This is a genomic window from Pseudomonas sp. CCI4.2, from assembly GCF_034350045.1.
Lineage (GTDB): Bacteria > Pseudomonadota > Gammaproteobacteria > Pseudomonadales > Pseudomonadaceae > Aquipseudomonas.
Genome location: NZ_CP133781.1, coordinates 3783355 through 3898697 on the forward strand (window position 1 = coordinate 3783355; position 115343 = coordinate 3898697).

Annotated in this window: 100 protein-coding genes, 1 tRNA gene and 4 pseudogenes (1 of these 105 running past the window's edge); 73 read left to right on the plus strand and 32 right to left on the minus strand. The window is 57.2% G+C overall.

Annotated features, from left to right (window positions below; all coding sequences use genetic code 11):
* The first annotated feature begins 95 nt into the window (after nt 1-95).
* The 7 genes from RHM65_RS17260 to RHM65_RS17290 all read left to right on the plus strand — a co-directional run bounded on the left by RHM65_RS17260 (nt 96) and on the right by RHM65_RS17290 (nt 9444).
* Nucleotides 96-779 (plus strand): response regulator transcription factor, encoded by a 684-nt coding sequence (locus tag RHM65_RS17260; RefSeq protein ID WP_322164734.1) that lies wholly within the window; start codon nt 96-98, stop codon nt 777-779.
* Between the two features lie 320 nt (nt 780-1099).
* The gene (locus RHM65_RS17265; protein ID WP_416194705.1) at nt 1100-2545 is read left to right on the plus strand and encodes an efflux transporter outer membrane subunit; all 1446 of its coding nucleotides are present in this window, start codon (nt 1100-1102) and stop codon (nt 2543-2545) included.
* Nucleotides 2542-3729, plus strand: coding sequence for an efflux RND transporter periplasmic adaptor subunit (locus RHM65_RS17270; protein WP_322164733.1), 1188 nt, complete (start codon nt 2542-2544; stop codon nt 3727-3729). Before RHM65_RS17265 ends, RHM65_RS17270 begins: the two co-directional genes overlap by 4 nt.
* Nucleotides 3726-6809 carry an efflux RND transporter permease subunit gene (locus RHM65_RS17275; RefSeq protein ID WP_322164732.1) on the plus strand — a complete coding sequence of 1028 codons (3084 nt, stop codon included), beginning with the start codon at nt 3726-3728 and terminating at the stop codon, nt 6807-6809. Before RHM65_RS17270 ends, RHM65_RS17275 begins: the two co-directional genes overlap by 4 nt.
* A 141-nt stretch (nt 6810-6950) precedes the next feature.
* Entirely contained in the window at nt 6951-7625 is a 675-nt protein-coding gene (locus RHM65_RS17280; RefSeq protein ID WP_322164730.1) for a response regulator transcription factor, read from the plus strand.
* A 133-nt stretch (nt 7626-7758) separates the two neighbouring features.
* A complete protein-coding gene (locus RHM65_RS17285) occupies nt 7759-8460 on the plus strand; it encodes a class I SAM-dependent methyltransferase (RefSeq protein WP_322164728.1) in 702 nt (233 codons plus the stop codon).
* Nucleotides 8461-8592: 132 nt separating this feature from the next.
* Nucleotides 8593-9444, plus strand: coding sequence for an oxidoreductase (locus RHM65_RS17290; RefSeq protein WP_322164726.1), 852 nt, complete (start codon nt 8593-8595; stop codon nt 9442-9444).
* A 478-nt stretch (nt 9445-9922) separates the two neighbouring features.
* Here RHM65_RS17290 and RHM65_RS17295 read toward each other — a convergent pair whose 3' ends face one another.
* Nucleotides 9923-11074, minus strand: a complete 1152-nt coding sequence (locus RHM65_RS17295; protein WP_322164724.1) for a murein transglycosylase A — start codon at nt 11072-11074, stop codon at nt 9923-9925.
* Between the two features lie 115 nt (nt 11075-11189).
* Entirely contained in the window at nt 11190-11819 is a 630-nt protein-coding gene (locus RHM65_RS17300) for a glutathione S-transferase (protein WP_322164723.1), read from the minus strand.
* Nucleotides 11820-12204: 385 nt separating this feature from the next.
* On the opposite strand from RHM65_RS17300, the pseudogene kdgD reads away from it, so the two are divergent.
* The 5 genes and pseudogenes from kdgD to RHM65_RS17325 all read left to right on the plus strand — a co-directional run bounded on the left by kdgD (nt 12205) and on the right by RHM65_RS17325 (nt 17156).
* Nucleotides 12205-13111, plus strand: a pseudogene (gene kdgD, locus RHM65_RS17305) (5-dehydro-4-deoxyglucarate dehydratase).
* A 79-nt stretch (nt 13112-13190) separates the two neighbouring features.
* The gene (locus RHM65_RS17310) at nt 13191-14510 is read left to right on the plus strand and encodes an MFS transporter (protein WP_322164722.1); all 1320 of its coding nucleotides are present in this window, start codon (nt 13191-13193) and stop codon (nt 14508-14510) included.
* A 120-nt stretch (nt 14511-14630) separates the two neighbouring features.
* Nucleotides 14631-15323 (plus strand): fumarylacetoacetate hydrolase family protein, encoded by a 693-nt coding sequence (locus RHM65_RS17315; protein WP_322164720.1) that lies wholly within the window; start codon nt 14631-14633, stop codon nt 15321-15323.
* Between the two features lie 19 nt (nt 15324-15342).
* On the plus strand, nt 15343-16107 hold the full coding sequence (locus RHM65_RS17320) for an SDR family oxidoreductase (RefSeq protein WP_322164719.1): 765 nt from the start codon (nt 15343-15345) through the stop codon (nt 16105-16107).
* Between the two features lie 86 nt (nt 16108-16193).
* The gene (locus RHM65_RS17325) at nt 16194-17156 is read left to right on the plus strand and encodes a 2-hydroxyacid dehydrogenase (protein WP_322164718.1); all 963 of its coding nucleotides are present in this window, start codon (nt 16194-16196) and stop codon (nt 17154-17156) included.
* A 367-nt stretch (nt 17157-17523) separates the two neighbouring features.
* Here the strand turns inward: RHM65_RS17325 and RHM65_RS17330 are convergent, their stop codons facing one another.
* Complete coding sequence (locus RHM65_RS17330) at nt 17524-18114, minus strand: GNAT family protein (RefSeq protein WP_322170982.1); 591 nt, start codon at nt 18112-18114, stop codon at nt 17524-17526.
* Nucleotides 18115-18317: 203 nt separating this feature from the next.
* On the opposite strand from RHM65_RS17330, the gene RHM65_RS17335 reads away from it, so the two are divergent.
* Nucleotides 18318-20681 (plus strand): DNA polymerase II, encoded by a 2364-nt coding sequence (locus RHM65_RS17335; protein ID WP_322170980.1) that lies wholly within the window; start codon nt 18318-18320, stop codon nt 20679-20681.
* Between the two features lie 184 nt (nt 20682-20865).
* Complete coding sequence (locus RHM65_RS17340) at nt 20866-21099, plus strand: hypothetical protein (RefSeq protein ID WP_322164717.1); 234 nt, start codon at nt 20866-20868, stop codon at nt 21097-21099.
* A 91-nt stretch (nt 21100-21190) separates the two neighbouring features.
* Here the strand turns inward: RHM65_RS17340 and RHM65_RS17345 are convergent, their stop codons facing one another.
* Nucleotides 21191-22387: a DUF1501 domain-containing protein gene (locus RHM65_RS17345; RefSeq protein WP_322164716.1), complete on the minus strand. Its 1197-nt coding sequence runs from the start codon at nt 22385-22387 to the stop codon at nt 21191-21193.
* An 81-nt stretch (nt 22388-22468) separates the two neighbouring features.
* Nucleotides 22469-24007, minus strand: coding sequence for a DUF1800 domain-containing protein (locus RHM65_RS17350; protein ID WP_322164715.1), 1539 nt, complete (start codon nt 24005-24007; stop codon nt 22469-22471).
* Between the two features lie 229 nt (nt 24008-24236).
* Here RHM65_RS17350 and RHM65_RS17355 point away from each other — a divergent pair, with 229 nt between their 5' ends.
* On the plus strand, nt 24237-24572 hold the full coding sequence (locus RHM65_RS17355; protein WP_322164714.1) for a hypothetical protein: 336 nt from the start codon (nt 24237-24239) through the stop codon (nt 24570-24572).
* Nucleotides 24573-24696: 124 nt separating this feature from the next.
* Nucleotides 24697-24924 carry a co-regulatory protein PtrA N-terminal domain-containing protein gene (locus RHM65_RS17360; RefSeq protein ID WP_322164713.1) on the plus strand — a complete coding sequence of 76 codons (228 nt, stop codon included), beginning with the start codon at nt 24697-24699 and terminating at the stop codon, nt 24922-24924.
* A 58-nt stretch (nt 24925-24982) separates the two neighbouring features.
* On the opposite strand, the gene RHM65_RS17365 is transcribed toward RHM65_RS17360, so the two are convergent.
* Together RHM65_RS17365 and RHM65_RS17370 are read right to left on the minus strand one after the other, a co-directional pair.
* Entirely contained in the window at nt 24983-25303 is a 321-nt protein-coding gene (locus tag RHM65_RS17365; RefSeq protein ID WP_322164712.1) for a hypothetical protein, read from the minus strand.
* A gap of 124 nt (nt 25304-25427) precedes the next feature.
* Complete coding sequence (locus RHM65_RS17370; protein WP_322164711.1) at nt 25428-25916, minus strand: MarR family winged helix-turn-helix transcriptional regulator; 489 nt, start codon at nt 25914-25916, stop codon at nt 25428-25430.
* A gap of 495 nt (nt 25917-26411) precedes the next feature.
* Here RHM65_RS17370 and RHM65_RS17375 point away from each other — a divergent pair, with 495 nt between their 5' ends.
* The 4 genes from RHM65_RS17375 to RHM65_RS17390 are packed head-to-tail and all read left to right on the plus strand — an operon-like array spanning nt 26412 to nt 32263.
* The gene (locus tag RHM65_RS17375; protein WP_322164710.1) at nt 26412-29597 is read left to right on the plus strand and encodes an efflux RND transporter permease subunit; all 3186 of its coding nucleotides are present in this window, start codon (nt 26412-26414) and stop codon (nt 29595-29597) included.
* Between the two features lies 1 nt (nt 29598).
* Nucleotides 29599-29958 carry a biotin/lipoyl-binding protein gene (locus tag RHM65_RS17380; protein ID WP_322164709.1) on the plus strand — a complete coding sequence of 120 codons (360 nt, stop codon included), beginning with the start codon at nt 29599-29601 and terminating at the stop codon, nt 29956-29958.
* A 12-nt stretch (nt 29959-29970) separates the two neighbouring features.
* Complete coding sequence (locus tag RHM65_RS17385; protein ID WP_322185351.1) at nt 29971-30807, plus strand: efflux RND transporter periplasmic adaptor subunit; 837 nt, start codon at nt 29971-29973, stop codon at nt 30805-30807.
* Nucleotides 30800-32263 carry an efflux transporter outer membrane subunit gene (locus RHM65_RS17390; protein ID WP_322164708.1) on the plus strand — a complete coding sequence of 488 codons (1464 nt, stop codon included), beginning with the start codon at nt 30800-30802 and terminating at the stop codon, nt 32261-32263. The genes RHM65_RS17385 and RHM65_RS17390 overlap by 8 nt, the downstream gene beginning before the upstream one ends.
* 122 nt (nt 32264-32385) lie before the next feature.
* Here RHM65_RS17390 and RHM65_RS17395 read toward each other — a convergent pair whose 3' ends face one another.
* Both RHM65_RS17395 and RHM65_RS17400 read right to left on the minus strand, forming a co-directional pair.
* A complete protein-coding gene (locus RHM65_RS17395; protein ID WP_322164707.1) occupies nt 32386-33018 on the minus strand; it encodes a response regulator transcription factor in 633 nt (210 codons plus the stop codon).
* Nucleotides 33015-34394: a cache domain-containing protein gene (locus RHM65_RS17400; protein ID WP_322164706.1), complete on the minus strand. Its 1380-nt coding sequence runs from the start codon at nt 34392-34394 to the stop codon at nt 33015-33017. The genes RHM65_RS17395 and RHM65_RS17400 overlap by 4 nt, the downstream gene beginning before the upstream one ends.
* A 207-nt stretch (nt 34395-34601) precedes the next feature.
* Here RHM65_RS17400 and RHM65_RS17405 point away from each other — a divergent pair, with 207 nt between their 5' ends.
* Nucleotides 34602-36662, plus strand: a complete 2061-nt coding sequence (locus RHM65_RS17405; protein WP_322164705.1) for a carbon starvation CstA family protein — start codon at nt 34602-34604, stop codon at nt 36660-36662.
* A 539-nt stretch (nt 36663-37201) separates the two neighbouring features.
* Here the strand turns inward: RHM65_RS17405 and RHM65_RS17410 are convergent.
* Entirely contained in the window at nt 37202-37900 is a 699-nt protein-coding gene (locus RHM65_RS17410; protein WP_322164703.1) for a glutathione S-transferase C-terminal domain-containing protein, read from the minus strand.
* Nucleotides 37893-38510: a TetR/AcrR family transcriptional regulator gene (locus tag RHM65_RS17415; protein WP_322164701.1), complete on the minus strand. Its 618-nt coding sequence runs from the start codon at nt 38508-38510 to the stop codon at nt 37893-37895. The genes RHM65_RS17410 and RHM65_RS17415 overlap by 8 nt, the downstream gene beginning before the upstream one ends.
* A gap of 94 nt (nt 38511-38604) precedes the next feature.
* Here RHM65_RS17415 and RHM65_RS17420 point away from each other — a divergent pair, with 94 nt between their 5' ends.
* The 13 genes and pseudogenes from RHM65_RS17420 (at nt 38605) to RHM65_RS17480 (ending at nt 54907) form a co-directional block, all read left to right on the plus strand.
* Nucleotides 38605-39309: a glutathione S-transferase family protein gene (locus tag RHM65_RS17420; protein WP_322164700.1), complete on the plus strand. Its 705-nt coding sequence runs from the start codon at nt 38605-38607 to the stop codon at nt 39307-39309.
* Nucleotides 39310-39579: 270 nt separating this feature from the next.
* Nucleotides 39580-40002 (plus strand): 3-isopropylmalate dehydratase, encoded by a 423-nt coding sequence (locus RHM65_RS17425; protein ID WP_322164699.1) that lies wholly within the window; start codon nt 39580-39582, stop codon nt 40000-40002.
* A gap of 182 nt (nt 40003-40184) precedes the next feature.
* Nucleotides 40185-40796, plus strand: a complete 612-nt coding sequence (locus RHM65_RS17430) for a paraquat-inducible protein A (RefSeq protein WP_322164698.1) — start codon at nt 40185-40187, stop codon at nt 40794-40796.
* 23 nt (nt 40797-40819) lie between these two features.
* Nucleotides 40820-41407: a paraquat-inducible protein A gene (locus RHM65_RS17435; protein WP_416194807.1), complete on the plus strand. Its 588-nt coding sequence runs from the start codon at nt 40820-40822 to the stop codon at nt 41405-41407.
* Entirely contained in the window at nt 41400-43094 is a 1695-nt protein-coding gene (locus tag RHM65_RS17440) for an intermembrane transport protein PqiB (RefSeq protein WP_322164696.1), read from the plus strand. Before RHM65_RS17435 ends, RHM65_RS17440 begins: the two co-directional genes overlap by 8 nt.
* 5 nt (nt 43095-43099) lie before the next feature.
* Nucleotides 43100-43702: a PqiC family protein gene (locus RHM65_RS17445; protein WP_322164695.1), complete on the plus strand. Its 603-nt coding sequence runs from the start codon at nt 43100-43102 to the stop codon at nt 43700-43702.
* 168 nt (nt 43703-43870) lie between these two features.
* Nucleotides 43871-44068, plus strand: coding sequence for an MlaD family protein (locus tag RHM65_RS17450; RefSeq protein WP_322185353.1), 198 nt, complete (start codon nt 43871-43873; stop codon nt 44066-44068).
* Nucleotides 44028-44384 (plus strand): annotated as a pseudogene (locus RHM65_RS17455) (mammalian cell entry protein); the annotation flags it as partial. The gene RHM65_RS17450 and the pseudogene RHM65_RS17455, both read left to right, overlap by 41 nt.
* Before the next feature lie 109 nt (nt 44385-44493).
* On the plus strand, nt 44494-45741 hold the full coding sequence (locus RHM65_RS17460) for an acetate/propionate family kinase (RefSeq protein WP_322164693.1): 1248 nt from the start codon (nt 44494-44496) through the stop codon (nt 45739-45741).
* Between the two features lie 56 nt (nt 45742-45797).
* On the plus strand, nt 45798-48299 hold the full coding sequence (locus RHM65_RS17465) for a phosphoketolase family protein (RefSeq protein WP_322164692.1): 2502 nt from the start codon (nt 45798-45800) through the stop codon (nt 48297-48299).
* A gap of 49 nt (nt 48300-48348) precedes the next feature.
* Nucleotides 48349-50865, plus strand: a complete 2517-nt coding sequence (glgP, locus tag RHM65_RS17470; protein ID WP_322164691.1) for an alpha-glucan family phosphorylase — start codon at nt 48349-48351, stop codon at nt 50863-50865.
* Nucleotides 50866-51040: 175 nt separating this feature from the next.
* Complete coding sequence (adiC, locus tag RHM65_RS17475; RefSeq protein ID WP_322164690.1) at nt 51041-52549, plus strand: arginine/agmatine antiporter; 1509 nt, start codon at nt 51041-51043, stop codon at nt 52547-52549.
* A 63-nt stretch (nt 52550-52612) separates the two neighbouring features.
* On the plus strand, nt 52613-54907 hold the full coding sequence (locus tag RHM65_RS17480; RefSeq protein WP_416195113.1) for an Orn/Lys/Arg decarboxylase N-terminal domain-containing protein: 2295 nt from the start codon (nt 52613-52615) through the stop codon (nt 54905-54907).
* A 4-nt stretch (nt 54908-54911) separates the two neighbouring features.
* Here RHM65_RS17480 and RHM65_RS17485 read toward each other — a convergent pair whose 3' ends face one another.
* Nucleotides 54912-56174, minus strand: a complete 1263-nt coding sequence (locus tag RHM65_RS17485; RefSeq protein WP_322183836.1) for an arsenic transporter — start codon at nt 56172-56174, stop codon at nt 54912-54914.
* A 676-nt stretch (nt 56175-56850) separates the two neighbouring features.
* Between RHM65_RS17485 and RHM65_RS17490 the strand changes: the two genes are divergently transcribed.
* The 9 genes from RHM65_RS17490 to RHM65_RS17530 all read left to right on the plus strand — a co-directional run bounded on the left by RHM65_RS17490 (nt 56851) and on the right by RHM65_RS17530 (nt 70039).
* On the plus strand, nt 56851-57840 hold the full coding sequence (locus RHM65_RS17490) for a response regulator (protein ID WP_322164688.1): 990 nt from the start codon (nt 56851-56853) through the stop codon (nt 57838-57840).
* A gap of 2 nt (nt 57841-57842) precedes the next feature.
* Nucleotides 57843-58805: a diguanylate cyclase gene (locus tag RHM65_RS17495; protein WP_322164687.1), complete on the plus strand. Its 963-nt coding sequence runs from the start codon at nt 57843-57845 to the stop codon at nt 58803-58805.
* Between the two features lie 130 nt (nt 58806-58935).
* Nucleotides 58936-61014 carry a type VI secretion system tip protein VgrG gene (locus tag RHM65_RS17500; protein ID WP_322164686.1) on the plus strand — a complete coding sequence of 693 codons (2079 nt, stop codon included), beginning with the start codon at nt 58936-58938 and terminating at the stop codon, nt 61012-61014.
* Entirely contained in the window at nt 61001-61873 is an 873-nt protein-coding gene (locus tag RHM65_RS17505; RefSeq protein WP_322164685.1) for a DUF4123 domain-containing protein, read from the plus strand. The genes RHM65_RS17500 and RHM65_RS17505 overlap by 14 nt, the downstream gene beginning before the upstream one ends.
* Before the next feature lie 26 nt (nt 61874-61899).
* A complete protein-coding gene (locus tag RHM65_RS17510; protein ID WP_322164684.1) occupies nt 61900-65313 on the plus strand; it encodes a T6SS effector BTH_I2691 family protein in 3414 nt (1137 codons plus the stop codon).
* Between the two features lie 172 nt (nt 65314-65485).
* The gene (locus RHM65_RS17515; RefSeq protein ID WP_322183838.1) at nt 65486-66493 is read left to right on the plus strand and encodes a hypothetical protein; all 1008 of its coding nucleotides are present in this window, start codon (nt 65486-65488) and stop codon (nt 66491-66493) included.
* Complete coding sequence (locus tag RHM65_RS17520) at nt 66483-67673, plus strand: hypothetical protein (protein WP_322164682.1); 1191 nt, start codon at nt 66483-66485, stop codon at nt 67671-67673. Before RHM65_RS17515 ends, RHM65_RS17520 begins: the two co-directional genes overlap by 11 nt.
* Nucleotides 67663-68856, plus strand: a complete 1194-nt coding sequence (locus RHM65_RS17525) for a hypothetical protein (protein WP_322164681.1) — start codon at nt 67663-67665, stop codon at nt 68854-68856. The genes RHM65_RS17520 and RHM65_RS17525 overlap by 11 nt, the downstream gene beginning before the upstream one ends.
* Nucleotides 68822-70039 (plus strand): hypothetical protein, encoded by a 1218-nt coding sequence (locus tag RHM65_RS17530; protein WP_416194806.1) that lies wholly within the window; start codon nt 68822-68824, stop codon nt 70037-70039. The genes RHM65_RS17525 and RHM65_RS17530 overlap by 35 nt, the downstream gene beginning before the upstream one ends.
* Nucleotides 70040-70426: 387 nt before the next feature.
* Here the strand turns inward: RHM65_RS17530 and RHM65_RS17535 are convergent, their stop codons facing one another.
* Nucleotides 70427-71080, minus strand: a complete 654-nt coding sequence (locus RHM65_RS17535) for an HD domain-containing protein (protein WP_322183840.1) — start codon at nt 71078-71080, stop codon at nt 70427-70429.
* A gap of 45 nt (nt 71081-71125) precedes the next feature.
* On the minus strand, nt 71126-71995 hold the full coding sequence (locus RHM65_RS17540) for a LysR family transcriptional regulator (RefSeq protein ID WP_322164678.1): 870 nt from the start codon (nt 71993-71995) through the stop codon (nt 71126-71128).
* A 110-nt stretch (nt 71996-72105) separates the two neighbouring features.
* Between RHM65_RS17540 and RHM65_RS17545 the strand changes: the two genes are divergently transcribed.
* The 5 genes from RHM65_RS17545 to RHM65_RS17565 all read left to right on the plus strand — a co-directional run bounded on the left by RHM65_RS17545 (nt 72106) and on the right by RHM65_RS17565 (nt 76121).
* On the plus strand, nt 72106-73278 hold the full coding sequence (locus RHM65_RS17545; protein WP_322164677.1) for a mandelate racemase/muconate lactonizing enzyme family protein: 1173 nt from the start codon (nt 72106-72108) through the stop codon (nt 73276-73278).
* A gap of 114 nt (nt 73279-73392) precedes the next feature.
* Nucleotides 73393-74724, plus strand: a complete 1332-nt coding sequence (dctA, locus tag RHM65_RS17550; RefSeq protein ID WP_322164676.1) for a C4-dicarboxylate transporter DctA — start codon at nt 73393-73395, stop codon at nt 74722-74724.
* Nucleotides 74725-74830: 106 nt separating this feature from the next.
* Nucleotides 74831-75073 carry a hypothetical protein gene (locus tag RHM65_RS17555; protein WP_322164675.1) on the plus strand — a complete coding sequence of 81 codons (243 nt, stop codon included), beginning with the start codon at nt 74831-74833 and terminating at the stop codon, nt 75071-75073.
* 112 nt (nt 75074-75185) lie between these two features.
* A complete protein-coding gene (locus RHM65_RS17560) occupies nt 75186-75512 on the plus strand; it encodes an SPOR domain-containing protein (RefSeq protein ID WP_416194703.1) in 327 nt (108 codons plus the stop codon).
* Nucleotides 75513-75626: 114 nt separating this feature from the next.
* The gene (locus tag RHM65_RS17565; RefSeq protein WP_322164673.1) at nt 75627-76121 is read left to right on the plus strand and encodes a hypothetical protein; all 495 of its coding nucleotides are present in this window, start codon (nt 75627-75629) and stop codon (nt 76119-76121) included.
* A gap of 72 nt (nt 76122-76193) precedes the next feature.
* On the opposite strand, the gene RHM65_RS17570 is transcribed toward RHM65_RS17565, so the two are convergent.
* Entirely contained in the window at nt 76194-76514 is a 321-nt protein-coding gene (locus tag RHM65_RS17570; RefSeq protein ID WP_322164672.1) for a DUF883 family protein, read from the minus strand.
* A gap of 164 nt (nt 76515-76678) precedes the next feature.
* On the opposite strand from RHM65_RS17570, the gene RHM65_RS17575 reads away from it, so the two are divergent.
* A complete protein-coding gene (locus RHM65_RS17575; RefSeq protein ID WP_322164670.1) occupies nt 76679-76933 on the plus strand; it encodes a hypothetical protein in 255 nt (84 codons plus the stop codon).
* A gap of 2 nt (nt 76934-76935) precedes the next feature.
* Here the strand turns inward: RHM65_RS17575 and RHM65_RS17580 are convergent, their stop codons facing one another.
* Nucleotides 76936-77412: an LEA type 2 family protein gene (locus RHM65_RS17580; RefSeq protein WP_322164668.1), complete on the minus strand. Its 477-nt coding sequence runs from the start codon at nt 77410-77412 to the stop codon at nt 76936-76938.
* Nucleotides 77413-77577: 165 nt separating this feature from the next.
* On the opposite strand from RHM65_RS17580, the gene RHM65_RS17585 reads away from it, so the two are divergent.
* The 5 genes from RHM65_RS17585 (at nt 77578) to RHM65_RS17605 (ending at nt 82960) form a co-directional block, all read left to right on the plus strand.
* Complete coding sequence (locus RHM65_RS17585) at nt 77578-78588, plus strand: AraC family transcriptional regulator (protein ID WP_322164667.1); 1011 nt, start codon at nt 77578-77580, stop codon at nt 78586-78588.
* Nucleotides 78589-78962: 374 nt separating this feature from the next.
* Nucleotides 78963-79730: an SDR family NAD(P)-dependent oxidoreductase gene (locus tag RHM65_RS17590; RefSeq protein WP_322164663.1), complete on the plus strand. Its 768-nt coding sequence runs from the start codon at nt 78963-78965 to the stop codon at nt 79728-79730.
* Nucleotides 79731-79755: 25 nt separating this feature from the next.
* Nucleotides 79756-80946, plus strand: coding sequence for an acetyl-CoA C-acyltransferase (locus RHM65_RS17595; protein ID WP_322164661.1), 1191 nt, complete (start codon nt 79756-79758; stop codon nt 80944-80946).
* A gap of 22 nt (nt 80947-80968) precedes the next feature.
* On the plus strand, nt 80969-82096 hold the full coding sequence (locus tag RHM65_RS17600; protein WP_322164660.1) for an acyl-CoA dehydrogenase: 1128 nt from the start codon (nt 80969-80971) through the stop codon (nt 82094-82096).
* 90 nt (nt 82097-82186) lie between these two features.
* Complete coding sequence (locus RHM65_RS17605; RefSeq protein WP_322164659.1) at nt 82187-82960, plus strand: enoyl-CoA hydratase; 774 nt, start codon at nt 82187-82189, stop codon at nt 82958-82960.
* Here the strand turns inward: RHM65_RS17605 and tssI are convergent, their stop codons facing one another.
* Nucleotides 82961-84748 (minus strand): type VI secretion system tip protein TssI/VgrG, encoded by a 1788-nt coding sequence (gene tssI, locus RHM65_RS17610; protein ID WP_322164658.1) that lies wholly within the window; start codon nt 84746-84748, stop codon nt 82961-82963.
* 294 nt (nt 84749-85042) lie between these two features.
* On the opposite strand from tssI, the gene RHM65_RS17615 reads away from it, so the two are divergent.
* The gene (locus RHM65_RS17615) at nt 85043-85747 is read left to right on the plus strand and encodes a YebC/PmpR family DNA-binding transcriptional regulator (RefSeq protein ID WP_322164657.1); all 705 of its coding nucleotides are present in this window, start codon (nt 85043-85045) and stop codon (nt 85745-85747) included.
* A gap of 123 nt (nt 85748-85870) precedes the next feature.
* On the opposite strand, the gene RHM65_RS17620 is transcribed toward RHM65_RS17615, so the two are convergent.
* Both RHM65_RS17620 and RHM65_RS17625 read right to left on the minus strand, forming a co-directional pair.
* On the minus strand, nt 85871-87184 hold the full coding sequence (locus RHM65_RS17620) for a leucine-rich repeat-containing protein kinase family protein (RefSeq protein ID WP_322164656.1): 1314 nt from the start codon (nt 87182-87184) through the stop codon (nt 85871-85873).
* Entirely contained in the window at nt 87184-87738 is a 555-nt protein-coding gene (locus RHM65_RS17625) for a TetR/AcrR family transcriptional regulator (RefSeq protein ID WP_322164655.1), read from the minus strand. The genes RHM65_RS17620 and RHM65_RS17625 overlap by 1 nt, the downstream gene beginning before the upstream one ends.
* A 106-nt stretch (nt 87739-87844) precedes the next feature.
* Between RHM65_RS17625 and RHM65_RS17630 the strand changes: the two genes are divergently transcribed.
* The 7 genes from RHM65_RS17630 (at nt 87845) to RHM65_RS17660 (ending at nt 95491) form a co-directional block, all read left to right on the plus strand.
* Complete coding sequence (locus RHM65_RS17630; protein ID WP_322164654.1) at nt 87845-89059, plus strand: MFS transporter; 1215 nt, start codon at nt 87845-87847, stop codon at nt 89057-89059.
* 119 nt (nt 89060-89178) lie between these two features.
* Complete coding sequence (locus RHM65_RS17635; RefSeq protein ID WP_322170972.1) at nt 89179-91065, plus strand: propionyl-CoA synthetase; 1887 nt, start codon at nt 89179-89181, stop codon at nt 91063-91065.
* Nucleotides 91066-91178: 113 nt separating this feature from the next.
* Nucleotides 91179-91622, plus strand: a complete 444-nt coding sequence (locus tag RHM65_RS17640) for a hotdog fold thioesterase (protein ID WP_322164653.1) — start codon at nt 91179-91181, stop codon at nt 91620-91622.
* 114 nt (nt 91623-91736) lie between these two features.
* Nucleotides 91737-92546 (plus strand): alpha/beta hydrolase, encoded by an 810-nt coding sequence (locus RHM65_RS17645; protein ID WP_322164651.1) that lies wholly within the window; start codon nt 91737-91739, stop codon nt 92544-92546.
* On the plus strand, nt 92543-93397 hold the full coding sequence (locus RHM65_RS17650) for an alpha/beta hydrolase (RefSeq protein ID WP_322164649.1): 855 nt from the start codon (nt 92543-92545) through the stop codon (nt 93395-93397). The genes RHM65_RS17645 and RHM65_RS17650 overlap by 4 nt, the downstream gene beginning before the upstream one ends.
* Nucleotides 93398-93524: 127 nt before the next feature.
* Entirely contained in the window at nt 93525-94343 is an 819-nt protein-coding gene (locus tag RHM65_RS17655) for a DUF4892 domain-containing protein (protein WP_322164647.1), read from the plus strand.
* A gap of 86 nt (nt 94344-94429) precedes the next feature.
* On the plus strand, nt 94430-95491 hold the full coding sequence (locus RHM65_RS17660) for an AI-2E family transporter (protein WP_322164646.1): 1062 nt from the start codon (nt 94430-94432) through the stop codon (nt 95489-95491).
* Between the two features lie 60 nt (nt 95492-95551).
* Here RHM65_RS17660 and xopAW read toward each other — a convergent pair whose 3' ends face one another.
* From xopAW to RHM65_RS17695, 7 genes are all read right to left on the minus strand, one after another.
* A complete protein-coding gene (gene xopAW / locus RHM65_RS17665) occupies nt 95552-96526 on the minus strand; it encodes a XopAW family type III secretion system calcium-binding effector (RefSeq protein WP_322164645.1) in 975 nt (324 codons plus the stop codon).
* A gap of 307 nt (nt 96527-96833) precedes the next feature.
* Complete coding sequence (locus RHM65_RS17670; protein ID WP_322164644.1) at nt 96834-97916, minus strand: HAMP domain-containing sensor histidine kinase; 1083 nt, start codon at nt 97914-97916, stop codon at nt 96834-96836.
* Nucleotides 97913-98665: a response regulator gene (locus RHM65_RS17675; protein WP_322164642.1), complete on the minus strand. Its 753-nt coding sequence runs from the start codon at nt 98663-98665 to the stop codon at nt 97913-97915. Before RHM65_RS17675 ends, RHM65_RS17670 begins: the two co-directional genes overlap by 4 nt.
* A 340-nt stretch (nt 98666-99005) precedes the next feature.
* Nucleotides 99006-100169: an EAL domain-containing protein gene (locus RHM65_RS17680; protein WP_322164640.1), complete on the minus strand. Its 1164-nt coding sequence runs from the start codon at nt 100167-100169 to the stop codon at nt 99006-99008.
* 127 nt (nt 100170-100296) lie between these two features.
* A complete protein-coding gene (locus tag RHM65_RS17685) occupies nt 100297-100635 on the minus strand; it encodes a hypothetical protein (RefSeq protein WP_322164638.1) in 339 nt (112 codons plus the stop codon).
* Nucleotides 100632-101024 (minus strand): phage holin family protein, encoded by a 393-nt coding sequence (locus RHM65_RS17690; protein ID WP_322164636.1) that lies wholly within the window; start codon nt 101022-101024, stop codon nt 100632-100634. Before RHM65_RS17690 ends, RHM65_RS17685 begins: the two co-directional genes overlap by 4 nt.
* A gap of 5 nt (nt 101025-101029) precedes the next feature.
* Nucleotides 101030-101344, minus strand: coding sequence for a YqjD family protein (locus RHM65_RS17695; RefSeq protein WP_322164635.1), 315 nt, complete (start codon nt 101342-101344; stop codon nt 101030-101032).
* Between the two features lie 355 nt (nt 101345-101699).
* Between RHM65_RS17695 and RHM65_RS17700 the strand changes: the two genes are divergently transcribed.
* From RHM65_RS17700 to RHM65_RS17725, 6 genes and pseudogenes are all read left to right on the plus strand, one after another.
* Complete coding sequence (locus RHM65_RS17700) at nt 101700-102908, plus strand: ammonium transporter (RefSeq protein WP_322164633.1); 1209 nt, start codon at nt 101700-101702, stop codon at nt 102906-102908.
* Between the two features lie 106 nt (nt 102909-103014).
* A complete protein-coding gene (locus RHM65_RS17705; RefSeq protein WP_322164632.1) occupies nt 103015-103251 on the plus strand; it encodes a glutaredoxin family protein in 237 nt (78 codons plus the stop codon).
* A 226-nt stretch (nt 103252-103477) separates the two neighbouring features.
* Nucleotides 103478-103804, plus strand: a complete 327-nt coding sequence (locus RHM65_RS17710) for a transcriptional regulator (RefSeq protein WP_322164630.1) — start codon at nt 103478-103480, stop codon at nt 103802-103804.
* A 120-nt stretch (nt 103805-103924) separates the two neighbouring features.
* Nucleotides 103925-104815 (plus strand): pseudouridine synthase, encoded by an 891-nt coding sequence (locus RHM65_RS17715; protein WP_322164629.1) that lies wholly within the window; start codon nt 103925-103927, stop codon nt 104813-104815.
* Nucleotides 104816-104914: 99 nt separating this feature from the next.
* Nucleotides 104915-105511 carry a biliverdin-producing heme oxygenase gene (locus RHM65_RS17720; protein ID WP_322164627.1) on the plus strand — a complete coding sequence of 199 codons (597 nt, stop codon included), beginning with the start codon at nt 104915-104917 and terminating at the stop codon, nt 105509-105511.
* Nucleotides 105511-107717: pseudogene (locus RHM65_RS17725) on the plus strand (ATP-binding protein). Before RHM65_RS17720 ends, RHM65_RS17725 begins: the two are co-directional and overlap by 1 nt.
* 72 nt (nt 107718-107789) lie before the next feature.
* Here RHM65_RS17725 and RHM65_RS17730 read toward each other — a convergent pair.
* Both RHM65_RS17730 and RHM65_RS17735 read right to left on the minus strand, forming a co-directional pair.
* Nucleotides 107790-107866: transfer RNA gene (locus RHM65_RS17730), tRNA-Pro, on the minus strand.
* A 103-nt stretch (nt 107867-107969) separates the two neighbouring features.
* Nucleotides 107970-108194 carry a YgdI/YgdR family lipoprotein gene (locus tag RHM65_RS17735; RefSeq protein WP_322164623.1) on the minus strand — a complete coding sequence of 75 codons (225 nt, stop codon included), beginning with the start codon at nt 108192-108194 and terminating at the stop codon, nt 107970-107972.
* A 180-nt stretch (nt 108195-108374) separates the two neighbouring features.
* Here RHM65_RS17735 and moaB point away from each other — a divergent pair, with 180 nt between their 5' ends.
* Together moaB and glp are read left to right on the plus strand one after the other, a co-directional pair.
* The gene (gene moaB / locus RHM65_RS17740; RefSeq protein ID WP_322164621.1) at nt 108375-108914 is read left to right on the plus strand and encodes a molybdenum cofactor biosynthesis protein B; all 540 of its coding nucleotides are present in this window, start codon (nt 108375-108377) and stop codon (nt 108912-108914) included.
* A gap of 6 nt (nt 108915-108920) precedes the next feature.
* The gene (gene glp, locus RHM65_RS17745; RefSeq protein ID WP_322164620.1) at nt 108921-110135 is read left to right on the plus strand and encodes a gephyrin-like molybdotransferase Glp; all 1215 of its coding nucleotides are present in this window, start codon (nt 108921-108923) and stop codon (nt 110133-110135) included.
* 239 nt (nt 110136-110374) lie between these two features.
* On the opposite strand, the gene RHM65_RS17750 is transcribed toward glp, so the two are convergent.
* Entirely contained in the window at nt 110375-112183 is a 1809-nt protein-coding gene (locus RHM65_RS17750) for a monovalent cation:proton antiporter-2 (CPA2) family protein (RefSeq protein WP_322164618.1), read from the minus strand.
* Nucleotides 112184-112517: 334 nt separating this feature from the next.
* Between RHM65_RS17750 and RHM65_RS17755 the strand changes: the two are divergent.
* From RHM65_RS17755 to RHM65_RS17765, 3 genes and pseudogenes are all read left to right on the plus strand, one after another.
* Nucleotides 112518-112673 (plus strand): annotated as a pseudogene (locus RHM65_RS17755) (DUF3313 domain-containing protein); the annotation flags it as partial.
* 93 nt (nt 112674-112766) lie between these two features.
* Nucleotides 112767-112955, plus strand: a complete 189-nt coding sequence (locus RHM65_RS17760; protein ID WP_297836426.1) for a hypothetical protein — start codon at nt 112767-112769, stop codon at nt 112953-112955.
* A 28-nt stretch (nt 112956-112983) separates the two neighbouring features.
* The gene (locus RHM65_RS17765) at nt 112984-113427 is read left to right on the plus strand and encodes a GNAT family N-acetyltransferase (protein WP_322164616.1); all 444 of its coding nucleotides are present in this window, start codon (nt 112984-112986) and stop codon (nt 113425-113427) included.
* Here RHM65_RS17765 and RHM65_RS17770 read toward each other — a convergent pair.
* The 3 genes from RHM65_RS17770 to RHM65_RS17780 all read right to left on the minus strand — a co-directional run.
* On the minus strand, nt 113420-113590 hold the full coding sequence (locus tag RHM65_RS17770; RefSeq protein WP_322164614.1) for a hypothetical protein: 171 nt from the start codon (nt 113588-113590) through the stop codon (nt 113420-113422). The two genes, RHM65_RS17765 and RHM65_RS17770, sit on opposite strands and share 8 nt — an antisense overlap.
* A 208-nt stretch (nt 113591-113798) precedes the next feature.
* Entirely contained in the window at nt 113799-114305 is a 507-nt protein-coding gene (locus RHM65_RS17775) for a DUF1993 domain-containing protein (RefSeq protein ID WP_322164613.1), read from the minus strand.
* Between the two features lie 124 nt (nt 114306-114429).
* On the minus strand, nt 114430-115343 hold the 3' portion of the coding sequence (locus tag RHM65_RS17780; protein WP_322164612.1) for a carbohydrate kinase. The gene runs 31 nt beyond the window's last position; the window shows 914 of its 945 coding nt (coding positions 32-945); its start codon lies off the right edge, out of view; it ends in the stop codon at nt 114430-114432.

The following is a 115343-nucleotide window of genomic DNA, read 5'->3' on the forward strand; positions in this document are numbered from 1 at the left end:
CCTCGTCAGTGGTGGCATAGTGTGCCAATGCGCAGTGAACGGGAAGTTCGCGCCAACATGAACAAAAGTTTAGCTGCAGTTCCATCGAGGTTATTTTGCGGATACTGGTAATTGAGGATGACGCCCGCACCGCCGCGTATTTGGTGCGGGGTTTGAACGAGAGTGGGCACGTTGCCGATGCCGCCGACGAAGGGCACAGCGGCTTGGCCATGGCGCTCGAAGGTATTTATGACGCCTTGATCGTTGATCGGCGTCTGCCAGGCATGGATGGTTTGGTGCTGGTGCGCACGTTACGTGATCGGGGTCTGCGTACACCGATTTTGATGCTCAGCGCGCTGGCCTCGACGCAACACCGGGTCGAAGGTTTGTGTGCCGGATGCGACGATTACGTGACCAAGCCTTACGCCTTCGTTGAGGTGTTGGCGCGGCTTGATGCGTTGCTGCGAACGGCTGATCAGCCTGCCGGGAACTCACAAGTCGTGACCGTTGGCGAGGTGCAACTTGACTGCGCCATACGCTCGGTGACGCGACAGGGGCGGGTGGTGGTTCTGCAACACCGGGAGTCATTGATACTGGCCAAACTCATGCGCCATGCCGGCCAAGTGGTGACCCGTGACATGCTGTTGGAAAGTGCTTGGGACTACGCGTTTGACCCCAATGACAACGTTATCGATAAACATATTCACCGCCTGCGTCGCAAGCTGGACGAAGGCTTCGACCGCTCCCTGATTCGGACAGTGGCGGGGGCGGGGTATGTGTTTGAGTCGAGTGATGAGTGAGCACATCAAACACCGCATAACCGTTGAATGAACGATACCTAAATTGTATGAGCGCGCTTGCCCGCGATTCCGCGCGAAGCGCTCCCAACAGGTCGCCCCTGTTCCAACGGGAAGAACTGAGCTGCCTGTTTTTACGACTGCTGCGCAGCTGATCGCTGGCAAGCGCGCTTCTAAGGATGTCCTGTGTTTTCTGCGCGGCCACTAGCCTCCCAGGCTTATTAAACAATTGTTTAAGTCCAGAGGACCGCAGTGAGAGTCGCGGCTGGTTATCTTCCAACCTTTCGTGGGACGTCCCACTGGGTTATGGGAATGGGCAGCACATGTCAGGCGCATCACTACCGTCAAGAGTTGTAAAGCGTTTAGCGCCAGGGCGAGCTTATAGATCACTGGCGTTCGTCGCAGGGCTATTGCTCGCGGGCTGTTCGTTAGTGCCTTCCTACAATCAGCCTGAAGTGCCAGTCGCTCCAGCGTGGGACGGCGCGCAAGGGGTATCGGCAGCGTCAGGTGGCCCTTGGTGGGAAGAGTTTCACAGCGACGAACTCAACGGCTTGGTCGCTAAAGGGCTGGCGGACAATTACACGCTTAAGGCAGCGGTGAGTCGGATCGATGAAGCGCAAGCCTTGGCCCAGGTGACCGGCGCCGCGCAATACCCATTGCTGTCGCTGGGCGGCAGCTTTCAGCGCCAGAACGACTACGGCACCACGCAAAAGCGCAGTGTGTTTGCCGACGCTTCCTACGAGGTGGATTTTTGGGGCAAGCAACGCGCCGCCGCCGATTCCTCCACGGCATTGGCCCACGCCAGTGCGTTCGATGCCCAAACGTTGCGCATGACCCTCGGGGCGACCATCGCCAACACCTATTTTCAGGTGTTGTCACTGGATGACCGACTGCGTCTGGCTCAATCGATTGCCGGCGATGCGCAACAGGTGCTTGACTTGGTGAACGTCCAAGCGGCCCAAGGCGCCGTTTCCAACTTGGAAGTTGCGCAGCAGCGTAACGCGCTCCAGACCTTCCAGGCCGCAGTCCCACCGCTGCGCCAACAGAGAGACATGGCGCTGTATCAGCTTGCGGTTTTAGTCGGGGTTGCGCCTCAGGGTTTCAAGGTTAACCAAGAGGGTCTCAACGATTTGGCCGTGCCGATTCCTCGCGCCGGTCTGCCGATCGGGCTGTTGCGTCAGCGCCCAGATATTCAGGCGGCGGAAGCACGCTTGAAATCAGCCAACTTTGATGTCGGCGTCGCACGGGCCGCGTTTTTACCCAACCTATCTCTTGACCTTCAAGGCGGTATCGACACCCTGACCGGCAGCAATATCTGGAGCATGCTCGGCACCTTGGGCCAGCCGGTGTTTGCTGGCGGACAGCTAAACGGCCAATTGCACTTCGACCAGGCCCACGTCCAGGAATTAACCGCCAGCTATCGCGAGTCGGTGATCGAGGCCCTGCAGGACGTACAAACCCAACTGAGCGCCGCGCACCAACTCGACCAGAGTTACACCTTGAATGCGGCGGCCGTGACCTCCGCCCGTGAGGCCGCACGATTGGCGCAAGTACGCTACCGGCTGGGCTCAACTGATTTTCAAACCTTGCTGATCGTCGAACGCACCCAATACCAAGCCGAAGACACGTTGCTGCAAGTACGACTTCAACACCTGCAAGCTGCGGTTGGCTTGTTCCGGGCATTGGGCGGTGATTTCAGCCCCGCCAGCGTTGCCAGCAACGTCCTGCCATCCACATCTTCTTCCTCTCTTCAGGCCTCCCGCCCATGACTTCGATGCAACCTGTTTCTTCTCGTCGTCGATTTCGACTCATTGCACTGGTCGTCGCGGTAATCATCGCGGTGCTGGTGCGCCAATTCTGGCCGGGCCGGGTGCACGTTGTGCCGAGCGTGGCCGCTGATGCAGCGGTTCCGGTCACCCAGCAACAGGTGCAGCAACAAGACTTGCCAATCTGGCTGGATGCCATTGGTAATGTCCAGGCGCTCAACACCGTCAACGTACGTGTGCGGGTCGATGGTGAATTGCAGAAAGTGCTGTTCAACGAAGGCCAAATGGTCAAGGCTGGCGACGAACTCGCGAAAATTGACCCACGGGTTTATCAGGCTCAAGTGGCGCAAGCGCAGGCGATGGTCGCCAAAGACCAGGCACAGGTTGCCGATCTGCGTGTCAATCTGGACCGAGCCAGTAAGCTGGCCGCCGCGAAGGCCGGGCCGACTCAGGATGTCGACACGTTCCGTGCACAGCTGGCGGCGCAACAAGCCACGGTTCAGGCCGACCAAGCTGCGCTGGATAACGCCAAATTACAGTTGAGCTTTACCCAAATCACCGCGCCGCTAACCGGCCGCACTGGCCAGCGTTTGCTTGACGTCGGTTCCATCGCTCACGGCGTTGACGCGACCGGGTTGGTCACCATCACCCAGATGAACCCCATTTCGGTGGCGTTCTCGGTAAACCAGGATGTCCTGGCTGAAATTCTCGAAGAAAACGCCCGTCAGCCCTTGCAAGTCGTTGCAATGAGCCGGGATGGCAAGCAGGAAATCGCCACCGGTAAGCTCAGTTTTATCGACAGCCAAGTCGCTGCGGGCAGCGGCCAGATCCAGTTAAAGGCCGAGTTCAGCAACGATAAGTCGCAACTGTGGCCGGGTGAGTTGGTCAGCGCGCGGGTTCTGCTGCACACCCAGCGCGATGCCACGGTGGTGTCCGTTAATGCGGTGCAACAAGGGCAAAAGGGTTCGTTCGTGTACGTGGTCAACGCCGATCAGCGGGTAGAACCGCGCTTGGTGGATGCCTCTTCGGTGGTCGGCGGGCAGCAATGGATTCGCAAAGGCCTGTCGCCGGGTGAAACCGTGGTGGTCCAGGGGCAGTCAAGAATCGCCTCAGGGGTAAAAGTTTCGGCAGTCCAGACTGACGTGACGTCCCTCCAGCCCCCGGTGAATGCGGAGGCCAGTCGATGAACGCGTTAGCCGGTTTGATTCAACGCCGCGTGGGCCTGTGCCTGTTGGCCATTGGGATCATGTTGCTTGGCGGTTACGCCTACTTCCAATTGCCAGTCGCGCCATTGCCAACGGTGGATTTCCCCACTATTCAGGTCACGGCCAAATTATCCGGTGCCAGCGCTGACACCATGGCGACCTCGGTGGCGACACCCCTGGAGCGGGCGTTTTCAGCGGTACCGCAAGTCACCTCGATGACCTCGACCAGCGCCGCTGGCAAAACCCAGATTGTGTTGCAGTTCGACTTGAACCGCGACATCGATGGCGCAGCGCAAGACGTTCAGACGGCGATTAACACTGCCACCCCGAACCTGCCGAAAACCATGACCAGCACCCCGACCTTCAACAAGGTCAACCCAGCTGAGTTCACGGTCTTGTCGTTGGCCCTGACCTCGCCGACCAAAACCCTGCACCAGCTGGATTTGTACGCCGATAACTACCTCGCACAGCAGCTGTCGCAAATGCCTGGCGTGGGGTTGATCGACTTTCATGGCGAACAAAAACCAGCGGTGCGGGTGCAAATCGACCCTGATGCATTGGCAGCTCGCGGTCTGACCCTGGAAGACGTGCGAAGCATCATCGGTGTCAGCACCCTCGACCAACCCAAGGGCAGCCTGGATGGCGAATACCGCTCGATCACGCTGGGTGCAACCGACCAGTTGCTCGATCCCAAAGGCTATCGCGAACAAGTGGTCGCCTATAAAAACGGCGTGCCAATCAAGCTGGGTGACTTGGGTAAGGTCATTGATGGCGCAGAAGACACGCAACAAGCCGCGGCCATTGAAGGCGAGCCGGGCATCATCGTTGACATCCACAAGCAGCCCGGCTTCAACGTCCTGTCGACCATCGCCGCCATCAAAGCCAGACTGCCAGTATTAACGGCGCAGTTGCCCAAAGACGTTAATGTCCAGGTGGTGGGCGACCGCACGCAAACCATCGAAGCCTCGGTCAACGACGTGCAGTTCACGCTGTTACTGTCGATTGCCTTGGTGGTGGTGGTTATTTTTGTATTCCTGCGCAAAGCCACGGCGACCTTGATTCCAACGCTGACCATTCCGCTGTCACTGGTGGCAACGTTTGCGGTGATGTATGTGCTCGGTTACAGCCTCGATAACCTGTCGATCATGGGCTTGGCGATTGCCGTCGGGTTCGTGGTGGATGACGCCATCGTGGTCATGGAAAACATCGTCCGTCACTTGGAAATGGGCAAAACAAAAATACAGGCCGCAGTAGAAGGGCTGCGGGAAGTGGGCTTCACGATCGTCTCGATGACCATCTCGCTGATCGCTGTGTTCCTGCCGATTCTGTTGATGGGCGGCATTGTTGGCCGGCTGATGCGTGAGTTCGCAGTAACCGTCAGCGTGGCGATTTTGATGTCGTGCATCGTGTCCTTGACGGTTACGCCGATGCTCTGCGCGTGGCTGCTCAAACACCACGAGGAAGAACCTGAGCCGGGGCGTTTTTCACGGATTTGTGAAAACGCGTTCAACAGCATTCACACTGGCTACAGTCGCAGCCTTGATTGGGTGCTGGCCCACCAGCGACTGACCTTGGCCGTGGCAATGGCGACTTTTCTGGCGACCGCCGCACTGTACGTTTACATCCCCAAAGGCTTTTTTCCGCAACAGGACAATGGCTTGATCCAAGGGATCGCCGAGGCCGCACCGGATATCTCGCCCAAAGCCATGCGTGACCAAGTGGCGCTGCTGTCAGATATCGTCGGTGCTGATCCGGCGGTGGCCAAAGTCTACTTCTGGATTGGCCCCAACCCGACCATCAGCCAGGGCAAGGTGATGATTAACCTCAAGCCATTTGCTCAGCGTACGGCCTCTGCGCAACAAGTGATTGCGCGGTTGCAGCCACAGCTGGACAAGATCCCTGGCATCAAGATGTACATGCAGGCCAACCAAGACATTCAGATCGGCGGTCGAGCCAGCAAAACTCAATACCAATACACCCTGCAAGACCCTGACAGTACCGAGTTGGACCATTGGAGCGGCGTGTTACTGGCCAAACTCAAGACCTTGCCGCAGTTGCAACACGTGACGTCCGACCAGCAACGCGCCACCACCCAGGCAACCTTGGTCATCGACCGCGCTACTGCGTCGCGGATGGGCGTCACTGTGCAAGCCATCGACGACGTGCTGTATGACGCGTTCGGTCAACGCCAGATCGCCACCATGTTCACGGCGCTGGACCAGAATCACGTCATCCTGGAACTCGATCCGAAGTGGCAATTGTCGCTAGAAACCCTAGGCCATTTGTACGTGCGCTCGAGCAGTGGCGCGCTAGTGCCGTTAAGTTTGATGACCAACCTCAAGAATGAATTGGTGCCGATCATCATCAACCACCAGGGCATCTTTCCGGCGATTACCCTGTCGTTCGATTTGGCGCCGGGGCATGCGTTAAGCGAAGCGGTCGATGCAATCCAGAAAGCCTCATTGGCGGTGGCGCTGCCGGACAATGTTCGCGGTAGTTTCCAAGGCACGGCCCAAGCGTTTCAGGATTCTCTGAAGTCTCAACCGTGGCTGATTCTCGCGGCCATTTTGACCGTCTACATCGTGTTGGGCGTGCTGTATGAAAGCGCCATCCATCCGCTGACTATCATCTCAACCCTGCCGTCGGCCGGATTTGGCGCGCTGTTGGCGTTGATTATTTGCGGTCAGGACCTGTCGGTGCTGGGGATGATCGGGATTATCTTGTTGATCGGTATCGTCAAGAAGAACGCCATCATGATCGTTGACTTCACCCTGGCGGCGGAAAAGCAGGGAATGTCTCCGGCAGACGCCGTGCGTGAAGGGTGCTTGTTACGATTGCGGCCGATCCTCATGACCTCGTTGGCAGCATTGTTGGGCGCGGTTCCGCTGGCATTGGGGCATGGTGCCGGTTCGGAATTACGCCAGCCGCTGGGCATCGCTATAGTCGGCGGCTTGCTGGTTTCCCAAGTACTGACGCTGTACACCACGCCGGTTGTTTACCTATGGTTTGATCGCTTGCGCACCCGTCGTGCCGTTGCCGCCGAACTCACTGTTGCTTCATAACCGCTGATTTAGAGCGCATGAGCGGCGTGTTACAGCGATTTTATTACTAAAAATAAGGAGAGTTTTGACGTTATTTTCATTAGCCACCCGGAACACTAAGCGTCAAGGTGGCTTGCATAACGAGCAGTGTAGGAAAAAACCATGCGTATTCTGGTAGTCGAAGACCATAAAGATATTTTAGATAGCATCTCCGAGTACATGGTGCTGAAGGGCTGTGAAGTAGTGGGGGCAGCGGACGGCTTGACCGGTCTGCATCTGGCGGCAACAGAGACGTTTGACGCGATTATCCTCGACGTCATGTTGCCGGGGATGGATGGAAATCAGCTGTGTAAGAATCTGCGCGAACATGCGCGACTAGACACGCCGATTTTGATGTTGACCGCCCGGGACGATTTGCCGGATCGCTTGAAAGGGTTCAAATCCGGGGCCGACGATTACATCGTTAAACCCTTTGCGCTGTCAGAATTGTTGGCGCGGATCGAAGCCATTGCACGCCGTAAAAAGGGCCTGCAAAAGCGCATTATCCAGATTCATGATTTGGTCTACGACCTGGATGCGCTTGAGGTCACGCGTGCGGGAAAGCCGTTAAAACTTAACCCGATAAACCTGACGTTATTGGCGGTGCTCATGCTGAAAAGTCCGGCCATCGTGCGTCGGCAGGAGTTGGAAGAAGCGGTCTGGGGTACTGATTTGCCGGACAGTGACAGCCTAAGAAGCAATATTTATCTATTACGTAAAGTCGTGGATAAGGGTTTTGATATTCCTTTACTGCATAACTATCATGGGGTCGGGTACAGGATTCATACATCTGCTTAGTGTTGCTTAGTTAAGCGTGTTCTTGTCATATCTTGCAATTGTTGAGCGAATTTAAACGGAATTTTCACAACGGGGTAACTTCGTTGCGACGCGCCACTGAATAATATTTTCTCATTAATTAGTGGAGTAGAAGATGACTAATCCCATCAAGCTCAAGTTTTCCGAGAAATACGATGAAGCCCATGCGCAGCGCTATTTTCTCAAGCATCAGGACGGTTCAGCCCGCCGGCTGTCGCACTGGCGAGATGAACAATTAGCACGTAAAGCCTTGGCGTTAGCGGGTGAGCCAACCACCGTGCTAGACCTTCCCTGCGGGGCGGGCAGATTTTGGCCGCTGCTGGCAGAGAAAGCCAATCGGGTTATTATTGCGGCGGACAACTCGGCAGCAATGTTGCAGACCGCGTGTGAATCCCAGTCGCCTGCGGTCGTAAAGCGCGTGCGAACGTTGCAAACCTCAGCCTTCGATATCGAATTGCCTGAGAACGCGGTGGACTGCATTTTTTGCATGCGCTTGCTACATCACATTGGTGACCCTAACCATAGAATGTCGTTACTTAAGCAATTGAACCGTGTTACCCGTGACACGGTGATTATCTCGTTGTGGGTGGACGGCAACTTCAAGGCGTGGAAGCGCAAGCGCCAAGAGCAACTGCGTCTGGCGGATGGAAAGCAAAGCGGCTATCAAAACCGCTTCGTGATTCCGGTGAAAACAGCAGAAGCCGAGTTCGTTCAAGCCGGCTTCGAAATTGAGAAGCGCCTGGATTTTCTACCGCTGTACGCGATGTGGCGGGTGTACGTGCTGCGCAAGAAATTTAATGTGCCGCGCGAATTTTGAGGGAACTTGTGGGGGGGAGCTGCGATCAAGCTCTACTTACGGTGTCGACGCACGTCACGGTCTCCGAAGCACTTCTGTAAATGCCCGGTTTTCTGTTTTGTGTGCCGCGCAAATCCCAAAGGAACCTGATAGATGATGACTCAAGATAAACCCGTATGGCTGATCACTGGCTGCTCTACAGGCTTTGGTCGCGAACTGGCGAAGTTGGTGTTGGCACGTGGCTGGCGTGCGGTGGTGACCGCCCGTGATCCGTCAACGCTCGCCGATATTGTCAAAGGCCATGAAGACTCCTCACTGGCGCTGGCGCTCGACGTTACTAACCCTCAGCAAATCCACGACGCTGTAAGTCAAGCTAATGCGCGTTTTGGCCGTATCGATGCGTTAGTCAACAACGCCGGTTATGGTTACTTGGCGGCAATTGAAGAGGGTGAAGACGACGCAGTGCGGGCCATGTTCGAAGCCAATGTGTTTGGCTTGGTCGACATGACAAAAGCGGTGTTGCCGACCCTGCGTAAGCAACGCAGTGGGATCATCATCAACGTATCCTCCATCGGCGGCCTTGCCAGCTTTGGCGCCACTGGTTACTACCACGGTACCAAATACGCGGTTGAGGGTATTTCCGAGTCGCTGGCGATTGAAGTCAAACCGTTGGGAATCGATGTATTGATCGTCGAGCCAGGCCCATTCCGCACCAATTGGGCTGGTCCATCGATCAAAGCGTCGGCTACGGTGATTGATGATTACGACGCCACCGCCGGCGAACGTCGCCGCCAGACCTCCCAACGCAGTGGCAACCAAGCAGGTGATCCGGTACGCGCCGCCCAAGCGATCATCGACGCTGCCAGCTCGAAAAATCCGCCACTGCGCTTGCTCCTGGGCAAAGCTGCGCTAGAACTGGCCCGCAAGAAAATCGAATCGTTACGTCATGATTTCGATACGTGGGAAAGCACCACGCTAGGTGCGGATTTTCCAGAAGGGCAGTAACAGGAACGGGCAATCAGCACGGTCTTTCTGTGGGAGCCAACTTGTTGATGTCGACCCGAAACTTGGGGCGCCTGCACTGATGCTTTCGTTGGCAAGCCACCCCACAGGGTGATTTGGGTCCGCACGAACTCAGCGATGGCATCGCAGAACCGAATGTGTGGGAGCAGGCTTGCCTGCGAAGAGGCCGGCAATCGCGCCGCTGATGTTGACCCGAAACCTACGGCGCCTGCACTGACGCTTTCGTTGGCAAGCCAACTCCCACAGGGTGATTTGAGTCCGCACGAGCTCAGCGATGGCATAGCAGAACCGAATCTGTGGGAGCAGGCTTGCCTGCGAAGAGGCTGGCAATCGCGCCGCTGATGTGGACCTGAAACCTGGGTCGCCTGCATTGACGCTTTCGTTGGCAAGCCAACTCACACAGACCTAGGCAGACCTAGAATAGTAAGCACTGAACCTTCGCCTCAGCCTTGCGCAGCCCTCACTGAACCGTCGGCATCGCCGTATCTTTAGGCCACAACAACCAGATTTGCCCCGACTGTTTCATGTTTCCCGCCAGTTCGCCAGCCTCCACACCGGTACCGGTGAATAGGTCCGCGCGAACTTCGCCGGCAATTGCACCACCGGTATCCTGTGCGGCGACTGGACGGACGATGGCCCCGCCGTTTGGGCGGGTGGTGGAGAGCCATAGCAAGCTGCCCAGCGGAATGACCTTGCGATCAATCGCCACGCTGTAACCCGCCGTCAGTGGCACGTTGAGCGAACCGCGTGGGCCTTCGTTGCTTTCTGGGCGGATACCGAAGAACACATAACTTGGATTGCTCGCCAATAACTCCGGAACCTGATCCGGGTTGGCCGTTGCCCAATCGCGAATTCGGCTCATGCTCAATTCTTCTTTCTTGAGCTGATCATGATCGACCAACCAGCGTCCAACGGGTCTGTAGGGATGACCATTCTGGTCGGCATAGCCAATGCGTACCTGTTTCCCACTGTCTAACTGGATGCGGCCAGAACCCTGGATTTGCAGAAATTGCAGGTCCATCGGGTTGCTTAGCCATGCCAGTACCGGAGCGTTTGCGCCTTGGCGGCCAATGGTAGCGGCATCGTCATAGGGCTTGAGCGTGCGACCCTCAAGCCGGCCACGCAGGCGTTTGCCCTTGAGTTCGGGGTAGATGCTATCCAACGCGACCACCACCAAGTCATCCGGCACGCCATACACCGGGACAGTGGTCGTATCGCTGCGCTCAAGGCTGCCTTTGTAGATGGGCTCGAAATAACCGGTGATCAATCCCTTGGCGCCTTTGTCTGCCGAGCGCAGGCTATACACCTGCAGGTTTGACTTAAGAAATTCACGAATCGCCGGGGCGTTTGGTTGGACTTGAGCGGCAGCGCTGCAGGTGGTTTTCCAGATTTTATCGTTGGCCATCCGAGTGCACGCGGAATACCAGGTGTTGAAGCCTGCGAGGAGGTCTTCATCGCTGGTCACCGGCAGGTCCTCCCACTTGACGCTGACGTAGGTGGTCACAGTCGGCGGCGTGGCCTTGGGCACGCCGTTGTCGCAGGCGGCCAGAAGGGCGAAGAGTGGCGCGACGCAAAACAAAAACCGGCGCCAGCGGCAGAAAAAATCAATCACACGATGCGTTCCTGGTGAAATTCGAGGGCATTAGCTTGGGGAATCCGGTCACCCACGTCAAATCCGGGGCGCCGGAACTCATGTTGCAGTGACTCAGCGGTTATTCAGCGACTGCTCAATGCCGCGCAAAAATGTATTCGCCGCCTTTCTCCAGCGCCGCTTGATAGGCAGGGCGTGCTTGGGTGCGGTCTACCCACGCGGCGAGGTGAGGGTAAGCGCCCAGTTTGCCGAACTGTTTGGCGACATCGCCGATGAAGCTCAATTGAATGTCTGCGCCGGTCAGCTCATCGCCGAGCAGGTAGTCGGAATGGCTCAACGCCTCGTCGATATAGCTCAAGTAGTTGGTCACTTCCGAATCAATCCGAGGATGCAGCGCATTGCCGGCTTCCCCTAAACGAGCGACGTACAAGTTCAGCATCAACGGCAACATGGCCGAGCCTTCGGCGAAGTGCAGCCATTGCACGTACTCGTCATACGCCGACGTGGACGGGTCTGGTTGCAGCTGCCCGTGGCCGTGGCGTCGAATCAGGTAGTCAACGATTGCCCCGGATTCGATCAGGACATTGGAACCGTCTTCGATGACCGGCGACTTGCCCAGCCGGTTAATCGCTTTGAGCTCAGGCGGTGCGAGATTTGTCGTTGGGTCGCGCTGATAGCACTTGAGTTCGTAGGGGATGGCCAGCTCTTCCAATAGCCAAAGGATCCGCTGTGAGCGCGAGTTGTTCAGGTGATGGACGATGATCATGGGAATTCCTGTGTAAGGGCAGTTTCAGTCACCAAGGGTCAGACCTACGGTGGGAGGGGTTGTTCAGTTTTAGGTATGGACGCAGCACCCAGCCGCCTTAAGTACGTAGATCCCTGTACCCATTATCGTTAAGCGTATTTCCGGTCATCAGATGTCCTATGACTGCTCGCAGTTACCGTTTGCATGAGCTCTAAATCATATATAGTTGATTATTAACGATTAGCCGCTCTTATTTGCCACATTGGCGAGCGATTGGAGGCAGCCATGATTCCATCCTTATGAGTGAGTCAGCAAAAAATATGGCTTGTATTAATATAGATGTACGATAACGTACGTCGTGTCTGAGCGTGCATCACCACAACAACCATAAGAAAGTGATTTTAAAATGACCCCACAAGAACTCAAAGCTACAGTTTCGTCCGGTCTGCTCTCATTTCCTGTTACCGATTTCAACGCTCAGGGCGACTTCCACAAGGCCGGCTACATCAAGCGCCTTGAATGGCTCGCCCCGTACGGCGCTACCGCATTGTTCGCTGCCGGCGGCACCGGTGAGTTTTTCTCCCTCGCCGCCAGCGAATATTCCGAAGTCATCAAGACTGCGGTCGATACCTGCGCTAATAGCGTGCCGATTCTGGCCGGTGTCGGTGGCTCGACCCGCCAAGCCATCGAATACGCACAAGAAGCCGAGCGCCTGGGCGCCAAAGGCATCTTGCTGTTGCCGCACTACTTGACCGAAGCCAGCCAGGACGGCGTTGCCGCCCACGTTGAAGCCGTGTGCAAGTCGGTCAAGATCGGCGTGATCGTTTACAACCGTAACGTCTGCCGCCTGACCGCTCCGCTGCTGGAACGTCTGGCCGAACCTGATCGGCTACAAAGACGGCCTGGGCGACATCGAACTGATGGTCTCCATTCGTCATCGCCTTGGCGATCGCTTCAGCTACCTGGGCGGCCTGCCGACTGCCGAAGTCTACGCCGCTGCTTATAAAGCGCTGGGCGTTCCGGTGTATTCGTCGGCGGTGTTCAACTTCCTGCCAAAAATGGCCATGGACTTCTACCACGCCATTGCCCGTGACGATCACGCCACTGTTGGCAAGCTGATCGACGACTTCTTCCTGCCGTACCTGGACATCCGTAACCGCAAATCGGGTTACGCGGTCAGCATCGTTAAAGCCGGCGCAAAAATCGCTGGTTACGACGCAGGCCCAGTCCGCACGCCACTGACTGACCTCACCGCAGAAGAGTTTGAAATGCTCGCTGCGTTGATGGACAAGCAGGGTCCGCAGTCGCTTTAACCGTTGTTGCTCGACTCAGTTGGATCGCAAAAGCAGTCGCTGTTCCTGTTTGGTTTATAAAAATAATGAGGGCCTCTCGATGACTACTAACGCTGCGCAAGCCATACCTGCCGAGGTGGCCACCCGGTTACCGACACGGCGTCGCTACTTCATGCTTTTCTTGTTGTTGATCGCGACGATTATCAACTATGCGGACCGGGTCAACATCTCCATCGCCGCACCGTTCATGGCCAAAGACCTTGGGCTGGACAAGTTTGAGATGGGATTGATCTTCTCGGCGTTCGCTTGGACTTATGCGTTTGCGTTAGTACCGGCAGGTTTCATTTCAGACCGCTTCGGCTCACGGCTGACCTATGGTATTTCACTGATCACCTGGTCAATCGCTACCGTGGCACAGGGTGCCGCAGGTGGTTTCGCCTCATTGTTCGGGCTTCGGTTGGGCGTGGGTGCATTAGAAGCCCCGGCGTTCCCAGCAAACACTCGGGCAGTAGCCATTTGGTTCCCCATTCGTGAGCGCGGTTTGGCCAGCAGCATCTATGTCAGCGGACAGTACTTGGGCACAGCGTTGTTTACCGGCGGCCTGTTGTGGCTGGCGACGACCTACAGCTGGCGCTACATCTTCTTCACTACCGGCATTGTGGGTGTGATTTTCGGTATCGCTTGGATGTACCTGTACCGCGATCCTTTGACCTGCAAGAAAGTCAGCAAGGAAGAATTGCAGTACATCGAAGACGGTGGTGGTCTGGTCAAAAGTAGCCAGGAGCGCACTAAGTTCAACTGGCGCCAAGTGGCCGAATTGTTCCGCTATCGGCAGATCTGGGCGATTTGCATCGGCAAGTTTGCCAGCACGTCGGCCTTGTACTTCTTTTTGACGTGGTTCCCTACCTATCTGATTGAAGAGCGTCACCTGACCATGATCAAAGTCGGCATCTTCGCCGTGCTGCCGTTCATTGGCGCAACCGTCGGTGTGTTGTTGGCAGGGCTGGTGTCAGACGTCTTGATCCGTCGCGGCCACACCATGTCGTTTGCTCGCAAGTTACCGTTGGTAGTGGGGTCGATGCTTGGGATGTCCATCGTGTTGGTTAACTTCACTGACTCCAACGTGCTGTGTATCGCGATCTTGACCATCGCTTTCTTCGCTCAAGGTATTGCTTCCGCTTCATGGGCAGCAGTCGCGGAAATCGCACCGAAGGAATTGATCGGCTTGACCGGCGGTGTCACCAGCCTTGCGGCAAACATTGGCGGCATCATCACCCCTATCGTGATTGGCGCGATCTTGAACGTCACTCACTCCTTTACATTGGCCTTCTATTTCATTGGTGCGGTGGCCTTGATGGGCGCGTTGTCCTACTCACTGTTGCTGGGCAAGTTGCACCGCATCGTTCTGGTTGCGCGTTAATACACACCCGCAGGTTGTGTGTTTTGTCCAAATAATGCGCAGTTTCGTCCTGATTGAACAGGACGACGCTGCGTACACTGGTTGCCGGGTAAGTCGTCAAGTCGTTGAGCAAGGATCTGTATGAGCCACTATGTTTTCCCCCCGTCGTCCCAGCCAAGTTTGCCCGTAGTCGGTGACACCAAACGCTTTGCGGTGGCCAGGGTCTTTTGTCTCGGCCGTAACTACTGGTGGCCTGATGCATCGACTGAAACAGCACCAGAGCGTGAACTGCCGTTTTTCTTCATGAAGCCGTCTCAGGCTGTTATCGATGCACAAGGTGAGCTGGATTATCCGTCGTTGACCGGGGAGTTTTGCCCTGAGATCGAGCTGGTAATCGCTATCGGCAAGTCGGGTAAAGATATCGCTATCGCCGATGCCCTCGACCATGTGTGGGGTTACGGCGCCGGGTTGGATTTGACGCGGCGTGACTTACAAATGGTCGCGAAACAGCAGGGCAGGCCGTGGGAAGGTTCCAAGGCGTTCGACGGCTCCGCGCCGATAAGCGCTATTGTGCCGGTGAGCACCATCGGCCACCCGAGCCAAGGCGCGGTATGGCTGAAGGTCAATGATGTTGACCGCCAACGGTCAGACCTGGCGAATCAGATATGGTCGGTGGCCGAGGTGATCAGTCACATCTCTCGCTCCGTCCAGCTCAACCCCGGCGACTTGATCATGACCGGCACTCCACCTGGCGTGGAAGGCATCCAGCGCGGTGACACCGTGACCGCAGGCATTGACGGTATCGGCCATCTGTCGGTATCGATCAAACACTAATTTGAAGAAGGAAATAACAATGTCCAACACGTCCACTTTGAAAGTTGCACTGGTAACGGGCGCAGGCAGCGGCATCGGTCGCGCTGTTGCTCAAGCACTGTTGGCTGATGGTTTCAGTGTGGTCCTGGCGGGTCGTCGCCAAGAACCGCTGGACGAATTGGTCGAGATTGCCAAAGCCGCGGGCCAAAGCGCCATTGGGGTCTCTACCGACGTTCGTGACCCTGCCAGCGTTGACGCGCTGTTTGCAAAAATCGAAGCGGTTTACGGTCGCCTGGACGTTGCCTTCAACAACGCCGGCATTAACGCGCCGGCTATTCCAGTGGACGAGCTTGACGTCGACCTGTGGCTGAACGTGATCAACACCAACGTCACCGGCGTGTTCCTTTGCGCTCGCGGCGCGTTCGGTTTGATGAGAAAGCAAAGCCCACAGGGCGGTCGCATCATTAACAACGGCTCTATTTCTGCCCATACGCCGCGTCCTTTCACCGGGCCTTACACCGCCAGCAAGCACGCGGTGCTGGGTTTGACCAAAGCTTTGGCGCTGGATGGCCGCGAATACAACATCGCGTGCAGCCAGATCGACATCGGTAACGCGTTGACCGACCTGTCGGTGCGCATGACCAAAGGTGTTCGTCAGGCTAACGGGCAAACAGCAATCGAACCGATGGTTGATGTCAAACACATCGCTGACGCCGTGCGTTACATTGCGGCTTTGCCGCTGTCAGCCAACGTGCTGAACATGACTGTGATGGCAACCAACATGCCGTTCGTTGGCCGGGGCTAATAGTCTTGCGTATTCCCTCGGGTTGATGGCGGTTTCGATAACCGTTGTCGGCCCGGCGACCCTTTTAACGCCATGAGTCGAATCCCATGAAACCCGAAATTTTGCAGTTGAGTCCTGTGTTGATCCCGTCGATCAACGAAAAGTTGAATGAGCTGTTTACGATTCGTCCGTACTTTCAGCAGGCTCAGGCCGATAAAGAAGCCTTTTTGCAAGAACACGCGGCCAATATTCGCGGCGTTATTTCCGGTGGTCATACCGGGATTACCCGGGCAATGATGGAGCGTTTGCCAGCGCTGGAAGTGGTGGCGGTCAATGGCGTCGGCACTGATGCCGTGGACATGGCCTACGCCCGGGAACGGGGTATTCACGTCACTGCAACCATCGGCGCATTGACCGATGACGTGGCTGACTTGGCGATTGGCCTGCTGATCGCGGTCTGTCGTGGGATCAACACCGGCGACCGTTATGTACGTGACGGCAAGTGGGGCAAGAGCGCCACGCCGTTGGTGCCATTGCCTTTGGCTCGCCAATTCAGCGGCATGCACGTCGGCATCGTCGGTATGGGCCGGGTAGGGCGTGCAGTCGCAGCCCGTGCCGCAGCGTTCAACTGCAATATCAGCTACACCGATCTCCAGACCATCAGCGACGTGCCTTATGATTTTGTCGACAACCTCGCCGAATTGGCCAAGCAGTGCGATGCGCTGATCGTTGCGGCAGCTGCGGATAAAGTAGAAGGCATCATTAACGCTGAAGTGCTCAACGCACTGGGCAAAGACGGCTACCTGATCAACGTCGCCCGTGGCAAATTGGTCAACGAAACCGACCTGGTTGCTGCGCTGACCGAAGGCCGTATCGCCGGTGCCGGTCTGGATGTGTTCGTCGACGAGCCGCATGTGCCTGAAGCGCTGTGGAGCATGGAAAACGTCGTGCTGCAGCCGCACCGTGCCAGCGCAACGGTTGAGACACGCACCCGCATGGGCGAAATCGTCGTGGTCAGTCTGGAGCAGAACTTCCGTGGCGAACGACCGGCTTATAGCTTGACGACTTGAGGGTGATGTAAGCGACGGCGCCTCGCCAACAAGTGGGCGAAGGTGCTCCGGACTGTTCGCAGGGACCGAATTTATTCATGCCCTGGTCCGTCAACGCGTTGCCGCAGCAAACACCGGACTATTGTAGGAGCCGTAGATACTGTGGGAGCAGGCTTGCCTGCGAAGAGGCCGGTAGTCGCGCCGCTGATGTTGACCTGAAACATAGAATCTCCCACAGAGACGGACACGGAATAGTAGGCACTGAAAATCTGTTCACAGCCTTTGCAGCGCCGAGATCTGTGGGACCGAATTTATTCGGGAAGGCTTCAGTCCTGACGCGCTGCTACCCCAACCCACACAGCGTGCCACCCGGTTTGCTGCCTTTCGCTTAACGACGCATCTTCGCTTCCAGCAACGCTTTCACGTTCGGCCATTCCGAATCGATGATGCTGAAGCGCACGGAGTTGCGTTTGCGGCCGTCGGGCATGATTCGTTCATGACGGACAATCCCTTCCTGCGTCGCGCCAATCCGCAAGATGGCTGCGCGGGATTTTTCATTCAGTTCGTCGGTGGTAAATTGCACCCGCACGCAGTGCATGACCTCGAAGGCGTACATCAGCAGCAGGTGCTTCACTTCGGTATTGATCCCCGAGCGCTGCACTGACTCGCTCAACCAAGTGTGACCAATTTCCAGCTTTCGATTCTTGCGGTCAATCTTCCAAAAACGTGTACTTCCCACCAGCTTGCCGGTTTCGCGCTGAATGATCGCGAACGGCATCACTGTGCCTGCCTGTCTTCCCTCCAGCGCCGTCGAAACATACTGCTCGACCGTGTCCGGCCCCGGCACCACGGTGAGTGTCATGCTCCATAATTGCCCGTCAGCGGCGGCGTCCAGCAGTTGTGGGGTATGCCTCAGTTGCAGCGGTTGAAGTTCGACGGTCAACCCGGTCAGGTGGATTTCAAGGGGCAGGGCGTTCATGGTGGGTAGCGGGGCCTCAGGATTAAAGTTACGCATCGGTGGGTAAGCTGCGGGACGTGTTTGGCTGCAAGGGTTCGCCAAGGCACCACAGTAAACAAAACCCGGTCAGAACCGTAACGAATCTTTATAGTGTGGCCGTTAATGACGCTAACGGCTCAAGCGCATGAGAAACGTCGCGGATTCAAGTGATCGAGGTTGCAACGGTGGATTTACAGCAGGGTTTTGTCCTGACCCGACATTGGCGCGACAGCGCCTTGGGTACCGAAGTCGAGTTTTGGCTGGCCACCGATAACGGCCCTCGGCACATTCGGCTGCCGCACCAACCCTCAGTGGCGTTTATCCCGGTCGAGCAGCAGGAGCGAGCCAAGTCATTACTGCGCAGCGAACGTAACGTCGAACTTCGGCCGTTGGACCTGTGCGATTTCCGTCACCGCCCGGTGCTAGGCCTTTATTGCCAGCAGCATCGGCAACTGATGAATGTCGACAAGCAATTGCGCGCCTTTGGGGTCGATGTCTACGAGGCGGATGTTCGGCCACCGGAACGCTACATGATGGAGCGTTTTATCACCGCACCCGTGACGTTCAGTGGAAAGCCGGGCGCCAACGGCCTGCTGCTTGATGCCCAGATGAAGCCGGCGCCAGAGTACCGACCGTCATTGAAGCTGGTCTCGCTGGACATCGAAACCACGGCGCAAGGCGAGCTGTATTCCATCGCGCTGGAGGGGTGTGGCCAGCGTCAGGTTTATATGCTCGGGCCGCCGAATGGCGTGGAGGATGAGGTCGATTTTCTGTTTGAGTACTGCGACAGCCGTGCGCAGTTGCTGGAAAAACTCAACGAATGGCTGGTCCGCCACGACCCTGATGCAATCATCGGCTGGAACCTGGTGCAATTCGATCTGCGCGTGCTGCACGAACACGCGCAGCGCCTGAACGTGCCGTTACGCCTCGGACGCGGCGGCGAGGAGATGGGTTGGCGTCAGCACAGTACGCGCAATAATCATTATTTCGCGTCGGCGGCCGGGCGTTTGATCATTGACGGCATCGAAGCGTTGCGTTCGGCGACTTGGAGCTTTCCTTCGTTCAGCCTGGAGAACGTCGCGCAAACCTTGTTGGGTGAAGGTAAAGCGATCAACAACGCATACCAAAAAATGGACGAAATCAACCGCATGTTTGCCGAGGACAAGCCGGCGCTGGCCCGCTACAACCTCAAAGACTGCGAGCTGGTGACGCGAATATTTGCCAAAACCGAACTGCTGACGTTTTTGCTGGAGCGGGCCTCGGTGACGGGGTTGCCTGCTGACAGCAGCGGTGGATCAGTCGCCGCCTTCAGTAATCTGTACATGCCGCTGATGCACCGCCAAGGCTTTGTGGCGCCAAACCTCGGCGAGCGCCCGCCCGAGGCCAGCCCTGGTGGTTTTGTCATGGACTCGAAACCGGGTTTGTATGAGTCGGTATTGGTGCTGGATTACAAGAGCCTGTACCCGTCGATTATCCGCACTTTCCTGATTGACCCGGTGGGACTGGTCGAAGGCATACGCCAGCCCGGCGATGCAGAGTCGGTGCCGGGTTTTCGTGGCGCACGATTCTCCCGCACCCGGCATTGTTTGCCTGCGATCATTTCTCGTGTGTCCGAAGGCCGCGAAGTGGCGAAACGTGAACGTAACGCGCCGTTGTCTCAGGCTCTGAAAATCATCATGAATGCGTTTTATGGCGTGTTGGGGTCCAGCGGCTGCCGCTTCTTCGATCCGCGTCTGGCGTCGTCCATCACCTTGCGCGGTCACGAGATCATGCGCAAAACCCGCGAACTGATCGAGGCTGAAGGTCACGCGGTGATCTACGGCGATACCGACTCCACCTTTGTCTGGCTCCGTCGCACGCATACCGAGGAAGACGCCGCGCGTATCGGGCGCGCGTTGGTGTTGCACGTCAACCAATGGTGGCGTGGGTATCTGCAACAGACGTTTGGACTGGACAGCGTGCTTGAACTGCAATTGGAGACGCACTTCCGGCGTTTTTTGATGCCGACCCTGCGGGGTGCCGAGGAGGGCAGCAAGAAACGTTACGCCGGCCTCGTCACCCGGGCGGACGGTCGCGACGAGATGGTCTACAAAGGGCTGGAGACCGTGCGCACCGATTGGTCACCGTTGGCGCAACAGTTTCAGCAGGAACTGTATGAACGAATCTTCAACCGGCAACCGTACCAAGACTACGTACGCGATTACGTTCGCAAGACCTTGAAAGGCGAGCTTGATGATCTGTTGATTTACCGCAAGCGGCTGCGGCGCAAACTGGACGATTACCAACGCAACGTGCCACCCCACGTCCGCGCGGCGCGAATGGCTGATGAGTACAACGACCAGCAGGGTCGGCCACGGCAATACCAGAGCGGCGGTTGGATCAGTTACTTGATGACCACCGCCGGGCCTGAGCCGCTGGAGACCCAAACGGCGCCCATCGACTACGACCACTACGTCACCCGCCAACTGCAACCCGTGGCAGACGCGATTCTGCCGTTTGTGAATGACGACTTCAGCACATTGGTTGGCGGGCAAATGGGTTTGTTTTGAAGGGTGCTGATTTCTGATGTAGACGCCGCGCCAACACGTCGGCGCTTACCGACTTTAGTATCAGATCACCGCTGTCGATAGTGGGTATCTATGCTCGTGGTTTTTCATTGGCGGGGGCAGGGGGTAACTTAGCGCCACTTACTCGAAACCCACCTTCCTTTGAACTACCTATTGGAGCTTAACCATGAAACGTACCCTTGCTTTCGGCTTCGCCCTTTCGGTTCTGGCCGCAACCTCAGCTTTCGCCAGCCCTCAGACCACCACTTCGGTTGCCAAGCCAGTAGTCGCTGAAGCGACTCACGTTCGCGTCGCGGACAACTCGGCCAAGACCTTTGATCGTCTGAGCAGCGACCTGCACGGCAACGTCATCGTTGCTGAAAACCGCAAAGAATTCGGTTCGCAGTATCAGCGCTATTGATCGACTAAACGCTTAAAAAAGCCCGGTTATCCGGGCTTTTTGCTGCGCCCTGTAGAGCCAACTGGTTGGCGAGGCGGCGGCATATGTACCGTCAAACCAATTGCAGCGCATTGGGTCGCGCGCCGGGGAACACGGCTTGAAGCTGTGAAGTGGACAAGCCCCACGTACGCCCGAGCAATCCGCCGAGCAGGTCGCGGTAATTGTTAAGCACGGGGTAATCGCGGTTTTGCAGCAGTGTGTTCTGGTTCACCGCGACTTGCTCGCCGACGATGCGCCCACCCCGAACGTTGCCGCCAAGCACCCAGTACACCGTGCCATGGCCATGATCGGTGCCACGGTCGCCGTTCTCGCGAAATGTGCGGCCGAATTCAGACACCACCACCACCGTGGTGGTGTTCCACTCGTCACCGAGTGCTTGGGCATACGCTGCCAAGCCTTGACCGAGGTTGGCCAGGTTGTTAGCGAGATTGCCCGTGGTACTGCCTTGATTGACGTGGGTGTCCCAACCGCCCACATCGACGAACCCCAACCGGTACTGGTCGCGCATTAACGTGGCGATACGTTGGGTTTCGGCAGCAAAGTTCTTCGCCGTAGCCGCGCCGCGATTGGCGCGCATCATCTCTTCCTCCAGGTCTTTCGAGACATGCTGGCGCAGCTCAAGGCCGTCAGACGCAGACGCGGCAAGCGGGGTACCCTTGTACATGCTGGCGAGGATCGACGATTGCCGATTATCGAACGCCGGTTTCGAAACCCCACGCAACGACAGGTTAGGAATGTCTTTACCGCCTTGAAAACTCAGCGGCAATGCGTCAGTGAATGCAATGGGCGCGCTGTCGGGGGCAGCTAGCGCCAAGCGGGCGAGGAAGCCCGAGCCGTACCCGTTGCGCTGCTGGCTCGGCTCGCCGGATTCGATGTTGTCCTGAGTTTCGAAGTGGCTGCGCGACAGGTCGTCGGTGCCTGCGAACGGGACGAAGGCGATTTGTTTGCGTTGCCACAGCGGGTAGATCGAGTCGCGCAGCACCGGGTTCAGCCCCCAATTGGAATCAAGTGCGATGGCACTGTCGAGGTTGCCCTGATCGGGTCTGGCGATGGCCAGGGTAGGCCGCGAATCGTAGTAAAAGTCGCTGTTGTAAGGCACCAACAAGTTGTTGCAGTCATAGCCGCCGCGCAAGAACACAAACAGGAATCGGGGCGCGGAAGGTGGCGCGGCAAATAATTTCCCGGAAAACGACAGGCTTGGCAACGCTGCGGCAGCAGCGGTTGCTAACAGGAATTCTCGACGGTTCATCAGGCACCTCATGACGCAATGGATCATGGTAGACATTCAACGATTCAGCCGGCCCTGGCCTTGCTCACGTAACTCGCATTGTCATCGGCTGTTGAAGTCAGGCGACGACAACAAGTACGTATTCCATTCCTGTTGCGAGGCTGCTTGGTCAAGCGCCCCTCGGGTCGCAGCACTCAAGCCCGGAGCCACCGCATCATAAAAAAGTCGGGTGGTAATCATCGGAAACCCGATACCTTCCTTCGGGCTGCCTTCGGGGGTGAACAACCGGTTGTCGCCCCTGCCGATAATGCGTGCAATTTCAAACCGTTTGGACAACTGTCCCGAGCTGGTCCAACCGCTGGAATCCAGCGGCCAACCGTCTGGGGTGACGCGACCAAACACCGGCTCGCCCAGTTGGTTCAGCCAATTGACCATCGGCCTGGCATTGGCCAAGGTTTTACCGTCGTAGGCCAGTCGGACTGATGAAGCAACAAACTGGATCGGGTCCTTGAACTTCGTCCCGGCGCTCTGCTGCAACTCCTTAGATTGAAACAACGTACGCATCACTTGGGCAATATCGCCATCGGTGCGCTGGAAGGTCGCGGCCATGCGGTCGACCAGTGCCTGTGGTGGGTTGTCGGCCACAAAGTACTGGGCTAATTGATGCGAGATAAATACTGCGCAGGCTTTCTGGCGAGTGATCAGCTCAACGGCCTGGGCGATTTCATCAAAACCTGAACCCCTGATGGGCTGCCCCAACAGGACCTTGTCACTGAAATCGTGACGCTTGGGATTGAACTCGAACACGCCTTCCTGGACCACGAACGGCGCCAGTGCGGGCGGAAACCGTTGTTGCTTGCCATCCAGCGGGGCAAGGCCGGCGCCGGTCAGTATCAGCGCCAGCTGTTGCACGTCTTGCTGGGTGTACCCTGAACCTACACCGAGCGTATGCAACTCCATCAGCTCGCGGGCATAATTTTCATTAACTTTACCTTGTGCGTTTTGGGCGTTGTCCAAAAACTCCAACATCGCCGGACTTTTGAGCGTCGCCATTACCAAGTCCTTGAACTTGCCCAGTGCATGGGGGCGGATGACTTGCTCTTCATAATCCGCCGCCATCCAGCGCACGCGGCCCTTGCCCATGTAGATGCTGAAGTGGTTAAGCCAAAAGCTGATCAACTGCTCCTTCAACTGATTGGGTCCATACACCGCCCGCAGCATCACGATTTCCTGCGCTTGCTGTCCGTATTCGTTAGCGGCTTGTTGCGCCGCTTTTTTGGCCGCTATTTTGTCATCGCCGTCGGGCATGGCGTTAAGCTGTTCTTGCTCTTGCTTGCGGGCAATCAACGATGATTCAAGCGAAGAGGTCAGGGCCGGATAGCCATGCAACAAGGTGTTGATGGCCGGCGGCAATAGGTCGGGAATGCGGTCGGTCAGTTGCGCTTCCAGCAGACCCGCGCGGCCCATCGAGCGCAAACGCGTCACGCTGGCCGCATCGAGGTCGAACCCGTCGCGCCGCAGCCAAGCAATGTCCGCAGTATTCAAAGGGACGGGAGCGCTTGCCATGGCGTGAGACGGCGCGAGCAACAACAAGCAAACCGACACACACAAAGGCCGTAAAGCGATGCTGGATGCGGGCATTTGAAAGGTTTCCGAGATGAGTTTTCCATGCCGTCGAACTGACGATCAGGGGCGCATCTGGAACCATAGTGGCCGCATATCCTAGGACCGGCAAGCGGGCGACTGCGCCCACGGGACGTGGCTTTCAGCTGAATGTAATGGTCCGGTAAAGCTGCTGTTACTGATGAGCAGAGTGATGTAGGTTTCAAAATGTGTCTGAAATTGTCGAAAGTTTAACCGAGGGAAAGCTATGTTTTTACGCTGCGTGGCAGTAATCGCTGTGGTCGCTATGACCAGTGGGTGTGTTGAGCGGGTCCATGAACGCGTCGTTCGCGAGCGTCCGGTTCAGACTCAGTACGTTGAAGTCGTCGCTCCACAACCTCCCCCTGAACGTATCGTTGAAGTGGAGCCGGGTCGTCGTGACGGCTTTATCTGGGCCCATGGCTATTGGCGCTGGGACGGCGGGCGTTATGTGGCCGTTGGCGGACATTGGGAACCAGCGCGTCCAGGCTATCGCTATGTGCACCCGCATTGGGAACACCGTCCTGATGGCTGGCACTGGCGTGGCGGCGGTTGGGTGAATTAATTTAAAACCTGTCAAAAAATTCATGTGGTGGGGATCGGGCTGAAAGCCCTATCCCCCCAAAATGGGCTCGAGCTTAACGCTTCTGTCGGCAATAGGTGCCGGCAGACCCTATTTGGAAAACCTTATGAACACGTTGAAAACATTATTCATCATCGCTTTGCTGGGCACTTCTGTAAGCGCAATGGCCGAAGGCGGCGGCGACCGGACTATGGCGCTGATGTTGGCGCATAACGAAGCGGTGATGCAGCAGCATCAGCAGGAAGAAGCTCAAGGGGTTGAGCGCTCAAAACACGAAAAATCAGTGGTTAGCGCGCATGACGCGGCGTCCAGTGAAACCGATCGCTCAGAGTGAATGTCAGAGCGCCGGACAAGCGCCACATTCAATGATGTGGCGCTTTGCTATATATGGCTTATTTGATTTCGTTGGTAGTGTCACCGTCCGCGCCGCTGCCTTTGCCCACACCGGTGGAGGTCGACTGATCGGCGCCATTGTTGTTGGAGCCTTTGGTGCCCGGAACGTGAGAAGAGTTCTGGTTCGCCTTGCTCGGCGGATTGAGGGTTCTGTTCGACGGAACCGTGCCCTCATCATTGGTGGGGTCAGCGCCCATTCCGGTGGTTGAAGGCGTTTTATTCATCGGGTCGCTAGTGCCGGTGGTTTGTGCCATCGCGACCATCGAAGCGGCCGACAGCAGGGTAGCGAATGCAAGGGTCGTGACATATTTCAGGGTCATGATTCGTCTCCGGGGTTATAGAGTCGTTACATGAGTTGGGTGCCGCGTGATCCAATAAGTGCGTGAGATGACGACGAACGGTGATGACGCCGGATACCCCATTCGAGCAACAGGTCTGAAAACATCAACGGGCGGCAAGCTTCAGCGCCATGGCCGCAGCAAACGATTCCGAAGCTATGTAATCAAGGGTCGCGCGCAGTCGAACGGCCTCTTCGGCGCCATAGATCTCATCAAACACACGCCTGACGCGGGTCCAGATTTCCCGTGCTTCCTGATATTTTTTCACGCCTTTTTCGGTAAGGGTTACCCGCCGGCATCGGCGATCATCTAGGTCGACATTGAGCTCGACAAACCCATCTCGCACCAAGGGTTTCAAGGTATGGCCCAGGGCCGAGAGGTCCATGACTAATTCCTGAGCCACGGTGCGCATGGTCGGTCCTTGCAAGCGCGTGATTTGTGACAACAACGAATACTGGGTGCCTTTAAGCCCGCTGGGAGCGAACGCATCATCGTAAATTTGGCCCATGCGCCGTGCTGCACGGCGGATGGCACCATTGGAACAGCCACTACCGGAAGGGATGGCAGGGCTGAGCAAAACGGCAGTCTTGGTCATTTGACTCACTGTCATAGCGGTATATGCCTCGATTATGGTCGGGCATTTTGAAAGGGCAAGGCTTTAATTGGTCGGTTAGGACGGCCTATGGCTAGCGTTTTTATTCTTGGAAGGAGCAAAGTAGGTTCGGGCCGTAATACGCACGTAGTCTTCGCGTAGATATTTGTTGGCATATACCCCTAATATCGATATTGTGGCGCATGCCCCCGCTCGTGGGGCTTGTTGCAGGAATATGGTGATGAAGATTGAATGCTGTTGGCGCGTCAGTTGGCATGACCGTCACGGAAAAACCGGTGGTTTTGGCTGATTTGTACCCTTTGGGTATCAGCATTTGAACTGTGCGCTCAGCCTGCGGATCAATCGAATGTCCTGTTCGAGTTCCGCAGCTCATCGCGGCCTTTTACGTAACCATGGAGATGCAGCGCAATTTACAGCGCCTGTAGTCTGCGTTGAGGTGCGCTGGTCTCTGCTCGGTTCCCAGTCCGGATAACAACAATGCAAGGCCTCGTACGTATAGCTTTAAGCCGACCGTATACTTTCGTCGTGCTGGCGATATTCATCATGATCATCGGTCCGCTGGCGGCCCTGCGCACGCCGACCGATATCTTTCCTGAAATTCGTATCCCAGTTATTGCCGTTATCTGGCAGTACACCGGTCTGTCCCCAGACCAAATGGCGGGTCGGATTACCTCACCGTTCGAGCGGGTGCTGACCACCACGGTCAACGATGTTAGGCACATTGAAGCGCAATCGCTGAACGGCTTCGGCATCATCAAAGTCTATTTTCAGCCCAACGTGAACATCAGTACTGCCAACGCGCAACTGACGTCGGTGTCTCAGGCGATCCTTAAACAGTTGCCGCCCGGTACCACGCCACCGCTGATCCTCAATTACAGCGCCTCAACGGTGCCCATCGTGCAGCTCGCGCTATCGGGCAAAGGCCTGAGCGAGCAGCAACTGGGTGACTTGGGGCTGAACACCGTGCGGCTGATGCTGACCACGGTTGCCGGCGCGGCCATGCCGTATCCGTTTGGTGGTAAAAGCCGGCAGGTGCAGATCGACCTTGATTCTGCGGCCATGCAAGCACGGGGTTTATCGGGCCAGGACGTGGCCAATGCCCTGGCCACGCAAAACCTGATCACGCCCATCGGTACGGAAAAAATCGGTGGCTACGAGTACATGCTGCAGTTGAACAACGCGCCGTCGGCGATTGCCGACTTGGAGGACTTGCCCATCAAGACCGCTAACGGCACGACGGTATTGATGCGTGACGTGGCCAGCGTGCGCGATGGCAACCCACCGCAACAGAACATTGTCCACGTTAACGGCAGCCGTTCGGTATTGATCACTGTGCTGAAAACCGGCTCGGCGTCGACCCTGGGGGTCATTGCCGGGATCAGGGAGAAGCTTGAGGCGTCGAAGGCAGCATTGCCTGAAAACCTGAAGATCGATTTTATTAGTGACCAGTCGCTGTTCGTTCGTGCCGCCATCGAAGGCGTCGCGCGGGAGGGCGTTATCGCCGCTGCGCTGACCAGTCTGATGATTCTGTTGTTCCTTGGCAGTTGGCGTTCAACGGTGATCATTGCGGTGTCGATTCCGTTGGCGATCCTGTCTTCGATTGCGATGCTGTCGGCGCTGGGCGAGACCCTGAACATCATGACCCTGGGAGGGCTGGCGCTGGCCGTTGGTATTCTTGTGGACGATGCTACGGTGACCATCGAGAACATCAACTGGCACCTCGAACAAGGCAAGCAAGTCAAAGAGGCGATTCTCGACGGTGCCGCGCAAATCGTGACCCCGGCGTTCGTTTCGCTGCTGTGTATTTGCATCGTGTTCGTACCGATGTTCTTCCTTGATGGTGTGGCGCGATTCCTCTTTGTGCCCATGGCCGAAGCAGTCATTTTCGCCATGATCGCCTCGTTCATCTTGTCGCGTACCTTGGTGCCGACCATGGCCAACTTCCTGCTCAGCCCGCACACCAAAGAAGAAGAGGAAGAACACACCAAGCCTTCTTCGAATCCATTGGTGCGCTTTCAGCGTGGGTTTGAGAAGCGCTTCGAGAATGTCCGCGACAGCTACCACGCCATGTTGGAAACGGCGTTGCACCACCGGGGTTTGTTCGTTGCCTGCTTCCTTGGATTTGTTGTGCTGTCGTTCGGTCTGGTGCCATTCCTGGGGCGCAACTTCTTCCCTGCGGTGGATTCAGGGCAGATCCTGATGCACGTCCGAGCACCGGTCGGAATGCGCGTTGAAACCACGGCGCAGGTGGTTTTTGACGTGGAAAACGCCATCCGACGGATTATCCCTGCTCAGGAACTGGGCACCGTGGTGGATAACATCGGCTTGTCGATCAGCGGTATCAATACCGCCTACAACAACACCGGTACGGTGGGTTCACAGGACAGCGACATTCAGGTCAAGCTTAACGACGGTCACCGCCCCACCGCTGAATACATCCGTGAGATGCGCGAGCGCTTGCCGCGAGAGTTTCCGGGTGTGGTGTTCTCGTATCCGCCGGCGGACATTGTGGGGCAGATTCTTAACTTCGGTGCGGCGGCGCCCATCGACGTGCAGGTGCAGGGCAACAATTTGGCGGGTAACTTTGCCTACGCCAACAAGCTGCTGCGTGATATTCGCAAAGTGCCTGGGGTCGTCGATGCGCGGCTTCAACAATCGCAGCAATTGCCGACGTTCAAAGTCAATGTTGACCGGACCCGTGCGCAGTTGGTGGGCATCACCGAGCGCGACATCACCAACAGCTTGGTGGTCAACTTTGCCGGCTCCAGCCAGGTCGCTCCCACCTATTGGTTGAACAGCGCGAACGGGGTGTCATACCCCATCGTGATGCAAACCCCGCAATACAGCCTCGATACGTTAGCGGCGCTGCATAACCTGCCGCTCAGTTCATCGGGACCGGGTGTTGGTGGGCAAATTCTCGGTGGACTGGCGACCATTGAGCGGACCCACAGCAACTCGGTGGTAAGCCAATCGGACATCCAGTCGGTGGTGGAAATCTTCGCCTCGACCCAAGACCGCGACCTGGGCGCTGTCGCGTCAGACATTCAAAAACTGATTGCCGACAGCACCAATGACGTGCCCAAAGGATCAAAAGTCATGTTCCAGGGGCAGGTGCAAACCATGAACAACGCGTTCAACGGGATGCTGTTCGGGATACTCGGCGCAGTGGTGCTGATTTACCTGCTGATCGTGGTCAACTTCCAGTCCTGGACCGACCCGTTCGTGATCATTACCGCCTTGCCGGCGGCGCTGGCGGGCATTGTCTGGACCTTGTTCGTGACGCACACCACGTTGTCAGTGCCGGCGTTGACCGGGGCCATCATGTGCATGGGGGTGGCGACCGCAAACGCCATTCTGGTGGTCAGCTTCTGTCGAGAACAGCTGGCCGAGCACGGCGACCCGATCAAGGCAGCGCTTGAAGCCGGTTTTACGCGTTTCCGTCCGGTGCTGATGACGGCGTTGTCGATGATCATTGGTATGGCGCCCATGGCCCTGAGCCTGGGTGAAGGCGGCGAACAAAACGCACCCTTGGGACGAGCCGTTATTGGCGGCTTGGCGTTTGCCACCATTGCAACATTGTTTCTGGTCCCGGTGATCTTCAGCATTCTTCACGCACGCCGCGAGCAAGCGTCCATCCCGGCAAACGCCATTCAAGGGTCTTGACATGTCAACTGATACTTCTTCATCAAACAACACATCACCCCCTCGTCGGCGTGGCGGCCTGGTACGCATCGTGATTGCGCTGATTGTCGTGGTCATCGTGGTCGTGGCCGGTATTTCGATCCGGGCCAGCGAATCCAAAGACCTGAAAGTCTGGACCGATACTCAAGCGACGCCCAGCGTGGTGCTGATCACGCCGAACCCTTCGCCACAAGGACCGGTGCTGAACTTGCCAGGCCGGTTGGAAGCCTACTCCCGGGCGTCGATTTCGGCGCGGGTAGGGGGTTATCTGAAATCGTGGAAAGTGGACATTGGTGCCCCGGTCAAAGCCGGGCAGTTATTGGCTGAAATCGACACACCGTAGCTGGATCAGCAACTGGTTCAGGCCCGTGCGGTATTGGCTACGGCGCAGGCCAATTCGTCCTTGGCGGGCACCACGGCTAAACGTTGGCAGGCGATGCTGGCCTCTGATTCAGTGTCGCGTCAGGAAGTCGATGAGCGCGTCAGTGATCAAGCGGCCAAACAGGCCGATGTGGCGGCGGCGAAAGCCAACGTTGAGCGGCTGGTGGCTACCAAAGGCTTCCAGCGTCTGGTCGCGCCGTTTGATGGCGTGGTCACTGCGCGTAACACCGACGTTGGTCAATTGATCAACGCGGGTGGCGGCACCGCGCAAGAGTTGTTTGCAGTATCGGACGTCAGTCGCCTACGGGTTTACGTGCAAGTGCCACAGAGCTTTTCACCACTGGTCCGAGCAGGAGCCATCGCCAGCTTAACGGTGCCGGAATATCAGCAAGAGCAGTTCACCGCGAAAGTGATTGCCTCGGCCGATGCGGTTAATGCCGCGTCGGGAACCACCTTGGTGCAATTGTTGGTGGAAAATCGGGGTCGTCGCTTGATGCCCGGCGCCTTTACTAACGTCCAATTCAAGCTTCCGGTGCAGGCCAATGCCTTGCGTTTGCCGTCCAGCGCGCTGGTGTTCGACGACCATGGTTTGCGCGTGGCGACCCTTGGCGAGGACAACCATGTGCTGTTCAAGACCGTGACCATTGCCCGTGACTTCGGCGATGCAGTGGAAATTGGCTCGGGCCTGTTGCCCACCGATAAGGTCATCAACACGCCACCCGATGGTCTGCTTGATGGCGACACGGTACAAATCGCCAAACCCAACGACACCAACAAGCCCAACGAAGCGGTGGCCAAAGCTCATGGTTAATCCGCACCCGGCGTTTAAAATAAGCGCATTGCTGATGACATTCTTGGGCTTGGGCGCGTGTCATCTGGCGCCGGAGTACCAGGTGCCTGCGATCCCGATGGCTGCGCAATACCGTACCGACGGTCCTTGGCGCGCCGCGCAACCTTGCGATCAGTTAAGCCGCGATGGCTGGTGGCGTATCTATAACGACCCACAGCTCAACGATTTGCAGCAGCGTCTGCTAACCAATAACCCAGACCTTGCGGCCGCCCTGGCGCACTACGCTCAGGCTCAAGCGTTTGTGACGCAGGTGCAATCGGGGTTGTTCCCCAGCATCAAAGGCAACGCCAACGGTCAGCGTGATCGGCAATCTGACACCCGTCCGCTGCGGTCGGCAACGGCGGGGCCGGAGTACAACTCGTTTACCGTGGGTGCCGAGGTCGATTACGAGGTCGATCTGTGGGGCCGAGTGCGTGACTCGGTTGCCGCCGGTACCGATGAGGCGCAAGCGAGCAAAGCCGATCTGGCCAATGCGCGCCTGAGCCTGCAAACCCAGTTGGCCGACAGCTACATTCGCTTGCGCGGTTTGGACCAGCAGACGCAATTGCTGAACGAGAGCACTGAGGCGTATGCCAAAGCGGTGAACTTGACCGAAGGCCTGCACGGCGGCGGTATTGTTTCCGGGCTGGACGTCTCTCGGGCGAAGACGCAGTTGTCGTCGGCCAAGTCGCAACTTAAGCAAAACCTCGCCCAGCGGGCGCTGATGGAGCATGCCATCGCGTCGTTGGTGGGTGCTTCTGCCTCTGAGTTTCGCGTCAACGCTAACACCCAAGACATTGCCTTGCCGGTGGTGCCAACCGGAGTGCCATCGGCGCTGTTGCAACGCCGGCCTGACATCGCGGCCTCTGAACGGCGGATCGCCGAAGCCAACGCGAAAATCGGCGTAGCCCGTGCAGCGTTCTTCCCGACTATCACCCTTAGCGCGCAGGCCGGTTATCAAAGCGACGAATACGCCGGTCTGCTTGCTGCACCCAACTTGTTTTGGGCAATCGGACCTTCATTGGTCACGACGTTATTCGACGCCGGTGCACGGCAAGCCGGGGTTGATATTGCCAAGGCGCAAACCGATGAAGCCGGCGCCCGCTATCGCAGCGTGGTCTTGGGAGCGTTTCAGCAGGTGGAAGACAACCTGACGCTTATCTCCGGGCTAGGCGAAGCGCTGAAAGATCAACACGATGCCGCAGATGCCGCGCAGTATTCAGAAGACTTGGCGCTAGCGCGGTATCGCCAGGGCGCGGTGGGTTATCTGGATGTCGTCGAAGCGCAAACCGTTGCACTTGACGCCCAGCGTAGCGTGTTGGATTTACAGACCCGACAACTGAGTGCCAACGTGGCCCTGATCAAAGCCCTGGGCGGCGGTTGGAATACCGGTGAACTTGCCAGCGTGGCGGTTGCACCGGTAGCGGGCGTGCGGTGATATCGTCCGCGATCTCCTACAGGTTTTTTGTAAATCGCCAGAGAAACCGGTGGGACCGAATTTATTTGGGAAGGCCGCGACGCGATGTTCACAACGAGGTCTTTGGCCGGTCAACGCCTGCTTTAACGAGAAAGCAGCCCATGCTCCATGGCGTATTTGACCAATCCTGCTGGCTTATCGACGTTTAGTTTGCGTCGGATACTCAGGCGGTGGGTTTCGACGGTGCGTACGCTGATCGCCAGTTCCCGGGCGATGGTCTTGTTGTCCAAACCCTGCGCCAATCCCACTAACACCTGACTTTCCCTCGGTGTAAGTTCGGTTTCGTCTGACTTTTTACTCGCCAGCTTTAGTGCGACTTCGGCGCTGTAAAACGTTCCACCGGCGGCAATCGCTTCAATGGCCGCGACGATTTCCCGGGACGGTGCGTTTTTCAGCACATAACCGCTGGCGCCGGCTCGGATCGAGGTGGCGATGTATTCCTGATTGTCGTACATGCTCAAGATCAGGATTTTGATGGTCGGGTACTGCGCGCGCAGCAGCCTTGTCAGTTCCAGTCCATTCATGTCCTTCAAACCGATATCGATCAGCAAAATATCCGGCGACACCTGGCTGCAGAGATTAATGGCTTCGGGCCCATCTTCCGCTTCGCCCACCACGTCAAACGAAGGCCTGACGGCTAGCAACGCGCGTACGCCGTCACGTACTAACGCGTGATCGTCCACCAGGGCAATGCGAATCGGGCGTGCAGGGGTCATGAATAGACTCGGGTTGGGTTAAGGAATGAACGGGGTCGGGTGGGCAGGGTTACGCTCAATTCGCTTCTGCCAGGCACAGACGTCAGGCTGAATTGGCCGTCGAAATGGTCAACCCGTTCGCGAATGTTACTCAAACCGATACCTCCCTGTATCGACTCCAGCCGGTTGATCTTGAAGCCAACGCCGTCGTCGCAGACCGACAACTTCACGTGGACCGAGTCACCTTCAAGGTCGATGTAAACGTTTTTGGCCTGAGCATGGCGTTCGATGTTGGTCAGGGCTTCCTGAAGAATTCGGAACATGGCCACGGGCGCGCCCTCCACCAATTGGAAGTCGCCGAGGTTGTTTTGGTAGTGCACTGTCAAACCGCTGCGGGCCTCGAACTCGGTGACCAGCTGCGCAATGGCGGCGGCAAGCCCCAGGGTGTCCAAGAGGGAAGGGCGCAGGTCATGGGAAATACTTCGGACCTCACCAATCGCGTCGGCCAGCCGGTCGATGCCTTGGCGCAAGATATCCGGGCCTTTACCGCTTTGCGCTTCCAATTCAAGGCCTGCCAATTCGAATTGAAATTTGATCGACACCAGCACCTGACTGATGCCGTCGTGCAACTCTCGGGAAAGTCTGGAGCGTTCTTCTTCCTGCAGACTGACGATCCGTTGGGTCAGGCCCTGGAGCTTTTTGTCCGCCAGGCGATGTTCGCTGGCGTTCAAAGTCAGGCCGCAGGCAAACACCAGCAGCACCGCGATCAGCGCCACGATACCGATGGCCAGCATGGTGGTGTGGATGCCGCGAGCCACTTCTTCCCGTGCTTGATGGGTGGCGTGCTCGACGTCTTCCAAGTAAATTCCGGTGCCGAGCATCCAGCCCCAGCGGTCGAGCATGACCACGTAGGCGAGCTTGTCGGTGACTTGGCCGGTAGAAGGTTTTTCCCAGGCATAAGGCTGAAACCCGTCACCGCTTTGTGCACTTTTCAGTAGTGCCTGAATCACCAGCAACCCATGGGGATCGGTCATGTTCCATAGGTCGCGGCCTACCAGGTCGGCTTGCCGAGGGTGCATCAGACTGCGGCCGTTGTGGTCGTATACGAAGAAATAGCCGTTGATCCCGAAACTCAGCTTCGCCAACTCGTTGAGCACTTGTTGCTTGGTGTGTTCGTCGTCGCGGCCACTTTTATACAGCGGCGCCAGCGAGCTCATGGCCATTTCCACGTAGTTCTTAAGCTCCGCGCGTTTGCTGGCGAGAATGCTGTCCTCGATCAATTGCGCCTGCTGTTCGCCCAGCCGCTGGTTCTGGGAAATCACCAGCGCGCTGATGATCGCCACCGCGAGTATCAGCGGCAAAATCCCAAGCGCGACGATTTTATGTTTGAGCTGCATGGCAGATGAAATCCGGATGGAAGGCCGTTAAGTGGCACAGGGTAATCGCATCAGGCGGCATTTACCTGCGTAGTACTACGCAGGCGCCCCGGTAGTACTGCGGATGTCTATGCGGGCGCGGTGCGCGGATAGTAGCGTGGCTCATTTCACAGGGCACACAATAACAATTATCGCCGCAGGGTTACGGTCCTCGGCAGGAGACCCACAATGACCCGACTGACCAAACATCTTGCTTGGTTCGCCGTTGCCTGCTTGGGGGCATTCGCACTGGGTGTCGTCGCGCTGCGTCGCGGTGAAGCCGTCAATGCCCTCTGGATCGTGGTTGCCGCAGTCGCAATCTATCTGGTTGCCTATCGCTATTACAGCAAGTTCATTGCCACTAAAGTGATGCAGCTGGACCCCAACCGCGCCACCCCCGCAGTCCTCAATAACGATGGTCTGGACTACGTGCCGACCAACAAACACATCCTGTTCGGTCACCACTTTGCCGCCATCGCTGGCGCTGGCCCCTTGGTCGGCCCGGTATTGGCCGCGCAGATGGGTTACTTGCCTGGCACCCTGTGGCTGATTGCCGGCGTGGTATTCGCCGGTGCGGTGCAGGATTTCATGATTCTGTTCCTGTCCACTCGCCGTAACGGTCGCTCACTGGGCGAGATGGTCCGTGAGGAAATGGGCAAAGTCCCAGGTTCCATCGCACTGTTCGGTTGCTTCCTGATCATGATCATCATCCTCGCGGTGCTGGCGCTGATCGTGGTCAAAGCTTTGGCTGACAGTCCGTGGGGCATGTTCACGGTCATGGCAACCATTCCCCTGGCCATGTTCATGGGCGTGTACATGCGCTACATCCGTCCCGGGCGAATTGGTGAGATTTCGGTGATCGGCGTGGTTCTGCTGCTGGCGTCGATCTGGGCGGGCGGCCACGTTGCTGCCGATCCGGTGTGGGCCAAGGCGTTCACCTTCACAGGCATCCAAATCACCTGGATGTTGGTCGGTTACGGCTTCGTTGCCGCAGTATTGCCGGTTTGGCTGCTGCTGGCGCCTCGGGACTACCTGTCTACATTCTTGAAAATCGGCACCATCCTCGCGTTGGCCATTGGTATTCTGGTTCTGGCTCCTGAACTGAAAATGCCGGCGTTGACGCAGTTCACTGACGGCACTGGTCCGGTGTGGAAGGGGGGCTTGTTCCCGTTCCTGTTTATCACCATCGCCTGTGGTGCGGTGTCTGGCTTCCATGCGTTGATCGCGTCGGGTACCACGCCCAAGCTGCTGGACAGCGAAGCCAACTCTCGTTACATCGGCTACGGCGCCATGCTTATGGAATCGTTCGTGGCCATCATGGCCATGGTTGCGGCTTCCGTAATTGATCCGGGCGTGTACTTCGCCATGAACAGCCCGGCAGCGATTGTCGGCGGTGACGTGGTAACCGTGGCACAAACCGTCAGCAGTTGGGGTTTTGCCATTACCCCGGACGCGCTGATCGCTGTGGCGAAAGACATTGGCGAAACCACGGTGCTGGCCCGAGCGGGCGGCGCACCCACGTTAGCCGTTGGCATCGCGCAGATCCTGCACCAGGTGCTGCCTGGCAAGGACACCATGGCGTTCTGGTACCACTTCGCGATTCTGTTTGAAGCCTTGTTTATTTTGACGGCGGTGGATGCAGGCACCCGTGCGGGTCGCTTCATGCTTCAGGATTTGCTCGGCACTTTTGTTCCGGCGCTCAAGCGGACGGAATCGTGGACGGCCAACTTGATCGCCACCGGCGGTTGCGTCGCGATGTGGGGTTATTTGCTGTACCAAGGCGTGATCGATCCATTGGGTGGGATCAACACCTTGTGGCCGTTGTTCGGTATCTCGAACCAGATGCTCGCCGGCATCGCGCTGATGCTCGCCACCGTGGTCCTGATCAAAATGAAGCGTCAGCGCTACATTTGGGTGCCCTTGTTACCAGCGGTTTGGTTGCTGATTTGCACCACCACAGCCGGCTACATCAAGCTGTTCGACCCAAGCCCGGTACTGGGTTTCCTCGCCTTGGCGAGCAAATACAAAACGGCGCTGGACGCGGGTCAGGTACTGGCCCCGGCCAAGACCATCGACCAGATGCAGCATGTGATCTTCAACGCCTACACCAACGCCACGTTGACAGCGCTGTTCCTGTTCGTGGTATTCGCCATCCTGTTCTACGCGATCAAGGTCGGTGTAGCGGCATGGGGCAGTAAAGAGCGAACGGATAAAGAAGCCCCGTTCCAGGTCATGCCAGAAGCCCGCTAAATTCTCGGGTATCCACGCCTGTAGATACCAACTTGTTGGCGAAGGGGCTTGATGCGGTTTGCCTGACATACCGCCTCGCCAACAGGTTGGCTCCTACAGAATTCCGTCACTGAGGGACCGAATTCATTCATGCCCTGAGGTTGTCCGTCAACACGTTGTCGCAGCAAACGCCGGGCAACTGAAGGCACTGCCGAGAGCTGCGAAGCCGGGACGGCTCTGGGGTTTTAACACGGTCAATAGCAAGCAGCCGCATTACTGTGGGAGCAGGCTTGCCTGCGAAGGGGCCAGTAGTCACGCCGCTGATGTTGACCCGAAACCTGGGGCGCCTGCAGTGACGTTTTCGTTGGCAAGCCAACTCCCACGGGGTGATTTGGGTCCGCACGAACTCAGCGATGGCATTGCAGAACCGAAATAGGTGCATCGCCAAAATCCGTGGGACCGAATTTATTCGGGAAGGCGTCGTGTCAGGCGCTGACGATGTTGGACGTAAAATCCATTCCGAATAAATGCGGTCCCACGGTTCCCGGGGCATCCGCAAATTACGGGCGTGGGGCTGAGGTTTGGCCGAACAAGATTTTTTTGCCTTCTTCGGTCACTGTCGGGCGACTGGAGAAGGGTTCGGCGTTGGCATACGCGCGAACGGTTGCCGGCCTCGTGTGGATGGCATCGAACCAACGGCGCAGGTCAGGGAAGTCATCCAGGTTCTGCTGCTGGTTTTTCCAGGGCACGATCCACGGGTAAGCGGCTATGTCCGCAATGCTGTAGTGATCGCCGCCAATGAACTCACGGCCTGCTAATCGACGATCAAGCACGCCGTACAAGCGATTGGTTTCGTTGACGTAGCGATTGATCGCGTACGGAAGCTTTTCCGGTGCATAGATTCCGAAGTGGTGGTTTTGTCCGGCCATAGGCCCCAGCCCACCCATTTGCCAGAACAACCACTCCATCACGGTCTTGCGTTCGCGCAGGTCGCTGGGCAGAAACTGTCCGGTCTTCTCGGCCAAGTACAGCAAAATTGCGCCAGACTCGAACACAGTAATAGGCTCGCCGCCGTCAGCCGGTTCGGTGTCGATTATGGCTGGCATTCTGTTGTTCGGCGAAAACGCCAGGAATTCCGGCTTGAACTGATCGCCAGCGCTAATATCCACGGGATGAAGGTTGTACGCCACACCCGCTTCTTCAAGAAACATCGTGATTTTTTGGCCGTTGGGGGTTGGCCAGTAATAGAGTTCAATCATGGGCGGAGATTTCCTGTGCAATGAAATGACAGTCAAGTAACGCAAAGGCTGGGCGCACCATACCTTCCAATAAATCTCGCTCAGGCCGAGCGCGGGCCAGCACGCGAATGCCCAACAACAGACCCAATAGCAGGCGGGCCAGATCCTCCGCAGGTTGGGCGATGGAAATGCTGCCGGTACGTTGACCCGTGGCGACGCAACGGCGAAAGAACGCTTCAATCTGAACCAGAACATCCGCAACAATTTGTTGGAAACCTGGGTCATGCGGTGCGACCTCAACCGCTGCGTTGACCAGCAAGCAACCTTTACGTTGCGGATCGCTCAGCGAGCGCTCGATGATTTCTTCGAAGAACGCAGTAATCGCCTGACGCGGTGGCAAGTGCGCTTCGAGTCGCTTGATCCGGTCCAACGAGCCGCGCTCGATGTAATGATCCAGCGCGCGCTCATAGAGTGAGCGCTTGTCGCCAAACGCGTTATAGAGACTGGCGCCGGTAATCCCCATGCTTTGGGTAAGGTTACGAATGGACGTGGCCTCGTAGCCACGCGCCCAAAAGCACAAAATCGCTGCGTCTAATGCCGCTGCTTCGTCGAACTCTCTTGGCCGAGCCATTAGGTATTTCCTCCCATCGGGGAAGGAAGCGGTTGCCCCCTTTTCCGTTACCCACTATTCTAAATCAATCGTTCTAGAATACAAAGGTGACGCCATGATCCGTTTCTATTTCCACCCGACACCGAATCCGGCGAAAGTTGCGCTGATGCTTGAAGAAACCGGGCTTGCTTACGAGCTCGTGCCGGTCGATACCAGCAAGGGCGAGCAGCACACGGCGGAGTTTCATGCCATCAACCCAAACGGCAAGGTGCCAGCCATCGTCGACACTGATGGACCGGGCGGCGTTGAAACGCGGGTGTTCGATTCCAGCGCGATTCTGTTTTATCTCGGCGAAAAAACCGCTCAGTTCATGGGCACGCCCGCTGATCGGCCAGAGCTGCTGTCGTGGCTGTTCTTCATTGGTACAGGTTTGGGGCCTTTTTCGGGGCAGGCAGTGCATTTCCAATACGCCGCGCCAGAAGGAAACTCATACGCGATCAATCGCTATCGGCGTGAAATCGAGCGGCACTATCAGGTGTTGGATGAGCGTTTGGCGGGACGTGACTACATCGTCGGTGATACCTACTCAATCGTCGACATCTCGGCATGGGGTTGGCTGGACAAGGCTCCGCGTGTACTCAAAGGCGAGGCAGATCCGTTGGCGCCGTTCCCTAACCTCAAGCGCTGGTTCCAAGCCATCGATGCTCGCCCGGCCGTCGCCCGCGCCCGTGCAGTCGGCAAAGACCATGCATTCAAAAAAGAGATGGACGAGCAAGCGCGACGGGCGCTGTTCCCGTTCAACTATCCGAAAGACATTTAACCGCAAGGGGCGGGCTGACATTGCCGTCGGCACGCCCTCGTCGTTGTCGAAACCCGACCATGGACGCGGCGACGATTGCCGAGGTGATCATGGTTTTTTTTCGGGCCTGTGTATCGAGCAGTACATGGCGGGCAATGAGCAGTCGACCGACTCCAGCATTACCCACCTAATGCAGGTGGTTCGCGGGCTTAGCGGATCAGACTTGTCGGCGAGCGTCCTTCAGCTACAGTTGCAGCAACCCTGTGCTGACATCTGTTTAAGGAAGTTTCAATGCGCTTGATCTGTTTCGCGATTCCTCTGTTGCTGGCGGGTTGTTCATCATTCACGGCCGATCCGGACAACGTGACCCAAGTGCCAGGGGATCGCCTGCTCGCGTTCCAACAGCCGGTGGAGGGCGGGGGGCAAATCATCGTAAACCGTGACATCGGGATGCTGGGCGGCGGTTGTTTCCTGGCCTTTTCGATTGACCGCACCGTCGCCGCCCGAATCGGTATCGGTGAAGAAGCGCATTTTCAGGTGCCCGCGGGTGCTCGGATTGTGGGCATCGGCCTCGATGAACAGGACACGTCAATGTGCAGCAAAGGCCGTTTGCACCGCGAGTTGGCGGTTCAGTTGCAGGGCAGCGGCTCTCAACATTTTCGAATTGTCAGTGATTCGGTGAGTGGCTTCGGGATAGTGCCTGTAGCGCAGTGATAGCGTTCGCCAAAACGTTGGCTCCCGCCGGGGGTGTCCGTAACAGCTTAGTGTTGGCAGCCATGCCTGGGCCGGTATAATCACCGCCCGCAGACATTATTCATCTGCGCGACCTTGCCCCTTGAACTAGCTGGCAATGCCCGGCTCCAAGGATTGGATTTGCATTACGACCAGTCGAGCCTATGACATCGTCCCCAGCATGGATTATCTGCGAACACTGCGACTCGGTTTATCAGTCCACGGCGTTGGCCAGAGGCCAGACCGCGCGCTGTGTGCGTTGCGCTGCCATTCTTGGGCGCGGCGGTCAATTGAGCATTCAACAACTGTTGGCGCTGTCGATCAGCGCCGCAATGCTTTTCATTTTCGCCAACGCGTTCCCCGTCATTTCCATCAGCCTGCAAGGCTTGAGCAATCAGGCCACCTTGTGGCAATCGGTTCAGGCTCTGGCCCAAGGGCAAATCAGCCCGATGGCAGCCGTGGCGGGGCTGACGATCATTCTTGCGCCTTTTCTGCAAATCATTCTGCTCTGCTGGGTGCTCAGTTTCGCCTTGGCCAGGCGTGCGGCGCCTGGTTTTAAGCTCTGCATGCGAACGCTGGAACACCTGCGGCCATGGAGCATGCTCGAGGTCTGCTTGCTGGGCATTCTGGTGTCCATCGTCAAATTGGCTGGCATGCTCGATGTACACCCCGGCGTTGGCCTATGGGCACTGGGCATGCTAACCGTGCTGATCATCCTGATTTCGGGCAAAGGCATCCGTCGGCTGTGGAAAGACCTTGAAGGTGTCATTCCGTGAGTCAGCCGCCGTATGCCAGCGAAATGAACCTGGTCCTGTGCCGTACCTGCGGCTACGCCTGCTCGGTGAACGATGCACAATGCCCTCGTTGCAATTCAGCGGTGCATCGACGCAAACCGAACAGCCTGACCCGCACCTGGGCATTTTTGCTCGCCAGCCTGATCTGCTATATCCCGGCCAACCTGATGCCGGTGATGTACACCAACATCTTTGGCAGCGGCAGTGAAAACACGATCTTCAGCGGCATCATAGAGTTTTGGAGCGAGGGTTCCTGGGACCTCGCATTGTTGATTTTCATCGCCAGCGTGGCGGTACCGTGCTTGAAATTTCTGGTACTGGGCACGCTGCTGATTACCTGTCAGCGCCGCAGCCACTGGGCCAGGCGGGAGCGGGCCAGGCTATATCGGTTGATAGAGGTGGTCGGTTATTGGTCGATGCTGGACGTGCTGGTGGTGGCCTTGATTGCCGCGCTCGTGCAATTTCGCTCGCTGAGCACCATCGACCCGCGCATGGGTATTTTGTTTTTTGGTTTGGTAGTCGTCCTGACCATGTTAGCCGCCATTAGTTTTGATCCCCGGCTTATCTGGGATACAGAGGTTGAAGATGTCTGATCACCCACGTTCCACCCTAAACCCCGCGTCGGGTCCACCCTCACCAGGCGCGCCGAATATCAAGCATCGAAGCTTCAACGTATCACTGGTGTGGATCGTACCCATCGTCGCGGCGTTGGTCGGGTTGTCTATGGTGGCGCATAACATTCTTTCGGCTGGACCGGAAATCAATGTCAGCTTCCAGACCGCTGAAGGGATTGAGGTCAATAAGACCCAGGTCAAATACAAAAACGTGGTGATTGGTAAAGTCACCGCCATCGCCTTGAGCGAAGACCGTAATCGTGTGGATGCGACCATCGACCTAGATGCGTCCGCCAAGTCGTTCGCCACCGAGGGATCGCGCTTCTGGGTCGTGCGCCCCCGCATCGGTGCCAACGGTATTTCTGGGGTAGGTACCTTGCTTTCCGGGGCATTTATTGGTGCCGATGCCGGCGAATCCGAACAGACCAAAAAAGACTTTGTCGGCCTTGAAACGCCGCCGCCGGTGACCTATGGCGAGAAGGGCAAGCGCTATACCTTGCACACCGACACCCTCGGCTCGCTGGATATTGGTTCGGACGTTTACTACCGCCGCATCGCGGTGGGGCAGGTGGTTGCCTATCAGTTGTCTGAAGACGGCAAAGGCGTTGATGTGCAAATTTTCGTTCATTCGCCAAACGATCAGTTCGTGACCAAGGACACACGATTTTGGAATGCCAGTGGCGTAAATGTCAGTCTGGATGCTAACGGCCTGAAGGTGGATACCGAGTCGGTTTCTTCGATTCTGGCTGGCGGTATTGCCTTCGTCGAACCCAAGTACAGCCCGAATCCGGTGGTGGCGGAGGAGGATGCTACGTTCTCGCTGTTCGTCGACCAGCAAACCGCCATGGCGCCCGCTGACGGCGATCCGCACTTCATCCGCATGCGCTTTGACCAGCCGTTGCGCGGGCTGTCGGTCAACGCGCCGGTCGAATTCCATGGGGTGAACATCGGCAGAGTGGTGTCGGTCGATCTTGACTATGACGCGACGAAAAAAGACTTTCCGACCATGATCGGTGCGGTTATTTACCCCAATAGATTGGGCAAGGCCCACGAAACGCTCCTGAAGCAGGCCGGCGCGGACAAAGCTGACGACCTTCGAACCCAGGAGTTGATGGCGGAATTCGTTAAACAAGGGCTGCGTGCCCAAGCCCGGAGCGGCAACTTGTTGACCGGCCAATTGTACATCGCGCTGGATTTTGTGCCGAACGCAAAACCGGTGGCGTTCAACTCAACCGCGCAACCCTTGGACATTCCGACCATCCCCGGCAGCCTGGACAAACTGCAGGAGCAGTTACAACAGATCGTCGACAAAATCAGCAAACTGCCCATCGATCAGATTGCCAGCAACCTCAACGGCAGTTTGACCGAGCTTCAGAAAACCTTGAAACAGGTCAATGGCGATGTACTGCCGCAGATGCGCGACACCTTGGCGCAAACCAAAAAAACCTTGGCGTCAGCCAACGACAGCTTCTCCGAGGATTCGCCACAACGTCAGGAGCTGGGTCAGGCCATGCAGGAAGTGAAACGCACCGCTCGCTCGGTGCGGGTATTGACCGACTTCCTCGGCCGGCACCCTGAAGCCTTGATTCGTGGGCGCGTGAAAACCGCCCAACCCGATGGCTACACATCGTCACCTTCGTCTTCTCGCGAGATTGATCCGGAATGATCCCCATGAAAAGTCGCTTTCTTGCCCTCTTGGCCACGCTGGGTTTGGCCGCTTGTGTGTCGGCGCCCACGCATTACTACACGCTGGTGCCCACCGCCAAGGATGCGCGAGCGAGCAGCAGCGTGCCGGCGTTTCAGTTCGAAATGCAGCCGGTGCTGATACCGGTGCAAGTTGATCAGCCCCAAGTGGTAGTGCGACTCAGCAGTGGTGCCTTATCGATTCTTGAAACCGAACGCTGGAGCGCGCCGTTGGCCGATGAGTTTCACGACGCCTTGGCCAACCAGATGGAGCTGCGACTCGGTACGCGAAACCTTGAGGGCTTGCCCAAAATGCCCGGCCGCCCGGTCATTTCACTGCAAACCGACGTTCGACGCTTTGACTCGGTGCCGGGTCAGTACGCGTTGATCGACGTGGTGTGGAGCATCAGTCGCCGGCTTGATACCGAACCGCGTCGCAGCTTGACCTGCAGTTCAACCCTTCGCCAACCCGCCGGGATGCAAGTGCAAGACGTGATCATGGCGCACCAGCAGGTCATCGCGCAGTTGGCGACTATAATCGCCGGGACGGCGCGCAAATGGGCGCAGGATCCCAGCGTAGGCTGTCCATAGTCGGTTCGTTTTGCTTCTTACTCGTCTGGGATGCCGAGGTAAGCCATGCCTGAAAACCCGAAGCCCACGGCCAGCCCGGTACCCGGCGCAGCCGAGATCAAACATCGAGGTTTCAATGTATCGCTGGTGTGGATTGTGCCCATCGTGGCGGCGCTGGTGGGGTTATCGATGCTGGTCCATAACGCGATATCGGCCGGCCCCGAGATTACGCTCACCTTTCAGACCGCAGAGGGCCTGCAGGCGAACAAGACCCAAGTCAAATACAAGAACGTGGTGATCGGCGAAGTCACGGCCATTGCCTTGAGTAAAGACCGCAGTCATGTTGATCAACAAACTGCCCATCGATCAGATTGCCAACAACCTTAACGGCAGCTTGGCCGAACTTCAGCTAACCCTGAAGCAAGTGAATGGCTCCGTTCTGCCGCAGATGCGCGACACCCTCGTGCAGACCCGAAAAACCCTCGCATCGGCCAACGAAGCCTTCGCCGAGGACTCACCGCAGCGCCAGGAATTGAGCCAGTCCATGCAAGAAGTGAAACGCACCGCCCGTTCGGTAAGGGTGTTAACTGATTTCATTGGGCGACATCCCGAAGCACTGATTCGTGGCCGCCTTAAAGGCGCCGAGCCTGATGGTTATAAATCGTCGCCTTCAGCGTCACGAGATACCGCGAATGACCCTTGATCCAAATCAATGGTCGAAAAAAAGCACCCTGCTATAACTAACTGCCATGGCCGACGTGAAGCTGTCTCATTGGACGGTTCGCGCTGATATTCGCGATCGGGGAGATCGAATGGTTGAGCAGTTAGTTGAACCGGTAAGCGTTGCGCTGGATCAGACCACCTCCGGTCTGCTGCTGGTCGTCAACGCGGGTTCGTCCAGCATCAAATTCGCGATTTACCGCGCCAGTCTGGACAGCCACGGCCAACCGGTTGCCCTGGGCTACGGCAGCCTGGAAAAACACGTGGATCACTATTGGCTGTGTTTTCGCGAGGCCAGCGGCGAAAAAGATATCGAAGAGCAGTGGCCACACTCCGAAGAGTCGATCACTGACGAGACCTTGGGCCGGCTGATCCAGTGGATCGAGCAGCACACCGGCGACACGCTATCTGCCGCCGGTCATCGAATCGTTCATGGCGGCACGCGCACCCAAGTTGCGGCCTTGATCGACGATTCCGTCATGACGGAAATGGAGGCGTTGATTCCTATTGCGCCGTTGCATCAGCCAGCGTGCCTGGCGCCGGTGCGCTTTCTGGCGCGTGAACATCCTCATTTGCAACAAGTGGCCTGTTTTGATACCGCCTTCCACCATTCGTTGGACCGGATGGAAACCTTGTATGGATTGCCCCGCGCCTTGAGCGAAGAGGGTATCCGTCGTTATGGTTTTCACGGTTTGTCGTTCGAGTACATCGCCAGTGTCCTGCCCGCTTATGATCGCCGGGCAGCGGCCGGGCGGACCATCGTGGCTCATCTGGGGAATGGCGCGAGCCTGTGTGCCTTGCGCGGCGGCCGCAGTTGCGCCACCAGCATGGGTTTTACCACCCTCGACGGGATTCTCATGGGCACACGCCCCGGACACCTTGATCCCGGCATACTCCTGTACCTGTTGCGCGAACGTGGCATGACCGCTGAGGCGCTTGAGCATTTGCTGTATCACGAATGTGGTTTACTCGGCGTTTCCGGTGGCATCTCCAGCGACATGCGGGAGCTGTCTGTCAGCGAGGATCCAGCGGCCAAAGAAGCAATTGATCTGTATGTACACACCATCGTCCGTGAAATCGGAGCCTTCGCTGCGGTTCTGGGCGGCCTTGATGCACTGGTGTTCACAGGCGGTATTGGTGAGCATGCAGCCAGCGTGCGTGCACGGATTATCGAAGGTTGTGCCTGGCTTGGCATGAGAATCGACGAGCAGGCCAATGAAGTTGACGGGCCGTTCCTGTCCCAGTCCAGCAGCCGCGTCGCTGCCTGGATGATCCCCACTGATGAAGACCACGTGATCGCCCGCCATACCTTGCAGTTGCTGGACACCAGCAGCCATTAGTTGAGACTCGGGCTTGGGCCCGAGGGTTTTACATCGCCCATTCCACTGGAGTCGCCATGTATATCTTCAACCCACTGCTGTCCAGCGCCGATAACCCCTCCAGCGCACCGATTATCGAGCCGCTTTTGGTCGACAATGGCCCGCTGGCGCCTGAACTGCTGGAGCGGATGAACCGCTATTGGTACGCCGCCAATTACCTGTGCGTCGGCCAGATTTACCTCAAGGCCAACCCATTACTGCGTGAACCGTTGAGCGCCGATCACATTAAGCCTCGGCTATTGGGACACTGGGGCACTTCGGCCGGGCAGAACTTTATCTATGTGCACTTGAACCGGCTGATCAGCGAACAACATATACAAATGATCTATATTTCAGGCCCCGGTCACGGCGGTCCAACGTTGAATGCGTGTGCCTGGTTGGAAGGCACTTACAGCGACGTTCACCCAGAGATCACCGCCGATGAATCGGGGATGCTGCGCTTCTTCCGCAGTTTCTCCACCCCCGGTGGCGTGCCGAGCCACTGCGGTCCGCACACGCCCAACTCCCTGCATGAAGGCGGCGAGCTGGGCTATTCGTTGGTGCATGCGTTCGGCGCCGCGTTCGACAACCCGCAGGTGGTGGTGGCCTGCGTCATCGGTGATGGCGAAGCGGAAACCTGCCCGTTGGAAGGCAGTTGGAAAAGTATTCGGTTTCTTAACCCGGTCTACGACGGTGCGGTGCTGCCGATTCTGCACCTCAACGGCTACAAGATTTCCGGCCCCACGGTGGAAGCACGCACCGACGACGCCGACCTGATCGCGCTGTATCAAGGGCGTGGCTACGAGCCGATCATCGTCGCCGGCGATGACCTGCCCGGCATGCACCAACGTTTCGCGGCGGCCCTCGACACCTGCTACGCCGGGATTCGGGATATCCAGCACCGAGCGAGGGAGGAGGGGTCGGTTACACGCTCGCGCTGGCCGATGATCATTTTGCGCAGCCCCAAAGGCTGGACCGGGCCGAAAGTAGTCGACGGCATGCCGGTGGAAGGGACGTTTCGCGCGCACCAAGTGCCGCTGGCTAATGTCATCCAGAACACTGAGCATTTGGCGCAACTGGAGCGCTGGATGCGCAGTTATTCGCCACAGACGCTGTTCGATGAGAATGGCGCGCTGGTGCCCGAACTGCGCGCCCTGACCCCACCGTCTGCCCTGCGCTTGGGGGCCGTTCCCCACGTCAATGGCGGCCGGGTATTGGTGGCGCTGGACTTGCCCAACTTCGCCGATTACGGCCTCGACGTCCCCGGGCCGGGGGAAGTCATAGCCGAGGCACCGCGCAAACTGGGTGAATACCTGCGGGACGTGATTCGCGCTAATCCGCATAATTTCCGGGTATTTGGCCCGGATGAAACCAATTCCAACCGTCTGAACGCGGTGTTCGAGGCCACCAACCGCACGGCTGCTGGACCGATCCTTGAAATTGACGATCACCTAGCGGCTGATGGCCGAGTGATGGAAGTCCTTAGCGAGCACTTGTGCGAAGGCTGGCTTGAGGGCTATTTGCTCACCGGGCGCCATGGCATGTGGTCGACGTATGAGGCGTTCGCCCAGGTCGTTGATTCCATGGTTACCCAACACGCCAAGTGGTTGCAGCAAAGCCGCGAGTTCCCTTGGCGTCGGCCGTTGGCCTCGCTCAACATATTGCTCACCAGTCACGCCTGGCGTAACGACCACAATGGCTTCAGCCATCAATCCACCGGCTTCGTCGACAACGTGCTGCAACGCCGTTCGGACGTGGTGCGGGTGTATTACCCACCAGACTCAAACTGTCTGGTCAACGTGTTCGATCACTGCCTGCGCAGCCGCAATTACGTGAACGTGGTCACCTGCGGAAAGCAACCGGATTTCCAATGGCTGGATTTCGACGCAGCACTGAAACACTGCTCCCAAGGGGCCTCAATTTGGAACTTCGCCAGCAACGATGACGGCGACGATCCGGACGTGGTGCTGGCCTGCGCCGGTGACGTGCCCACTACCGAAGCGGTGGCGGCGGCCTGGTTGCTGCAAAAACACGTGCCGGGGATCCGCGTGCGGCTGGTCAATGTGGTGGATCTGGGCATCCTCAGCAGCCCGCAAACCCGGCCGCACGGCATGGACAACGTGTCGTTCGATGCGTTGTTCACCCGCGAGGCCCCGGTGATGTTTGCGTTTCACGGCTCGACGTGGGTGATTCATTCCATGGTTCACGGCCGCGCCAACGAGGCGCGCTTTCACGTGCGGGGCTTCTCGGATCGAGGCACCACCACCACGCCGTTCGACATGGTGGTGCTCAACGACATGAGCCGCTACCAGCTCGCCATCGACGCCTTGAGCCACGTGCCGCGTTTGCGCTCCCACAGCCTCGACGCCATGAGTTACTTCGAAGGCCAATTGCGTCGGCATCACACCTACATCCGTGAGCATTTCGAAGACATGCCCGAGATCCGCAACTGGCGCTGGACAGACGACTTCAGCGAACCCGACGGCCCCCCACCGCTGGCCAAAGGGCATCCAAGGGGCCAGACCTTTACCGATGCGTGACGCATTAAATCCTACAGAGAGTGGTGGTATTTCTTATCAGGGTCAGCTCATGCCTTCTCGTCGCACGCCGCTTGAATCTAACATCGTAACCTTGCGCCAACTGGCGTTTGATCAAACCGTTCGTTGGTCCGATTTGAACGACGATATCTGGCGCAGACTGGACAACGAGCTGTGGGAACTCACCCACAATCCTTGTCTCGTGCTTAACGCGGTGTCCGAGCAAAAGATCAACGTCTTGCTCGCCGACATCCATTTTCATGGGCGCGTCACCGAGATCGCCGCGGCGCACCATGCGGTATTGGCCCAGACAACCTGGTTTGAGCGCGAACACGCGGACGCGTCACTGCACCAGGTGGCCTATTTCTCCATGGAGTACATGCTCAGCGAAGCACTGCCGATCTATTCCGGTGGGCTGGGAAATGTCGCGGGGGATCAACTGAAAGCCGCCAGTGACTTGGGGGTTCCGGTGGTGGCCGTCGGGATGCTTTGGCAGCACGGTTATTTCCGTCAGGAGATCAGCGTCGACGGGCACCAACAGGCGTTATACCCAGTCAACGACACCCGGCAATTACCCATTGAACCCTTGCTCCGTCCCGACGGTAGCCTGTTGCGCCTAGCTATTCAGCTGCCAGGATTGACCGTTTGGTTGCGTGGTTGGCAGGCGACGGTCGGGCGTAACCGGTTATTGCTGCTGGACAGCAACGACCCGGCGAATCCACCGCCGTTTCGGTTGCTGACGGGTGAGTTATATGGCGGTGATGTAGAGATGCGCCTGCGTCAGGAGATGGTGTTGGGCATCGGCGGTTGGCGTTTGCTGGAATCGGCAGGCTACACGCCGGATGTGCTTCATCTGAACGACGGGCACGCGGCGTTTGCGGTGCTTGAACGGGCGCGCAGTTACATGCAGGCCAACAAGGTCAGTTTCGACGTGGCCATGACCGCAACCCGCGCCGGCAACCTGTTCACTACCCACACTCCGGTTGAAGCCGGGTTTGATCGTTTTCCCGCCGCGTTGATCAGCAAATACGTCGGACGTTACGTTGAGCATGAGCTGGGCCAGTCGTTGGAAAGCATTTTGGCCTTGGGCCGGCAACGCGGTGACGACTCCGAAGAGCTGTTCAACATGGCGTTCCTGGCGACTCATTGTGCCGGAGCGGTAAACGCCGTGAGCCGTTTGCACGGAGCGACCAGTCGGCATATTTTTCAGCCGCTGTTTCCGCGCTGGCCCAATGACGCTGTGCCCATCGGCCACGTCACCAACGGCGTACACCTGCCGACCTGGGTTTCATTGGAGGCCGAAGCCCATTGGCAAGCGCTGCACGGTGACGATCTGCCCTGGCGCGGCATCCGCGAAGCAAGGGTCAACGAGTTGTTAAAGCAGGTCGATGATCAGGACTTGTGGCAATTGCGCGAGCAGGCGCGGGCCTTGCTATTTGAATTTGTGCGCACCCATCTTGCGCGCAGTGAAGCCGTTCATGGCGCATCACTGAAGGCCATCGAATCGGCCGGGGTGGCGTTCGACCCGCAAGTATTGACCCTCGGCTTTGCCCGTCGCTTTGCTACCTACAAACGACCCAATTTATTGCTGCAAGACCCTGAGCGTCTGCTGCGCATTCTCAACCATCCCACTCGACCCGTGCAGTTGCTTATTGCCGGCAAAGCGCACCCGGCTGATAGCATCGGGCAGCAAATGATTCTTGATTGGCACGCGTTCATTCGTCGCCCGGAAACCAATGGGCGGGTGGCGTTCCTTGAAGACTACGACATGCGCGTGGCGCGCCATCTGGTGCAGGGCGTCGACGTGTGGGTCAACACCCCGCGTCGGCCGTGGGAAGCCAGCGGCACCAGCGGCATGAAAGTCTTGGCCAACGGCGGCTTGAACTTGTCACAGCTCGATGGTTGGTGGGCCGAAGCCTGCACCGACGAAGTGGGCTGGGGCATTGGGGATGGTGCCGAACATGGCGCTGAGTACGACGCAGCCGATGCCGATCAGCTCTACACGCTGTTGGAAAGCGAGGTCGTGCCTGCGTTTTATGAACGTGACGCCGACGGTATCCCCGGGCAATGGATTCGACGTATGCGCGCCAGCATGGGGAGCCTGGTCACTCAATTTTCAGCCGACCGGGCGGTCCGGGAGTACGCCGAACACTATTACCTACCCGCTGCTAGCGCTTACCACGCGCGGGGTGCCGACGGCAGCCGACTGGCGCTGCAACTGGCTCAGGACCATGAACAGTTGCGCACCCACTGGGGCGACATTCGTTTTCTGCAAATGGACATGCAGCGGCGGGCAGGCCGCTACGCCGTGGCATTACACATGGACCTGGGCGGGCTTTCACCGTCTCAAGTCCGCGTTCAGTTGTACGTCGAGGGCGTGGGCGCAGCGGACGCTACCATCGTTGACTTGAAGGTCGACCTGGCGGCCCAAGCGGATGGGCTATTGCTTTACCGGGTTGAAGTAGCTGACGACCGGCCCGCGAGTGAATACACGGCGCGAGTCATCGCCGACGACTCGACTGGGTTGACGGTGCCGCTGGAGGTGGGATTGATCGCCTGGAAAAGCTGACGGACGGCTTCGTTGATCCAGCGCAGTAGGGCCATTAGCGTTCGTTGTTATAAGAGCTGCGCAAAAACTAGACTACGCTCTTGGCTGCTCTTGTCATGTGCCTCTATGGCGGCAGAGAAACAGCCAGCGGGTCGCAGTGATTTCCTCTTTATGCCTTATCAAGGATGTCTGGTTCATGGCAGCTATAGATGATGACTCCAACAAAATGGGGCTTACCCCCGCAATTCTGATGGTCGCGGGCAACATGATGGGCTCGGGGGTGTTCATGCTCCCGGCCAACCTCGCCGGTATCGGCAGCATCGCGTTGTACGGTTGGCTGATTACCATCGTCGGTTCAGTCGCCCTTGCGCTGACCTTTGCCAAACTGGCTTCCATCGATCCTGCAGCGGGCGGCCCTTATGCCTACACCCGCAAAGCCTTCGGCAACTACATGGGTTACCAGACCAATCTGGTGTATTGGCTGGCCAATGTGCTGGGCAACGTTGGCCTGGCGGTGGCTGGTTTGGGTTACTTGACGCACTTCTTTCCATCGCTGAAAGAGCCGTTGGTATTCGCCATTGCGCAGATTTTTGTCATTTGGCTGCTGACATACGGCAACATCCTCGGGCCAAAACTGGTAGGTCGGGTGCAGTCGGTTACCACTATCTTTGCCTTGTTCCCAATTGTCGGCATGGCCTTGTTTGGCTGGTTCTGGTTCAGCGGCGATGTGTACATGGCCGGCTGGAACGTGAGTGGCAAAAGTGATTTCTCTGCGGTCGGCATGACCCTGAACTTCACCCTGTGGGCATTTATTGGCGTGGAAAGTGCGTCGGTCTCGGCGGCAGTGGTGCGTAACCCGCGCCGTAACGTGCCCATCGCCACGGTGGGCGGCGTGATCATCGCGGCGGTCTGCTATATCCTCAGTTCTTCGGTGATCATGGGCATGATTCCAAACAAGGAATTGATCTCGTCTTCTGCGCCGTTTGCCGATGCTGCACGGCTGGCACTGGGCAACACCGCCGCCAATATTGTCGCCTTGTGCGCCGCCATTGGTTGCCTCGGATCGCTGGCGGGCTGGACGTTGCTGGTTGGACAGACCGCCAAAGCCGCGGCGGATGATGGCCTTTTCCAAAACGTGTTTTCCCGGGTGAATGCCAAGGGCGTTCCGGCCGCAGGGCTGGCGATTGTTGCGGCGATCATGAGCGTTCAGGTGTTGGTGACCATGTCGCCGACCGCCAGCGAACAGTTCGGCAAGATCGCGTCGATTGCCGTGATCATGACGCTGCTGCCGTACATCTACTCGTGTATTTCGATCAAGGTGCTGGGCTACAAAGCCATGCCGCCTAACCAATATGCGCTGTACACCTTCATCGGCCTGGTCGGTGCGGTCTACAGCATCTGGGCGATGGTCGGTTCCGACGGCGCTCAAACCCGCTGGGCACTGATCTTCGTTATTGCGACCATCGTCTTTTACTCCGGCGCTATTACCCGTCGTCGTGAAATCGAGGAAGGCCATCTGCACCCCGGCGGCATTTCGCCCACTTGGGTTCGCTACATGGCGTTGGCCATGGTCATTGCCGCGTTGATCGGTACGTTCTGGGTCTCCGTCGGTAGCCGTGACGACCTCAACTTGCAGCGTCGGGTGCCTTTGCCAGGCGAGCTGCAACAACCTGCCGTTGCCCCCGCGCCAGCCGCAGCCCCCTGAAAGTCGGGACTCGACGCGTCATAGCGCGCGTCGAGCCGCATTCCTATGAGTTCGGAGGACGCCATGTCCCTTCATCAGCACCATCGTCTGGGCATGAAAGCCCTGCTTATTCACGAAGAACTTGCCGCCAACAGCTCGGCCGGTCGCGCCGTCCGGCAGCTTGCCGAAGAGTTAGAAGAACGCCAAGTAGAAGTCCTGTTGGCGCAGTCGGCAGAAGACGCCATCGTCCTGATTCATTCGGACCCGATGTTGCAATGCGTATTGCTCGATTGGGAGTTGGCGCTGGACGACAGCCATGCCATCGCCAACCGGGTGTTGGACGCCGTGCGTGAACGTAGCGAAGGCGTGCCGATTTTTCTTTTGGCCGACCGCAGCAGCGCAGCAACCGTTCCCCTAGAAGCGATGCAGAAGTCAGACGATTTCATTTGGCTGCTGGAAGACACCACACGCTTTATCAGTGGCCGTATTGTCGCCGCGATTCAGCGTTACCGTGAGGCGGTGTTGCCACCGATGTTTGGCGCGCTGGTGCGGTTTTCCCAGGTGTACGAATATTCCTGGCACACGCCGGGACACACCGGGGGTACGGCGTTTTTGAAGTCCACGGTAGGGCGCGCGTTTTTTGATTTTTTTGGCGAAAACCTGTTTCGCTCCGACCTGTCGATTTCCGTGGGTGAGCTGGGTTCGCTGCTGGATCATTCCGGCCCGATCGGAGCCAGCGAGGTGTATGCCGCCAGGGTCTTTGGCGCGCACCGCACGTACCACGTCACCAACGGTTCCTCGACCTCCAATCGGGTGATCTTGATGGCCAGCGTGACCCGGGATCAGGTCACGTTGTGCGATCGCAACTGCCACAAGTCAGTCGAACACGCCATGACCATGTCGGGGGCGATTCCGACCTACTTGATTCCGTCGCGCAATCATTACGGCTTGATTGGCCCGATTCCGCCGCAGCGATTGACCCCGGAAGCGATTCACAGCGCCATAGCAAGCAACCCGCTGTTGCGCGAAGGGCTGGACCCGACGCCGATGCACGCGATCATTACTAACTCGACCTACGACGGCCTTTGCTACAACGTGACCCGGGTCGAAGCGCTGCTGGGTCAGAGCGTCGACCGGTTGCATTTCGACGAAGCCTGGTTCGGTTACGCACGCTTCAACCCCCTCTACCGCGAGCGCTTCGCGATGCATGGCGAGCCGGCTGATTACAGCGCTGACCGGCCGACGGTGTTTGCCACTCAGTCGACCCATAAACTGCTGGCGGCGCTGTCCCAGGCGTCGATGATCCATGTCCGCGATGGTCGGCGGCCGATTGAGCATGCGCGGTTCAACGAAGCGTTCATGATGCATGCTTCGACCTCGCCCAATTACGCGATCATCGCCTCCAACGACGTCAGTGCGGCGATGATGGACGGCCCCAGCGGCAAAGCCCTGACCGGTGATTCGATCCGCGAGGCGATTGCGTTTCGGCGAATGCTGGCGCGACTCAACAGCGAGTTCCAGACCAAGGGCGAATGGTTCTTCAACGTCTGGCAGCCGGACACCGTGACCCACCCGAAAAGCGCTCAGGTCCTGCCGTTTTTTGCCGCTGACGAGGAATTGCTGGCGACTGAACCGGCGTGCTGGGTGCTTAAACCGAACGCGGCGTGGCATAGCTTCGGTGACATCGAAGACGGCTACTGCATGCTGGACCCGATCAAAGTGTCGATCACCACGCCGGGAATTTTGCCTGGTGGCGGCATGAGCGAACAGGGCATTCCGGCCGTGGTGCTCACCGCTTATCTGGATCGCCAAGGCATAGTGGTAGAAAAAACCACCGATTTCACGATTCTGTTTCTGTTTTCCATCGGCGTGACCAAAGGCAAATGGGGCACGCTGGTCAATACGCTGCTCGATTTCAAGCGTGACTATGATGCCGATGCACCGCTGGACAGCGTGTTACCCGCGTTGTTGGCAGCGCATCCGCAGCGCTATCGGGGCATGGGCTTGCGCGCATTGTGCGAAAGCATGTTCCAAAAAATGTCCGAACTGCGCACCACAGACGCATTGTCTCAGGCGTTTTCGACCCTGCCGGAACCTCGGCTCAGTCCGGTGGCCGCGTACGAGCAGTTAGTCCGCGACAACATCGAAGTGCTGACGTTGGAGCAGATGGCCGGGCGTACCGTTGCCACCGGGGTGGTGCCGTATCCGCCGGGTATTCCGCTGTTAATGCCTGGCGAAAGCGCGGGTGCAGCAGACGGCCCGATACTCGGCTACCTCAAGGCGCTGGAAGAATACGACCGGCACTTCCCAGGGTTTACCCACGATACCCACGGGGTCGAGGTAGAAGGCGGGCTTTACCGCATCCGCTGTATCAAATGATCGACTAACCCGGGTTGAGGGATAACGCCGCCAGTGCGCCGATCAAGGCGGGCGGCATCACCAGAATCCCGACCCGCAGGAAGTCGACGGCACTGACATGCTCACCTTCGCGACGCACGGCGATCAGCCACAACAGCGTCGCCAGGGAACCGGTAATCGACAGGTTCGGCCCCAGATCGACGCCAATCAGCAATGCGCTGGTAGTAGGCGTCGGCAGGTGAGCAATATGCCCCACGGAGCCAGCGATCAAACCCGCTGGCAGGTTATTAATGACATTGCTGGCAATCGCCACAACCAGCCCGGCACCCCAGGTTGCCTGGCTGCTGGAATGTTCGGCCAGGGAGGCCAACGTATGCGCCAACGAATTGATGATCCCGGTTTGGGCGAGCCCTTCAACCAGGACGAACAGGCCGCCCACCAGCGGCAACACGCCCCAGGAAACGCCTTTGAGTACAGGCATCGGGCTCATCCGCTGACGCAGGTGAATCAGACCGGCGGTGGCCAATCCAGCACAAAACGTAGGCAACCCCAGTTGCAGGTCGAAGGCCGATGCCAGCAACAACACCGCGGCCGTAAGCATGATGCCAAATGCTGTCAGCCGCGCCCCGCTGGACAGGGGTTGGAGGGCGATGACCGTTTCCAAGGTTTGACGCAGGTGCTTGCGCTGAGTGAGGCGCAAGACAATGTAGGTCAGGCCAATAGCGGCCATCGACGGCAGGCTGAATTGCCACAACCACGTCAGCAACGGCGGCATGTGGCTGCCGAAAATCACCAGGTTGGCAGGGTTGGATATCGGCAGCACAAAACTTGCCGCATTGGCGATAAAAGCGCAGACGAACAAATAAGGCAGTGGCTCGGCCTTGGCTGCTTTGGCGGCGGCATACACCGCCGGGGTCAGGACGACCGCCGTCGCGTCGTTGGACAGAAAAACAGTGACCAGCGTCCCGACCAGGAACACCAGGTCGAACAACCGCTGCCCGGAACCCTGTGCATGTTGCGCGGCGTACATCGCCAACCAGTCGAAAAGGCCTTCCTGACGTGCCAGTTCGGCCAGCACCATCATGCCGATCAGGAACAGATAGACATCAGTGCCTTTGGCAATCGCTGCCAACGCAGAAGGCCAGGGAATCAACCCGAAGCCGGTCAGCAACGCGGCGGCGCTCAACGCCCAGACCCACTCCGGAACGCCAAACGGTCGAAAAATCACGCAACAGGTTGCCAAGGCAGCGGCGATCCAGATGACGGTGTGTGGATCGAATCCAGGCATGCATGACCCTATAAATGGAAGATGAAGACGTTGAATCATGGAGGTGGAGGGTGGGGAAAATGTATGGCGGCACAGTCAGGCTCATTAGCGCATACACGTTGTATCACGTTGCTTCACGCAAGATGATCACGAGGGTCGGCGGGGATTACGTCGAGCTTCGGCGACGCAACGTTGAAAGTGTATATTCTGCGTTGCCAACGAAATGCGTGGCCCTAATCAACCTGAACCAAACGCCTGATTGTGCGCAAAGAGTGACGCGCGTTTAGCAGGCGTTTCGTCAGGTAACAGTTCAGTTACAATGGCGCGGCTTTTTAGCTCGCCGTCGTGACCTCTAACCGATCCATACGCGTGAGCAAACAGGCCAATTCGTGATCCGCAGGACGCGTCTTAACAGGCTGCGAGGCTGATCAGGGAAGGGCAAGCTCACTGCTGCAGCCGCTCTGTCGATTCATCCCAATGTGAATGCAAATGTCGTGAGTCATCCTGGGGTCGCGGTATTAAAACGGCCCGGCGGCTTGCACAGAAATTGCATAATGATGGCACACGCGTTTATATGGGGTTTTTAAGTGCGTTTCATCAGGTCTCGTCACTAGACGGGCGAACATTGGGCACCTTAAAGGTGCATTGGCACACTGGCTTCGGTCTTAAACTCTTTACGCAGTGAGAAAAGAACACGATGCCCACGATACCCCTGCTGATATGCGACGACTCCAACATGGCGCGCAAGCAGTTACTGCGAGCGTTACCCGACGACTTAAATGTCTCGGTAACCTTGGCAACGAATGGTAAAGAAGGGGTCGAGGCCATTCGCCGCGGGTTGGGGGAGGTCGTGTTGCTCGACCTGACCATGCCGGAGATGGACGGCTATCAGGTGCTGGCGACCATTCGTGAAGAACAGCTGAAAACCCGGGTCATCGTCGTTTCCGGCGACGTACAGGCTGAAGCGGTGCGTCGCGTTCTAGAGTTGGGGGCACTGGCTTTTCTAAAAAAGCCGGTGGAACCGGAAGAGCTGAAGAGTCTGCTCGAAGACCTCGGGATATTGGGCGAATCGAACCGGTCCGTGGCCGTTGCGCAGTCCGTGGTCGAGTCTGCCACCAGTTTTCAAGATGCGTTTCGCGAAGTTATCAACGTCGCCATGGGCCGTGCCGCTGCGCTGTTGGCGCGGGTGCTTGGCGTGTTCGTTCATTTGCCTGTGCCCAATGTCAACATGCTGGAAGTGGGCGAATTGCACATGGCGCTGGCCGATGCCCAGAGCGGCGAGCAACTGACGGCGGTTTGTCAGGGCTATATTGGTGGCGGCATCGCGGGTGAGGCGCTGTTGATCTTTCACGGCTCTGAACTCGCCGACATGGCCAAGTTGATGGAACAGGACTCCACCGACTATTCCGACATGGAAATGCTCCTGGACCTGTCGACGATTTTGATCGGCGCCTGTTTGACCGGTATCGCCGAGCAAATTGACGTGGTCTTTTCCCAAGGTCATCCACAAGTGCTGGGGAGCATTGAGGAGCTGATTCGGACCAATCAGCGGCGCTGGAAGAAAACCCTGGCGGTGGAAATCAGTTACAGCCTTGAAGGCCACAATATCCATTTTGATCTTTTGCTGTTGTTCACCGAAGACTCGGTAGAGCGGCTCACTAAAAAACTCGCCTACGTGATGAGCTGACCATGAACGACCGCATCGACATTAAAGAACTTCATTGGCTGCTGACCATCACTCAAAGCATCGACGTGGGCGTGGTGGTATTTGACCGAAATTTTAAGGTGCAAGTCTGGAACACCTTCATGGAAAACCGTTCCGGCGTCGTGCCGAGCGTGGCCCATGATCAATCGTTTTTTGACTTGTTTCCCGAGGTCAATCAAGCGTGGTTTCGCAAAAAAATCGAGAGCGTGCTAACCCTCGGCACACCGGCCTTCACCATCTGGGAACAACGTCCGTACCTGGTGCATTTCAAGAGTTACCAGCCAATCACTGGCCAGGAAGACTTCATGTACCAGAACACCACCTTGTTCCCGTTGCGCTCGACCAACAGCGAAATCAGCCACATTTGCCTGGTGATCTACGACGTCACCGACGTGGCGACCCATGCTCACCAACTGCAAACCGCCAACCGTCAACTGCAGTTGCTGTCCAGCACCGACCGACTCACCGGCTTGTACAACCGGGGCCATTGGGAAGAAGCGCTCAAGCTCGAATACGCCCGCCATTGCCGCTACGACACGCCCATGACGTTGGTGATGTTTGACATCGATCACTTCAAGCGCGTCAACGACACCTACGGCCACCAAGCGGGTGACAAGGTGATCCAGTGCGTGTCTGAAACCGTGCTTGAGCATATCCGCGACGTCGACATCGCCGGCCGTTACGGCGGCGAAGAATTTGCAGTGCTGCTGCCAGGCACGACAAAGGCGGGTGGCGTGGTCTTCGCCGAACGCCTGCGCGAAGCGGTGGAAGCGCAGGAAGTGGTGCATGACGGAAAACCGATCCGCTGCACCATCAGCCTCGGCGTCGCCGACTTGAGTAAGCCGGCTCCAGAGTACAAACAACTCATCGAATGGGCCGACCAGGCGCTGTACGTCTCGAAGGAAGGCGGTCGCAATCGAGTGTCGGCGTATGAGGGTAAAGAGTAAGGAAGTGGCTGTAGGTCTCGGATTACTTAATCATGGGAAGCGTCCTACGTCCTATGTTAGCTCCGCCCGATAGTCGTTAAAGGCCCAGTCCTGCAGAGTTGCCGCATCTTTTGATGCGGAGAATCTGCCAATGTCCCAGGCCGCCGTCCCAACCTTCACGCTGAGTGTGAAAGGTCTTGAAAATCCTTCTTTGCAAGTGCTCGCGTTTGATGGCGCAGAAGCCGTCAGCACGCCGTACGCCATCACCGTCGAACTGGTCAGTCGGTCGTCTGGTATTGAGCTGTCGGACCTGCTGCACAAGGCGGCTTTTCTCGGTTTTGGCCCGAACGGCGAAGGCATTCACGGGCAGATTCACTCCATCCACAAAAGCGATTCCAATGCCCGGCTGACCCGCTACGTCGCGGTGCTCAAACCCTCTCTCGCGTACTTGGAACACAGCAGCCACCGCCGCTCGTTCCAGCAGATGAGCGTGCCCGCAATTATTCTTGAAGTGCTCAAAGAACACGGCCTGTTTGACGGCCTGGACGTGCAATTCGACAGTGGCGTGACCCGCGCTCCGATCCGTGAATATTGCGTGCAGTACGACGAAAGCGACCTGCACTTCGTCAATCGGCTGTGTGAAGAAGACGGCTGGTTTTACCGTTTTGAGCATTCGGCTGACGGCCATCGGTTGATTTTCGCCGATGACGAAATAATGTTTCCCCATGCGGCGCGGCGGACGCTGCCGTTCAAGCCGCTGAACGGCATGGTGCCCGACGAGTATTCGATAAATACCTTCGGCGTGCGCCTGGCGGCGCGCACCAGCCACGTGGTGCATCGCGATTACGATTTCCAGAAAGCCGGTTATTTGCTGGAAAGTTCGAGACAACCTTCGCTGACGCAAGCGCAAGCCCAAAGGGGTGAGGCCCTGCATGTCGATCCCAAGCTTGAGCATTACGTCTATCCCGGCCGCTTTCTGGAGGACGATCACGGCAGACGATTATCCAACCGAGACCTGGAACGGCACCGCACGGATTTCCAACTGGCCGACGGCAGCAGCGATCACCCGGTGTTGCGCAGCGGGACGGTGATTCAACTGGAAGAGCATCCGCAGCTGAAATGGAATAATCCGTGGGTGCTGATTTCGATCAAGCACGAAGGCCGGCAGCCGCAGGTGTTGGAGGAATCGGGCGCGGATGCAACCGTTGATGCCGGAAAAATCGTTCAGGGTTATCGGAACTCCTTCACCGCTATCCCCGAAACGATCCAGTTTCGCCCTGCCTTGCGCCACCCCAAACCACTGATCCACAGCACCCAAACCGCCAAAGTCACTGGCCCGGAAGGCGAAGAAATCCACTGCGATAAATTCGGCCGGGTAAAGGTCAAGTTTCACTGGGACCGCCGCGAGCTGAATGACGAAACCACCAGTTGCTGGGTGCGGGTGGCGTCGAGTTGGGCGGGCAACAGTCATGGCGCGGTGACCTTGCCTCGGGTCGGTATGGAAGTGTTGATCTCCTATTTGGAAGGCGATGCAGACCGGCCGATTATCATGGGCTGTTTGCCGAACAGTCTGAATCCGGTGCCGTATGAGTTACCGGCGAACAAGACCAAAAGCGTGTTCCGCAGCCGCAGCTCCAAGGCAAGCCAGGGCTTCAACGAAGTCTCTTTTGAAGATCGCGATGGCGCTGAACGGGTCTACCTGCGTGCCCAGCGCGACATGGAGCAATTGATCCAGAACGACAGCCGCCTTGAAGTGCGCGGTCAGCGGCTGGAGACGATCAAAGGCAACAGCACCACCGTTATCAAGGCCGAGCAACACCTCACAGTCACTGGCGCGCGCAAGGTGCAGTTGTCGGCGGGGGATCATCTGCAAGTGGCCGGCTCCAGCCACACCCGGGTCGGTGGCGCGCTGGTCATAGACGCGGCGCAAGAAGTACACCTTTCTGGCGCAAACATCGTTATCGACGGCGGCATCACGCTGACCCTCTCCATCAATGGTCAGCATCTGGTGCTCAACCCAGCGGGCATTTTCTGCAGTGTGCCGATTGTGTTGGGAGGAGCGCCGCTGCCGGGAACACCTGCGGCGCCGTTATCACCTGGCAGCACCCAGCCTCTGGATGCAGGCGTAGCGTTGGCCACTGAGGGGCTGATCAAAGCGCTCAAAAGCAAATCCTTGGTCTGCCCGGTGTGCGTACTGGATAACACGGAGCAAACCCATGACAACGACTAAACGGACCCCGCTGAAAATACCCGATGATCTTCCTTGGACGCAGAGCGTGGGCTTACTGCTTGACGCCGTACAAGTCGAGAACTTGCTGCCGAAGCTGTTCGCGTGGGATTGCACCGTGAAGGTAGAGCCCCTTTACCTGCAAACCCGTTTCGCCCAGCTCCGAGACGTTTCACCCTGCCTAGTGCGGGTGAGAAGTCCAAGTGATCCGGTACTTGTCGAGTTTCTGGCCCGCGCTCAGGAGCATTGGGGCTATCTCATCTGCAGTGTTGCGCCATGGGCGGAAATGGTCGCTCACCTGCGTTGGCTGGCAAGCATCAAACACCCGTCAGGGGCCGACATGCTATTGCGCATCGCCGATCCGGCAGTGGCTCGCGCGCTGTTAGGCGATACACAAACATCGACGGCCACGCTGTTCGGGCCTTGCCAACGGGTGGTCGTGATCAACCCGATTGGCGATGGCTGGGATCATTTTATCCGCCACAGCGAGGCGCCCATTGCAGACCACTCGGCGCTGTACCAACTGAGCGAGCACCAATGGTCGCTTCTGGAAAGCGCCAGTTTTAGCAAAATGGTGTCAGAACTCTATCAGCACATGAGCGAATTTTTTCCGCAATACCAATCAACCCTGACCGCGCACGAACGCTGGGACCATCTGTACCGGTTAGCCAAACGCGCGGCTGCCTGCGGGCATGACAGCGAAGCGGACATCTGGCTTTACGCCAACGCTCACGGGTTGCTGGGTGATCAGGTCATGGGCGAAGACCCGGAAATCCTCCAATTATTGGCGCCGGAGCAACCGTCTCCCGAACAGCGCATGCACCTTATCTCCTCATTGGCCGAGCGGAAATGCTTCCCATGACAAATCTAATGACCCCACGTGGACACTTGGCCAATTTGATTGCCAAGTCACGCAGCCATGACAGCGCCAGCGCTGGCGGCGCATGCCCGCTGACCAAAACCACGATTCAGTTGTTGCCGCTGCGCTACGGATTGGTGGAACACCTCATGCCACCTTCCGACTTCCCCATGCCCCATACCTTGCAAAGCAAGGCCATGGGCATTCGATTGCTGCGCGATGGCTACTTGTATGTTGTCGACAGCAGCAGCGGGTTCCTCCATGAGTATTTGATTGAGCAGGGTTCCCTTTCCAAGCTGCTTTGGGACGGAGCGGAGGTGGCGAGTGATGTACGTCAACATGCCGTTGGCAATGAAAGTACGCTGATAGTCCCCCGAAACAATGCGGTCTATGTCGCCTACTCGGAAATCCAGTGGACCGCCTATAAATGCTCGCAAGTGATCCAGTCCGCGACTGAGCGTGAACGGTTCATGCAACGCGTGAATCTCGCTTCAGCAAGCAGTGAACGCACCGCCAAACATCTACTGACCGAGAGCCAAGCCAGCGCCTGGTTGGCAGAAGTTGCGGAAAATCGTTGCGAGGCGGGCGGTCGCGGTCCGGTTGATAAGGCACCCACAGCGCAACTGCCCGAAGGCGCCAACCCGGAAGAAAACACTGCTTACCTCTGGGAACAGGCGCCGTTGTTTCGTCATACCTGGATTGAGGAGCTGACCAGTCAGGTCGGTGGCGCGCACAAAAATGACTTCTTGTTTCTGGTCGTTCGCGACGACATTGGCATCATGCGCGACCTGGCAGCCGCGCAACTCAAGGTTGCCGATTGGATGGGTGAATGGGCCGACGATGACATCATTCAGCGTCAATACGTGACCGGCTCTTACATTCAGTCTCTGTACACCGTCAATCAAAAACGCCTTGTGGACCTGGCCCGCGATAATCCGGGCGTCACCGAATTACTTAAAGACATCAACGAATCAGAGCAGGAAACACTGGTTAGCTACCTGCACAACAAGCGTGAGTACCAAGGGCCTACGCTGTATGGCGACGAGCTAAAATGGCGCGAGATGGCGAAAACCATTCCGTTCGCCGAATCCATATTGGCCTTGCGCGATGCCTTGGGGGGCGAACGCTGGCAAAAACACGAACAAACCATCGCCGAAATTAATCTTCAAACCTATGAATCGCTTCATGGGGCAGAGCCCGGCGAGCGCGGTATTGATGATTTAGTCCAGCGCCAAGCCATGCAGACCTTTGTGCTCAAGCAGCAAACCCTGTTGCAGCACTGGCAAGGTCAACTCAAGCGCATCCGCGCCGACCGCCTGAAGATGATCGTCGAAGGGCATTTTCACCGTGCCGCCTGGTATTACGACTTTCAACAAAGCGAACAGATCAAGCACCGCTTGGAAACTGAACTGCTCTGCGTTGCCGCCATCTGCGACGACCAGGATGCTTGGCAGCAACTGGAAACCTACTTGGAGAAAAACCCACTGGTACAAGTGCCAGGTCTGGACACCCTGGGCAGTGCCGAACAGGACGCGACATTAAAAGAACTCGCGGACCTCAGTAATATCTCAATCAAAATCGCCGACGCCCCAGCCGCTGTCGCGGAAATGGATGCGTTGGCCAACCAGTTCAACAGCCTCATGCGCCAGCGCTTGCCTAATTACATGGCGTTGACCAGTCAGTTTGAAGGGTTGAATAGCTTGTTGGGTGGGGCGTATGACCCGGCACGGCAGATGACCACGGCTCATCAATTGGACCTTTTTAAGCAGGACTTTGAGAGAGGCTCGCGCGTTGATCTCAACAGTTTTATTCGTAACATCGGTCCAGTTGCACGGCTGCGGCTGCTCCGTGCGTATGCCACCAGTGGGCTGACACTTCGGGCAGCGACACCGTTTGAGATAGAGAATTTCAACCGCGACCGCAACACAGCAATCGACATGCGACGAGAACTGAAGCAGTTATACAGAGAGCGCCACCTTGTTTTAATTCGTCATCAAGCCTCGCGTCATTTAAATAACCAGATCGCTAATCTAAAAAATAGTCTTGAACTTGTGGAGGATCGTCTTACTCAGGGGCTTACGCCTGGCGGTAAAGGCCCCGGCCAAATTGGATTGGTGTTGGGCAACATGGACGCCGAGCTAAGCGACGAGATGCAGCGCACGGTTCGGGATTATCGAAGTACGGGCACGTTTAAAAAACCGATTGCAGGTGCATTGACGGCTAAAGGTAATCAGATTGCGGTGGTTGTGTTTTATTTTCAGGCGGTTAATTTTGTTAGTGCTGCGGATGGGTTGTTTAGTGATAAATCAATGTCCCTAGCCGAATCATTTACCTTTCTTAATGCATCGATAGGAATGTCCGCAGCCGGATTTTCTGCAATCCAAGGCATGGCGATAGGCATACTACAAGCCCATATTGCAGCGATGGAAAGTGCATCAGGCAAGCTTAATGCTATGAGTAGGTTAGGTAGATGGTCGGCTTTCGCAGGACTTGGCGCCTTTAGTTTTGGTTTTGCAGCGGCTGGACTCGATCTAATAAGGCATACCAACCAATGGGGGCGAGCACTAGCGGAGGGCGATGGAAAGAAACTTGCTGCAACATCGATACAGATGGGGGGCGACGTCGTTTTGATGGGCGCCAATGGCTGGGGATTTAGCCATTCCTACATCATCACCAGGGACATCCTGCGCTTACCCAAAGAGTTGCGCGCCATGGCCTGGGCTGAAAAAAGTCCGCGCTTAGTCAGCATTGCTGCCCGTGCCAACCTGATCGGTATCATTGGTATGGCGCTGCAAATGGCAGGGCAAGGTATCTACAATTATTTTAATTTGGATGATACAAAAAAATGGCTGCACCGCAGCGCTTGGGGTTTGGACAACCTCAACCGCAGTCTGGAAGACGATTGGATAGCGTTGGCGACCGCCGTCCAGCAGCCCTTGTGCGAAATGATCCGCCAAGACGATGACGTGACCGAGTTCCGCTTCGCATTGCCCGGCGTCAGCACTGCAGAATTGGACAGTCGTGAGGTGTCTATCGAAGTGCATCAGCGCCGTGAGAGGGAGCAATCACAGAAGGGGTGGGGTCGCCCGGTACATATCCCGCCTTACTGGGAGGGGCGCAGTGAGTATTTTGCGAGCCAGCTTCGCATCGTCAGCCAAAACCATGAAGCGTTGGTATTAAGCCTTTCGTTTTCAAAATACGAATTGACCGACCCGTTCGGTTTAGTTATCGCGCTGGCCTACAAGCTGGAAGACCACCGACCTTTACGCCATCGAACTATTTTTCCTATCCTCGACATACACAAGTCCTATGTACACAGTAGGGCCCTTTATCACAAGGGCGTGTTTAAATACAAACCAGAGACGGAACTTCCCTTCAAGTTGCAAGCCACTGACGCTTGGCCGTTAACAGCTATAGAGTTGAGGAGCCATGATGCTGAATAAGTTATTTCGGCGCAAAAAAAATAGCGCACCACCCGTAGCGAATCCTGATATAAAAAATAATAAGCGTCGCGTGGGGGAGGTTCGGAAAAACGGTGCTGAAGAAATATTGTACCTGTCCCCGCTACCGGTCTTCACTGGGCAGCCGGCCATTAGTACCCAGAATTTCTCGGAGATGAGCGAAGAATATTTGCAGATAGGAGGGAATAATAATGGCATGGTTGAGCAGGGGAAAATGCTGGCTTTCGTGATCTGGATTGTGTTGTTCATAACGATTATATTTCCGTTTTTTATGGCGATAGTTGGTGTTTTTTTTTCACCTGCTCATATCGAATACGACTTTTGGCAGGTGGTCGGCCTTGGATTTCAGACAGAACCCTTCGCTCGCATGTTTATAGGAGCGTGCTTATTAGGCATGTGTTGGCACGCCACTCTTCAAGGCGTCCGCACAAGTGCCAAACAATACCCCCTGCGTTTCAATCGCCAACGCCGCGAAGTTTGTTTTGTCGACAGCGACACCCATGAAGTGTTGATCGTGCCATGGGAGAGCGTGGTCGCCTGGGTGTCCCAGTCTGAAATGATGGGTCAATACGGCAGCGTTCAATTTTTCGAGTTCGGCATGGGACTTGAGGATGAAAAGAACGACACCGTGCAGTTCGTCCTGGCCAGTAAGCCCAGCCAAGCTCATGCCATTGGTACGTGGGAGGCAATTCGCCGGTATATGGAACAAGGCATACCAAGCGAGGCGGATGACCTGTCGGTATGGATGATAGGCCGTGATTTAACAGAAGATGAGTTGCGTCCGTATGAAGGACTGCATACGTGGAACGTGGAGCGACGAATCAAAGAAGACACGGGCAGCTTACATATGCCGATCAGTGATGAGCGCATGGCCGAAATAGGCCTTGAACCCCGCAGCCGCTGGCCACTGCGTTGGTGGTACGTGCGCCGCGTTTTGACCTTCTGGAAAATGCCTTACATGCTCGCAGAATGGGGCCATAAAGCCGGCTCGCCCGTTCTGCCTGAAGCGGTGCAACGTTGGTCCCAACCCATTCCCGCCGAGCAGTGGGCCAAACCCAGCGCAGCGCTGGAAAAAGCCACGCAGACCGTTCAAGACGCGATGCGTAAAAAGAAGATGAACTTCATTGATGCCTGCGCGCTGTTGGAAAAAAATGCTCAATAAACTGTACCGGCGCAAACCAAACAAACTGCCGTTCGTAGCGAAGCCAGACATAAAAAACAATAGACCCCGCATTGGAGAAGTTCGGAAGAACGGGCCGGAGGAAATTCTGTATCTCGCCCCGCTGCCGGTTTTTACCGGGCAGCAGCCTATTAGTACCCAGAACTTTTCCGAAATGAACGATGTCTATCTGCAGATGGGGGGAAGTAACAACGGCATGGTGATGCAAGGAAAGTTGCTGGCGTGGACAATCTGGATAATATTGATAATGTTATTTATATTTCCGCTAATCGCGGCGACGATGATGGTTGTGTTTTCTCCTCCTGATATCGAGCGCTTTTTTTGGGAGCTTCTTTGGATGGCAATTCGGGCTAATCTCGAAGCGGTTATACTTACGGGGGTTGTTTTGCTTGGTATATGTTGGCACGCCACTCTTCAAGGCGTCCGCACAAGTGGCAAACAATACCCAATACGTTTTAACCGCCAACGCCGCGAAGTCTGTTTTGTCGACAGCGACACCCATGAAGTGTTGATCGTGCCATGGGAGAGCGTTGTCGCTTGGGTGTCCCAGTCAGAAATGATGGGTCAATACGGCAGCATTCAATTTTTCGAGTTCGGCATGGGGCTTGAGGATGAAAAGAACGACACCGTGCAGTTCGTCCTGGCCAGTAAGCCCAGCCAAGCTCATGCCATTGGTACGTGGGAGGCAATTCGCCGGTATATGGAACAAGGCATACCAAGCCAGGCGGATGACCTGTCGGTATGGATGATAGGCCGTGATTTAACAGAAGATGAGTTGCGTCCGTATGAAGGACTGCATACATGGAACGTGGAGCGACGAATCAAAGAAGACATGGGCAGCTTACATATGCCGATCAGTGATGAACGCATGGCCGAAATAGGCCTTGAACCCCGCACCCGCTGGCCACTGCGTTGGTGGTACGTGCGCCGCGTTTTGACCTTCTGGAAAATGCCTTACCTGCTCGCAGAATGGGGCCATAAAGCCGGTTCGCCCGTTTTGCCTGAAACCGTGCAACGTTGGTCACAACCCATTCCCGCCGAACAGTGGGCCAAACCCAGCGCCGCCCTACAAAAAGCCACACAGACCGTTCAAGACGCAATGCGTAAAAAGAAGATGAACTTCATTGATGCCTGCGCGCTGTTGGAAAGAAATGCTCAATAAACTGTACCGGCGCAAACCAAACAAATTGCCGTCCGTAGCGAAGCCAGACATAAAAAACAACAGGCCCCGCGTTGGAGAAGTTCGGAAGAGCGGTGCGGAAGAAATATTGTACCTGTCCCCGCTGCCTGTCTTCACTGGGCAGCCGGCCATTAGTACCCAGAATTTCTCGGAGATGAGCGAAGAATATTTGCAGATAGGAGGGAATAATAATGGCATGGTTGAGCAGGGGAAAATGCTGGCTTTCGTGATCTGGATTGTGTTGTTCATAACGATTATATTTCCGTTTTTTATGGCGATAGTTGGTGTTTTTTTTTCACCTGCTCATATCGAATACGACTTTTGGCAGGTGGTCGGCCTTGGATTTCAGACAGAACCCTTCGCTCGCATGTTTATAGGAGCGTGCTTATTAGGCATGTGTTGGCACGCTACGCTTGAGGGCGTCCGCACAAGTGCCAAACAATACCCAATACGTTTTAACCGCCAACGCCGCGAAGTCTGTTTTGTTGACAGCGACACCCATGAAGTATTGATCGTGCCATGGGAGAGCGTTGTCGCTTGGGTATCCCAGTCAGAAATGATGGGTCAATACGGCAGCATTCAATTTTTCGAGTTCGGCATGGGGCTTGAGGACGAAAAGAACGACACCGTGCAGTTCGTCCTGGCCAGTAAGCCCAGTCAAGCCCACGCCATCGGTACATGGGAAGCGATCCGCTTGTACATGGAGCAAGGCATACCCAAGGATCAGACCGGTGACTGGATGAGACTAATGCTGGGGCGTGATTTAAACGAAGACGAATTGCGTCCGTATGAAGGACTGCACACATGGTATGTAGAACGGAGAGTTAAAGAGGATATGGGGGATTTGCACTGCTCGTTCAGCGATGAATACATAGCCGAAATAGGCTTGGAACCCCGCACCCGCTGGCCACTGCGTTGGTGGTACGTGCGCCGCGTTTTGACCTTCTGGAAAATGCCTTACCTGCTCGCAGAATGGGGCCATAAAGCCGGCTCGCCCGTTCTGCCTGAAGCGGTGCAGCGTTGGTCCCAACCCATTCCCGCCGAACAGTGGGCCAAACCCAGTGCAGCCCTACAAAAAGCCACTCAGACCGTTCAAGACGCGATGCGTAAAAAGAAGATGAACTTCATTGATGCCTGCGCGCTGTTGGAAAAAAATGCTCAATAAACTGTACCGGCGCAATCCAAAAAAACTGCCGTCCGCAGCGAAGCCAGACATAAAAAACAATAGACCCCGCGTTGGAGAAATTCGGAAGAGCGGTGCGGAAGAAATATTGTACCTGTCCCCGCTGCCGGTCTTCACTGGGCAGCCGGCCATTAGTACCCAGAATTTCTCGGAGATGAGCGAAGAATATTTGCAGATAGGAGGGAATAATAATGGCATGGTTGAGCAGGGGAAAATGCTGGCTTTCGTGATCTGGATTGTGTTGTTCATGACAGTAATATCTCCATTTTTTATGGCAGCGTTCGTAGTGGTTTTTTCCCCCGTCGATATAGAACGTGATTTCTGGCAAATAGTCGGCCTAGGATTTCAGGTTCATATTGAAGCGCGTGTATTGACGGCAGTATCCCTGCTAGGGATATGTTGGCACGCCACTCTTCAAGGCGTCCGCACAAGCGCCAAACAATACCCAATACGTTTTAACCGCCAACGCCGTGAAGTCTGTTTTGTCGACAGCGACACCCATGAAGTGTTGATCGTGCCATGGGAGAGCGTGGTCGCTTGGGTGTCCCAGTCTGAAATGATGGGTCAATACGGCAGCGTTCAATTTTTCGAGTTCGGCATGGGGCTTGAGGATGAAAAGAACGACACCGTGCAGTTCGTCCTGGCCAGTAAGCCCAGTCAAGCCCACGCCATCGGTACATGGGAAGCGATCCGCTTGTACATGGAGCAAGGCATACCCAAGGATCAGACCGGTGACTGGATGAGACTAATGCTGGGGCGTGATTTAAACGAAGACGAATTGCGTCCGTATGAAGGACTGCACACATGGAATGTAGAACGGAGAGTTAAAGAGGATATGGGGGATTTGCACTGCTCGTTCAGCGATGAATACATAGCCGAAATAGGCTTGGAACCCCGCACCCGCTGGCCACTGCGTTGGTGGTACGTGCGCCGCGTTTTGACCTTCTGGAAAATGCCTTACCTGCTCGCAGAATGGGGCCATAAAGCCGGCTCGCCCGTTCTGCCTGAAGCGGTGCAGCGTTGGTCCCAACCCATTCCCGCCGAACAGTGGGCCAAACCCAGTGCAGCCCTGCAAAAAGCCACACAGACCGTTCAAGACGCAATGCGTAAAAAGAAGATGAACTTCATTGATGCCTGCGCGCTGTTGGATAAGTGCGCCAAATAAGGACCTCATCGAATCCCAAGTTCGTGACTGGCCACGTCTCTGTGGGAGGGTCCGCCACGTCTTCGACGCCGCACTGTCGCGCAGCAAACACTGAAACTGTGGGAGCTGCCGAAGGCTGCGAAGCCGATACAGCTCTTGGATTTCATCGGCCGAAAGACTCACGCCGCCGCGCATTCTGTGGGAGCAGGCTTGCCTGCGAAGAGGCCCGTAATCGCGCCACTGATGTCGACTTGAAACCTGGGTCGCCGGTAACGACGCTTTCGTTGGCAAGCCAATCTCCCACAGGGGACTTCGGCGGATCTGGATCAGTGAGTACCTAACATCCATGGGCGAGCGGCCATCTGTAGGAGCCATTTGTTAGCGGAGGGCCTTCGGAGCTACCCCCGGTCAATCAGCCCCAACCTCTTCCATGAACTCATCCAAAAACCGCTTCAGCCGCTCGTGCCTCAACGCTGCAATACGTGCCCCAGTCGCTGTCTGAAAACCATCCGCCACGTGCAGTAATTTGGTATGGAAGTGATCAACGGCGAAGCGTTTGTCATCAAGCTCGCGGTGCTGCGCGTTGGCGTCGGTGGCGTCGTACATGGCGCTGCCCATACGGCCTGCGGTGTAGAAACAACGGGCGACGCCGAGCATGCCGATGGCGTCGAGTCGGTCGGCGTCCTGGACGATTTTTGCTTCGAGGGTGGTCGGGGTGATAGCGGCCGAGAAGCTGTGGGCTTCCACGGCGTGGGCGACGGCATCGATTCGGTCCTGGGGCCAATCCAGCGCCTTGAGCAAGGAAGCCGCTTTTTCGGCGGCCAATCGAGAGGCCTGCGACCTTAACGGCGAGTTCTTCTCGACGGACACACAGTCATGCAACAGGGTCGCGGCCAATAGCACTTCAAGATCACCGCCTTCATCACGATGAATCGAGCAAGCATTGCTCCACACCCGATACAGATGAGAGAGGTCGTGGGAGCCGTCTGACTGGCTTTGACCTGCTTGGGTCAACAGGATTTCGGCCAACGATTGGTAAGGAGAGAAGGGCGCTTTGGGCATCATTGACTCCAGACAGTCGGGGGAAATATCGCAGGTCAGGACAGATCAAAGCCGAGCCCAGAAGTCCTCAGCAAAATCACTCAACGCCGCGTTAGGTCGAAACAGACGGATTTCTACAGGGATGTCCCAGCGCTCATCCAGCGCCCGCACCAGCTTGCCGCTGCTCACTTCTTGTTCCGCCAAGGACCGGGGCAGCCAGGCGATGCCTTTGCCTTCCAGTGCCATTGACAACAGAACAGCGGCCAAGTGCGAACTGAACACCGTGTTCAGCGCGGGTGGGGACTGTTCACCCTGCAAGCGCGCGCCGACGATCCGTCCCAGGCCGGACTCTGCGGTGTAGGCCAAATGCTGCAACGGAGCGGAGTCGCCCTCGGTCAGAAAATCCGCAGCCCGTAACGGCGTCAGCACATCACCGCCCACCGCCTTGGAATGAAACTGGTCTGCGGCAAAGCGGGGGGGAACGTCAGGGTGTTGATGGCAGAGCAAAAACTGAACTTCGCCATGCAAGAGCATTTGCTCGCAGACCATCATGCTGTCCGAAAGTAAGCGAAGAGCTTCGATTGGCGCGCCGCGCTCGATGCCTCTGATCCAGCCTGGAAAGAAGGTGAACGATAACGAATGAGTGGCAGCAAAGTGCAGCGTACGCACTTGTTTACCCGCCACTTCCCGCGCATCCAGTCGCATCTGATACAGGCGCCGAGTCATTTCCTGGGCGCTGGTCAGCATGTGTTTGCCCGCCTCGGTCAGAGCCGCGCCTTGGGTGGTGCGCTCGAACAAATCGACCCCCACCCAGGTTTCCAGCGCGCGTATGCGCCGGCTAAATGCCGGTTGGGTTACGTGTCGCAGCTCGGCTGCACGGGAGAAATTCCCGCTGTCCGCGAGCGCGTTGAAATCTTCCAGCCACACCAGTTCCATCGCAATGCCGTTCCTGCATGAAGTGCGGTGTTTTTAGCATTGGCCGCGCTGCAACGTCCAGTTTTAGAGTGGCGACCTGCTTGAACATAATCACTAAGAGAGGATTCACCATGCGTATCGTGGACATTCGCGAGAAGACGGTTTCTATCGCATCCCCTATTGCCAACGCCTACATCGACTTTTCCAAGATGACCTGTTCGGTGGTAGCGGTCGTCACCGATGTAATCCGCGATGGCAAGCCGGTGATCGGCTATGGCTTCAACTCCAACGGTCGTTATGGGCAAGGCGCGTTGATGCGTGACCGCTTTCTGGCGCGTGTGCTGGAAGCTGACCCTGAAAGCCTGATCGATAAAGAACACAACAACCTTGACCCGTTTGCCATCTGGAAAGCCCTGATGACCAACGAAAAACCCGGCGGCCACGGTGAGCGCTCGGTTGCGGTGGGCACCATTGACATGGCGGTGTGGGACGCAGTGGCCAAAATTGAAGGCAAACCGCTGTACCGGGTGCTGGCCGACCGTTATCGCGGCGGTGTAGCAGACAGCAAAGTCTGGGTCTACGCGGCAGGCGGTTATTACTACCCCGGCAAAGACCAAACCAAGTTGCAGGCAGAAATGCGCAGCTACCTGGACCGCGGTTACGACGTGGTGAAAATGAAAATCGGCGCCGTGTCGCTGGATGAAGACCTGCGTCGGATTGAAGCCGTGCTGGAAGTGGTCGGTGATGGTCAGCGCCTGGCAGTCGATGCCAACGGCCGTTTTGACTTGAAAACCGCGATCGCCTACGCCGAGGCAATCAAGCCGTACAACTTGTTTTGGTACGAAGAAGCAGGCGATCCACTGGATTACGCCCTACAAGCCGAGTTGGCCAATCATTACGACCTGCCGATGGCCACCGGTGAAAACCTGTTTTCCCACCAAGATGCACGTAACTTGCTGCGTCACGGCGGCATGCGCCCGGATCGCGATTTCCTGCAATTTGACTGCGCGCTGTCCTACGGCTTAGTGGAATACCTGCGGACCCTCGAAGTCATGGAGGAAATGGGCTGGTCATCGCGTCGCGTCGTACCCCATGGCGGCCACCAAATGTCGCTGAACATCGCGGCCGGTTTGCATCTTGGCGGCAACGAATCCTACCCCGATGTGTTCCAGCCTTTTGGCGGTTTTGCTGACGGTATTCGTGTTGAAAACGGTTACGTAGGGTTGCCGGACATTCCAGGCGTGGGCTTTGAAGCCAAATCGGCGTTGTACGCGGTGATGCGTGAGTTGGGCGAGCGCGCGTGATAGCAAAATGGTCATGAGGTTCGCGGCTCGGCGAGGTCTTTGGCGTCGAGCCGCACGGCTTTCCCGGAAGGCTCGATGCTTGCTCACTATAAAAATAAACATGAGGTACACCCCGTGGATAATGCTCCGGCCCGCTGGTACGGCCAACTCTACATCCAAGTACTGATCGGCATCGTCATTGGTGGCGCTATTGGCTTCTTCGTTCCTGACCTCGGTGCCAAGCTACAACCCATTGCCGATGGCTTCATCAAACTGATCAAAATGCTGCTGGCGCCGATTATTTTCGGGACGGTGGTGGTCGGCATCGCCAAAATGGGCAGCGTCAAGGAGGTCGGGCGCATCGGCGCCAAGGCGCTGATCTACTTTGAAGTGCTGTCGACCCTGGCGCTGGTCATCGGTTTGATCGTGGTTAACGTACTCAAGCCGGGTGTCGGCATGAACGTCGACATCAGCACCATCAACGGCAGTGCGATCACCAGCTACACCCAAGCGGCGGCTGCCCAAGGCGGCATCATTCAGTTCTTCCTCGATATCATCCCGACCACTTTGTTCGATGCGTTCGCCAAGGGCGCGATGCTTCAGGTGATTCTGGTCTCGGTGCTGATGGGTATCGCCTTGGTGCAGTTGGGCGAAACCGCTAAGCCGCTGGTCTCGGTCATCGACATGCTGTTGCAGTGCCTGTTTCGTATCGTTGCGATGGTGATGCGCCTGGCACCCTTGGGCGCGGGCGCGGGTATGGCGTTCACCATCGGCAAATACGGGATTGGTACGTTGTTGTCGTTGGGGCAACTGTTAATCGCGTTGTACGTCACCACGCTGATTTTCATCGTGGTCGTGCTCGGCACCGTGGCGCGCTGGTCGGGGTTGCCGTTGTTGCAGTTCTTGCGTTATTTCAAGGACGAGATCCTGGTAACGCTGGGCACCTGTTCGACCGAAGCTGTGTTGCCGCGAATGATGGTCAAGCTCGAAGCGCTGGGTTGTGAAAAATCAGTGGTCGGGTTGGTATTGCCGACGGGGTACACCTTCAACTCCGACGGCACCTGTATCTACCTGACCATGGCCGCGATCTTCGTCGCCCAAGCCACCAACACACCGTTGAGTTTGATGGATCAGTTGGTGGTTTTAGGTGTGTTGTTGCTGACCTCCAAAGGGTCGGCAGGGGTCGCGGGTGCAGGGTTTGTCACGCTGGCCGCGACATTGTCGGTGATCCACGCGATTCCGCTGGTGGGCTTGGTCCTGCTGCTGGGCGTCGACCGCTTCCTTAACGAAGCGCGTGCAGTGACTAACCTGATCGGCAACGGCATTGGCACCATTGCCATCGCCAAATGGGACGGCTCTTTCGATCAAGCCAAGGCCACGCGGGCGATCCAGGCAATGAACGATAATCGGCTTGAAGCGGTGTTGGCTGAGCCCAAGCCTACCGTGCAAGCTGATACCCTGATCTGAAGGTCGGGAAAACAAGAGTACCGATCATCGTCAAATTGGATGCTATTTTGCAACAAATGGTCGATAACGTAGTCGAAACAGCTTAATCGACTAAAAGAGTACTCGTATGGACATGCCTTGCCGGACGTTCTCGGACGTTTACCGGGGGCAAGTGATCGATGTTTTGGTTGTTTGTCCGCCAGGCGTTCTCGACACTGTTGATTTCATCGTTCAAGTGACCGTGACGTTGAACCACCAAGCCGCCTCGCCGGCCATCAACGTTTGCGGCCGCGGTTACGAGTCTTACGACGAAGCCCATCACGCCGGCATTCTTATAGGTCAGGGGATGATCGACAGCCTTACGCATTGACGTCGGCCTTGTATTGCCTCTTGTAAATCACCCAAAAGTCGCCGTTTCGTTCGCGCCTGTAGGAAGCGTGGGAGTGATAAACTCCCGACACTTCACACGGGAGGGAAGAATCGTGCGCGGATTGCTCATGGCGGTAGCTGTTTTGATGTTGGCTGGGTGTGGCGAGGGGGCAGCGGATAAGCCTGCGAAAGTGCAGGCGCCAGCCGTGGCTCAGGTTTCAGTACCTCAGTGGGACGTTTTGGTCGAAGACCCCAAGGCCGTCAGTGACTTGACCGACAGGCTCGTCGAGCACGGTTTTCCGTCTTTTGTCGCCGTTCGTGACGGGAAGGAGCGCGTATTGCTCGGCCCATTCAACTCCAAGGCCGCCGCTGAAGAAAAACGCGCGCAATTGGCGCTGAAGATGAGTTATGAGTCGTCTATCGTCGACCACACGCTGTAGCCAGTAATCGGCTCGCGTTCGATACGATTCTCCACATTCAGTTGCAACGCGACACTCAAACACGGGTGTGTTAACACCTGCGCCTTATCAAGCAAGCGACTGCGGGAGCAATTTATGGACGAAGTACAACGGTTAGGCGAGTTACTGAGCGCCAATCAACGCAACGAAGAGCATAAACACCAGCAGTTCCACACTGACCTTGCGCGCTGGGAATCCGGTATTTCAGGCCTGTACCAGCAGATCGAAAGCTGGATGGCACCGCTTAAAAGCACTGGCCAGATGGAGTTTGAATACGAGCCGCACCAGGCGCAAAGCAAGGGCTATCCAGACGAGAACTCACCGTTTCGTACTCAGCGTTTGACCTTGTCATTTGCTGGACGGCAGGTTGTGTTCGTGCCCGATGCAATGGGCCCTAAAGGCTTGATTTCGATTGCCGCCACTGGCCTGAGCGTCCACGCGCAGGAGCAAGTGTCATTGACCTTGGATGCCGACGGCAGCGAGTGGCAGATGACCCGACGCATCGGGGTAAAAGAATCGGCGACTCATCAATTCACCGCCGATTATTTTGCGCGTCAACTGCAAACATTGGTGCCTCAGCATCCTGTCTGAGTCAGTGCGCATACAGCCTGAATCGTCGGTCTAGCGAAGCGGTGTGTCAGACACACCGCCCCAGCGAACGACTTAAGAGCGACGCCCAAGCAGCAGACCAATCACCAAGCCAAACCCGGCAGATACCGCAACGGTCTGCCACGGATGACCACCGATGTAGGTTTCGGTGGCGTCGACAGCCGGCTTGGTCCTTTCACGCACACTGGACACCGAATCCAGCGCTTGTTTGAGCTTTTGGCTCAACTGCTCACGCAGGGTGGCAGCGTCCTCACCGACCAGCGCGGCGCTGTCCTTGAGCAACTTGTCTGATTCCTCGATCAGCGCCTGTAACTCACTGAATGCTTGATCCTTGATTTGCTCGGCGGTGTTTTGAGCATCAGTTTTGCGCGCCATGATTTCATCCTTCCAGTTGATTACGACAGTGAGCAATGGAGCCCCGGTGAGCGGAAAAGTTGCAGTGTTTTTTGCTTTCGTCCCTCAACTCGGCAAACAATGTCGCCTCGGAAACTTCACTCGGCAGTGTAAGATGCAGCCGTTTTCAGTCACAGGTGATTCGTATGAGCTTTAACCTTGCCAACCGGCCTATCACCGAGCGCGCGGCGCTTGAAGATGAAAAATCCAGATTGTTCGACCTTTGGCAGAGCAACTTGGGCAAAGCCAAGAGCGATGCCGCAAGGCTGATGGGCGAACGCTCCAAGCGCAAGGGCAAATGGTCCGAGTGGGTCCGTTCCGAGCTCGACCTTATGTCCCCACCGGAATACGCCAACATGGTGCGCAGTGAAGTGAACCGTTTAGTCGCCGCGACCAAATAGACTCACCAACTGCCGTCGGCGCGGGGCAGGCTGAGGGTGCCGCTGTCACTGAAGCGCATCGTCCCAAACAAACCGCCCGCCAGCTTGCCATGCAGCACGTAGGGTAAATTGTCGATCCCTTCGCTTTGGCTAAGACCGACGGCCTGGCGCAACGCAGCAAACGCGGAAACCGTCACCGGCACCACCAGCACGGCTTCGGAGAAACGTCCGATAGTGCCGCGTTGATCGCTGACGCCAGACGCCAAGAGCTTGCCGTTCACATCAAGGTCGAGGGCAACCCCGGAATAATCGATGGCCGTCTCATTGGGGTTTTGCAGCCGCAGCTTGACCGCAAAGCGCACTTCCAGGCCTTGGCCTTGCAGCGGCTCAATACCGACCACGTTGATGTTCAGTGGGTCACGGTTGGGCAATAACGCGCAGGCGCTAAGTGCAATGATCAGTAATGAAGCCAGTAGGGCGCGAAGTGGGCGTAGCGGCATCGATGTCTCCTTGAGCAAAGTGAACGCTTAGCGGCTCCACTGTGCGACCCCTCGGGGGACTATAGGTTCGCTTCCAACGCAGGGACTGGCTTTTTACTATTTGCGCCCTAAGATGACCAGCGACGCCTAAACACACATATATGGCCAGCAGGGCAGCCCTCATTCATGTCGGAAAAAGACACCATCTCCATGCAACTGGTGCGCGAGGCGTTGTTGCAGTGTTGCACACCCGGCGCGGCCACCGATGAGGTGTTGAACAAGGTGGGTATTGCGCCGGAATCCTTTGCGCAGCCGGATGCGCGGGTAACGGCCAGCGCTTACGCACGGTTGTGGCGTTTGCTCGCGCGCCGTCTGGACGATGAGTTTTTCGGCATGGACCCCCGGCGGCTAAAGTCGGGCAGCCTGGCGTTTCTTTGCCGCTCGTCCATGGCCCAGTTGACCGTGTCGGCAGGGCTTGAGTCGGGCTTGAGTTTTTTGTCGCTGATGCTGGAGGGCTTTCAGGCGAGCCTGTTCCGACAGCAGACCTTGGCTGAAATCGTTCTAGAAGAGCGCGACCAACCCCCGCAACGGGCGTTCACCTACTTCGCCTATTGGATGATTGTTCACGGGGTGGCGTGTTGGCTCGCGGGGCGACGGATTCCGATTCTGGCCATCGAGTTGCGCTGCGCTAAGCCCGACTTTTACGAAGACTACGCGGTGATGTTTTCCGACAACCTGCGTTTCGACCGACCGCGTACTCGAATGATCTTCGCGGCAGACTGCCTCGACCTGCCGATCAAGCGCAGCGCCGAGGAGTTGACTCAATTCCTGGCCCGGGCGCCGGGCAATATTCTGGTGAAGTACCGCGACCCGGAAAGCGTCGCCCAGCGGATCAAAAACGAACTGCGCACGCAGCCCGCGGAATACTGGCCGGAGACCGAGACCTTGGCCCAGGCCTGGCACATGTCAGCGTCAACCCTGCGCCGGCGCTTGGCGGAAGAAGGCCAGACCTACCAAGCCATCAAAGACAGCGTGCGCAAGGAATTGGCGATTGTCTGGCTGGCCGATCCTGACGTCAGCTTCGCTGACATCGCCGCGAGATTGGGGTTTGCCGACACCAGTTCGTTCTATAAAGCCTTCCGCAAATGGTCCGGCTCCAATCCCGGGCATTACCGGAGCTTGATCGTGGGGGTTTGAGGCTGCATGCGTCAGGACCGGCGCTTTCCCGAATGAATTCGGTCCCACAGATACTGGCGATGCACAGACCCTAATCCCTGTGGGTGGCTTGCCAACGAAAGCGTCATTGCAAGCGCAGCAGGTTCAGATCGTCATCGGCGGCGCGATGACGGGCCTCTTCGCAGTCGAGCCTGCTCTCACCGGTTCGGGCGATGCACAAATCTGTAGAGCCAACTGTGGCGAGAGGCCCGTAAGCCTGAACCACCGCCTCGCCAACACGCTGGCTTCTGCAGACCATTGGCCAAACCAGTCAGCCAACTTGAGCGCTTTGACCATTGCCCGCGCTTGCCCGTACGTCGACTATTTCGCTATTCCAAAAAAGCGAAGGCACGTTCATGCAGATCGAAGGCAAGGTTTTTCTAGTGAGTGGCGGCGCTTCAGGCTTGGGGGCGGCCACCGCGCAGATGCTGGTGGCCGCGGGCGCCAAGGTCATGCTGGTGGATATAAACGAAGCCGCAGTCGCCGCTCAGGCGCAAAACTTGGGTGCGCAAGCGCGCTATGCGGTAGCCGATGTCAGCCAGGAATCGGCGGCGCAGGCTGCCGTTGAGGCCGCCGTGACCGCATTCGGTGGGCTCCATGGCTTGGTGAATTGCGCCGGCGTGGTGGGTGCCGAAAAAATCCTCGGTAAAACCGGTCCGCACGCATTGGACAGCTTCAGCCGGGTGATCACTATCAACCTGATCGGCAGCTTTAACCTGCTGCGATTAGCCGCAGCCGCCATCGCCGAAACGGAGGCCGATGAGGGGGGCGAACGAGGCGTGATCATTAATACCGCGTCTGTGGCGGCCTACGATGGCCAAATCGGCCAAGCCGCTTATGCAGCCTCCAAAGGCGCTATCGTCAGCATGACCTTGCCCGCAGCGCGTGAGCTGGCGCGGTTTGGTATTCGGGTGATGACCATCGCCCCCGGCATTTTTGAAACACCGATGATGGCCGGCATGACCGAGCAGGTGCGTGAATCGCTAGCGGCCGGAGTGCCGTTCCCGCCACGCCTAGGCAAGCCGCAAGAATACGCGGCGCTGGTCAGGCATATCATCGAAAACAGCATGCTCAATGGCGAGGTCATCCGCCTCGACGGCGCCTTGCGTATGGCCGCCAAGTAACTGACCCATAACCAGGAGTCCATAAATGTCTATTCAAGATCCCATTGTCATCGTTAGCGCAGCCCGTACACCCATGGGCGGGTTCCAAGGGGCGCTGGCCAGCCTGACCGCGCCGCAACTGGGCGCAGCGGCAATTCATGCGGCCGTCGAGCGTGCAGGCATTGCGCCACAGGATGTCGACGAAGTGTTATTCGGTTGCGTGCTGTCGGCTGGTTTAGGTCAAGCGCCCGCTCGGCAAGCAGCATTGGGTGCGGGTTTGAGCCATTCGACGGTCTGCACCACGCTCAACAAAATGTGTGGGTCGGGCATGCAGGCCACCATTTTGGCCCATGACTCGTTGTTGGCTGGCAGCGCCAAGGTGGTGGTGTCAGGTGGTATGGAAAGCATGTCCAACGCGCCGTATCTGCTTGATCGGGCCCGCAGCGGCTATCGGATGGGCCATGGCCGTGTGCTTGACCATATGTTTTTCGACGGTCTGGAAGATGCCTACGACAAGGGCCGCTTGATGGGTACCTACGCCGAAGACTGCGCTGAGCGCAATGGTCTCAGCCGCGAAGCGCAAGATGCGTTTGCCGTGGAGTCCCTGGTGCGTGCGCAACAGGCCATCAGCAACGGAAGTTTCGCCGCTGAAATTGTTCCGGTGCAGGTCACCGTTGGTAAGGAGCAGCGGTTGATCAGCGATGACGAACAGCCGCCCAAGGCCCGCCTGGAGAAAATTCCGACCCTGAAACCGGCGTTTCGCGACGGTGGGACGGTGACCGCTGCCAATTCCAGCTCCATTTCCGATGGTGCCGCCGCATTGGTGTTGATGCGCCGCTCCGAAGCCGAACACCGTGGGCTGCAGCCTCTGGCAATGATTCACGGCCACGCGGCTTTTGCCGATGAGCCGGGTTTGTTTCCGACCGCGCCCATCGGTGCGATCAAAAAATTGATGAACAAAGTTGAATGGTCGCTGGCAGACGTGGACCTGTTTGAGGTCAACGAAGCGTTCGCCGTGGTGGCATTGGTCGCGATGAACACCCTGGAAATTCCTCACGGCAAACTGAATATTCATGGCGGCGCCTGTGCGTTGGGCCACCCGATTGGCGCTTCAGGGGCGCGGATTTTGGTCACGCTGATCTCGGCACTGCGCCAAAAGGGTCTTAAACGCGGCGTAGCCGCTGTGTGTATTGGCGGCGGCGAAGCCACAGCGGTCGCGGTTGAATGCCTGTACTGAAGCGTTAAACAAGGAAACGGTCATGCTCCCCACTGAAGAACAGCAACAGATTAGCGATGCAGCCCGGCAGTTCGCTCAAGAGCGGCTCCGGCCCTTCTCTGCGCAGTGGGACCGCGATCATGCCTTTCCGCGCCAAGCCATCAGTGAAATGGCCGAGCTCGGATTCTTTGGCATGTTGGTCCCTGAGCAATGGGGCGGCTGCGACACCGGTTACCTGGCTTACGCCATGGCCCTGGAAGAGATCGCCGCGGGCGATGGCGCCTGTTCGACCATTATGAGCGTGCACAACTCAGTGGGCTGTGTGCCAATTCTCAGGTTCGGTACCGAAAAACAGAAGCAGCGGTTTCTGACGCCGTTGGCCAGTGGCGAGATGCTCGGGGCTTTCGCCTTGACCGAGGCCCAGGCGGGTTCCGACGCCAGCAACCTGCGCACGCGGGCGCGGCTGGAAGGTGATCATTACGTACTGAACGGCAGCAAGCAGTTCATCACGTCCGGGAAAAATGCCGGCGTGGTGATCGTCTTCGCCGTAACCGACCCCAGCGCCGGTAAGCGTGGAATCACCGCGTTTATCGTGCCGACCGACTCTGCGGGTTACACCGTCGCCAAGGTGGAAGAGAAGCTGGGCCAGCACGCCTCCGACACCTGCGAGATTCTGTTTGAAAACGTCAAAGTGCCGATTGATCAGCGCCTGGGTGCCGAGGGTGAAGGCTACAAAATTGCCTTGGCCAACCTCGAAGGAGGGCGCGTCGGTATAGCGGCTCAATCCATCGGCATGGCCCGTGCTGCATTTGAAGTAGCGCGTGATTACGCCAAGGAGCGGACCGCCTTTGGCAAGTCGCTGATTGAACATCAGGCTGTAGCCTTTCGCCTGGCGGACATGGCCACCTCGATAGCGGTTGCCCGGCAAATGGTGCACTACGCGGCGGCGCTGCGTGACAGTGGAAAGCCGGCGTTGGTAGAAGCGTCTATGGCCAAACTGTTTGCGTCAGAGATGGCCGAGAAAGTCTGTTCCAATGCTTTACAGACCTTGGGTGGCTACGGTTATTTGAATGATTTTCCCTTGGCGCGTATATACCGCGATGTGCGGGTCTGCCAGATTTATGAAGGCACCAGCGATATTCAACGAATAGTGATTTCAAGAAGTCTTTAATGATGTTTATCAGTCACTTGTAATCTTTAGTTAACGTTGAATGTATGACCTGATCAGATTTTTTATGAATTTTATAATGGATAAAAATCAATGAGTTATGAAACGATTCTGATGGAAATTCGAGGTCGTGTAGGCTTGATTACGTTAAACCGCCCACACGCCTTGAATGCCCTGAACGCCCAGTTGGTCAGTGAATTGAACCAGGCGCTTGACGTGCTGGACGCTAACCGCGACATCGGTTGTATCGTCCTGACCGGTTCCAAAAAAGCGTTCGCCGCCGGGGCCGACATCAAGGAGATGTCCGAGCTGACATATCCGCAAATCTACCTCGATGATTTGTTTTCCGACAGCGATCGCGTCGCCAGCCGACGCAAACCGATGATCGCCGCTGTGTCGGGTTTTGCCTTGGGCGGGGGCTGTGAACTGGCGCTGATGTGCGATTTTATCCTCGCCGCAGATAACGCCAAATTCGGCCAGCCGGAAATCAAGTTGGGTGTCTTGCCTGGCATGGGCGGCACCCAGCGCCTGACCCGCGCGGTGGGCAAAGCCAAGGCCATGGAAATGTGCTTGAGCGGGCGCCTGATTGACGCCACTGAGGCTGAGCGTTCCGGGCTGGTGTCGCGGGTGGTGCCTGTGGATGAACTGCTGGAAGAGGCGTTAAAAGTCGCCACTGAAATCGCTGCGAAATCCCTGCCCGTAGCGATGATGGTCAAGGAAAGCGTTAACCGTGCCTTTGAAGTGAGCCTCTCCGAAGGCGTCCGTTTTGAACGCCGGGTGTTCCATGCGGCCTTCGCGACGGACGATCAAAAAGAAGGCATGACTGCGTTCATCGAAAAACGCGAGCCGCTCTTCAAAGGACATTGATTATTCGGGGTCGGGTTGAGACCGGCCCGCCCAGTGCAGCAGCGCACTGAAGTCAGGCCGGGTGGGCGAGACATCGAGTGGGCCTGATTGCCGTAGCGTCCCATATGGACTGGGTTCTTCCTCGCAGACGTTGCGATTCACCCGTTTCGGATTAGACAGTCGAATACAGTCGGCATACAACTCGATGCGGGTTTGCGCACTGGCCAGGGTTAGAGGTAACTGCGCATCAACGCGTAACGCCTGGCTGGCGCTTAAATGGATGTGTTGCGCCATGCGGTTCAATATTTGACCATCAATGCTTATCGGTGGCCGCTGCAGCGCTGTCGCGTCGTTTTTAACCGTGCTGAAAATGACCGGTCGATCCGGGTCACTGTCGAAATGTTTCAGCATCACCTCAGTGCCTGCCAGCAAGGCCGCCGGTCTCTGGACGGTGGGTGTTGCGAGGGCCAATGGCAACCACACAGACGCATCGTGATTTGCCTGAGTTTGTGGCCAGCATAAGGTGGCCCGAACACGGCCTTGCTCGTCACGTGTTACCGGATCGCCGTCTGCGCCCATCAATATGGCGGTGTGATCTCCGTCAATTCTTGGCCTATGAGGGGTGAGTGGCGGGCGATAGGCCATGACCCACGGGATAGCCCGAAAGTGGTTTCGATAGCCGCGAGTAAAGGCTGCAATCCCTTGACCATCCATGAAGTCAGACTCGAGGTCCAAGGTCCGTGGCCACTGATCATGGTCAAAAGACGCCTGTTCAATGATCCCGACACTGTCTAGCGGGTCGAGCCCTTTCAACACCTGGGGCTGTTTGCCCGCGTGGTGAAGCTCAGTGAGCAACCAATGGTCGTTGAACGCGCCGTCGGGATGAGCGGCCACCCACAGTATTCGGCCGCTGCCCAGCATGGGTTGATCACTAAGACCGTGCACGTGTCGCCGCTCGCAGCGCATGCGCTCTAACGTGCGTTCGCTCAACTGGCGGCGCCTGGTCTGCGTCGCATCCAGATGTTCGTTGCGGCGAGAGACATCGCGAGACTGATTGGCTGCCAGGTCGTGCCGAGGAATCAGAACGCTGTCCTGCGTAGCGGTTCGCGGCGAGTCCTGGGCAAAAGCCCCGTGGCGGTTAGGGCGAGCGCTAAACGCATGGGTCTCGGCCATATGGCTGATGGTGGGGCCCTTTGCACCGCTGTCGCCGCCTTTTCGGTAGCGGGTGGGTGCCGGTAACTCGGGGAAGCTGGCCGGATCGTCGCCAAAAACAATCACGTGCCGGTCGGGGCGATGCTCAAAACGGTAATAAATACCTTCTTCTGCGCAGAGCCGCTGCAGCAGATGAAGATCATTTTCGTCGTACTGGGCACAGCTTGCCCGTGGTGGATACAGCCCCACTGGCATTTCGAAACGACTGTGGTCAACGCCAATACCGTGCTCCTCGAGAAGCTGCGCAATGATTTGGGGGACGCTCAAACAGTGAAACAGCCGCCGATGATAGCGCTGCTGCAACGCTTGCACGCATGGTTCAAGGGTCACACGAAAATGGCTGAGGGTTGCGCCAACGTACAGCGGGAGGATGCTGCCAATCAGGCCATGAATACCCGTGTTCACGTCACCAAAACAAAGAAAGGCGGCTCGCGATTTCAGCAGTCTGACGTCCATATGCGGGGTTTGACTGATCAGATCAATTTCAAACCGGTACGGTCGGTTTAGTGCTTCATAGCCTCTGAATTGGGTGATGTGCAATTCCAGCGGGGTGTTGGCGACGGTCAAGGTGACCCATGTTTCCTCGTCTTGGCTCAACGGCTCGTTCCTTACTTCTAAAAAACCTCGGCAGAGGGTACGGAATGCCGATGCAGAACGTCAGAGCTGCGCGATTATTCGGAAAAGGACTACAAGTCAAAGGTAAGTATCCCCGTTGCTAAAGCGGATTTTGATTGCAGATAGGATCCGTTTTGCCATCGGCGGCCAACGGGGGGTTTCATCTCACGTCATCGCGTATAAAATGACCGCCAATTTCAGCGTTTTGCCACCGTTTCGTCAGCTGCCTGCTGACCGCTACGGCGGCAGTTATCAGCCACCGATCAAGAGAAGAACATGGGCGCACAGTGGAAGGTCAAGCATAAAGAAGCGGCATCGAACGCCAAGGGTCGAATCTTTGGCAAGCTGTCCAAGGAAATCATGATTGCCGCGCGCAATGGTGCAGATCCAGACACGAATTCTCACTTGCGGTTGGTCATCGAACAAGCGAAGAAAGCCTCGATGCCCAAGGAAACACTGGAGCGCGCCATCAAGAAAGGGGCGGGTCTGTTAGGCGAAAGCGTGCACTTTGAGCGCCTGACCTATGAAGGCTTTGCGCCACACCGTGTTCCGGTGATCATCGAGTGCCTGACAGACAACATTAATCGCACGGTGTCAGAAATTCGCGTGTTGTTTCGCAAGGGTCAACTCGGCGCTGCAGGTTCGGTGTCGTGGGACTTTAACCATCTTGGGATGATCGAAGCCGTGCCCGCTACGCCCGATGCCGACGCTGAGTTGGCGGCTATCGAAGCCGGTGCTCAGGATTTCGAACCGGGTGAAGAGGGCGCTACGCTGTTCTTGACCGAGTTGACCGACTTGGACGCAGTGTGCAAAGCGCTGCCGGAGTTTGGTTTTACCGTGCAATCGGCGCAGCTGGGCTATCGGCCTAAAAGCACGGTTGATGGCTTAAGTGATGAGGAAATGGCTGATGTTGAGGCGTTTCTGGAAGCGATTGATGGGCATGACGATGTGCAGAATGTCTATGTGGGGTTGGCAGGGTAAGCTGCTCAGCCTGATTGATGATTCCAGGCAACGCATAAAAAGAGACTGTGGAGACGCTGCCCCAGCGTCTTCGACAGCCGCGCTTTCGTTGGGCAATTACACCGATCTACAGAGGTCGCGCGTTCAAAACGTCTGCAACACTCGATTTACTTCAACAAAGGATGGCCGTGCCGACACGTCCGGTTGAATGCACTGACGCTGCAGCGTTAGCAATCCCGCCTCCTGCGCCCCGCAACGCTCCAGCAGTTCGCCGAGCAAGATCCCGAATGCCCGAACTTCGATCCGCTCAAGCAGCGCCGGTTGGTCTGTGTGTTCAGTGGGATGGAAAGACGCCGCACCGAAGTCGCCCAGCAGGCATTCTCCGTCCTGGTTCCACAAGATGTTGTGGGCATACAGGTCGCCATGGCTCAGGTGGCAGGCGTGCAAGTGCTCGGCGACCGAGGCTATGCCGCGTGCCAGGCGTAACGCGGTTTCTAAAGAGAACACAGTGTTGGCAGGGTAGATATCCCGAGTACACGACTCAAGGCTTGGCGGTCCGGCGAGGTTGCCGAAGTGCGGGGCAATGAGTTGCATGACCAAACCGACCTGGTCGTGCGGGTGGTCGGCGATTTGCCCTTCGACGGTGATCAGGTTCGGATGCGCCCCTGCCGCTATGCAGGCGGCCATCTCGTTCAGCGGCGAGCCGTCGCTTGTGATGCTGCCTTTATAGAGTTTGATCGCCACCGAGGTCTCGATTTGTTCCGGTGCTTGCCACAGCGCCTGCTGGATAACCCCGGAAGCGCCTTCGCCCAATTGATGCTGCACGTCCAGGTGCGACCAGACAACTTGCCGAATTGGCGTCTCGGCGTGATGGGTGGGCAGCGGATTACCCGCGTAGGCCAGCCATGCCAGGGCGGGCAGTTTCAACAGCCAGTCGGGGAGTGAGGTCAGATGATTGGCGGAAATGCGCACCAGTTCGAGTTGCGTACAGCGAGCAAGGGACGCTGGTAATGAACGCAGCTGGTTGCCGGCCAACATTAGTTTTTGCAAGCGGGCGCAGTCGCCCAATGCCTCGGGCAAGCTTTTCACGCCATTGTCGGTAAGGATCAACCAGCGCAGCAGCGGCGGCAGTGCCTCGGCCGGAACGTGCTGAATCCGATTGGCCTTGAACCCGACAATTTGCAACTGACTGCATTGGCCAATACACGCCGGCAGCTCGGTGAATTGATTCTGCGAACAGAACAAGACCCGTAGTTTTTTCAAGCGATAGAGGTCGGCTGGCAGGCTGCTGAGTGCATTACCGGTCAGGTTAAGCGTTTCAAGCGAGTCAGCAAGGTCGAAGATTTCCGCTGGAAACTCAACCAGTGCGCAGGACAAATCGAGGCGTTTGATGCCGTCGAGTTGGCCTGCGCGGAGTCGTTCGAGGGTGTGGGGTCGTTTATCGGCACCCATCATCATCAGCGGTGCCGGACCAGGCAGATATCAATTAACTGAAACATTCGTTCCAGGCTCGGCGCGGCTTCAGCGTAAAGAATCCGGTAGATCATCGGCGCGACAATGGCATCCACCAGTTCTTCGGCAGGCGGCGAGGCCTCGCCCCGCGCGATGGCGCGATCGACAATGATTTGCAGTTGATCGCGAACGATAGACGCACATTTGCTTGAGCAACTGGTGGCGCTTCCCACGACGTCGCGCATCATTTCCCGGCCGGCGAGGGAATTCATGTCATCCAGGTATTGCTCGGTCCAGCTTTGCAGGTCATCGCGTAGGTTGCCGCAATTGACCGGCACGTCCGGGCGCAAACGTTCTACTGCCGCATCCGCCAACAAACTCGTCAGGTCGCCCCAGCGCCGGTAGATGGTGGACGGTGTGACGCCAGCCCGTGCAGCGATCATCGGCACGCTGAGGATCGAGCGCTCATGCTCAAGCAACAGGTCGCGGATGGCCGCGTGGATTGATTCCTGAATACGGGCACTGCGGCCGCCCGTGCGAATACCTTCTTTAATAGCCATGCGGCAGACCTTAACACAAAGAATTTGCTTTAAGCGAAATCGCGTTGCACACTCGCAAAAGCTAAATATAGGCTTTAGCGGTTTGCTTTGTTTGGAGAGTGTACCCATGTCCCACCCTTTGCAGAACCCGTCTATGACGGTTCGCGGTCGTAACAGTGTAGGGTTTCTGGCCATTACCACACTGTGCTTTTTCGCCGCATCCAGTACGCCGACCCCGCTTTATCACCTGTATCAGCAAAGCTGGGGCTTCTCGGCTGCGATGCTGACGTTGATCTTTGCTGCGTACGCGTTGAGCTTGTTGGTGGCACTGCTGGTCGTGGGGTCATTGTCGGATTACCTCGGCAGGCGTCCGGTGATCTTTGCCGCACTGTTGCTGCAGATCCTGTCGATGGCGTTGTTCATCGGTGCCACGGACGTGACCTGGTTGCTCTGGGCGCGGTTGCTCCAGGGTTTCGCCACGGGAATGGCCGCCAGCGCACTGGGCGCAGCGTTGCTCGACTGTGATCAGGTCCAAGGCCCGCTGGTCAATAGCGTGGCGCCATTATTGGGCATGGCGGGCGGCGCGCTGGGAACCAGCGTGTTGGTGGCTTACGCACCGATGCCGCTGACACTGGCGTTTATCGTGCTATTGATCGCCTTTGCGCTGCAAGCAGCGTACCTGTGGCGTTTGCCGGAAACGGTCAGCCCGCAACCCGGTGTGTGGGCCTCGCTAAAACCGACGCTGAGCGTACCGCCGCAAGCGCGGCGCACGCTCTGGCTGATTCTGCCGGTGGACATTGCGGCATGGGCGCTGGGTGGGTTCTACCTGTCGTTGACGCCCTCGCTGTTGGCCGCAGCAACCGGTTCAACCTCGGTCATGAATGGCGGGTTGGCCGTGGCTGCGCTTACCTTGAGTGGGGTGCTGGCGATTCTTAACCTGCGCAAGCGCGCGCCGGTTCTGGCCTTGTTCGTCGGCGCGACCTGCTTGGGCATTGGCGTCGCGGTGATTTTGCTGGCGGTCAACAGCGGCTGGCTGTGGTTGTTTTTTGTTGGCACGGTGATCGCGGGTTGTGGCTTCGGCTCGGGGTTTCTGGGCGCCATGCGGCTGCTAATGCCACTGGCTCATGCCCATGAACGGGGAGGGTTGATGTCGACGTTCTACGTGCTCAGTTACTTGGCATTTTGTGTGCCTGCGTTGGTGGCAGGCTTGTCTTCGCACAGCTTCGGCCTGATCAACACTGCCAACGTCTACGGGCTGGTGGTCATCGTTCTCGCGGTCTTGGCGTTGTTCGGGCTGTTGCTTCAACGGTTGGCCAACACTCGCAGGCTGCAACGCGGCTGATACGATCGACAAAAGTCGTAGCGGAATTTCGCTGCGCATCTGCTACGTTCATCGGTGTAAGGCCTTTCTCGCAAGCCCAGACAAGAACAATCACAGGGATACCGATGAGCCAGCAACCGATGAACTACGTCCAGAGTCACGCGCAATCGATCGCCGACCCCGAGGCTTTTTGGGCCGAACAGGCGCGGCACGTGGCCTGGTATCGCGCGCCCCTCAATACCCTTGAAACCTTGGCCGACGGCACGCACCGTTGGTTCGGCGATGGCCTGCTCAACAGCAGCTACCTGGCGCTGGATCACCACATCGAGCAAGGGCGCGGCGATCAGGCAGCGTTGATCTACGACTCGCCGGTCAGCTACAGCAAAGTCCGTTACAGCTACACCGAACTGCGTGACGAAGTGGCGCGGTTGGCCGGACTGTTGCGCCAGTTGGGCGTGGAAAAAGGCGACGGCGTGATTATTTACATGCCGATGATTCCCGAAGCGGTGATGGCCATGCTGGCTTGTGCTCGGTTGGGCGCGGTTCACTCGGTGGTCTTCGGCGGTTTTGCGGCCAACGAACTGGCGCTGCGGATCGACGATGCCAAACCCACGTTATTGCTGACCGCCTCCTGCGGCCTCGAGTTTGACCGGGTGATTGAATACAAACCCCTGGTCGATAAAGCGCTGGAGCTGGCCCGTCATCAGCCGCGTCAGGTGCTGGTTTTGCAGCGCCCCCAAGTTCTGGCGCCGTTGCAGGCAGGGCGCGACTTGGACTGGAACGTTGCGTTAGCCGGTGTTGCACCGGTTGATCCGGTGCCCGTCGCGAGCAGCGACCCGCTGTACATCATGTACACCTCAGGCACTACCGGCAGGCCCAAAGGCATCGTTCGCGAAAACGGTGGCAACGCCGTGGCGCTGATCTTCACCATGGCCTCGATTTATGGCATGCAAGCCGGCGATGTCTGGTGGGGGATTTCCGATGTGGGCTGGGTCGTTGGCCATTCGCTGATTGTTTACGGGCCGTTGATGGCCGGTTGCACGACGGTGCTGTACGAAGGCAAACCGATCCGTACGCCGGATGCAGGAAGCTATTGGCGGATGATCGAGGAGTACCGGATTAATGCCTTGTTCTGCGCCCCGACCGCCATGCGGGCGATTCGCAAGGCGGACCCCGACGGCGAACTGATCAAACACCGCGACCTGAGCTCGATTCGTCATCTGTTTCTGGCCGGGGAAAAACTCGATTCCAGCACCCACGAGTGGTTGGAACAACTGACTGGCAAGCCCGTCCTCGATCATTGGTGGCAGACCGAAACCGGTTGGCCGGTGACTGCGCCATGCGTGGGTCTGGAAGGTCACCGTCCCGGCCCTGGCTCAAGCAACCGCGCGGTGCCGGGTTACGACGTTCGGGTGATGGATGAGCACGGGCAACTGGTCGGGCCTGGCGAGCAGGGGTCGGTGGTGATTGCCTTGCCGTTGCCACCCGGTTGCAGCCAAACCTTGTGGAACGACCATTCGCGCTACCTTGAGGCCTATTTACAGAGCTTCCCCGGTTATTTTCATACCGGCGACGGCGGCTATGTCGATGACGAAGGGTTCGTCTACATCATGGGCCGCACCGACGACGTGATTAATGTCGCGGGTCACCGCTTGTCCACCGGCGAGATGGAAGACCTGGTGGGCCAACACCCGGCCGTCGCCGAGTGCGCAGTGATTGGCGTACATGACGAGATCAAAGGCCAAGTGCCGTTAGGGATGATCGTGCTTAAAGACGGCATCGAAGAAAGCAATGCGCAACTGCAGAGCGAAATGGTTGCTTTGGTGCGTGAGAAAATCGGCGCGTTAGCCTGTTTGCAGCGGATAGTGGTGGTCAAGCGACTGCCCAAAACTCGCTCCGGCAAAATACTGCGCGCCGTGTTGCGCAAAATAGCCGACGGGGAAGTGTTTACGCCGCCTTCTACCATTGATGATCCGGCGATCTTGGTGGAGATCAGCACCGCGCTGGGCATAACCCCGAAAATCTGACGTGATCACATCATTTTTTACCGAATGAAACGGGCGTTCGAAAACGCTACTATGCGGCGACCGACTCCAATTTAAGCGCTCGCCAACCGGGCGCCATAACCCAGGGATTTAACATGAGCCTTTGGCTTACGACCCCCAATATCGAACAACTCAATGGGTTGCAGAAGAACACCATCGGTGAGCTGCTGGACATACGTTTCGAAAGTTTCGATGACAACTCCCTTACCGCGAGCATGGTGGTCGACCACCGTACCCATCAACCTTATGGGCTGTTGCACGGGGGGGCTTCGGTGGTGCTGGCAGAAAGCGTGGGTTCGATGGCCAGCTACCTGTGCATCGATCCAAGCAAGTTTTTTTGCGTCGGTCTGGAAATCAACGCCAACCATCTGCGCGGTTTGCGCAGCGGTCGAGTGACGGCAGTCGCCCACCCAATCCACATTGGCCGCACGACACACGTGTGGGACATTCGCTTGACCAGCGACGAAGGCAAGGCCAGCTGTATCTCGCGCCTGACCATGGCGGTCGTGCCCATAGGCGAGCAACCGCCGGTTCGTTGATCCTGTGAAGGCAATCCTGTCCTAAGTGTCACTTCAAGTGGCGGTTACAGTCATTGCCCGGCGCTGGGCGGGTGCGCACAATCGCCACTGGGTTTTCGTTATGGACGTGCTCGTATGTCGCAACAGGTGTTTTTCGCTCACGCCAACGGCTTTCCGTCGGCCACCTACGGCAAGTTGTTTGCTGCCTTGGCGCCGGATTTCGTCGTTTCACATTTGCAGCAGCACGCCCATGATCCGCGATTTCCGGTGGATGACAACTGGCTGAATTTAGTCGATGAGCTGATTTATCACCTGCGTCTACAGCCCGAGCCGGTCTGGGGCGTGGGGCACTCGTTGGGCGGCGTGCTGCATTTTCATGCAGCGCTGCGCTGTCCGGAGCTGTATCGCGGGGTGGTGATGCTTGACTCACCGGTACTCACATTGGCCGATCAACTGATGATCCGCGCGGCCAAGCGCTTTGGCTTTATTGATCGCATTACCCCGGCGGGCCGCACCTTGGGACGTCGGGAAGCGTTTGCTGACATGGACGCCGCCCGCCACTACTTTTCCGGCAAAACCCTGTTTCGGCGTTTTGATCCAGAATGCTTCGATGCCTACTTGCTGCACGGTTTGCGGCAAGACGGAGAGCACTTGCGCTTGAGCTTCGACCCGGCCACGGAAATCAGCATCTACCGCAGCGTTCCGCACACCAGCCCCGGTCGCGCTCAACAGTTGCAAGTACCGCTGGCCGTGGTTCGCGGCAAGCACAGCCGAGTGGTCATGCGTCATCACGCCCGTTCGGTAAAACACCTGCCGCTGGGTGAGTCGTTATCTATGCCCGGAGGTCACATGTTTCCCCTGGAACGTCCGCAAGAAACCGCCGACCTGCTCAAGCAGGTATTTGCTCGCTGGAACATGGCGCTCACCGAGAGAATCAGCGCATGAGTATGCCGGTCGAAGAAGTTCGCCTGAGGTTGCCGCACATCGAATTGGCCGCCCACCTGTTCGGGCCGGAAGACGGTCAACCGGTGATCGCCCTGCACGGTTGGCTGGACAACGCCAACAGCTTCGCGCGCCTGGCGCCACAACTTAAAGGGCTACGGATTGTCGCCTTGGACCTGGCCGGACACGGGCACTCGGACCATCGCCCAGTGGGTTCCGGTTATACCTTGTGGGACTACGCCCATGACGTGTTGCAGGTGGCTGAACAACTGGGCTGGCAGCGCTTTTCTTTGCTGGGGCATTCGTTGGGCGCGATTATTTCAGTGGTGCTGGCCGGTGCGCTGCCCGAGCGGGTTACGCGTCTGGCCTTGATCGACGGCGTGATTCCGCCCACTGGCGAAGCGGATAGTACCGCAGAGCGGATGGGCATGGCATTGCAGGCGAAGTTGAACCTGTCTGCCAAACACAAGCCGGTCTACCCTGACCTGAACAGTGCAGTGGAAGCCCGGATGAAAGGCGTGGTGGCCGTGAGCCGTGAAGCGGCTGAATTGCTCGCCCAACGTGGCTTGATGCCGGTAGCCGGTGGTTATACCTGGCGCAGTGACAGCCGCTTGACCCTGGCGTCACCCATGCGCTTGACCCGAGATCAGGCGATGGCCTTCGTTAAACGCGTCAGTTGTCCGACGCAGTTGGTGGTGGCCGGGCAGGGCATGCTGGCGCAACATCCGGAGTTATTGTCGCAACTGCCTTTTGAAGTCACGACCCTGGAGGGCGGTCATCACCTGCACCTGAATGACGAAGAGGGCGCACGCTCTGTTGCAGACTGTTTCAATCGCTTTTACGCCGTTCCTTGACTTGCGGCGGGCAACTGCCGAGGCTGGGCTCCTTGAAACAGGAGATGACCTTGATGGACCACCGTCCCGCCGTAACCTGCAACCCCAACCAGCCCGCCCTCACCTTGGCGACCCGATGAAAGCACGTATGCGTTTACTGAGTGTTCTCAGCGTGTCGATCAGCAGTTCGTTGCTAAGTACCCTGCTCTTTGCCGCCGATGTTCCCGGCAGCCATGACCTGGATGTGGTGCCACGGGTGTTGGACGCCGAAATTGTCGACTACCGCCCGCCGGTGGACCTGGAGCGAATTTACCCGTTAGGTTCTATCCGCAAAATCAGTGGCCAGTTGCGCTTTGACGGCCAAGTCAGCGCCAAAGGCAGCGCCACTTCTGTGACCTACGAGCTGCCCACCGAACACACCTCGGATGAGGCTTTTACCATCGCTCGGGAAGCGCTGCAAAAGCAGGGCGCCGAGCTGTTGTTCTGGTGCCAGGCTCGGGACTGTGGTGAAAGCAGCTTGTGGGCCAACGAAGTGTTCGGTAACTCCAAACTGTACGGCGCCGATGACCAGCAGGCCTATTTGCTGCTTCGTCTGGCGGCCCCGAAGAACGACACATTGGTGGCGTTGTATGGCATTACCCGTGGCAATCGTCGAGCCTATTTGCACGTCGAACAGTTTGATTCCGCCGCACCGCTGGGTGATCTACTGCCCACCTCGGCGACCTTGCTGCGTCAGTTGAAAAGCACCGGGAAACTGGAGTTTCCGAAGCTGACTGGCGACCCGCAGGACACCTGGACGACCTTGATTTCCCGTGCGCTCAATCTGGACAGCACGGTGCGGGTCACGGTATCCGGGGCGAATGCCGAAGCTTGGCGTCAGGCGTTGATCACCAAAAGCGTGCGCGCGGCACGTCTTGAAACCGGCAGTGCTGACAAGCCGGGCCTGGTTGTCGAGCTTATTCGCTGAAATCCTTGTTCTCATCGGGCGAACACTGGCGCTGTCGGTGTTCGCCGTTATGCTTACAACCTCCGTTTTCTTTTTCGGGATAACCCATGCTCAATAATGATCGCCTGCTGGTGCAGATTCTGCTCCTGGCGCTACTGGGTGCGTGTCTCTGGGTCATGGCGCCGTTTTGGTCGGCGCTGTTTTGGGGCGCGGTGTTGGCGTTCGCCAGTTGGCCGATGATGCGCGTGCTGACGCGCTGGCTTCACGGGCGCGAGTCGCTGGCGGCCGGCGTGTTGACCCTGATCTGGATGTTGCTGGTGGCAGCGCCTTTGGTCTGGCTAGGGTTTAACCTGGCAGACCACGTGCGGGATGCGACCCTGTTCATCAAGGACGTTCAGGTCGATGGCCTGCCCGAGCCGCCCGTGTGGTTGGCCGGGGTGCCGATTGTTGGGGAGCGGTTGGTGGGTTACTGGAACACCATTGACGAGCAGGGCGCTGCGGCGATGATCGCGATCAAGCCTTACTTGGGCCAGGTCGGGAACTGGTTGTTGGCGCGCAGTGCGCAGATTGGAGGCGGGATTCTCGAAACTACCTTGAGCCTGGTATTCGTGTTTTTCTTCTACCGCGACGGCCCAAGGTTGGCGGCGTTTGTCCTCAGCCTGTTGGAGCGTTTGATTGGCGACCGAGCCCATTATTATCTGGACTTGGTGGCCGGTACGGTTCAGCGAGTGGTGAATGGGGTCATCGGTACAGCGGCGGCCCAAGCGGTGTTGGCGTTTATCGGGTTTTTGATTGCCGGCGTTCCGGGCGCAATGGCGCTGGGGATTGGCACCTTCTTGCTCAGTCTGGTGCCGATGGGCCCACCGCTGCTCTGGGTTCCCGCCACGGCGTGGCTGGCCTGGACAGGCCAATACGGCATGGCGATCTTTCTCGGCATTTGGGGCACGTTCATCATCAGTGGCGTCGACAACGTGCTTAAGCCTTACCTGATCAGTCGGGGCGGCAATTTGCCGTTGGTGATTGTGTTACTGGGGGTATTTGGCGGCTTGCTGGCGTTCGGGTTTATTGGCTTGTTCATCGGTCCGACGTTATTGGCGGTGGCCTACAGCCTGTTGATCGACTGGACCGCTTCAAAAAACCAACGTCCTGACACTCCAACCGTCCTCTGATCCGCTGGGTGGGGTGTTAGCTAAACCGCCGCGAAACCTGGGTGTCGCGGGGTTTTTGTATCAGGCTGCGACGTTCAGGTTATTGCCGACGGGTTTGCCGCCGTTGGTGGTGTAACGCTGAGTCAGCTCAGCAATCATCTTGCTTAGCGCCAAGGCTGCGGCGTGTTTGGCTTCGGTGGTGTTTTGCCCCGTGAGGTTGGTGTCCGTGCTGGTACTTGCAACGGTGGTGGCGCTTGTACTTGAGCTTGTACTAGCGCCCGTACTTGCACTGCTAGCGTTGGCACTCAAGGTGCTCGTCAGCGCCGACGTCAATTCTTCAAGGCTGATGCTGCCGCTGCTGTCGCTGTCGAGACTGCTCAATAGCGAGCTGGAGTCGTTGGCGCTGGTAGTTGAGTGCGTGCTGCTGGTGCTATTGCTCGCGGATGCGCTGTCCAGTGCGCTGCTCAACTCGCTGGCGCTGATGCTGCCATCGTTGTTGGCGTCGAGCTGACTAAACAATTGAGCGGCGGAGTCCTGTGCAGGCGGCGGAGGCGGTGGTCCAGAGGACGCCTGCAATGCGCTGCTCAGCTCATCAAGACTGACGGTGCCGTCTTTATTGGTGTCCAGTGCGGCGAACAGTTTCGAGCTGTCAGCTGTACTGTCGGTACTGCTCAAGGCTGTTTTCAGTTCGTCACTGCTGATGGAGCCGCTGCCGTTGGTGTCCAGATAGCTCAGCAGCTTATCGGCGACGTCGGTGGACGGTTGCGCCGGCGGCTGAGGTGGCACCATGGCGGACAACTCGGTCGCGTCGAGGCTGCCGTCGTCATTGCTGTCGAGGCTGGTGAAGGCCTTGCTCAGGCTCACCAAGACACGGTTTTTGCTGTCCGACGTCTCGGCTGAACTCAGTTCGTCCTTGCTGATGCTACCGTCGCCATTGGTGTCCAGTTTTGCCAGCAACTCAGCCTGGAACTTTTTACTGGCCGCGCTGGCAGTTGCCGTCGCGCTTGAGCTGGTGTAACTCGAATAACTATTGCTGCTACTGACGCCACTGATCATCGGACTGACTCCCCACAGATTGATTTGGCCGGTAACGGTGCTCCGGCTTATACAGACTCTGGGGATGAAGTGTCCGCGGTATGTGAGGCGTGTACCGGAGCCGATACCTGGAATCAAACGCGCCGGCAAACCGCTGTAGGAGCCACTTGTTGGCGAGGCAGTGTGCCTGATTCACCGCACCAACCTTCGCCAACAAGTTGGCTACAGAGAATGAATTGGTCCCACAGATTCAGGTAGTGCACACATTCTGAGCTGACGATGGGCCTCTTCGCAGTCTTCGGCAGCCCCTACAGTTGTCCAGAGCTTGCTACGACAACGGGCGAGGCAGATTGAGGACCACTGTCAGTCCGCCGCCAACGGTTTGCTCCAGTTGCAGGTCGCCGCCCATGCGCCGTGCGGCTTCGCGGGCGATGGTCATGCCCATGCCGACACCCCCGGAGTTGCGGTTACGGGAACCCTCAACGCGGAAAAACGGCTCGAACACCGATTCATGTTGACTGGGGTCGATGCCGGGCCCCCGGTCGATAATTCGAACCTGGACCTGATGCGGGTGGTCGTGAATGTCGATGTGCGCATGACCGGCGTAGCGCAAGGCGTTATCAATCAAATTGTTCAAACAGGACCGCAACGCCATCGGTTGCGTCATGAGCGGCGTGCAGTGGCCATGGCACTGCACATCGTCACCCTGATCCTGAGCGTTTTCAGTGAGGGACTCGGCCAGCGCTTGCAGATCAAACAGTTGCGGCGTTTCCCGGGTGCGCTGTTCGTGCAGGTAGGTCAGGGTGGCGTCGAGCATGTTGATCATGTCGTCCAGGTCCTGGGACATTTGCCCGTGCAGCTTGGGTTCTTCGATGTGTTCGACCCGCAGCTTCAAGCGCGACAGCGGCGTGCGCATGTCATGAGACATGGCCGCAAGCATGCGCCCGCGTTGCTGAACCTGCTCGCGGATACGCTGCTGCATCAGGTTGAAAGTCTGGGCGGCTTTGCGCGCCTCGTAGGGCCCCGTGATTTCCAGCGGCGGGCTGTCGAGGTTCTCGCTCAAACGCTCGGCGGCTTCGCTCATGCGCCGAATCGGTCGGCTTAGCGCCTTGGCGCCATACCAGGCAGCCGCGACCAAGGTGATCAGTTGAAAGACTAAAGGCACAATCGGCCCACCGAACAGGGGTGGTGGGCCTGGCGGGTGCTGCATCCGTGGCGGTCTTGAGTGCTCGAAGTCGGGGCCGACATCGGGGCCGGGCGGGCCGTATTCTGCAGCAAACGGCGGATGAGGTGGCGCAGGCGGCGGGCCGTAGTGCATGAACCACATGAAGGCCAACAGGTGCGCCAGCAAGATTGCCAGCAATGCACCGCCGAAAAGCCGGGCAAACAGGGTGTCAGCTGAACGGATCAACCGATATCCCTGGCGTCGAACAGATAGCCTTCGCCCCGTACGGTTTTGATCAGTTGCGGCGCTTTTGGGTCGTCACCGAGTTTCTGTCGCAGGCGAGACACCAGCAGATCAATGCTTCGATCGAACGCATCAATCGTCCGGCCACGGGCAGCATCCAACAATTGTTCGCGGGAAAGTACTCGGCGTGGACGTTCGAGGAATACGCTCAATAAACGGAATTCAGCGTTGGACAGCGGCACCACTAAGCCATCGGGTGCGGTCAGTTGGCGCATGACGCTGTTCAAACGCCAGGCATCGAAACGAACGACGGTGCGCTGCTCGCTGCGGTCATCACGCACCCGGCGTAACACGGTCTGGATACGGGCCACTAGCTCCCGGGGTTCGAACGGCTTGGCCATGTAGTCATCGGCCCCCAGTTCCAGTCCAATGATGCGGTCGGTGGGTTCGCAACGGGCGGTCAGCATCAAAATCGGAATGTCTGACGTGCTTCGCAACCAGCGACACAGCGACAGGCCGTCTTCCCCCGGCAGCATCAAGTCGAGCACCACCACGTCGAAGGTTTCTTCGGTCAATGCCTGGCGCATCGCCACGCCGTCGGTCACGCCGCGGCTTTGAATATTGAAGCGCGCCAGGTAATCGCACAGCAGCTCGCGAATCGGCACATCGTCGTCGACGATCAGCGCACGGATGTTCCAGCGACGTTCTTCGGCCAGGGCGTTGTCGGGTGTGGGGGTAGGGCTTAATTGCATGGTGCGAGTGCCGTCTAAAGGTTGAAGAACAACGCTGCCCGCAGGCTACTCGCCTACAGACGGCGCGCAAGGCTGTTCTGTCAGCGTGTCGGGGGATTGTCGTGAATGTACCGGGGCGGATACAAAAGGCCGAGAGCGTTTTTTGGCACGGTGATCTACACCTCTGGAGCCAACGGGTTGGCGAAGGTCCTTCGGACTTATCGCAGCCTTTGGCTCCTACAAAAATCTGTGCAACGCCAACATATGTGGGACTGAATTCATTCGGGAAGGCTTCAGTCCCGGCGTGCGTTTGTCTGTTGATCTGCGCTAGGGCCTATCTGCATGCTATGCACATCCCGAATCACAACCCCGCTGCATCAATATCGATAAGCAACAAACGTTGACCATTGTCGAAAAACTGTCCGGCAGTCAGGCAGTATTGGTTGCTGGTCGCGTCGCGATAGGTGTTGGAGAGGGTCAGGCGCCGGTCGTCCCATCCTTCAGCCAACAGCTGGTAAAAATACGGTCGCCAGGACCAGTTGTGACCCAGGTAGCTGGGGTCTGCGTGCCAGGCGCCGTTGCGCCATTCCAGGTTTGGCGTCAATTGGGTTCCGTGACGATCACATTGGTAGAAGCGCAGAAACCAAGGGTAGTCATGCAACTGCGGTAGATCACTGACAGGGGCATGACCCTCCGCCCAACGTTGGAGGAGATTCATCAATGTGCCCAACTGCTGACGTAAGGTCATGAGGCGAGCGCGCTCTTCCAGCTTTTTCAGCACATAGCGGTCACGCAGTTCGCCGAATCGCCGGACAAATGCGTCGGCGGGGGGGAAGTCCAATTCACCTTTGGCGAATAAAAAACCCTGCACGTAACGTGATCCGCATTCCAGGGCGAAATCCAGTTCAGCTTCGGTTTCAACGCCTTCGGCAATGATCCAGCATCCGGTCTTTTCGGCCATCTGCGCGAGCGCTTTAACCACATCACTGCTGGGACCACCCCTCGCAGCGGCCTGGAATAAACGCATGTCCAGTTTCAAGATGTCGGGTTGTAACGCCAGCACCCGATCCAACTGTGAATAGCCCGCGCCAAAATCATCGATAGCAATGCGTGCCCCCGCTTCGCGGTAGCGTGCGACGACGCTGGCCAAGCGCTGGCTATCGCCGACCAGCTCAGTTATTTCGAAAACGATGCGCTGTGGCGCCACACCATGACGCTTCAGCTGTTTTAGGCTGGGGAGCGGCTGGCCGGGACGAAGCCGACTGATCCAGCGCGGCGAAATGTTAAGGCTCAAAAACCAGTCAGCAGGGACTTCATGCAGGCGGCTCAAGGCATTGTCGCGGATGGCTCGGTCAAGACGGCGAAGAATCGCCGGAGAGCTTTTCGGGTCAGCGAATAACGGGCCAACGGATAACAGTTGACCATCAAGTTGACGCAGGCGACCCAGGGCTTCGACACCGGCAATGCGGCCTGTAGCGGTATCGATGAACGGCTGAAAGCAGGCTAGCGGTTGCCCATCGATCACGGAACCTCCTTTGTGGGTTCAGAAAAGGGTCTGCCGAGTAGGCAGCACCCATCACCCATCACCCCATGGCAAGCCATGAGGTGATCAAGTCGGTAACGCTCTGCAAGAATGCAGCCAGATAGAATAATCAGCGTTTGGGCGGTGAACCCTGTAATACCAGTTTTATCAATGGCATAAGGGTGGTGCCCAGTCTTACCAAGCGGGAGACGCTGTTGAGACCACCGGCTTTGGTCCCCTTGCCGCCGAGAAAGCCAAGCAGGGTAACAATGCCCATGCCCCAGAGCGGAGCATGTTTAATTCCCAGTACGCCTTGCCAGTCCTGACTCATGCCGCGCACTCGACGCAGCGGTTGCAGTAGTTGGCTCGTTTCGTGGCGAATTTCCTGGCGGTGCATTTCCATTCGCAGGCGGATAAGCGCCTTGCGCAGCTCACGTCGGGAGTTTGGTTGCGGTTCAATCAGGCTCATGGCATCAGTCGCTCACGGTCATTGGCCAGTTCTTCGAGCGTTGCGCTAAAGGGTGAAGACTCATCAAAGATCGCCGCTTTTAGTCGCATGCCACAGAACGCTGCGGCCAAGGTATAGAACAGACACAGGCCGATGATGCCAGCGAGCCGGTAAGTGTCCCATACCAAGATCAACACCAGGGCCGATAGGCCTATGAACAGCAACAATGCGAACACCAGCGCCAAGCCCGCAAAGAGAAACAGGCTGACCGTGCGTGATTTTTGCTCTTGCAGTTCAATGCCGAACAATTCGACATGGCTGTGCAGCAAGCCCAGAAATGCAGCACTCAAGCGCCGAGGCGTAGAGGTAGAGTCCGAAGGGGGTGGACCTGATTCTGTACCCAAAGCCATAACCGTCAGCGCCTGGTAGCCAGAAGACCCAGCAAGAACCCGACGCCGGCTGCGATGCCAACGGATTGCCACGGATTGCTCTGCACATAGTCTTCGGTGGCCACTACGGCCGCTTTGCCGCGCACGCGGAGCGATTCTTCGGTGAGCTTCAGTGTTTCCCGCGCCTTGAGCAGACTTTCGTGAATCTGCCCCCGCAACTCATCAGCCTGATCACCCGCTAACGTTGCGGTGTGTGCCAGCAGCTTTTCCGTGTCACTGACCAATGTCTGAAAGTCAGCCATTAGTACTTCCTGAGCGTTTTGCGCTGTAGTGCGGGCCATGGTTATCTCCGTTTAGTGGCTTCTGGTGCTTCGAGTCTAACCGTTTACTGAAGGTTCATTTCAATCGCAAGCCGCTAATCGCTGGCGGCTGGTACAGGACTTGCTTCTCGTTGGTGCGCCACGGAGGGCGGATGCGCTTAATAAGGGCGAAGGCTAGGGCAATATGCTTCAGACCTGACGCTCGCACTCAAAAACTTTCGTAAAAGTCCATTGTTCAGAATGACTGCCTGATTTATTTGCGCCAAATAGGTACACGCCAAGATACCGCTGAAATAGGGTGGCGCTGTTTCGGTGCGGGTTATCGTCGGTTGACCTGTTTTGGTGCTTTTCAGCAAATTTGCAGGCCTGCCCATCCATGGAAAATCTACACAGTGCTGCGGACAATTTAGTCCAGAGCTCCAACACCGTTTTTATCTTGCTCGGCGCAGTCATGGTGTTAGCCATGCACGCTGGCTTCGCGTTTCTTGAGGTCGGTACCGTTCGCCATAAAAACCAGGTGAACGCGCTGTCGAAGATTCTCAGTGATTTTGCGATGTCGACGCTCGCGTACTTCTTTATAGGCTATTGGATTTCCTATGGGGTGAGTTTTCTACAGCCTGCCGCAGTAATCAGCGCTGATCACGGTTACAGCTTGGTGAAATTCTTTTTTCTGCTGACGTTCGCGGCGGCTATTCCAGCGATTATTTCCGGTGGGGTTGCTGAACGTGCGCGATTCGCCCCGCAGATGTGTGCAACCGTTTTGATCGTGGCGTTTGTTTACCCCTTTTTCGAAGGCGTTGTCTGGAACGGTAACTTTGGCCTGCAAGCCTGGTTGTTGGCCCGTTTCGGCGCCAGCTTTCACGACTTTGCCGGTTCGGTTGTCGTGCATGCTATGGGCGGTTGGCTGGCTTTGGCCGCAGTGCTGTTGTTGGGTCCCCGTAACGGGCGTTATCGAGAGGGAAAGTTGGTGGCGTATCCACCTTCAAGTATTCCTTTTTTGGCGCTGGGCTCGTGGATTTTGATCGTCGGTTGGTTCGGCTTTAATGTCATGAGCGCTCAAACCCTGCAGGCCGTAAGCGGGCTGGTGGCCGTCAACTCACTGATGGCGATGGTAGGTGGCACTGTTGCGGCACTGATTGTTGGTCGTAACGATCCGGGGTTTCTGCACAATGGTCCGTTGGCGGGGTTGGTGGCGATCTGTGCCGGATCAGACTTGATGCACCCCGTTGGCGCTTTAATAACCGGCGTAATTGCCGGCGCCTTGTTTGTCTGGTGTTTCACCGCCGCCCAAGTGCGCTGGAAAATTGATGACGTGCTGGGTGTGTGGCCGTTACATGGTTTGTGCGGCGTTTGGGGGGGTATCGCCTGCGGCATCTTTGGACAAACAGCGCTGGGTGGATTGGGCGGTGTCAGTCTGGTTAGCCAATTGATCGGCAGCGCGGCGGGGGTAGGCGTGGCGCTGCTCGGTGGCTTCGTCGTTTATGGTGCAATCAAGTGGGTGACCGGCCTGCGCTTGACCCAGGAGGAGGAGTACTACGGTGCCGACTTGTCGATACACAAGATCGGATCGGTCAGTCAGGATTGAAAGCCTGGCAGCGTTTAGCGTGGGATTTGCCCTCGACGCCCTCAATGACACGGGCCTAAAATAGGGCCTGTCTCACGCTCAAATGTCTCTGTTTAAAGGTGTAACCATGCCTCCTGAATGCCAGCTATTGGGCACCCTCGGGTGTCACTTGTGTGAAGTCGCCGAAGCGGAACTGTTGCCTTTGGTCGAGCACGGTTTAATGGTCGAGCTGATCGATATCGGCGAGAGTGAAGCGATGTTCGAGGACTACGGGCTGCGTATTCCGGTGCTGCGCCGCATCGATACCGGTGCCGAGCTGGACTGGCCTTTCGATGCCGAACAGGTGGTGACGTTTCTTCGTTAGACGCCCGCTCGGCATTAACCCGTGGTCAGTCATCTCTGATTCGTTTACTGTATGCATGTACAGGAATGCGGAATTATTCGTATGCTTCTGGTCTTCCCGCCGCCTGCGATTTCCGCGCTGGCGCATGGGCGTCCTGTCTTGCAACCGTGCTGATAGAGCTCAGCGCTTGACAGCGCAGTCCAATCGCGATTGAACGAATGCAAAGAACACACAGAGAGCTACAGCCATGGTCAATGTCGAACAATTGAAAAACAGCGTGAATCACATGTCGGCCGAGGTGGTCAGCGAAGCCGTGCTGGAGTTACGCATGGATGGCTTGGTCACCGAGGGCAAAACCCCGTTTACCAAAGTGCATTTCAATACCTGTTTCGCCGAAATCGAAGCGCTGTTTCAACGTGCAGGTTATCACCGTCAGTTGGATGTGGTCGGTTATCAGGGCCTGCTTTACGCGTTATACGACCCTGCACGCTGGGAAGCAGTGGACGTATTGCGTTGGTTAAAAGAGTTTACTGAAGCCGCTGCGGCGCAAAGCCAGGTGCTGGCTCGGTGCTAGGTTAGGTGCCAGGTTCCGGGCTAAGGCCGCACCAGCGCACACGGCTATTAGATTCCAGTCAACCGTTGCGCGATAATGCGCAACCGGCCAATCAAGGCCCGCCCGCTGCTGAGCCCATTCATGTCCGAGTCGAACTTCTCCCCCGCACACACCCAGGCCAGCACCCTTTATTTGCCCGCCGGGCCGTGGGGCACGGTTCTGGAGTGTTTGTGCGCGCACTTTGCGGCGATCAGTCGAGAGCAATGGCTGGATCGAATCGCCAGAGGCCGGGTGCTGGACGCTAGCGGTTTGGCCATTACCTCTGCGTTACCCTATAAAGAAGGCTTGCGTGTTCACTATTTTCGCGAAGTGCCGAACGAAACACCGATCCCGGTACTGGAAACGATCTTGTATGCTGATGAGCACTTGGTGGTGGCCGACAAACCGCATTTTCTGCCGGTAACGCCCGCCGGCGAATATGTAGAGCAGACGTTATTGCGACGTCTGATCCACCGCCTCGACAATCCCAATCTGGTGCCCTTGCATCGAATTGACCGCCACACGGCGGGTCTGGTGTTGTTCTCGGCAAACAAGAGCAGCCGTTCGGCGTATCAGTCCTTGTTTCCAACCCGTCAAATCGACAAACGTTATGAGGCCATTGCGCGGGCGTTGCCTGACGTCGAGTTTCCCCGAGTGCATAAAAGCCGTCTGGTAGCCGGAGAGCCTTTTTTTCGAATGCGCGAAGCAGAGGGCGTCAGCAATACCGAAACCCGTATTGAGGTCAGTGAACGTAATGGCGAGCTTTGGCGTTATGGCCTGTACCCGGTAACGGGCAAGAAGCATCAATTGCGCGTGCACATGGCGGCGTTGGGTGCGCCCATCTGTAACGACCCGTTTTATCCGGAGGTCATCAACACAGTGAAGGATGACTTCAATCAACCCTTGAAACTGTTGGCGCAAAGCTTGCGTTTTATCGATCCGTTGTCTGGGCAAGTCCGGCTGTTCGAGACCGACATCGAGCTGAAGTGGTGAGCAGAAATCAATAGCCCAGTCATGGCATGGCAACTATTTATTAAATAGAGTCGAACGAAGACACATTAATTTACAGCTTGCTGTTACTTTACAAGGCATATGAAAACACAGCAGCTTCCTGTGCAGCCGGTCCACAGCGATCTGCGTGCCGCTACTTCCCACCTGCATCGTCGTCTGGATGCTCGTTTACCTTTTTTTACCACTGACATCGCCGTGTATCGGCGCATTATGCAGGCCTACTACGGGTTTTATTTGCCCTTCGAAGCCTTGCTTGCTGAGCCGGCATCGAACATACCGGGCATGGGGTGGGCGCAGCGGCTTAAAACGCCCACTTTAAAGCAGGATTTACTCGCGCTGGGTTTGACCGATGCGCAGATTGCCGCGTTGCCGTTATGCCAAAACCTGCCCGTGGTTGAAACACACGCCCAAGCGTTGGGCGCGTTGTATGTGGTGGAAGGCGCGACGTTAGGCGGTCAGGCATTGCGTCCCATCATTAAGGCTAAAGTCGGTGTCGAGTTCGCTACGGGCGGCGCGTTCATGGACGTCTATGGCGTTGAAACCCGACACTTATGGCAGGTTTTTTTGGCCTGCCTTTCGTGCGTACACGAAGCTGAAGACATTGCACAAACGGTGGCAGTCGCCCAGCAGACGTTTATCTGCTTTGAAGGATGGCTAGAACTTTCAGGGGTGTTGTAATGACCTACTTGGAACTGGGCGCACCTGCCGTTGCGCTGAAAGAATGCGCAGACGAGCCTATTCGTATCCCCGGTTCGATTCAGCCCCATGGGGTGCTACTGACCCTGGCCGAACCTGATTTGACCGTCCTGCAAATCAGCGCGAACAGTTTTGACGTACTGGGGCTGGCTCCCGCCCAATTACTCAAGCACTCAGTGGCGGTCTTATTGGACGTCGCCCAGCTCGAAAGCCTGCAGCACGCAGTAGAAGATCTCGACAGCGAGGACAACGAGCCGCTTAGGTTAAAGCTGGGCGATAACCTGTTCGACGGTCTGCTGCATCGGCATCAGGGTGTACTGATTCTTGAGTTGGAGTTGAATGCCCCGGTCTTTTTCGATCAACAAAGACTTATTGCCCGTGCATTACGCAGAATGCAAGCGGCTAAAACCCTGGATGCGCTTTACCAGGTCAGTGTCAGTGAGATACAGGCGCTGACCGGTTACGACCGGGTGATGATTTATCGCTTCGAGGAAGACGGGCATGGGCAGGTCATCGGTGAAGCGTTAATGCCTGGGATGTCACCGTACCTAGGGCATTTTTTCCGGCCTCGGATATTCCGCCTCAGGCCAGAGAGTTGTATCGCGCAAACTGGATTCGGGTGATTCCAGATGCGCGCTATCTGCCCGCGGCGATTCAGCCAGCCCTGTGCCCGGACACGCAGCAACCGCTGGACTTGAGTTTCGCCGTCTTGCGCAGCGTGTCGCCCTGGCACTGCGAATACCTGCACAACATGGGCGTACGCTCGTCCATGAGTATCTCCCTGATCAAAAATGAAAGACTCTGGGGCTTGATCACCTGCGGTAATCGTCAACCATTGACGGTATCCCATGAATTGCGCACCGCCTGTAAGTCCATAGGCCAGTTGCTGTCCTCACAGATCAGCATGCTAGAAGACATAGACGCCCGACATCAGCAGGCGCAAAAAAGTGTTCTGGTGGACCATTTGGTCACCGCCATGGTGGCGGCTGAAAACGACGTGCTTGAGGGCCTGATCAACAATCCCCAGCAGCTGATGGCATTGACCGGCGCTACAGGTGCCGCGGTGTTGATAGCGCATCAGTTGTACGTGTTTGGCGACTGCCCCAGCGCGACGGACATCCGCGTCTTGTATCGCTGGGTGCGGCACAAGCAGCAAGGGATTTTTCACTCGGCAAACCTTGGCGCTGAGTTTTCACCGGCCCAGGCTTACCAAGGTGTGGCCAGCGGACTCTTGGGTTTCACCTTGCCCAAACCCGTGGATAACGCCGTCATGTGGTTTCGTGCGGAAGTGAAAGCCACGGTCAAATGGAGCGGAAAGCCCGATAAGCCGGGGTCCGGGCCTCACCGTTTGCACCCGCGATTATCATTTGAAATATGGAAGCAGCAGGTCGAGGGCATGAGCCAGCGTTGGAGCTCCGGTGACCTCTATGCCGTAGAGAACTTGCGACGCTCAGCGCTGGAAAACGACTTGTCACGGCAGGTGCAGCGCGAGCACCAGGCGGTACGGGAGCGCGATGACTTGGTCGCCGTGGTTTCCCACGACCTGCGCACACCGATGACCATCATCACCCTGCAGTGTGGCGTGATGCAAAACATGGTGGTCGTGGATGACAGCAAGTCCAGCCAACGAATGGGCTCGGCCATCAACACCATGCGCCAGGCCACTTCGCGGATGAATGCCTTGCTGGATGATTTGCTCGACACCTCCAAGCTTGAGGCTGGGCGATATTCGGTCTCACTGCGCACCACTGATGTCCAAGTAATGCTAGAGCAGATCTGCACGACGCTTGCGCCACTGACTGCGGTCAAAAATATCGAGTTCAGCTATGGGACTGAGCCAAACCTGACCATCCAGGCTGACCCGGAACGGCTGTTTCAGGTGTTCTCAAATTTATTGGGCAACGCAATTAAATTCACCCCGTCGACGGGCAAAATTGAAGTGTCGGCCGAGGCAGCCAACGACAGAGTGGTATTCAGGGTTCGGGACAATGGTGTTGGTATCAATCCTGAACAGTTGCCCCACGTGTTCGACCGCTACTGGGCTAACCGAGAGGGCAACCCAACCGGAAGCGGTCTGGGTCTTTACATTGCCCATGGGATCGTCGAAGCCCACGGCGGCCGATTGTGGGTAAGCAGCGAGCCGGGGCAGGGCAGTACGTTTAGTTTCAGCATTCCAGCCGTGCGTTAGACAAAGAAAAACCCGCGCTTGGCGGGTTTTTCAACGTTTCGGGCCGTACTTCAAAGGGTCGAAACACTCAGGTGGTCGGGGAGACAGGATTCGAACCTGCGGCCTTCTCGTCCCGAACGAGACGCGCTACCGGGCTGCGCTACACCCCGAAATAACCGGACATCGAACTGATTCAACATACATCAATTGCGCCCGCCACCCGCTCGTGACGCTGGCCGCAAGCGGTACTGCCAAAACTGAAACAGTTAAAACTTACAGCTCTTTAACGGTGCGAACCTGGTCTTTATTTACGCGGGTCTCTTTACCATCCAGCTGTTTGAATTCGTAGAAGCCTGTCTCTTCGTCGAATTTAGGTGTATCAACAGCCTGAATTTCGCGACCATCATTAAGAGTGATCACAGTAGGCGAAGCACAGCCGGCAAGGCTGGCCACACTCAATGCGAGCAGGAAGGCGGCGGTTAGGGTCCGTTGAGTCATAACGTCTCTCCATCAGGGAATGCTTTGGTTTAGAGCTTACGAGCTTGAGACGTATACATCACTGGCAAGTTCCCTGAATAGTGTTATGGGCAGTCAATCGTTGTCACCCCAACCGGCGGGCCTGGAAAATCGACGCTGTGATATAACAGCGGGCTATTTCTTTCTCTCTGGATTGAGCCTATGAAATCGAAGGCTGATACACCATTCGTTCCTTTGAATATTGCCGTATTGACCGTCAGCGATACCCGTACCCGGGAAACCGACACGTCCGGCCAAGTGTTCGTCGATCGCCTGACTGAAGCGGGGCATAGCCTGATAGAACGGGTATTGCTCAAGGACGATCTGTACAAGATTCGTGCTCAGGTGGCGACTTGGATCGCCGATGACGACGTACAGGTGGTATTGATTACCGGCGGCACCGGCTTCACCGGGCGCGACAGTACGCCGGAAGCGGTTAACTGTTTGCTGGACAAAAAAGTCGATGGTTTTGGTGAGCTGTTTCGGCAGATTTCCAGGGACGATATCGGCACCTCAACCGTGCAATCCCGCGCATTGGCAGGGCTGGCCAATGGCACATTGGTGTGTTGCCTGCCGGGCTCAACCAACGCATGCCGCACCGGCTGGGATGGCATTCTGGCGGAACAACTGGATTCGCGTCACCGTCCGTGTAATTTCGTTGCCCACCTTAAGCAGGCCGAGCCCTGCGAAACCCGCGGGTAAGTGGATATGAAAAGCACTGGAGCCCGGCCGATGATGCTGGTCGAAGTGGCCATGGCGCGTTTACTGGAGATGGCTGAAGCAACGCCCATCCTTGAGAGTGAGCGGGTTTCATTGGCAAGCGCGCACGGACGGGTGTTGGCTGAAGAATTGGTCTCAACCCTGGATTTACCCCCATGGCCGAACAGCGCCATGGACGGTTACGCACTCAGGTTGTCGGACTGGACTGGCGAGCCGTTGCCGGTCAGCCAACGGATTTTTGCCGGGCAAGCGCCAGCCCCTTTAACCCCAGGCACCTGCGCCCGGATATTTACCGGTGCGCCAGTTCCGGCCGGTGCCGACTGTGTGGAGATGCAGGAAAACGCCGAAGTATTGGCCGATCAGCGGGTGCATTTCACTGAGCCGATGAGACTTGAGCAAAACATCCGCCCGCAGGGTCAGGAAACAACAGTCGGCGAGCAGGTACTGGCGGCAGGTACACGCATGGGTCCCATCGAGTTGGGGCTTGCCGCCTCGCTAGGCCTGGCGCAGTTGACCGTGGTCCGACGTGCGCGCGTGGCAGTCTTGTCTACGGGCGATGAGTTGATTGAGCCGGGGCTACCCTTGGGGCCGGGGCAAATCTACAACAGTAATCGGGTGTTGTTGTGCAGTTGGCTGCAGCGCTTGGGTTGCGAGGTGATAGACGCCGGGATCTTGCCAGATGATCTGGAAAAAACCCGTGCCGCGTTGGGCAGCCTTAGCCACGTCGACTTGATCCTGTCGACGGGCGGTGTATCCGTGGGCGAGGCCGATTTTCTCGGGCATGCATTGCGAGAAGACGGGGAGTTGTCATTGTGGAAACTGGCGATCAAACCGGGCAAGCCCCTTACCTTTGGCCATTTTCGTGGCGTGCCGGTGATCGGATTGCCGGGTAACCCAGCCTCGACACTGGTGACCTTCGCGCTGCTGGCGCGGCCTTATCTGTTGCGCCGTCAAGGCGTTGAAGACGTGGCCCCGCTGCAATTCCAAGTGCCCGCCGGCTTTACCTGGAGCAAGCCCGGTGACCGCCGAGAATATCTACGCGGACGCATGGAGCAGGGGCGAGCGATGTATTACCGCAACCAAAGCTCGAGTGTATTGCGCAGCGCAGCCTGGGCGGACGGGTTAATCGAAATCCGAGAAGGCACCACCGTTGCTGAGGGCGACTGGGTGAATTTCATCCCCTTGAGTGAGGTTTTTGCCTGAGCCGACAGGCGTTTTACCGTCCCAGCGGATTCAATCTGTGGGAGCCAACTTGTTGGCGAGGCGATCAACGCGGTGTGCCAGGTATAACGCTTCCCGAATAAATTCGGTCCCACAGGGGGTCGCGATTTGTCGGTGGGACCGAATTCATTCGGGAAGGGCGCGACGCGGTGTTTCAGCAAGACCGCTTTATCTGATATATCGCCAACAAGTTGGCTCCTTGGGGTCAAAGATGGCAGGTGTCAGCCCTTTGCCGATTCCTCTTCCTGCCGATCCGCCTCGAACAGTTTCGCCAACTCGGCTCTGGCTTCCCGCGCGGTCTGCATGACTTTGGCCGCGTCGTCGTACACCTGATGCTGAGCATTGAGCACCTGTTCATCGTGGTGTTTGAAGCGACTGATCCGCGCATCGGCTTGGTTCTGGCTTAGGCCTAAGCCGACCAGCGTGCGACGGCTCATTTCCAGGCTGGAATAGAAGGTTTCCCGCACTGGCTGCGCGCCGACGTCCATCAAGCGATGCACATGCTGACGGTTACGTGCTCGAGCGATGATTTTCATCGTTGGGTACAGCTTGCGCACCAGTTCGGCAGTCTTGATGTTGGTATCAGGGTCATCGGTGGCGATGATAAAAAATTCTGCTTGATCAACCTTGGCCGTACGCAAGATCTCCGGGCGTAACGGGTCACCATAAAACACCGGCATATGCCCGAAGCTGCGAGAGAACTCGATGGACTCTACGGAGGTGTCCAGCGCCACGAAGGAGATTTTTTGCGCCCGTAAAATCCGCGCAATGATTTGGCCCATCCGCCCCATACCTGCAATCACCACGCGGGGAGCGTCGCTTTCGATATCGCGGTACTCGTCTGGCACCACCTGCGCGACGACTTTTCGTTTCAGCAGGTGTGAAACCAGCAGCAGCAACAAGGGCGTCAGGGCCATAGACAAGGTAATGGTCAATACCAGAATGTCGTACAGTCGAGGTTCAAACAGCCCTTGATCGCGGCCGATCTTGAACACCACGAAGGCAAACTCCCCTCCGGCCGCCAGCACCACGCCCAGGCGCAGGGCGCTTTGCTGATTGAGTCCGCCCGCTAACCGTCCTATGCAAAACAACAGGGGCAACTTCAACAGCATCAACAACAGCATCAAGCCCAGCACCACACTGGGCACGCTAAACAACAACGCGATATTGGCGCCCATGCCCACGCTGATAAAGAACAGCCCGAGTAACAAGCCTTTGAACGGTTCAATCTGCGATTCCAATTCGTGGCGGTACTCGGAATCTGCCAGCAGTAATCCAGCCAAAAATGCCCCAAGGGCCATGGAGACGCCGACTTGGCTCATCAGCCAGGCAGTACCGATGACCACCAGCAATGCGGTAGCGGTTGAGACTTCTTGCAGGCCAGTTTTGGCGACGATGCGAAACACGGGTGTCAACAGATAACGTCCGCCAATCACAAGAATTACGATACTCCCTGCTACTTGCAGACCGTGGGTCAGCTTGTCGGCGTGACTGGCGTGATCGTTGACGCCCGCGAGGAACGGCACCATGGCAATCAACGGAATAGCAGCGATGTCCTGGAACAGCAAAATGGCAAAGGCCAGGCGACCGTGGGGGCTGTTGAGCTCCTTACGCTCGGCCAGGCTTTGCAGGCCGAAGGCAGTGGACGACAACGCCAAACCCAGTCCCAACACCACCGCGCTATTGAACGGCTGGTCGAAAGCGAACAAGGCAACGCCGCCAATCACCAGCCCGGTCACTAGCACCTGTGCCAGTCCGACGCCAAACACCGACTTGCGCATCACCCATAAACGCCGAGGCGACAATTCAAGCCCAATGATGAACAGCAGCAGTACCACGCCCAACTCGGATATGTCGCTGACGCTTTGTGGGTTGTCAATGAGCCCCAACACCGACGGGCCGATAATCACTCCGGCAAACAAATAGCCCAGCACCGCGCCCAGTTGCAAGCGTTTGGCCAGTGGCACGGTGAGGACTGCGGCAAGCAGAAACACAACAGCGGCCTGCAGCAGGTTGCCTTCGTGGGGCATCGGTGACTCCTTTGAGACGTGGTGTTGGAAACGGGCGGGCATTAGACCACGAAGGTTTATCTCATCGGCTTTGGTTTCACACTGATACGGATCAGTTACCGGGTTTTTGCAGATGATAAGTCGTCCGCGTGCCGAATATTAAATGCACCTCTAAACTGGCGTAATCGACAATGTGTTTTATAACTAGCTCGTAGGCGTGTTAGTTCAACGTGTGGTGCGCCGGCAGTCTGTAAGGATTGCTCAACTGGTTCAGGAGTCAGGGAATGAAACAGCCATTGTTGTTCAGTGTGCTTTGTGCCGGTGCAATTGCGATTGCGGGTTGTTCTGGAGGCCAGGCAGTAATCAGGTAGTCGGGCAGGTGGTGCGCAAGGGCACCGGAAAAACCCTGGAAAACCATAAGCAGGTGCTGACTGCCGTCGACGTCAAAGTGGTTCTCGACGGTTGTGCTTCGGACATGCGCATGTCCTTTGAGAAGCTCAAGGCTCAGTAACTCAAACCGATCGTGCCACGCCAGACTATCAGCGGTACCATAGGCGCGCATTTGCACGGCGCAAATGATTTCTACGCCTATCAGGAAAACGTAATGACTAACAAACAGCGTTTGTCGTATTCGATTGTGATCGCCCTCGTGGTACTGGCGATCATGCTGGGCTTGTCACACCTGCAGAACACCGGCGTGATCACGGAAAAAACCTTTCAGTACATCGCTATCGCCGTGGCGGTCGTTGTGGTCGTCATCAATGGTTTCATGCGCCGCAAGGTGAAATTCTGAGTGTTTGGGCATGCTTAGGGAGAAGCGAATGAGCGTTAGGATCGACGTATCACAAAGTCCTGGTGAAGCAGAATACCTGGCGATTCTCAAGCCGTTGCGGGCCTACAACGTTTCCCAGGCGGGCGATGCCAAGCCTGAGCGATTCGCGTTGCTGATTCGCGACGAGCAGAGCAATGAAATCATCGGCGGCTTGTACGGCCGCAGTCTCTACCGTTGGTTGTTTGTCGAGTTACTGGCCGTGCCTGAGCAGTGCCGAGGGCAAGGCATGGGTTCGCGCCTGATGCACATGGCCGAAGACCACGCCCGCAAGAACGACTGCATAGGCATATGGCTGGATACCTTTAGCTTTCAGGCGCCTGAGTTCTACCGCAAGCACGGGTTCGTCGAGTTCGCCAAAGTCGAAGACTTTCCGCCGGGGCACCAGCGTTTCTTTTTCCAAAAGCGCCTGAATGCCTCTGCGGTCATCAGCTGAGTAGCATCACGTCGAAATACTCGATGTCGAATTGGGTGAGGTAAACGTGTACTGAATGCGGGCCGTTACTGTGCGAGCGTTCGTGCGTCCTGGGCATTGCCAAGGCACTGGCACTGATGGCCAGAATCATCACGGTGAAGAGCGCGGCGATAAAGCTTTTCATGAGTTGACTCCGGCCACATTCAGGAAAGAAGGTCCGGGACGGTCAGTGCGGGGGAACCCGAATATAAACAAGCGATGCAGCGCTGAGAACCCGTTTGCAAAGCGCCGCTGTGGGGCGCTTCGCATGGATCCAGATTACGACCGGACAATCAGCAGCACTATCTGGATCCTGCCCGGTTATTGCCTGATTCTGCTGCTAAGCCGATGGCCTAGATCCCGCCCAAGAAGTCCAGCTTGCCAATTGCCACGCCGTTGTGACGCAAAATGTCGTAGGCGGTGGTCAGGTGAAAGTAGAAGTTCGGGACCGCAAAGTTCAACAGGTAATCCTGCTGGCTGAAGATCATTTCCTGGCTTGGGGTCTTCAGAGTGACGGTCTTGCCCGCGTTGGCTTCGTATTGCTCTGGCGTCACGCTGCGGATAAACGCCTGGGTGTTGGCGATGCGTTCGCGCAACTGCTCGAGGGTGGTCTCGGTATCCGAGTAGCTTGGCGGCGTCACCCCGGCCAAGCGTGCGGTGCAGAGTTTCGATGCATCGCTGGCTGCTTGGATTTGACCCGTCAGGGTGTACATGTCCGGTGCGAGGCGCGCTTGCAACAGTTCGTCGATAGTCGTGCCATTGTCGGTGGCGTGTTCGACTGCTTTATCCAGCCACTTCGACAAGTTGTTCAAACTGCGCAGGAATACCGGGACAGACAGTTGGTAGTAAGACAGGCTCATGCGGATTCCTCAAAATAATCGTTAGGGTGTGGAACGTTGGGCCGTCGTCGATCCTCGCCCACAGTGTTTCAAGTCCGCGGATGCGGCTAAGAGCCATACTCCAACCCCAAAGATGCATCTAGAGTTATATCAGCGTGACCTGATCCCGGTACGGCAAGTCCGGTCCGACTTTGGTGCAGGTCAAGGCCGCTGCAGCGACGGCGAACTGCATCATCTCGGTGATTTGTTCGTGGGTCAGCGCTTCGAGGCCGAGCGGGCTGTCGAGTTGGTGTTCGGTGAGGTAGGTAATCAACGCCGCTTGGAAAGTGTCGCCTGCACCGACGGTATCGGCGGTGACGACTTTGCGGGCCGCAATAGACCAGGCTCCGTGATGGCGGGTGAACACGCTGACGCCTTCGGTGCCACGGGTCAGGAACACCAATTGGCAACGTTGAGTTAACCAACCTTCGGCGACAGTCTGTGGATCCAGATCGGGGTACAGCAGGGAGAGGTCTTCATCGCTGACTTTGATCAGGTGCGCGTGCTCGGCGAAGGCGCTGATCTGCTCACGCCAGCGTTGAATGTCGGGCTCTGGATTGAGACGAACATTCGGGTCCAGGCTAATCAACCGTTGTGCGCTCTCGCGCCTGACCAAGGCCAGCAACGTATCGGCGACTGGGCGTACCACCAATGAAAAAGAGCCCACGTGGATACCCCGTATGTGGTCGCCTAATACCGGCACGTGCTCCAGCTGCAACTGACGGTCCGCGCAACCTTCACCGCGAAAACTATAGTGCGGTGAACCGTCGGCACCCACGGCCACCATTGCCAGCGTGGTCGGGGCGTTGAAATCAATCAGGTAATCGGGGCGTACGCCTTCCTCGTCCAGCACGGTGCGTAAACGGCGGCCCAGATAATCGTTGGAAAGGCCGGCAAACAGCGCCGCCGTGATGCCCAGTCGGCTTAGCCCGACCGCCACGTTGAATGGTGAACCGCCGGCAACGGCTTGGAAACCGACTCGATTGCTATGCCCGCTGCTATCTGGCTGGCTGAAAAAGT

Coding starts and splice junctions, on each gene's coding strand:
- glp (WP_322164620.1), top strand. CDS start 108,921: ATGAAAAGCACTGGAGCCCGGCCGATGATGCTGGTCGAAGTGGCCATG.
- glgP (WP_322164691.1), top strand. CDS start 48,349: ATGCCTTCTCGTCGCACGCCGCTTGAATCTAACATCGTAACCTTGCGC.
- RHM65_RS17660 (WP_322164646.1), top strand. CDS start 94,430: ATGCTCAATAATGATCGCCTGCTGGTGCAGATTCTGCTCCTGGCGCTA.
- RHM65_RS17320 (WP_322164719.1), top strand. CDS start 15,343: ATGTCCAACACGTCCACTTTGAAAGTTGCACTGGTAACGGGCGCAGGC.
- RHM65_RS17480 (WP_416195113.1), top strand. CDS start 52,613: ATGTCCCTTCATCAGCACCATCGTCTGGGCATGAAAGCCCTGCTTATT.
- RHM65_RS17690 (WP_322164636.1), bottom strand. CDS start 101,024: ATGGCTTTGGGTACAGAATCAGGTCCACCCCCTTCGGACTCTACCTCT.
- RHM65_RS17370 (WP_322164711.1), bottom strand. CDS start 25,916: ATGACCAAGACTGCCGTTTTGCTCAGCCCTGCCATCCCTTCCGGTAGT.
- RHM65_RS17750 (WP_322164618.1), bottom strand. CDS start 112,183: ATGCCCCACGAAGGCAACCTGCTGCAGGCCGCTGTTGTGTTTCTGCTT.
- RHM65_RS17430 (WP_322164698.1), top strand. CDS start 40,185: ATGACATCGTCCCCAGCATGGATTATCTGCGAACACTGCGACTCGGTT.
- RHM65_RS17765 (WP_322164616.1), top strand. CDS start 112,984: ATGAGCGTTAGGATCGACGTATCACAAAGTCCTGGTGAAGCAGAATAC.
- RHM65_RS17605 (WP_322164659.1), top strand. CDS start 82,187: ATGAGTTATGAAACGATTCTGATGGAAATTCGAGGTCGTGTAGGCTTG.
- RHM65_RS17645 (WP_322164651.1), top strand. CDS start 91,737: ATGTCGCAACAGGTGTTTTTCGCTCACGCCAACGGCTTTCCGTCGGCC.
- RHM65_RS17435 (WP_416194807.1), top strand. CDS start 40,820: ATGAACCTGGTCCTGTGCCGTACCTGCGGCTACGCCTGCTCGGTGAAC.
- RHM65_RS17300 (WP_322164723.1), bottom strand. CDS start 11,819: ATGATCATCGTCCATCACCTGAACAACTCGCGCTCACAGCGGATCCTT.
- RHM65_RS17760 (WP_297836426.1), top strand. CDS start 112,767: ATGACTAACAAACAGCGTTTGTCGTATTCGATTGTGATCGCCCTCGTG.
- RHM65_RS17530 (WP_416194806.1), top strand. CDS start 68,822: ATGCCTGCGCGCTGTTGGAAAAAAATGCTCAATAAACTGTACCGGCGC.
- RHM65_RS17345 (WP_322164716.1), bottom strand. CDS start 22,387: ATGAACCGTCGAGAATTCCTGTTAGCAACCGCTGCTGCCGCAGCGTTG.
- RHM65_RS17675 (WP_322164642.1), bottom strand. CDS start 98,665: ATGCAATTAAGCCCTACCCCCACACCCGACAACGCCCTGGCCGAAGAA.
- RHM65_RS17625 (WP_322164655.1), bottom strand. CDS start 87,738: ATGGCTATTAAAGAAGGTATTCGCACGGGCGGCCGCAGTGCCCGTATT.
- RHM65_RS17565 (WP_322164673.1), top strand. CDS start 75,627: ATGGACGAAGTACAACGGTTAGGCGAGTTACTGAGCGCCAATCAACGC.
- RHM65_RS17600 (WP_322164660.1), top strand. CDS start 80,969: ATGCTCCCCACTGAAGAACAGCAACAGATTAGCGATGCAGCCCGGCAG.
- RHM65_RS17440 (WP_322164696.1), top strand. CDS start 41,400: ATGTCTGATCACCCACGTTCCACCCTAAACCCCGCGTCGGGTCCACCC.
- RHM65_RS17590 (WP_322164663.1), top strand. CDS start 78,963: ATGCAGATCGAAGGCAAGGTTTTTCTAGTGAGTGGCGGCGCTTCAGGC.
- RHM65_RS17290 (WP_322164726.1), top strand. CDS start 8,593: ATGATGACTCAAGATAAACCCGTATGGCTGATCACTGGCTGCTCTACA.
- RHM65_RS17685 (WP_322164638.1), bottom strand. CDS start 100,635: ATGAGCCTGATTGAACCGCAACCAAACTCCCGACGTGAGCTGCGCAAG.
- RHM65_RS17330 (WP_322170982.1), bottom strand. CDS start 18,114: ATGAACGCCCTGCCCCTTGAAATCCACCTGACCGGGTTGACCGTCGAA.
- RHM65_RS17535 (WP_322183840.1), bottom strand. CDS start 71,080: ATGCCCAAAGCGCCCTTCTCTCCTTACCAATCGTTGGCCGAAATCCTG.
- xopAW (WP_322164645.1), bottom strand. CDS start 96,526: ATGATCAGTGGCGTCAGTAGCAGCAATAGTTATTCGAGTTACACCAGC.
- RHM65_RS17575 (WP_322164670.1), top strand. CDS start 76,679: ATGAGCTTTAACCTTGCCAACCGGCCTATCACCGAGCGCGCGGCGCTT.
- RHM65_RS17325 (WP_322164718.1), top strand. CDS start 16,194: ATGAAACCCGAAATTTTGCAGTTGAGTCCTGTGTTGATCCCGTCGATC.
- RHM65_RS17460 (WP_322164693.1), top strand. CDS start 44,494: ATGGTTGAGCAGTTAGTTGAACCGGTAAGCGTTGCGCTGGATCAGACC.
- RHM65_RS17465 (WP_322164692.1), top strand. CDS start 45,798: ATGTATATCTTCAACCCACTGCTGTCCAGCGCCGATAACCCCTCCAGC.
- RHM65_RS17350 (WP_322164715.1), bottom strand. CDS start 24,007: ATGCCCGCATCCAGCATCGCTTTACGGCCTTTGTGTGTGTCGGTTTGC.
- RHM65_RS17715 (WP_322164629.1), top strand. CDS start 103,925: ATGTCCGAGTCGAACTTCTCCCCCGCACACACCCAGGCCAGCACCCTT.
- RHM65_RS17655 (WP_322164647.1), top strand. CDS start 93,525: ATGCGTTTACTGAGTGTTCTCAGCGTGTCGATCAGCAGTTCGTTGCTA.
- RHM65_RS17515 (WP_322183838.1), top strand. CDS start 65,486: ATGAGCGAAGAATATTTGCAGATAGGAGGGAATAATAATGGCATGGTT.
- RHM65_RS17395 (WP_322164707.1), bottom strand. CDS start 33,018: ATGACCCCTGCACGCCCGATTCGCATTGCCCTGGTGGACGATCACGCG.
- RHM65_RS17700 (WP_322164633.1), top strand. CDS start 101,700: ATGGAAAATCTACACAGTGCTGCGGACAATTTAGTCCAGAGCTCCAAC.
- RHM65_RS17495 (WP_322164687.1), top strand. CDS start 57,843: ATGAACGACCGCATCGACATTAAAGAACTTCATTGGCTGCTGACCATC.
- RHM65_RS17270 (WP_322164733.1), top strand. CDS start 2,542: ATGACTTCGATGCAACCTGTTTCTTCTCGTCGTCGATTTCGACTCATT.
- RHM65_RS17710 (WP_322164630.1), top strand. CDS start 103,478: ATGGTCAATGTCGAACAATTGAAAAACAGCGTGAATCACATGTCGGCC.
- RHM65_RS17280 (WP_322164730.1), top strand. CDS start 6,951: ATGCGTATTCTGGTAGTCGAAGACCATAAAGATATTTTAGATAGCATC.
- RHM65_RS17570 (WP_322164672.1), bottom strand. CDS start 76,514: ATGGCGCGCAAAACTGATGCTCAAAACACCGCCGAGCAAATCAAGGAT.
- RHM65_RS17585 (WP_322164667.1), top strand. CDS start 77,578: ATGTCGGAAAAAGACACCATCTCCATGCAACTGGTGCGCGAGGCGTTG.
- RHM65_RS17770 (WP_322164614.1), bottom strand. CDS start 113,590: ATGAAAAGCTTTATCGCCGCGCTCTTCACCGTGATGATTCTGGCCATC.
- RHM65_RS17405 (WP_322164705.1), top strand. CDS start 34,602: ATGACCCGACTGACCAAACATCTTGCTTGGTTCGCCGTTGCCTGCTTG.
- RHM65_RS17425 (WP_322164699.1), top strand. CDS start 39,580: ATGCGCTTGATCTGTTTCGCGATTCCTCTGTTGCTGGCGGGTTGTTCA.
- RHM65_RS17415 (WP_322164701.1), bottom strand. CDS start 38,510: ATGGCTCGGCCAAGAGAGTTCGACGAAGCAGCGGCATTAGACGCAGCG.
- RHM65_RS17735 (WP_322164623.1), bottom strand. CDS start 108,194: ATGACTCAACGGACCCTAACCGCCGCCTTCCTGCTCGCATTGAGTGTG.
- RHM65_RS17315 (WP_322164720.1), top strand. CDS start 14,631: ATGAGCCACTATGTTTTCCCCCCGTCGTCCCAGCCAAGTTTGCCCGTA.
- RHM65_RS17520 (WP_322164682.1), top strand. CDS start 66,483: ATGCTCAATAAACTGTACCGGCGCAAACCAAACAAACTGCCGTTCGTA.
- RHM65_RS17640 (WP_322164653.1), top strand. CDS start 91,179: ATGAGCCTTTGGCTTACGACCCCCAATATCGAACAACTCAATGGGTTG.
- RHM65_RS17265 (WP_416194705.1), top strand. CDS start 1,100: ATGTCAGGCGCATCACTACCGTCAAGAGTTGTAAAGCGTTTAGCGCCA.
- RHM65_RS17615 (WP_322164657.1), top strand. CDS start 85,043: ATGGGCGCACAGTGGAAGGTCAAGCATAAAGAAGCGGCATCGAACGCC.
- RHM65_RS17390 (WP_322164708.1), top strand. CDS start 30,800: ATGGTTAATCCGCACCCGGCGTTTAAAATAAGCGCATTGCTGATGACA.
- RHM65_RS17490 (WP_322164688.1), top strand. CDS start 56,851: ATGCCCACGATACCCCTGCTGATATGCGACGACTCCAACATGGCGCGC.
- RHM65_RS17310 (WP_322164722.1), top strand. CDS start 13,191: ATGACTACTAACGCTGCGCAAGCCATACCTGCCGAGGTGGCCACCCGG.
- RHM65_RS17340 (WP_322164717.1), top strand. CDS start 20,866: ATGAAACGTACCCTTGCTTTCGGCTTCGCCCTTTCGGTTCTGGCCGCA.
- RHM65_RS17705 (WP_322164632.1), top strand. CDS start 103,015: ATGCCTCCTGAATGCCAGCTATTGGGCACCCTCGGGTGTCACTTGTGT.
- RHM65_RS17365 (WP_322164712.1), bottom strand. CDS start 25,303: ATGACCCTGAAATATGTCACGACCCTTGCATTCGCTACCCTGCTGTCG.
- RHM65_RS17275 (WP_322164732.1), top strand. CDS start 3,726: ATGAACGCGTTAGCCGGTTTGATTCAACGCCGCGTGGGCCTGTGCCTG.
- RHM65_RS17485 (WP_322183836.1), bottom strand. CDS start 56,174: ATGCCTGGATTCGATCCACACACCGTCATCTGGATCGCCGCTGCCTTG.
- RHM65_RS17375 (WP_322164710.1), top strand. CDS start 26,412: ATGCAAGGCCTCGTACGTATAGCTTTAAGCCGACCGTATACTTTCGTC.
- RHM65_RS17580 (WP_322164668.1), bottom strand. CDS start 77,412: ATGCCGCTACGCCCACTTCGCGCCCTACTGGCTTCATTACTGATCATT.
- RHM65_RS17540 (WP_322164678.1), bottom strand. CDS start 71,995: ATGGAACTGGTGTGGCTGGAAGATTTCAACGCGCTCGCGGACAGCGGG.
- RHM65_RS17420 (WP_322164700.1), top strand. CDS start 38,605: ATGATCCGTTTCTATTTCCACCCGACACCGAATCCGGCGAAAGTTGCG.
- RHM65_RS17355 (WP_322164714.1), top strand. CDS start 24,237: ATGTTTTTACGCTGCGTGGCAGTAATCGCTGTGGTCGCTATGACCAGT.
- RHM65_RS17525 (WP_322164681.1), top strand. CDS start 67,663: ATGCTCAATAAACTGTACCGGCGCAAACCAAACAAATTGCCGTCCGTA.
- RHM65_RS17450 (WP_322185353.1), top strand. CDS start 43,871: ATGCTGGTCCATAACGCGATATCGGCCGGCCCCGAGATTACGCTCACC.
- RHM65_RS17500 (WP_322164686.1), top strand. CDS start 58,936: ATGTCCCAGGCCGCCGTCCCAACCTTCACGCTGAGTGTGAAAGGTCTT.
- RHM65_RS17635 (WP_322170972.1), top strand. CDS start 89,179: ATGAACTACGTCCAGAGTCACGCGCAATCGATCGCCGACCCCGAGGCT.
- moaB (WP_322164621.1), top strand. CDS start 108,375: ATGAAATCGAAGGCTGATACACCATTCGTTCCTTTGAATATTGCCGTA.
- RHM65_RS17400 (WP_322164706.1), bottom strand. CDS start 34,394: ATGCAGCTCAAACATAAAATCGTCGCGCTTGGGATTTTGCCGCTGATA.
- RHM65_RS17620 (WP_322164656.1), bottom strand. CDS start 87,184: ATGATGATGGGTGCCGATAAACGACCCCACACCCTCGAACGACTCCGC.
- RHM65_RS17285 (WP_322164728.1), top strand. CDS start 7,759: ATGACTAATCCCATCAAGCTCAAGTTTTCCGAGAAATACGATGAAGCC.
- RHM65_RS17630 (WP_322164654.1), top strand. CDS start 87,845: ATGTCCCACCCTTTGCAGAACCCGTCTATGACGGTTCGCGGTCGTAAC.
- RHM65_RS17555 (WP_322164675.1), top strand. CDS start 74,831: ATGGACATGCCTTGCCGGACGTTCTCGGACGTTTACCGGGGGCAAGTG.
- RHM65_RS17505 (WP_322164685.1), top strand. CDS start 61,001: ATGACAACGACTAAACGGACCCCGCTGAAAATACCCGATGATCTTCCT.
- RHM65_RS17775 (WP_322164613.1), bottom strand. CDS start 114,305: ATGAGCCTGTCTTACTACCAACTGTCTGTCCCGGTATTCCTGCGCAGT.
- RHM65_RS17360 (WP_322164713.1), top strand. CDS start 24,697: ATGAACACGTTGAAAACATTATTCATCATCGCTTTGCTGGGCACTTCT.
- RHM65_RS17545 (WP_322164677.1), top strand. CDS start 72,106: ATGCGTATCGTGGACATTCGCGAGAAGACGGTTTCTATCGCATCCCCT.
- RHM65_RS17595 (WP_322164661.1), top strand. CDS start 79,756: ATGTCTATTCAAGATCCCATTGTCATCGTTAGCGCAGCCCGTACACCC.
- RHM65_RS17445 (WP_322164695.1), top strand. CDS start 43,100: ATGAAAAGTCGCTTTCTTGCCCTCTTGGCCACGCTGGGTTTGGCCGCT.
- adiC (WP_322164690.1), top strand. CDS start 51,041: ATGGCAGCTATAGATGATGACTCCAACAAAATGGGGCTTACCCCCGCA.
- RHM65_RS17410 (WP_322164703.1), bottom strand. CDS start 37,900: ATGATTGAACTCTATTACTGGCCAACCCCCAACGGCCAAAAAATCACG.
- RHM65_RS17650 (WP_322164649.1), top strand. CDS start 92,543: ATGAGTATGCCGGTCGAAGAAGTTCGCCTGAGGTTGCCGCACATCGAA.
- RHM65_RS17380 (WP_322164709.1), top strand. CDS start 29,599: ATGTCAACTGATACTTCTTCATCAAACAACACATCACCCCCTCGTCGG.
- RHM65_RS17695 (WP_322164635.1), bottom strand. CDS start 101,344: ATGGCCCGCACTACAGCGCAAAACGCTCAGGAAGTACTAATGGCTGAC.
- RHM65_RS17720 (WP_322164627.1), top strand. CDS start 104,915: ATGAAAACACAGCAGCTTCCTGTGCAGCCGGTCCACAGCGATCTGCGT.